The sequence below is a fragment of the Oscillibacter acetigenes genome (assembly GCF_025567605.1).
Classification (GTDB): domain Bacteria; phylum Bacillota; class Clostridia; order Oscillospirales; family Oscillospiraceae; genus Oscillibacter; species Oscillibacter welbionis.
The window spans coordinates 271,416-374,853 of the sequence record NZ_JAOQKG010000001.1 but is presented as its reverse complement, the minus strand read 5'-3'; the positions used below and the strand labels follow the sequence as shown (position 1 = coordinate 374,853).

General features: G+C 57.3%; 101 protein-coding genes (1 of these 101 running past the window's edge). 58 read left to right on the top strand and 43 right to left on the bottom strand.

Features of this window, described 5'->3' with window-relative positions:
• The 10 genes from OCV80_RS01890 to OCV80_RS01845 form a co-directional block, all read right to left on the bottom strand.
• Positions 1-2,214, bottom strand: a 2,214-nt coding sequence (locus OCV80_RS01890) for an S-layer homology domain-containing protein (protein ID WP_267288160.1), incomplete at its 3' end; no start/stop codon positions are given.
• A 13-nt stretch (positions 2,215-2,227) separates the two neighbouring features.
• Positions 2,228-3,484, bottom strand: a complete 1,257-nt coding sequence (locus tag OCV80_RS01885; protein ID WP_025544359.1) for an ABC transporter permease — start codon at positions 3,482-3,484, stop codon at positions 2,228-2,230.
• A complete protein-coding gene (locus OCV80_RS01880; protein ID WP_036629681.1) occupies positions 3,481-4,185 on the bottom strand; it encodes an ABC transporter ATP-binding protein in 705 nt (234 codons plus the stop codon). The genes OCV80_RS01885 and OCV80_RS01880 overlap by 4 nt, the downstream gene beginning before the upstream one ends.
• A gap of 5 nt (positions 4,186-4,190) precedes the next feature.
• Complete coding sequence (locus tag OCV80_RS01875) at positions 4,191-5,891, bottom strand: HlyD family efflux transporter periplasmic adaptor subunit (RefSeq protein WP_267288159.1); 1,701 nt, start codon at positions 5,889-5,891, stop codon at positions 4,191-4,193.
• A gap of 182 nt (positions 5,892-6,073) precedes the next feature.
• Positions 6,074-8,104 carry a TRAP transporter permease gene (locus OCV80_RS01870; RefSeq protein ID WP_083490965.1) on the bottom strand — a complete coding sequence of 677 codons (2,031 nt, stop codon included), beginning with the start codon at positions 8,102-8,104 and terminating at the stop codon, positions 6,074-6,076.
• A gap of 107 nt (positions 8,105-8,211) precedes the next feature.
• Complete coding sequence (locus tag OCV80_RS01865; RefSeq protein ID WP_136891008.1) at positions 8,212-9,252, bottom strand: TAXI family TRAP transporter solute-binding subunit; 1,041 nt, start codon at positions 9,250-9,252, stop codon at positions 8,212-8,214.
• Between the two features lie 206 nt (positions 9,253-9,458).
• Entirely contained in the window at positions 9,459-12,875 is a 3,417-nt protein-coding gene (locus tag OCV80_RS01860) for a pyruvate carboxylase (protein ID WP_136891009.1), read from the bottom strand.
• 249 nt (positions 12,876-13,124) lie between these two features.
• A complete protein-coding gene (locus tag OCV80_RS01855; RefSeq protein ID WP_267288158.1) occupies positions 13,125-14,807 on the bottom strand; it encodes a peptide ABC transporter substrate-binding protein in 1,683 nt (560 codons plus the stop codon).
• A 259-nt stretch (positions 14,808-15,066) separates the two neighbouring features.
• Positions 15,067-16,221, bottom strand: a complete 1,155-nt coding sequence (locus OCV80_RS01850; RefSeq protein WP_021748111.1) for a DEAD/DEAH box helicase — start codon at positions 16,219-16,221, stop codon at positions 15,067-15,069.
• Between the two features lie 19 nt (positions 16,222-16,240).
• Positions 16,241-16,963 (bottom strand): SdpI family protein, encoded by a 723-nt coding sequence (locus tag OCV80_RS01845; RefSeq protein WP_021748112.1) that lies wholly within the window; start codon positions 16,961-16,963, stop codon positions 16,241-16,243.
• A gap of 378 nt (positions 16,964-17,341) precedes the next feature.
• Here OCV80_RS01845 and OCV80_RS01840 point away from each other — a divergent pair, with 378 nt between their 5' ends.
• Positions 17,342-17,548 (top strand): helix-turn-helix domain-containing protein, encoded by a 207-nt coding sequence (locus OCV80_RS01840; protein WP_021748114.1) that lies wholly within the window; start codon positions 17,342-17,344, stop codon positions 17,546-17,548.
• A 44-nt stretch (positions 17,549-17,592) separates the two neighbouring features.
• On the opposite strand, the gene OCV80_RS01835 is transcribed toward OCV80_RS01840, so the two are convergent.
• The 7 genes from OCV80_RS01835 to glgB form a co-directional block, all read right to left on the bottom strand.
• Positions 17,593-18,261 carry a hypothetical protein gene (locus tag OCV80_RS01835; protein ID WP_025544070.1) on the bottom strand — a complete coding sequence of 223 codons (669 nt, stop codon included), beginning with the start codon at positions 18,259-18,261 and terminating at the stop codon, positions 17,593-17,595.
• A complete protein-coding gene (locus OCV80_RS01830; protein WP_021748116.1) occupies positions 18,258-18,737 on the bottom strand; it encodes an RNA polymerase sigma factor in 480 nt (159 codons plus the stop codon). The genes OCV80_RS01835 and OCV80_RS01830 overlap by 4 nt, the downstream gene beginning before the upstream one ends.
• 193 nt (positions 18,738-18,930) lie before the next feature.
• Positions 18,931-21,357, bottom strand: coding sequence for a glycogen/starch/alpha-glucan phosphorylase (locus tag OCV80_RS01825; RefSeq protein WP_267288157.1), 2,427 nt, complete (start codon positions 21,355-21,357; stop codon positions 18,931-18,933).
• Between the two features lie 8 nt (positions 21,358-21,365).
• A complete protein-coding gene (glgA, locus tag OCV80_RS01820) occupies positions 21,366-23,138 on the bottom strand; it encodes a glycogen synthase GlgA (RefSeq protein WP_267288156.1) in 1,773 nt (590 codons plus the stop codon).
• A 117-nt stretch (positions 23,139-23,255) separates the two neighbouring features.
• The gene (gene glgD / locus OCV80_RS01815; RefSeq protein ID WP_021748119.1) at positions 23,256-24,371 is read right to left on the bottom strand and encodes a glucose-1-phosphate adenylyltransferase subunit GlgD; all 1,116 of its coding nucleotides are present in this window, start codon (positions 24,369-24,371) and stop codon (positions 23,256-23,258) included.
• Complete coding sequence (locus OCV80_RS01810; RefSeq protein ID WP_119311589.1) at positions 24,368-25,576, bottom strand: glucose-1-phosphate adenylyltransferase; 1,209 nt, start codon at positions 25,574-25,576, stop codon at positions 24,368-24,370. Before OCV80_RS01810 ends, glgD begins: the two co-directional genes overlap by 4 nt.
• Positions 25,573-27,495, bottom strand: coding sequence for a 1,4-alpha-glucan branching protein GlgB (gene glgB / locus OCV80_RS01805; RefSeq protein WP_119311590.1), 1,923 nt, complete (start codon positions 27,493-27,495; stop codon positions 25,573-25,575). Before glgB ends, OCV80_RS01810 begins: the two co-directional genes overlap by 4 nt.
• A 321-nt stretch (positions 27,496-27,816) precedes the next feature.
• Here glgB and OCV80_RS01800 point away from each other — a divergent pair, with 321 nt between their 5' ends.
• From OCV80_RS01800 to OCV80_RS01745, 12 genes are all read left to right on the top strand, one after another.
• Positions 27,817-28,173 (top strand): hypothetical protein, encoded by a 357-nt coding sequence (locus OCV80_RS01800; protein ID WP_021748123.1) that lies wholly within the window; start codon positions 27,817-27,819, stop codon positions 28,171-28,173.
• 383 nt (positions 28,174-28,556) lie between these two features.
• Positions 28,557-29,384 carry a ParA family protein gene (locus tag OCV80_RS01795; RefSeq protein WP_009259337.1) on the top strand — a complete coding sequence of 276 codons (828 nt, stop codon included), beginning with the start codon at positions 28,557-28,559 and terminating at the stop codon, positions 29,382-29,384.
• Entirely contained in the window at positions 29,371-30,402 is a 1,032-nt protein-coding gene (locus OCV80_RS01790) for a ParB N-terminal domain-containing protein (RefSeq protein ID WP_021632875.1), read from the top strand. The genes OCV80_RS01795 and OCV80_RS01790 overlap by 14 nt, the downstream gene beginning before the upstream one ends.
• Before the next feature lie 84 nt (positions 30,403-30,486).
• Positions 30,487-30,930: a hypothetical protein gene (locus OCV80_RS01785; protein ID WP_009259339.1), complete on the top strand. Its 444-nt coding sequence runs from the start codon at positions 30,487-30,489 to the stop codon at positions 30,928-30,930.
• Complete coding sequence (locus OCV80_RS01780) at positions 30,902-31,306, top strand: type II toxin-antitoxin system RelE/ParE family toxin (protein WP_009259340.1); 405 nt, start codon at positions 30,902-30,904, stop codon at positions 31,304-31,306. The genes OCV80_RS01785 and OCV80_RS01780 overlap by 29 nt, the downstream gene beginning before the upstream one ends.
• A gap of 85 nt (positions 31,307-31,391) precedes the next feature.
• Positions 31,392-32,498, top strand: a complete 1,107-nt coding sequence (locus OCV80_RS01775) for a hypothetical protein (RefSeq protein ID WP_009259341.1) — start codon at positions 31,392-31,394, stop codon at positions 32,496-32,498.
• Complete coding sequence (locus tag OCV80_RS01770; protein ID WP_009259342.1) at positions 32,495-33,247, top strand: class D sortase; 753 nt, start codon at positions 32,495-32,497, stop codon at positions 33,245-33,247. Before OCV80_RS01775 ends, OCV80_RS01770 begins: the two co-directional genes overlap by 4 nt.
• 185 nt (positions 33,248-33,432) lie before the next feature.
• Complete coding sequence (locus tag OCV80_RS01765; protein WP_009259343.1) at positions 33,433-33,642, top strand: hypothetical protein; 210 nt, start codon at positions 33,433-33,435, stop codon at positions 33,640-33,642.
• Positions 33,643-33,646: 4 nt separating this feature from the next.
• Positions 33,647-34,786, top strand: coding sequence for an S-layer homology domain-containing protein (locus tag OCV80_RS01760; protein ID WP_009259344.1), 1,140 nt, complete (start codon positions 33,647-33,649; stop codon positions 34,784-34,786).
• Positions 34,787-34,928: 142 nt separating this feature from the next.
• Entirely contained in the window at positions 34,929-40,133 is a 5,205-nt protein-coding gene (locus OCV80_RS01755; RefSeq protein WP_009259345.1) for a SpaA isopeptide-forming pilin-related protein, read from the top strand.
• 60 nt (positions 40,134-40,193) lie between these two features.
• Entirely contained in the window at positions 40,194-40,556 is a 363-nt protein-coding gene (locus OCV80_RS01750) for a hypothetical protein (RefSeq protein WP_009259346.1), read from the top strand.
• Between the two features lie 96 nt (positions 40,557-40,652).
• On the top strand, positions 40,653-41,015 hold the full coding sequence (locus OCV80_RS01745) for a hypothetical protein (RefSeq protein WP_009259347.1): 363 nt from the start codon (positions 40,653-40,655) through the stop codon (positions 41,013-41,015).
• A 369-nt stretch (positions 41,016-41,384) separates the two neighbouring features.
• On the opposite strand, the gene OCV80_RS01740 is transcribed toward OCV80_RS01745, so the two are convergent.
• Positions 41,385-42,110, bottom strand: a complete 726-nt coding sequence (locus tag OCV80_RS01740; RefSeq protein ID WP_131971561.1) for a hypothetical protein — start codon at positions 42,108-42,110, stop codon at positions 41,385-41,387.
• Between the two features lie 1,223 nt (positions 42,111-43,333).
• On the opposite strand from OCV80_RS01740, the gene OCV80_RS01735 reads away from it, so the two are divergent.
• Genes OCV80_RS01735 through OCV80_RS01720 form a run of 4 tightly spaced genes read left to right on the top strand, consistent with a single transcriptional unit; the run spans position 43,334 to position 47,754 of the window.
• The gene (locus OCV80_RS01735; RefSeq protein ID WP_009259349.1) at positions 43,334-44,578 is read left to right on the top strand and encodes a C39 family peptidase; all 1,245 of its coding nucleotides are present in this window, start codon (positions 43,334-43,336) and stop codon (positions 44,576-44,578) included.
• A 9-nt stretch (positions 44,579-44,587) separates the two neighbouring features.
• A complete protein-coding gene (locus OCV80_RS01730; RefSeq protein ID WP_009259350.1) occupies positions 44,588-44,866 on the top strand; it encodes a helix-turn-helix transcriptional regulator in 279 nt (92 codons plus the stop codon).
• Positions 44,856-45,209 carry a hypothetical protein gene (locus tag OCV80_RS01725; RefSeq protein WP_009259351.1) on the top strand — a complete coding sequence of 118 codons (354 nt, stop codon included), beginning with the start codon at positions 44,856-44,858 and terminating at the stop codon, positions 45,207-45,209. Before OCV80_RS01730 ends, OCV80_RS01725 begins: the two co-directional genes overlap by 11 nt.
• On the top strand, positions 45,160-47,754 hold the full coding sequence (locus OCV80_RS01720) for a VirB4 family type IV secretion system protein (protein ID WP_009259352.1): 2,595 nt from the start codon (positions 45,160-45,162) through the stop codon (positions 47,752-47,754). The genes OCV80_RS01725 and OCV80_RS01720 overlap by 50 nt, the downstream gene beginning before the upstream one ends.
• Before the next feature lie 62 nt (positions 47,755-47,816).
• Here the strand turns inward: OCV80_RS01720 and OCV80_RS01715 are convergent, their stop codons facing one another.
• Positions 47,817-48,182, bottom strand: coding sequence for a hypothetical protein (locus tag OCV80_RS01715; protein WP_009259353.1), 366 nt, complete (start codon positions 48,180-48,182; stop codon positions 47,817-47,819).
• A gap of 90 nt (positions 48,183-48,272) precedes the next feature.
• On the opposite strand from OCV80_RS01715, the gene OCV80_RS01710 reads away from it, so the two are divergent.
• The 11 genes from OCV80_RS01710 to tenpIN all read left to right on the top strand — a co-directional run bounded on the left by OCV80_RS01710 (position 48,273) and on the right by tenpIN (position 60,178).
• Positions 48,273-48,932, top strand: a complete 660-nt coding sequence (locus OCV80_RS01710) for a hypothetical protein (protein WP_009259354.1) — start codon at positions 48,273-48,275, stop codon at positions 48,930-48,932.
• A gap of 267 nt (positions 48,933-49,199) precedes the next feature.
• On the top strand, positions 49,200-50,315 hold the full coding sequence (locus tag OCV80_RS01705; RefSeq protein WP_147571001.1) for a hypothetical protein: 1,116 nt from the start codon (positions 49,200-49,202) through the stop codon (positions 50,313-50,315).
• Complete coding sequence (locus tag OCV80_RS01700) at positions 50,308-52,482, top strand: VirD4-like conjugal transfer protein, CD1115 family (protein ID WP_147571000.1); 2,175 nt, start codon at positions 50,308-50,310, stop codon at positions 52,480-52,482. Before OCV80_RS01705 ends, OCV80_RS01700 begins: the two co-directional genes overlap by 8 nt.
• A 63-nt stretch (positions 52,483-52,545) precedes the next feature.
• Positions 52,546-53,697 carry a replication initiator protein A gene (locus OCV80_RS01695; RefSeq protein ID WP_267288155.1) on the top strand — a complete coding sequence of 384 codons (1,152 nt, stop codon included), beginning with the start codon at positions 52,546-52,548 and terminating at the stop codon, positions 53,695-53,697.
• Between the two features lie 18 nt (positions 53,698-53,715).
• On the top strand, positions 53,716-54,270 hold the full coding sequence (locus OCV80_RS01690; RefSeq protein ID WP_147570998.1) for a DUF5697 family protein: 555 nt from the start codon (positions 53,716-53,718) through the stop codon (positions 54,268-54,270).
• Between the two features lie 48 nt (positions 54,271-54,318).
• A complete protein-coding gene (locus tag OCV80_RS01685; RefSeq protein ID WP_147570997.1) occupies positions 54,319-55,896 on the top strand; it encodes a hypothetical protein in 1,578 nt (525 codons plus the stop codon).
• Positions 55,897-55,901: 5 nt separating this feature from the next.
• Positions 55,902-56,078, top strand: coding sequence for a hypothetical protein (locus tag OCV80_RS01680; protein WP_267288154.1), 177 nt, complete (start codon positions 55,902-55,904; stop codon positions 56,076-56,078).
• A 305-nt stretch (positions 56,079-56,383) separates the two neighbouring features.
• A complete protein-coding gene (ahpC, locus tag OCV80_RS01675; RefSeq protein ID WP_147570996.1) occupies positions 56,384-56,947 on the top strand; it encodes an alkyl hydroperoxide reductase subunit C in 564 nt (187 codons plus the stop codon).
• A gap of 3 nt (positions 56,948-56,950) precedes the next feature.
• Complete coding sequence (locus OCV80_RS01670) at positions 56,951-58,570, top strand: FAD-dependent oxidoreductase (protein WP_147570995.1); 1,620 nt, start codon at positions 56,951-56,953, stop codon at positions 58,568-58,570.
• Between the two features lie 128 nt (positions 58,571-58,698).
• Complete coding sequence (locus OCV80_RS01665) at positions 58,699-59,310, top strand: class I SAM-dependent methyltransferase (RefSeq protein ID WP_147570994.1); 612 nt, start codon at positions 58,699-58,701, stop codon at positions 59,308-59,310.
• 379 nt (positions 59,311-59,689) lie between these two features.
• Complete coding sequence (tenpIN, locus tag OCV80_RS01660; RefSeq protein WP_147570993.1) at positions 59,690-60,178, top strand: type III toxin-antitoxin system TenpIN family toxin; 489 nt, start codon at positions 59,690-59,692, stop codon at positions 60,176-60,178.
• Positions 60,179-60,267: 89 nt separating this feature from the next.
• Here the strand turns inward: tenpIN and OCV80_RS01655 are convergent, their stop codons facing one another.
• The 5 genes from OCV80_RS01655 to OCV80_RS01635 form a co-directional block, all read right to left on the bottom strand.
• On the bottom strand, positions 60,268-60,540 hold the full coding sequence (locus tag OCV80_RS01655; RefSeq protein WP_009259365.1) for an HU family DNA-binding protein: 273 nt from the start codon (positions 60,538-60,540) through the stop codon (positions 60,268-60,270).
• A gap of 133 nt (positions 60,541-60,673) precedes the next feature.
• The gene (locus OCV80_RS01650) at positions 60,674-60,880 is read right to left on the bottom strand and encodes a hypothetical protein (protein WP_147570992.1); all 207 of its coding nucleotides are present in this window, start codon (positions 60,878-60,880) and stop codon (positions 60,674-60,676) included.
• 309 nt (positions 60,881-61,189) lie between these two features.
• Positions 61,190-62,920 carry an ABC transporter ATP-binding protein gene (locus OCV80_RS01645; protein ID WP_147570991.1) on the bottom strand — a complete coding sequence of 577 codons (1,731 nt, stop codon included), beginning with the start codon at positions 62,918-62,920 and terminating at the stop codon, positions 61,190-61,192.
• The gene (locus tag OCV80_RS01640) at positions 62,917-64,659 is read right to left on the bottom strand and encodes an ABC transporter ATP-binding protein (RefSeq protein ID WP_147570990.1); all 1,743 of its coding nucleotides are present in this window, start codon (positions 64,657-64,659) and stop codon (positions 62,917-62,919) included. The genes OCV80_RS01645 and OCV80_RS01640 overlap by 4 nt, the downstream gene beginning before the upstream one ends.
• A 79-nt stretch (positions 64,660-64,738) precedes the next feature.
• On the bottom strand, positions 64,739-65,368 hold the full coding sequence (locus tag OCV80_RS01635; protein WP_353866949.1) for a TetR/AcrR family transcriptional regulator: 630 nt from the start codon (positions 65,366-65,368) through the stop codon (positions 64,739-64,741).
• 397 nt (positions 65,369-65,765) lie between these two features.
• Between OCV80_RS01635 and OCV80_RS01630 the strand changes: the two genes are divergently transcribed.
• Together OCV80_RS01630 and OCV80_RS01625 are read left to right on the top strand one after the other, a co-directional pair.
• A complete protein-coding gene (locus OCV80_RS01630) occupies positions 65,766-66,197 on the top strand; it encodes a MarR family winged helix-turn-helix transcriptional regulator (protein WP_267288153.1) in 432 nt (143 codons plus the stop codon).
• A gap of 3 nt (positions 66,198-66,200) precedes the next feature.
• Complete coding sequence (locus OCV80_RS01625) at positions 66,201-66,968, top strand: sulfite exporter TauE/SafE family protein (RefSeq protein ID WP_147570987.1); 768 nt, start codon at positions 66,201-66,203, stop codon at positions 66,966-66,968.
• Between the two features lie 118 nt (positions 66,969-67,086).
• On the opposite strand, the gene OCV80_RS01620 is transcribed toward OCV80_RS01625, so the two are convergent.
• Complete coding sequence (locus OCV80_RS01620; protein ID WP_147570986.1) at positions 67,087-67,707, bottom strand: cytidylate kinase-like family protein; 621 nt, start codon at positions 67,705-67,707, stop codon at positions 67,087-67,089.
• A gap of 228 nt (positions 67,708-67,935) precedes the next feature.
• On the opposite strand from OCV80_RS01620, the gene OCV80_RS01615 reads away from it, so the two are divergent.
• The 3 genes from OCV80_RS01615 to OCV80_RS01605 all read left to right on the top strand — a co-directional run bounded on the left by OCV80_RS01615 (position 67,936) and on the right by OCV80_RS01605 (position 71,208).
• On the top strand, positions 67,936-68,370 hold the full coding sequence (locus tag OCV80_RS01615; protein ID WP_147570985.1) for a MarR family winged helix-turn-helix transcriptional regulator: 435 nt from the start codon (positions 67,936-67,938) through the stop codon (positions 68,368-68,370).
• 1 nt (position 68,371) lies between these two features.
• Positions 68,372-69,682 carry an MATE family efflux transporter gene (locus tag OCV80_RS01610; RefSeq protein WP_147570984.1) on the top strand — a complete coding sequence of 437 codons (1,311 nt, stop codon included), beginning with the start codon at positions 68,372-68,374 and terminating at the stop codon, positions 69,680-69,682.
• 158 nt (positions 69,683-69,840) lie between these two features.
• Positions 69,841-71,208 (top strand): MATE family efflux transporter, encoded by a 1,368-nt coding sequence (locus OCV80_RS01605; protein ID WP_147570983.1) that lies wholly within the window; start codon positions 69,841-69,843, stop codon positions 71,206-71,208.
• Positions 71,209-71,436: 228 nt separating this feature from the next.
• On the opposite strand, the gene OCV80_RS01600 is transcribed toward OCV80_RS01605, so the two are convergent.
• Positions 71,437-71,778 carry a helix-turn-helix domain-containing protein gene (locus tag OCV80_RS01600; protein WP_147570982.1) on the bottom strand — a complete coding sequence of 114 codons (342 nt, stop codon included), beginning with the start codon at positions 71,776-71,778 and terminating at the stop codon, positions 71,437-71,439.
• A 166-nt stretch (positions 71,779-71,944) separates the two neighbouring features.
• Here OCV80_RS01600 and OCV80_RS01595 point away from each other — a divergent pair, with 166 nt between their 5' ends.
• Positions 71,945-72,448 carry a hypothetical protein gene (locus tag OCV80_RS01595; RefSeq protein ID WP_147570981.1) on the top strand — a complete coding sequence of 168 codons (504 nt, stop codon included), beginning with the start codon at positions 71,945-71,947 and terminating at the stop codon, positions 72,446-72,448.
• 238 nt (positions 72,449-72,686) lie between these two features.
• Here the strand turns inward: OCV80_RS01595 and OCV80_RS01590 are convergent, their stop codons facing one another.
• Positions 72,687-73,304: a hypothetical protein gene (locus tag OCV80_RS01590; protein WP_147570980.1), complete on the bottom strand. Its 618-nt coding sequence runs from the start codon at positions 73,302-73,304 to the stop codon at positions 72,687-72,689.
• Positions 73,305-73,336: 32 nt separating this feature from the next.
• Entirely contained in the window at positions 73,337-74,221 is an 885-nt protein-coding gene (locus tag OCV80_RS01585; RefSeq protein WP_267288152.1) for a hypothetical protein, read from the bottom strand.
• 142 nt (positions 74,222-74,363) lie between these two features.
• Here OCV80_RS01585 and OCV80_RS01580 point away from each other — a divergent pair, with 142 nt between their 5' ends.
• Both OCV80_RS01580 and OCV80_RS01575 read left to right on the top strand, forming a co-directional pair.
• A complete protein-coding gene (locus OCV80_RS01580; RefSeq protein WP_024729810.1) occupies positions 74,364-74,684 on the top strand; it encodes a helix-turn-helix domain-containing protein in 321 nt (106 codons plus the stop codon).
• Between the two features lie 131 nt (positions 74,685-74,815).
• Positions 74,816-74,992: a helix-turn-helix domain-containing protein gene (locus tag OCV80_RS01575; RefSeq protein WP_317258889.1), complete on the top strand. Its 177-nt coding sequence runs from the start codon at positions 74,816-74,818 to the stop codon at positions 74,990-74,992.
• Positions 74,993-75,091: 99 nt separating this feature from the next.
• On the opposite strand, the gene OCV80_RS01570 is transcribed toward OCV80_RS01575, so the two are convergent.
• The 7 genes from OCV80_RS01570 to OCV80_RS01540 all read right to left on the bottom strand — a co-directional run bounded on the left by OCV80_RS01570 (position 75,092) and on the right by OCV80_RS01540 (position 80,366).
• Positions 75,092-75,655, bottom strand: coding sequence for a class I SAM-dependent methyltransferase (locus tag OCV80_RS01570; protein WP_147571158.1), 564 nt, complete (start codon positions 75,653-75,655; stop codon positions 75,092-75,094).
• A gap of 78 nt (positions 75,656-75,733) precedes the next feature.
• The gene (locus tag OCV80_RS01565) at positions 75,734-76,528 is read right to left on the bottom strand and encodes an alpha/beta fold hydrolase (protein WP_147570978.1); all 795 of its coding nucleotides are present in this window, start codon (positions 76,526-76,528) and stop codon (positions 75,734-75,736) included.
• Positions 76,529-76,716: 188 nt separating this feature from the next.
• On the bottom strand, positions 76,717-77,133 hold the full coding sequence (locus tag OCV80_RS01560; protein WP_147570977.1) for a winged helix-turn-helix domain-containing protein: 417 nt from the start codon (positions 77,131-77,133) through the stop codon (positions 76,717-76,719).
• A 34-nt stretch (positions 77,134-77,167) separates the two neighbouring features.
• Positions 77,168-77,533: a metal-dependent transcriptional regulator gene (locus OCV80_RS01555; RefSeq protein ID WP_147570976.1), complete on the bottom strand. Its 366-nt coding sequence runs from the start codon at positions 77,531-77,533 to the stop codon at positions 77,168-77,170.
• A 15-nt stretch (positions 77,534-77,548) separates the two neighbouring features.
• Complete coding sequence (locus tag OCV80_RS01550) at positions 77,549-79,045, bottom strand: ABC transporter ATP-binding protein (protein WP_147570975.1); 1,497 nt, start codon at positions 79,043-79,045, stop codon at positions 77,549-77,551.
• Positions 79,046-79,050: 5 nt separating this feature from the next.
• Positions 79,051-79,788 (bottom strand): energy-coupling factor transporter transmembrane component T, encoded by a 738-nt coding sequence (locus OCV80_RS01545; protein WP_147570974.1) that lies wholly within the window; start codon positions 79,786-79,788, stop codon positions 79,051-79,053.
• Positions 79,788-80,366, bottom strand: a complete 579-nt coding sequence (locus tag OCV80_RS01540; RefSeq protein WP_055269768.1) for an MptD family putative ECF transporter S component — start codon at positions 80,364-80,366, stop codon at positions 79,788-79,790. Before OCV80_RS01540 ends, OCV80_RS01545 begins: the two co-directional genes overlap by 1 nt.
• A 221-nt stretch (positions 80,367-80,587) precedes the next feature.
• On the opposite strand from OCV80_RS01540, the gene OCV80_RS01535 reads away from it, so the two are divergent.
• A complete protein-coding gene (locus tag OCV80_RS01535) occupies positions 80,588-81,553 on the top strand; it encodes a helix-turn-helix transcriptional regulator (protein WP_147570973.1) in 966 nt (321 codons plus the stop codon).
• Here the strand turns inward: OCV80_RS01535 and OCV80_RS01530 are convergent.
• The 3 genes from OCV80_RS01530 to OCV80_RS01520 are packed head-to-tail and all read right to left on the bottom strand — an operon-like array spanning position 81,550 to position 84,355.
• A complete protein-coding gene (locus OCV80_RS01530; RefSeq protein ID WP_147570972.1) occupies positions 81,550-83,016 on the bottom strand; it encodes an ABC transporter ATP-binding protein in 1,467 nt (488 codons plus the stop codon). The genes OCV80_RS01535 and OCV80_RS01530 overlap by 4 nt on opposite strands.
• Positions 83,013-83,771: an energy-coupling factor transporter transmembrane component T gene (locus OCV80_RS01525; RefSeq protein ID WP_147570971.1), complete on the bottom strand. Its 759-nt coding sequence runs from the start codon at positions 83,769-83,771 to the stop codon at positions 83,013-83,015. Before OCV80_RS01525 ends, OCV80_RS01530 begins: the two co-directional genes overlap by 4 nt.
• Positions 83,771-84,355: an MptD family putative ECF transporter S component gene (locus OCV80_RS01520; protein WP_147570970.1), complete on the bottom strand. Its 585-nt coding sequence runs from the start codon at positions 84,353-84,355 to the stop codon at positions 83,771-83,773. The genes OCV80_RS01525 and OCV80_RS01520 overlap by 1 nt, the downstream gene beginning before the upstream one ends.
• Before the next feature lie 199 nt (positions 84,356-84,554).
• Here OCV80_RS01520 and OCV80_RS01515 point away from each other — a divergent pair, with 199 nt between their 5' ends.
• The 3 genes from OCV80_RS01515 to OCV80_RS01505 all read left to right on the top strand — a co-directional run bounded on the left by OCV80_RS01515 (position 84,555) and on the right by OCV80_RS01505 (position 87,039).
• Positions 84,555-85,556: an AraC family transcriptional regulator gene (locus OCV80_RS01515; RefSeq protein ID WP_147570969.1), complete on the top strand. Its 1,002-nt coding sequence runs from the start codon at positions 84,555-84,557 to the stop codon at positions 85,554-85,556.
• Between the two features lie 97 nt (positions 85,557-85,653).
• Positions 85,654-85,941, top strand: coding sequence for a DUF4491 family protein (locus tag OCV80_RS01510; RefSeq protein ID WP_267288151.1), 288 nt, complete (start codon positions 85,654-85,656; stop codon positions 85,939-85,941).
• 315 nt (positions 85,942-86,256) lie between these two features.
• Complete coding sequence (locus OCV80_RS01505) at positions 86,257-87,039, top strand: ZIP family metal transporter (RefSeq protein ID WP_147570967.1); 783 nt, start codon at positions 86,257-86,259, stop codon at positions 87,037-87,039.
• 74 nt (positions 87,040-87,113) lie between these two features.
• Here OCV80_RS01505 and OCV80_RS01500 read toward each other — a convergent pair whose 3' ends face one another.
• From OCV80_RS01500 to OCV80_RS01485, 5 genes are all read right to left on the bottom strand, one after another.
• A complete protein-coding gene (locus tag OCV80_RS01500; protein ID WP_147570966.1) occupies positions 87,114-89,198 on the bottom strand; it encodes a heavy metal translocating P-type ATPase in 2,085 nt (694 codons plus the stop codon).
• 60 nt (positions 89,199-89,258) lie between these two features.
• Entirely contained in the window at positions 89,259-89,522 is a 264-nt protein-coding gene (locus OCV80_RS01495; protein WP_267288150.1) for a DUF6110 family protein, read from the bottom strand.
• Between the two features lie 19 nt (positions 89,523-89,541).
• Positions 89,542-89,622 carry a DUF6219 family protein gene (locus OCV80_RS16500; protein ID WP_226923292.1) on the bottom strand — a complete coding sequence of 27 codons (81 nt, stop codon included), beginning with the start codon at positions 89,620-89,622 and terminating at the stop codon, positions 89,542-89,544.
• A gap of 73 nt (positions 89,623-89,695) precedes the next feature.
• Positions 89,696-90,598 (bottom strand): helix-turn-helix transcriptional regulator, encoded by a 903-nt coding sequence (locus OCV80_RS01490; RefSeq protein ID WP_147570965.1) that lies wholly within the window; start codon positions 90,596-90,598, stop codon positions 89,696-89,698.
• A gap of 5 nt (positions 90,599-90,603) precedes the next feature.
• The gene (locus OCV80_RS01485) at positions 90,604-90,858 is read right to left on the bottom strand and encodes a heavy-metal-associated domain-containing protein (RefSeq protein WP_147570964.1); all 255 of its coding nucleotides are present in this window, start codon (positions 90,856-90,858) and stop codon (positions 90,604-90,606) included.
• 444 nt (positions 90,859-91,302) lie between these two features.
• Here OCV80_RS01485 and OCV80_RS01480 point away from each other — a divergent pair, with 444 nt between their 5' ends.
• The 18 genes from OCV80_RS01480 to OCV80_RS01395 form a co-directional block, all read left to right on the top strand.
• Positions 91,303-94,518, top strand: coding sequence for a DEAD/DEAH box helicase (locus OCV80_RS01480; RefSeq protein WP_147570963.1), 3,216 nt, complete (start codon positions 91,303-91,305; stop codon positions 94,516-94,518).
• Positions 94,519-94,531: 13 nt separating this feature from the next.
• The gene (locus OCV80_RS01475) at positions 94,532-95,020 is read left to right on the top strand and encodes a hypothetical protein (protein WP_147570962.1); all 489 of its coding nucleotides are present in this window, start codon (positions 94,532-94,534) and stop codon (positions 95,018-95,020) included.
• Between the two features lies 1 nt (position 95,021).
• Positions 95,022-96,134, top strand: a complete 1,113-nt coding sequence (locus tag OCV80_RS01470) for a DNA polymerase III subunit beta (RefSeq protein ID WP_147570961.1) — start codon at positions 95,022-95,024, stop codon at positions 96,132-96,134.
• Positions 96,135-96,158: 24 nt separating this feature from the next.
• On the top strand, positions 96,159-96,536 hold the full coding sequence (locus OCV80_RS01465) for a zinc-finger-containing protein (RefSeq protein ID WP_009259419.1): 378 nt from the start codon (positions 96,159-96,161) through the stop codon (positions 96,534-96,536).
• 65 nt (positions 96,537-96,601) lie between these two features.
• Complete coding sequence (locus OCV80_RS01460; protein ID WP_267288149.1) at positions 96,602-96,976, top strand: hypothetical protein; 375 nt, start codon at positions 96,602-96,604, stop codon at positions 96,974-96,976.
• A gap of 1 nt (position 96,977) precedes the next feature.
• The gene (locus tag OCV80_RS01455) at positions 96,978-97,508 is read left to right on the top strand and encodes a hypothetical protein (protein ID WP_147570959.1); all 531 of its coding nucleotides are present in this window, start codon (positions 96,978-96,980) and stop codon (positions 97,506-97,508) included.
• On the top strand, positions 97,501-97,791 hold the full coding sequence (locus OCV80_RS01450; RefSeq protein WP_147570958.1) for a hypothetical protein: 291 nt from the start codon (positions 97,501-97,503) through the stop codon (positions 97,789-97,791). The genes OCV80_RS01455 and OCV80_RS01450 overlap by 8 nt, the downstream gene beginning before the upstream one ends.
• Positions 97,784-98,704 carry a hypothetical protein gene (locus OCV80_RS01445; protein WP_147570957.1) on the top strand — a complete coding sequence of 307 codons (921 nt, stop codon included), beginning with the start codon at positions 97,784-97,786 and terminating at the stop codon, positions 98,702-98,704. Before OCV80_RS01450 ends, OCV80_RS01445 begins: the two co-directional genes overlap by 8 nt.
• Positions 98,697-99,254 carry a hypothetical protein gene (locus OCV80_RS01440; protein WP_147570956.1) on the top strand — a complete coding sequence of 186 codons (558 nt, stop codon included), beginning with the start codon at positions 98,697-98,699 and terminating at the stop codon, positions 99,252-99,254. The genes OCV80_RS01445 and OCV80_RS01440 overlap by 8 nt, the downstream gene beginning before the upstream one ends.
• Before the next feature lie 243 nt (positions 99,255-99,497).
• The gene (locus tag OCV80_RS01435) at positions 99,498-99,827 is read left to right on the top strand and encodes a hypothetical protein (protein ID WP_147570955.1); all 330 of its coding nucleotides are present in this window, start codon (positions 99,498-99,500) and stop codon (positions 99,825-99,827) included.
• Between the two features lie 14 nt (positions 99,828-99,841).
• Positions 99,842-101,206 carry an AAA family ATPase gene (locus OCV80_RS01430; RefSeq protein WP_147570954.1) on the top strand — a complete coding sequence of 455 codons (1,365 nt, stop codon included), beginning with the start codon at positions 99,842-99,844 and terminating at the stop codon, positions 101,204-101,206.
• Between the two features lie 33 nt (positions 101,207-101,239).
• Positions 101,240-101,776 carry a sigma-70 RNA polymerase sigma factor region 4 domain-containing protein gene (locus OCV80_RS01425; protein WP_009259427.1) on the top strand — a complete coding sequence of 179 codons (537 nt, stop codon included), beginning with the start codon at positions 101,240-101,242 and terminating at the stop codon, positions 101,774-101,776.
• A 16-nt stretch (positions 101,777-101,792) separates the two neighbouring features.
• The gene (locus OCV80_RS01420; RefSeq protein WP_009259428.1) at positions 101,793-102,017 is read left to right on the top strand and encodes a hypothetical protein; all 225 of its coding nucleotides are present in this window, start codon (positions 101,793-101,795) and stop codon (positions 102,015-102,017) included.
• A 1-nt stretch (position 102,018) separates the two neighbouring features.
• Positions 102,019-102,702: a hypothetical protein gene (locus tag OCV80_RS01415; protein WP_009259429.1), complete on the top strand. Its 684-nt coding sequence runs from the start codon at positions 102,019-102,021 to the stop codon at positions 102,700-102,702.
• On the top strand, positions 102,695-102,877 hold the full coding sequence (locus OCV80_RS01410; RefSeq protein WP_009259430.1) for a hypothetical protein: 183 nt from the start codon (positions 102,695-102,697) through the stop codon (positions 102,875-102,877). Before OCV80_RS01415 ends, OCV80_RS01410 begins: the two co-directional genes overlap by 8 nt.
• Positions 102,874-103,035 (top strand): hypothetical protein, encoded by a 162-nt coding sequence (locus tag OCV80_RS01405; RefSeq protein WP_009259431.1) that lies wholly within the window; start codon positions 102,874-102,876, stop codon positions 103,033-103,035. The genes OCV80_RS01410 and OCV80_RS01405 overlap by 4 nt, the downstream gene beginning before the upstream one ends.
• Positions 103,032-103,226, top strand: coding sequence for a hypothetical protein (locus OCV80_RS01400; RefSeq protein WP_009259432.1), 195 nt, complete (start codon positions 103,032-103,034; stop codon positions 103,224-103,226). The genes OCV80_RS01405 and OCV80_RS01400 overlap by 4 nt, the downstream gene beginning before the upstream one ends.
• A 19-nt stretch (positions 103,227-103,245) precedes the next feature.
• Positions 103,246-103,438, top strand: the start of a protein-coding gene (locus OCV80_RS01395) for a single-stranded DNA-binding protein (RefSeq protein ID WP_009259433.1). 230 nt of this gene lie beyond the right edge of the window; the window shows 193 of its 423 coding nt (coding positions 1-193); the start codon lies at positions 103,246-103,248; its stop codon lies beyond the right edge, outside the window.

The window sequence follows — 103,438 nt, the reverse complement described above, 5'->3', positions numbered from 1 at the left end:
GTACACATACAGCGTGGCGCTGTCTGCATAGGCTCTGGCCTCAGTGAGGGTGACCCAGCTCTTGGTCTGCGTGTTGTAGCAGGGGACGCTGGCAGGGACCGTGTAGGTCCGGCCGTTCACCGTGACGGCGCCCTTGCCGCTCCAAGCGGTGTTGGGCACGTTCCGCAGCTCGTCAGGATAGACCAGGCTGCCGATCCGCTGGGTGTTTCCAGAGGTGACGATGGTGATGCCCACGATGTCGCCGTTGCGCACCACATAGCCGGTCTCAAAGGTGGGCGTGCTCTTGCCCGCACCGTATTCCACAGACAGCTGGGCATTGCCCTCCCGGTTGCCCTCTTCGTCATAGTTCGCGGTATAGTTGGCGCGGCCGAAGATGTAGCCGCCGCCGATGGCGGAATTCAGCACGATGACCTTCACCCTGCCTGCCCAGTCGGTGCCGGCGTAGGTGATCTGGGAAGCGGGCACGCTGCCGTCCGCGATCTGGGACAGGCTGATGGCGGTGAGGCCGCTGCCGTCGTTCTGGAAGACAACCACATTGTCCGCCAGATTCCGGCTGCCCAGCTTGCGCTCCGCCACATTCAGCTCGCCGGAGACGCCGCCCGTCAGGCGTGTCAGGGACAGGCCGCCCTTCCGGCTGGAGGAGACCCGCACCAGCTGGCCGTTCAGCCGCTCCACATCGCTGGCGGAGAGACTGACCGAGCCCTTCACCTGGATGCCGCAGAGCAGGTCCACCGTGGCGCTTCCGCTGGAGACCTCGGCGATGCCGATGGCATTGCCGGTGGCCGTGTTGCCGCTGGCCGCCACCGCGCCGGCCACCTGATTGTCCTCGGTCAGGAGCAGAGTGATCTGGTCGCCGGGCTTGAACTGGGAGACCGTCTGCATAGCGGTGGGCAGCACGTTGAACTCATAGCCCAGGACCGTGATCTTCGTGGGCTCCTTGGGATTGGGATAACATTCCTCATAGTAGCCGGTAATCCGGGTGTCGCACACGCGGATGGAGTTGGTGGTGCTGGAATAGGTTGCCACGTCGTACTTGCGCATATCCCCGGCCGTGGCGGGCAGGCCGTTCTTGTAGATGGCGTATCCGCTGGTGCCGCCGGCCAGAGAGCTGAAGCCCGAGGTGGACCCCTTCTCATAGATGATGACCGCCTCGTTGGACGTGGTCCCGCCGCCGCCGACGAACACATAGTCCACACCGCCGCCTGCATCCAGATACAGCGTCAGGGAGGTGCCCGCGTTCAGCCAGGAGTAGACCTCGCTCCACACGGACTCCTTGCCGTTGTAGTAGACGCCGGTGTCGTTGTCCATAACGTACTTGGTACCGGTGGTATCCGTCAGCTCCGTGGCCTTGGCCGTGGAGAGGACCACGACCTTGCTGCTGCCCACGGAATCCGGCACAAAGGTCAGGGCTTCATTACCGTTCTTGCTGAGCAGCAGTGTCCCCTTGGTGCCGTTGAGCATGCCGTTGGAGACCTTGCCGTCCGCCAGGGAGTAAACTGCGCCGGAGGCCATCTGCAGCGCCGTTCCGGCGCCCCGCGGTCCGTCAGCCGTGGAGGAGACCAGCATCTGCCCCGTCCGGGTCTCGCCCAGTGTGGCGAGATAGCTGCCGCCCTCTTTCTGGTCCGCCCGAAGCAGATTCAAAAAGAGCTTGGCCGCCTGTCCGCGGGTCAGGCCCTCGTTTCCAGTTCCGCTGACGCCGTCGGTCAGGCCGATGAGCGCGGCTTCCGCCATATAGCTGTCCGGCCAGACGCCGCCGACGTCTTCGTCCTTGTAGCCCAGCATCCGCAGCAGGATGGTCACCGCCTGGCCCACGGTCACCGTGCGGTCGGGGTGGAATTTCCCGTCTGCGTAGCCGGAGATGATGTTTTTGCCCTTGGCGGCCATGTTGATATACGGCGCCGCCCAATAAGAGGGCTTCACATCCGAAAATACCGTGACGGTCCGGTAGCGTCCCAGCTCATTGCTGCCGTTCATGGCGTAGACCGCCATCTTGCAGAACTGCGCCCGGGTGAGGACAGTGCCGGGGCGGAAGGTCCCATCCCCATAGCCGTCCAGCACACCGAGCAGACGCAGGGATTCCACCGCCACTGCCGTGCTCTTGTCCCCGACATCGGAAAATGTGACTGCTGCGGTATTGGCCGCCCCCGCCGGCACCGCCAGCAGGGAAACCGCCATGCACACGGCCAGCAGAAATGTCATGATTCGTCTCTTCATCAGTCTCTCCCTCTCATTCTGCCCGCAGTGCTTCCACGGGCTGGAGCCTGGCGGCCTTTGCCGCCGGATAAATGCCGAACAAAATTCCCAGCGCCACCGACAGCGTAAAGGCGCACAGGGTAATCCACGCCGCCGGGTAGATGGTCATCTGGAACATCAGCCGTCCCACCAGCAGGCTGCCGCCGGTGCCGATGAGGATGCCGATGATGCCGCCGATTCCGCAGAGCATGGCCGCCTCGATGAGGAACTGGATGACGATGCTGCTCCGCTCGGCACCAATGGCCCGGCGGATGCCGATCTCCCGGGTCCGTTCGGTGACGGTCACCAGCATGATGTTCATGATGCCGATGCCGCCCACCAGCAGGCTGATGGCGGCGATACCGCCCAGAATCAGGGAGATCATGCCCATCTGCTTGTTCTGCTCCTGTTGCCAGGAGTTCTCCTGGTCCACCTGGAAGCCGCCTGCGTTGGGATTAACCACTCCCTTCAAAAAGCCGCCGATGCGGGAGCTGGCCTCGATCATGTCCTCGCTGCTGCGGGTCTTCACGATGAACTGCTCCGGTGCGTCGCCGCCCAGCACCCGGCGGGCGGTGTAGGGCAGAATGATGACATTGTCGATCTGGCTGGCGGATGCGCTTTCACCGGTAAGGCGGGGGGCATAGACCCCCACCACCTCAAAGCTCTGCCCGTTGAGCTGGAGCACCTTGCCCACGGGGTCCGCGGCGTCGAAGAAGATCTTTGCCGCCCGGTCCCCCAGCACACATACCTGCTTGTAGCCCCGGATGTCCAACACGGACAGGTCCCGGCCGGAGGCCAGCGTCAGGTTGTTGCAGATGCTGTACTGGTCGCTGCCGTAGTAAATGCTGGGCGGCACGTCGCCGGTGAGATTGCCGTTTTCATCGTAATTATAGCTCATATTGGCGGTGCTCTTGGTCCCGTATACCACCGTGGCGTTGCAGTACGCCTGGGGCGTCACGCCCAGCACATACTCCTTGATGCTGTTGCAGTAGTCGTACAGCGCCGGAAAGTAATCCTGACCCAGGCTGTTGCCATCTTCGTCATACAGGTAGTTCCAGATGTTGACGGTGAGCTTGTTGCTGCCCATGGCCTCGTACTGCTCCATGGTCTTTTCCGTATAGCCGTTGATGGCGGACACGATGGTCATCACCGCCGCGATGCCGATGATGATGCCCAGCATGGTCAGGGCGGACCGGCCCTTTTTGCCCCAGATGGACTTCCACGCCATCTTCACGGCCTGTTGGATATTCAAAGCCAGTCCACCTCCTGCTCCCGGTCCTCAATGATTCTGCCGTCCGCCAGGCGGACGACCCGCCGGGCCGTGGCGGCGATGCCGTTATCATGGGTGATGAGAATGACGGTGCTGCCCTCCTTGTTCAGCTCCTGGAGGAATTTCAGCACCTCCTGCCCAGTGTGGGAGTCCAGTGCGCCGGTGGGCTCGTCGGCCATGATGATGGGAGGCTTGGTGGCGATGGCCCGCGCAATGGCCACCCGCTGCTGCTGGCCACCGGACATCTCCACCGGCCGGTGCTTGATGCGGTTCGCCAGCCCCACCCGGGCCAGGGCCTCCAGGGCCATGTCCCGGCGGTCGTCGGCATTCACCCCCTGGTAGATCAGGGGCAGTTCCACATTTTCCAGCACCGTCAGGCTCTGGATCAGGTTGTACTGCTGAAAGATAAAGCCGATCTGCTTGTTGCGGATGTGGGACAGCTCCTTGTCCGTCAGCTCCCGGACGTCCGTTCCACCCAGGAGATACGTCCCCCGGGTGGGGATGTCCAGGCAGCCCAGCACGTTCATCATGGTGGACTTGCCGGAGCCGGACTGGCCCACCACCGCCACGAACTCGCCCTTTCCGATGGTCAGGGAGACGCCGTCCAGGGCCCGTACCTCGCTCTCCCGCCCTTCGCCATAGATCTTATAGACGTCCCGCAGCTCTACTAAGTTCTTCGCCATGGGCATCAACCCCACGCCTGCAGGGACTGGATCTGTGTGAAGACCTCGGTCCCCTCTTCCACACCGGACTTGATCTCCACATTGGAGTTGTCGGAGATGCCGATCTCCACCGGCACCGCCCAGAAGCCCTCCGGGATCTCCTCGCTCAGGGTGGGCGTCTCAATGGCGTTGTCCGGCCGACTGCCCTTTACAAACACCACGTTCACGGTGGAGCCGTCCTCCTGGGTCACAGTACGCACGCACTGGAGCGGCAGGACCAGGCAGTTGTCATTCTCACTGGCAGTTAGAGTGTAGTCGATATAGCTGTTGACCTGCAGGGTGCCCTCGCTGTTGTCCGCCGAGATGGTGATAGGATAGGTCGCCACGCCGTTGTTCACCGTGCTGGAGAGGCTGACCGTCTCCACGGTGCCGAAGACCGGGGTCCCCCACTGGCTCAGCTCCACCGGCATCCCCGGCTTGATGTAGCTGATGTTCCGCTCGTCCACATTGGCGGTAATCACCACGCTGGAGGTGTCCGAGATGGTCACCACTGCGGTATTTGCAGCGATCTCATCGCCGGGCTGGATGGTCAGGCCGATTACCATGCCGTCAATGGGAGCCTTGGCGTTGCAGTTGGCCAGGTTCTCCTCCGCAGTCTTCAGCTCCTCCCGGGCAGTGTCCAGGTTCTGCTGGATGGTGAAGAGCTGGCTCTCGCTCTCCTCCCCGTCGATGCGCACCAGCACCTGGCCGGGCGCCACCTGCAGGTAGTCCACCAGATTGCTGGAAATCACCGTGCCATCCACCGTGGAAACCAGGTCGCCGGTGCGGTAGTACGCCAGCTTGCCAGCCTCATAGGGGTACACGGTCTCACCGTTCACAGTGGCGGTGGCAGAGGCCACCATATCCGCCGTCAGGGCTCCCTCATTCTCCACGATAATGTCGGCGGAGAAGAGCTTGGACCCCTCCGGCGTGATGCGGCTGACCATGTGGACCGCCTCCACCGTGCCGGGAACGGAGGTCATCAGGGCAGGGATCGAAACATTCACCGTCTGTCCCACCTGCAGGTCGCCCGCATAGGCGTAGCTGTAATGCTGCTCCAGCCGCAGACGGGTATCGTCGGAGAGGACCGCCACCTTCTGGCCCTTGGTGATGGAATCACCGGGATTCAGCGTCACGGTCTCCATCAGCTTGCCGGCATAGCCGGCGGAGAGATTCAGTCCTGCGATGTCTTTCTGGGCCTGGGAGAGCTGTTTCTCATAGCCCTCCACATTGCTCCGGGCCTTCTGCACGGCGGTCTCTGCCGCCGGAGAGTCGATGGTGAACAGCGGCGTGCCGGCAGTCACCGTCTCACCCTCCACCACCAGCACATCCACCACTGTGCCGACAGTGGTGATGGTGATTGTCTCACTGCTCTTGGCCTTGGTCAGGCCGCTGCCCTGGACCGTGGAGGTGATGGAACCGTACTGCACAATGTCGGTGACCACCTCTCCCTCATCGCTGCTCTTGCCGCCCAGCACTTTCAGCAGCACCACCGCGGCGATCACCAGCAGCAGTGCCAGTATGCACAGGCGGATGATCCGGCGCCGCTTCTTCCGCGGGATCGCCTGCCACCGGGCCTTCAGGTTTACGCGCGTCTCCGCGGGGGCGGCGCTGTCCGCCGCCGTCTCCTCCATCGCCGGAGCGGTCGCTTCCTGTTCTACATTCTCCAGGTCTTTGACTTCAGCCATGGTATGTACTCCTCTTCTTGTTCTTCACAGATGCATCAACTGTATTGCTTATAATAGTACAGTATGTAGGGCAAAGCAATAACAAAACAGTTACAGTTTCTCCCGCGGCCTGTATCTCTTGTAACCTGCGGGTATGTGTGAAAAAGTGCTCCCCGGAAGCCGGGGAGCACTTTCAAGGTCATTCAGACCATGGCGGCGCGCCGGGCGCTGAAGCGCTGATAGAGGACGATGCCAACCACCAACACAAAGCCGGCGATGTCGGTGGCCGTGCCGGGGATCATCATACCCAGGCCGCCCACAGCCATGGCCACCCGCAGCAGCGCGGGGATGGGCCGGTACAGGAATCCGTTGAGGGCCGCCGCCACGCCGAAGATGCCCAGCAGGGCGCTGATGCAGATCTGCACCACCTGGAAGGCACCGGTCACATCCACAAAGAGCATCTGGGGGCTGAAAGCGAAGATGTACGGCACGATAAAGGCCGCTATGGCCAGTTTCGTGGCGTTGAACCCTGTCTTCATGGGATCCGCCTTGGCAATGGCGCTGCCGGCATAGGCCGCCAGGGCCACCGGCGGCGTGATGTCCGCCACAATGCCGAAGTAGAACACGAAGAAGTGGGCCGCCATCTTGGTGACACCGATGGAGGGATCCATCAGGATGGGAGCGCAGGTGGCCGCCATGATGCAGTAGTTGGCGGTGGTCGGCACGCCCATGCCCAGCACGATGCAGCAGAGCATGGTCAGCGCCAGGGCGATAATCATGTGGCCGCCGGAGAGGCTGACGATTGTGCTCAACAGCTTGGAGGCCAGGCCCGTCACCGTGATGCAGCCGGAGATAATGCCGGCCACGCCGCAGGCCACCGCCACAGTGATGGAGCCCTTGGCGCCGCCCTCCAGGGCGTCGATGATCTTGCCGAAGGTGAGGAAGTCCTCCCGGTTGCTGCTCTTGCTGGCGATCTCCACCACGTTGTTGACCAGGCCTACGGCCACGGCCGCCACGATTGCGATGGCAGCGGAGAAGGCCATGGTGTACATATTGGTGGAGACCATGACCACCAACAGCACCAGGGGCGCCAGAAGGTAGATCTTGGGCAGCAGCTGGCGCACGCGGGGCAGCTGCTCTCTGGGAATGCCCTTCAGGCCCAGCTTCTTGGCCTCCAGATGGACGGCGATGTAGATGCCGGTGAAGTACAGCACCGCCGGCAGGATGGCCCGCATGGCGATGGTGCCGTAGGGCTCGCCGGTGAACTCTGCCATCAGGAAGGCTGCGGCGCCCATGATGGGGGGCATGATCTGGCCGCCGGTGGAGGCAGCCGCCTCCACGGCGCCGGCGAACTCCGGCTTGTAGCCCGTCTTCTTCATCATGGGGATGGTGACGGAGCCGGTGGTGACGGTGTTGCCCACGGAGGAGCCGGACACCATGCCGCACAGGGCGGAGGAGATGACGGCCACCTTGGCGGGGCCGCCGGGGGCGGCACCGGCCACGGCATTGGCCAGGTTGATGAAGAACTGGGCGATGCCGGTCCTCTCCAGGAAGGCGCCGAAGATGATGAACACCACGATGAACTTGGCGCACACGCTGATGGGGCCGCCGAAGATGCCGTTGAAGGTGTAGAACATGGTGCGGATGACCTGATAGAGGGTCATCTTGAAATCTGCACTGCCGCCCAGGTTGAAGAAGGTGTACACCAGCAGCACACCGGCCACGCACAGGATCGGCAGGCCCACGCACCGGCGGCACAGCTCCACCAGGGCCAGGATACCGATGAGGCCGATAATCATGTACAGGTCGTTCTGCATGACCCGGGCGGACATCTGGACCACGTTCTGGGCATTGACGGCGTAGAAAAAGTAGGCGCCGGGCCCGGCAATCAGCAGCACGATGTCATACCAGGGCATGTGGTTGACCCGCTCGTCCCCTTTTTTGGCCGGGAAGGTCAGGAAGCCGAACAGCAGGATCAGCCCCACGAACATGGGCAGCCGAACCTCCTGCCGGGTGGAAAGGAACACAGTGTCGATGATGCAGTAGGCGGAGAACGCTACCATCAGCCAGCGGATCACCAGCTTCGGCAGACCCTCCCAGACCCGGGTGTTGGACTCCCGGTCGTATTTTTTCATGACCGCCTCCACATCGGCGGCGGTCCCCACGGAGGTATCGTGGGCGCCGGTATCCTCCGGCGGCACAGGCTCCGTCTTGTGTTTCTTGAACAGTGCCATAGGGTCCCCTCTCATTTCGCAAGATATCTTCCAGGCCGGGACCGACCCGAAGTCAAGGAACTACGGCGGAGATTCCGCCGTAGTTCCCGATCAGGCTCCGCCTGAGATCACTTGGTGGGTACGTCAAAGCCCTTTTCGGCGAAGTACTTGGCCGCGCCGGCGTGATAAGGCACCGCGGTGACGCCGGAGGCAAATTCCACATCCAGCTCCCCTGCCTTGTCATGGGCCAGATTGTCCATGTTCTCAAAGATGGTGTAGCAGATGTTGTACACATCATCCTCAGACACATCGTCCCGGGCGATGACGGTGGCTACCACGGCTACGGTCTTGGTCTCCGGCACGCCCTCATAGGTGCCCTCGGGGATGATGTACTCCTCGTAGTAGGGAGAGGACTCCTGGAGCTTGGCAATGTGCTCGTCATCCAGGCCCACCAGATAGGTGTCCTTGGCGGTGGCCAGAGTGGTGATAGCCACGGTGGGGGCGCCTGCCACCACGAAGGCGGCGTCGATCTTGCCGTCCTGCAGGGCGTCGGCGCTGGCGCCGAAGTCCTGGTACTGGGCGTTGATGTCATCCTCTGTCAGGTCATAGGCGGCCAGGATATCCAGGGCGTTGTAGTACACGCCGGAGCCAGAGGCGCCGATGGAGACCGTCTTGCCCTCCAGATCCGCCACGGACTTGATGTCCGGGTCACAGGTGACGATCTGCACCTGCTCCATATACAGAGCAGCGACAGTGGAGAAATCCGCATAGGGGAACCCCTCAAACAGCCGCTCGCCGTTATAGGCGTAGCTCATCACGTCGGACTGGACGAAGCCCAGTTGGGCCACGTTCATCTGCATCTGCTCGATGTTGTCCTGGGAGCCGTTGCTGACCACGGCCGTGACCTTGGTTCCGTTGCCGTTGGTGGTGATGGCCTGCGCCAGCACGCTGCCGAAGCCGTAATAAGTACCCTGGTCGCCGCCGGTGCGGAATTTCAGCTCCGTGCCGGTGCCGGTGACGGAAGAGACGCTCCAGTTGGTCTGGGCAGCCTGCTCAGTGCCGGTGTCGGCGGGGGTATCCGTCTCCTCCGTGGAGGGATTGCCGCCGCAGCCCGTCAGGACCGCCGCCAGCATCAGCGCGGCAAGAAGCAGGGATAAGCACTTTTTCATGTTTCCATTCCTCTTTTCCTGTTAGTCGATACAGCTCGTATGTCGCTTTGCATATCATACCTTATCCTCATTCATTTTACAAGGTTTTTTTTACAATTTTTTAATATTTCTGCAAGTCCAATTTGCACAACCTTCATTTTCCCGTCCCACCTCTCTGAAATGCCGAAAGGCCGGCCCCACCGGGGCCGGCCTTCTGCCGCGTATGCTTATTTGATGACCAAGATGAGCTGGCCGCCCTTGACGGTCTCGCCCTCCTTCACCAGGATCTCCGACACCGTGCCGGACATCCGGGCGGTGATGGCGGTCTCCATCTTCATAGCCTCGATGGTGACCAGGGTCTGGTTCTTCTCCACGGTGTCGCCCACCTTGACGTTGAGCCTGCTCACCGCGCCGGGGATAGAGGAGCCCACCTGGCTCTTGTCCTCCGGGTCCGCCATGGGGACCTTGACAATGTTCTTCTGGGCCTCCTCGTCGGGCACCTGCACATCCCGGCGGATGCCGTTGAGCTCAAAGCTGACGGTGCGCATGCCCTCTTTGTCCACTTCGCCCAACCCTAAGTACTTGATGACCAGGGTCTTGCCGTCGGCGATGTTGACCTTGTTGGTCTCGCCCACCGCCAGACCGTGGAAGAACACATGGCTGCCCAGCCGCATGATGTAGCCGTACTCCTTCTGGTTCTTGACATAATCCTCCACTACCTTGGGATACAGGCAGTAGCTGAGGATGGCCCGCCAGGAGGGATCTGCATCAAAGGACTGCATCTCCCGCTTCTTCTCCTCAAAGTCCACGGGGGGCAGCAGCTCACCGGGACGGCAGGTGATGGGCTTCTTGCCCTTCAGGACCACCCGCTGCAGCTCCTTGGGGAACCCGCCTGCAGGCTGGCCCATCATACCGGAGAAGTAGCTGACAACACTGTCCGGGAAGGCCAGGCTCTCGCCCTTCTCCACGATGTTCTCCGGGGTCAGGTTGTTCTGGGTCATGAAGATGGCCAGGTCACCCACCATCTTGCTGGAGGGCGTCACCTTCACAATGTCGCCCACCATCTCATTGACCTTACGGTAGTTCTCCTTGACCTCCACAAACCGGTCGCCCAGGCCCAGAGACTCCACCTGGGGCTTCAGGTTGGTGTACTGACCGCCGGGGATCTCGTAGCGGTAAATATCCGTGGTATTGTACTCCAGGCCGCCCTCAAAGGAGTCGTAACGCTTACGCACATCCTCCCAGTAATCAGTGAGGGTCTGGAGCCGGTCCAGATCCAGCCCGGTGTCCCGCTCTGTGTCCTTCATGGCCGCCACCACGGCGTTCAGAGAGGGCTGGCTGGTCATGCCTGCCATGGAGCTGATGGCACAGTCCACCGCGTCCACACCGGCCTCGGCGGCCAGCAGCAGCGCCGCCACCTGATTGCCGGTGGTGTCATGGGTGTGGAGCTGGATGGGAATGCCGATCTCCTGCTTCAGGGTGGACACCAGCTTCTTGGCGGCGTAAGGCTTCAGCAGGCCGGACATATCCTTGATGGCAAGCATGTGGGCACCCCGGTGCTCCAGCTCTTTCGCCATCTTCACATAGTAGTCCAAGGTGTACTTGTCCCGCTTGGGATCCAGAATGTCGCCGGTGTAGCAGATGGTGGCCTGGCAGATCTTGTCCTGCTTGAGGACCTCATCCATGGCCACCTCCATGCCGGGGATCCAGTTCAGAGAGTCGAAGATCCGGAACACATCGATGCCGCTGCGGGCGGCCTCCTTGATGAACTCCCGGATCACGTTATCGGGATAGTTGGTATAGCCCACGGCGTTGGCGCCCCGCAGCAGCATCTGCAGCAGCAGGTTGGGGGCCTTCTCCCGGATCAGGTCCAGCCGCTCCCAGGGGGACTCGTGGAGGAAACGGTAGGCCACGTCAAAGGTGGCGCCGCCCCAGCACTCCAGAGAGAAAGCATCCGCCAGGATCTCGCTGGTGCCCTCCATACCCTTGACGATGTCCCGGGTGCGGACCCGGGTGGCCAGCAGGGACTGGTGGGCGTCCCGGCAGGTGGTGTCGCAGATCAGCAGCTTCTTCTGCCCCAGCACCCAGTCCGCCACGGCCTTGGGTCCCTTGGCGTCCAGCATCTGCTTCAGGCCATCGGGCCGGTTGCCGGTGACCGGTGGGAACCGGCAGGGATCGTACATCTTGTGTCCGTCCCGCTCCTTCACCACGATGTTCCCGATGTACTTGAGCATCTTGGTGGCCCGGTCCTGGCCCTCGTTCAGCTCAAACAGCTCCGGCGTCTCGTCGATGAACTTGGTGTGGCAGCCTCCCGCCAGGAAGGTGGGGTTCTGCAGGATGTTGGAGATGAAGGCGATATTGGTCTTGACGCCCCGGATGTGGATCTCCCGGATGGCCCGTCCGGCCTTCAGGCACACGCCCTGAAAGGTGTTATCCCAGGTGGTGACCTTCAGCAGCAGGGAGTCATAGTAGGGGGAGATCTCGCTGCCCACGCCGGCGGTGGCCGCGTCCAGCCGGACGCCGAAGCCGCCGGGAGACCGGTAGGAGGTGATCTTGCCGGTGTCGGGAGCGAAGTTGTTGGACGGGTCCTCGGTGGTGACGCGGCACTGGATGGCGTAGCCGTTCAGGTGCAGGTCACTCTGCTTCCTGATGCCGATGCGGGGATCGCTGAGAGGACAGCCCTCGGCGATCAGAATCTGAGAGCGCACCAGGTCCACGCCCGTCACCATCTCGGTGACGGTGTGCTCCACCTGGATACGGGGGTTCATCTCGATGAAGTAGTGGTGCCCTTCCCTGTCCACCAGGAACTCCAGGGTGCCGGCGTTCACATAGCCCACGTGCTTTGCGATCTTCACCGCGTCTTCATACAGGGCCTGACGGATCTTCTTGTCCACGGAGAAGGCGGGGCTGAACTCCACCACCTTCTGATAGCGCCGCTGGAGAGAGCAATCCCGCTCGAACAGGTGGACCACGTTGCCCTCCTCGTCGCCCAGCACCTGCACTTCGATGTGCTTGGGCTCCACCAGGAACTTCTCCATGAAGATGTCGTCATTGCCGAAGGCCTTCTTGGCCTCCGCCTTCACCAGATCGAAGTTGGTGCCCACCTCTTCCACGGTGTCACACCGGCGCATACCGCGGCCGCCGCCGCCGGCGGCCGCCTTGAGAATGACGGGGAAGCCGAACTCCATAGCCAGCTTCTGAGCAGCCTCCCGGCTCTTCAGGGGCTCTGTGGTGCCGGGGGTGGTGGGTACGCCGCAGGCCACGGCGATCTGCTTGGCGGACAGCTTGTCGCCCATCAGGTCCAGAACCTGGGAGGAGGGGCCGATGAACTTGATGCCCGCAGCCTCGCAGGCCCGGGCAAAATCCGCGTTCTCACTGAGGAAACCATAACCGGGGTGAATGGCATCGGCGCCGTGCTTCTTAGCCAGCTCGATGATCCGGGGGATGTCCAGATAGGCGCCCAGGGGGCTCTCGTTCTCTCCGATCAGATAGGACTCGTCCGCGGCGGTGCGGAAGAGGCTGTATACGTCCTCATTGGAGTAGATGGCAATGGTCTGGAGGCCCAGGTCGTGGCAGGCCCGGAAGATCCGCATGGCGATCTCGCCCCGGTTGGCGACCAGGACCTTCTTGAATGCTTGGCTCATATATCGTTCCTCCTTCTCTCCGCCGGCAGGCGGGAATCTTTTGGTTCAGCTTAGTATACACCAACCCCGCCGCCGGTTGCAACGGCTTCCAGCCCGGATTTGTCAATTTTATCCCGCCGTCATATTTTGAGCCTGGCTGATGGGGCGCTTTGTCTATTTCAGCAGGTCTTATGTCTGCTATCAGCGGCACTGCGGCCCGCCGGGGGCACAAAAAAGACGGCGCCCTCAGGGCGCCGTCTCCGGCTCATCTCAGGCGGTCCTGCCAGCGGCTGCGAAGCTGAACCACCCCCGGGCGTCCCGCAGGACACCGGAGAAGCCGTCCCGCAGTGTCCAGCCCGTCACGCTGGTGTAGAGGGGCGCCACGGCCCCCTCCTCCAGCAGCAGGGCCTCCGCATCGTGGAGGCAGCCCATCCGGGCCTCCCCCTCCTCCGCGCCGGCGATGACCGACAGCAGGGTATCATAGGCGCTGTTGGCGTATTTACCCAGGTTCTCCGGCTTATCGGAGCCCCACTGCATCAAAAAGCACTCCGCATCGTTGCCCAAAGCCCGGATCTCCGTTCCTGCCAGGGTGAAGGTCCCCTCCTGCAGGGCGGTGTCCAGCTCTTCCCGGCTGACGCCGCGGGCCGTCACCTGGAGGCCCAGGGCGCTCTGCCAGGCGTCCACCAGCGCCTGGGCCACGGCGGCGCCGTTCCCCTCGTCCACGTAGAGATATTCCAGCTCCCCCAGGTCCCGGGCGTCGGCGTATCCGGCCTCCGCCAGCAGGCCGCGGGCCTCCTCCGCCAGCTCGTCCCGGTGCGCGGGGTCGTTGTCCAGCAGCACGCCGCCATCTGTACGGAAATCCTGCTCCCCGCTCCCCGGCACGCCGGGAGGGATCAGGCCCTCAGCGGCATACGCCGTGGCGCCCGCCGCCTCAGCAGCGGCAGAACGGTCCGCCGTCAGAGTCAGCGCCCGACGGACCCGGGCATCCATCAGCGTATCCTGCGCGCAGTTGAACACCACCGCCTGAACGCTCAGCTCCCGCGCCAGGGTCCGGCTCTCCGCCTCGATCAAGGCCGTCAGCTGCTCCGCCGGGAGGATGCCCAGGAAATCCACCTCCCCGGCGTCGTAGAGGTCCTGTCCCGCCTCTGCGGTCTCCGCAAATCGGAACGTCAGGGTCTGCGGCCCGGAGAAACTGTTGCGGTAGGTCTCGCTGGCCTCCAGGGTCAGCGCCTCACCAGCCTCATACCCGCTCACCTGATACGGCCCGTTGGTCACAAGGCCCGTAAGGTCGTTCCACCAAGGGGCCGCCTCCGCCGGCTCCGCCGCTGCTTCGGCGGTCTCCCCGTCAGCGGCAGCGGTCTCCTCCTGCAGCAAGTCCTGCCGCAGAGGCATGGTGGCGGGCGCAGTGCAGACCTCCGTCAAAAACCAGTCGAACTTTCCGTTCAGCACCACCACCAGGGTGCTGTCATCCTCCGCCGTCACCTGCAGCAGCGACACGTCGCCGGTCTCCCGCACGGCGTCGTAGCCTGCTACCACGGACAGCAGCGACGCGCTGGGGGAATCGTTGGCCGGATCGGCCAGCCGCTGCCAGGCAAAGACAAAGTCCCCGGCCCGGACCGCCCGGCCGTCGGACCACTCGGCCTTCCGCAGCTTGAAGGTCCAGGTCACGGTGCCGTCGGCATTCTCCTCCGTACTGACGCTCTTGGCTGCGCCGTTCGTCACCGTGGTCCCGCCGGAGCCGTCTCCTGTTTTCCGCATCAGATTTTCATACAGGTGGACCAGGACGGTCTGGTCCGCCGTCTCTGTGGCGTAGATGGGATCCAGCTCCTCCGGCGCGCCGCCCACGCAGACGGAGAGGGCCGGCCCCTCCCCGCTTCCGCCGCAGCCGGTCAGGCTGAGAGCCAGCAGCGCCGCCGCCAAGAACAGCGCCCACCGGCGCTTCCAATTCTTCATATCGTCGTTCCTCCCGCTCTGGAGTCTAAAACGGGCACCCCTGCCGGGCACCCCTGCATATCAAAGGACCTGGTCTATTATAAAGATTATCAGGCAGCTTGTAAAGTTACGAGCCCTCAAAAAGTAACAAATAATTACAAAATTAAAAATTTATTCACAAATCACAGCAAGAACTCGAAAATGCCCTGTCTCCCAGCCGGAACCAGTGGCGTGAAAAGCGCCGGGCGCGGATTTCCGCGTCCGGCGTTCAAAGCCGTTTTCACGCTGTGGTCAGGCGGCCGTCCTCGTCGAACTTCACCGGAACGATCTCGTTCCGGGTCTTCTGGGCGATATCGTCAATCCGCATCTTGGCAGGATAGTCGGAGATGAAAGTCACTGCCACGCCCTGCCGCCTGGCCCGGCCGGTCCGGCCGATCCGGTGGACGTAGTCCTGGTTTTCGTCCGGCACGTCGCAGTTGAACACGATGTCCACATCATCCACGTCGATGCCACGGGCCGCCACGTCGGTGGAGACGAACACCCGCAGCTCGCCCCGGCGGAACTTCTCCATCACCTGCTCCCGCTTCCGCTGGGGAATATCGCCGTGGATGCACTCCGCGTCGATGCCCCGCATCTGCAGGAACTTGGTGATCCGCTCTGTGGAGCCCTTGGTGTTGCAGAAGGCCATGCACCGGTCGAAACCCGTCTCGTTCAGAATCTTTTCAATGGCGTCTGCCTTACCGTCGTGGGGCACGTCCATGCGGAACTGCTTGATGTCCGGCTTGTTCTGCTCATCCTCCCGGACGGTAATCTCCGCCGCGTCCCGCTGGTACACCCAGGCGATGTCCATGACCTCCCGGGAGATAGTGGCGGAGAAGAGTCCCAGGTTCTTCCGCTTGTTCATCTTGTCCAGCAGGCGGGTCACGTCATGGATGAAGCCCATGTCCAGCATCCGGTCCGCCTCGTCCAGCACCACGGTCTGCGCCGTGTCCACCCGGACGGTGCGGCGCTTCATGTGGTCGGAAAGCCGTCCCGGCGTGGCCACCACGATCTGGGGGTGCTTCTTCAGCGTGTCGATCTGCCGGCCGATAGGGGCGCCGCCATAGAGGCACACCGTCCGCACGCCGGGCTTGAAGGCTGCCAGGTCCCGAATCTCGTCGGTGATCTGGATGGCCAGCTCCCGGGTGGGGGCCAGGATTACCGCCTGGACGCTCTCGTCCTCCGGGTCCACATGCTCCACGATGGGGATGCCGTAGGCAAAGGTCTTGCCGGTGCCGGTGGGGGCCTTGGCGATCACATCCTGCCAGTCCATCATAGGCGGGATGCAGCCTGCCTGGACCGGGGTGGACACCTCAATGTTGCGTTTTTCAATGGCGCGTATGATCTCCGGCGACAGGTGCAGGCTGTCGAACCGGACGCCTTCCGTAAATTCCATGGCTCTCTTCCTCTTTCGTTTATCCGTTGGCCTGGCCGGCGCGGCTGCGCCCGTAGATCATGGGCACTACCAGGACTACCAGTGCCAGCAGGGCTGAGAAGAACGTGGTCTCGCTGGTCACCATAGCGCCGGCGGCCACCACCAGGCCCGCCAGCATCCAAAGCCAGCCGGCAAACCGGTGGACCTCTTTCCACAACGGCGGATTGTTTACCGTAAAGGAGAACCGCAGGGCCAGCTTGGCATCCTCCGTGCAGTCGAACATGTGGGAGCCCAGCAGCATCAGCACCAGACCCAGAATGCAGGGCGTGTAGAAGTTCAGACTTAGCCCCTGGCCGGAAGTCTCCAAAATGGCGCCGCTGCAGAACAGCAGGGAAATGGTTGGAAAGCCCCAGCGCCCCATGAGCCGGTTAAACGCCGGTGGGATCTTCATCCGCTTTTGATACTGCAGCAGCATGAACTGCGCGACAGCCTCCAGCAGGCACATCAAACCGGGCAGGAGGAGCGCCACCGCCCACCGGGGCAGGGAGTCATCCTGGCCGCCGGGGCCGATCAGGCCGGTCTCCACAATCTCCGGGATCCGGTCCCACATCCGCACGCCCAGGATCATTGGCAGGGCGCAGGCCGTCAGCGTCACGATCAGCAGCGCCCGCTGCTTTTCCGGCGACAGGTGCTTTCCAAATATCTCAGCCCCCCGGATTTCCAGGTCGCGGGGCAGGGCCTCTCTCTTTTTTCGGTTGCTCATAGTCAGCCGGGTCCTCCTTCTGGGGTCCGCAGGCAGATCGCTCTGCCGTCAAAATTTTTCTTTTCTCCGGGCTTCCTATGGACTGCGCCGGGGGAAACGGGTATTATTATATATGGAAAATACGCTTTTGTAAAGCACTGTCAAGGAAAACGCCCGTCCATGCGGAGCAGCCCCGCCCGGCCGCTCCTTGCTCTCCCGGAGAAAAGCAGTCCCGGAATATGTTCGCATTTCCCCGCATTCCTCCGTTTTTTGAGTAAATTTGTCTTATAATTGTAGTAAAATTTTGTATTGTGCCCCGTAAGATTCACAAATTTTATGGTACATTGTAAGAACCAGAAAGCTCCAGAGCGGATACGGAGGTGCCACGTGAACGGCGGAATGGATTATGTACGCATTTTGCGGGACCTGCGGGAAGATGCTGACAAGACCCAGACCCAGATCGCTGAGGTGCTCGGAACATCCCAGACGATGTACGCCCGCTATGAGCGCGGGGCCAACGAGCTTCCGATCCATCATCTGATCACGTTGAGCAAATACTACGGGGTCAGTACGGACTACCTGCTGGGTCTCAGCAAGGAACGCTGAAACGCGGACAGGGAGAGCTCCCTGTCCGCGTTTTTCAGGTTTCTTCAATCTGCCGGGGCAATCTCCTGTGCTTTTGCCTCGACCACGCTGCTCTCGTCGGCATCGGGCAGGTCCGCGGTAAAGTGATCTGCTGCCTGCCCGGTCATGGTGCCGGAAAACTCTGTAAGCCCGTTGTCGCCGCTGACAGTCTCATAGCTGGTGCCGTCCCCGTTGTCCTGGGACACAGTCCACCGGTCCAGGTCGCCAGTGACGTCAATGGTGACAGTCCGGGTCTCCCGGCTGCCGTCCTCATGCACCACATCCATATCGTAGGCGTAGTGATAGGCACCCGCGGTCTCCATGGCCTCGGTGATGTCAATCTCCTCACCCTGAGCGTGGAGGATCAGCCGGCCGTTCTCCTTGGTGACCGGCTCCCCGGCCGCTACGGTGACATACACCTCGTTGCCCTGGTTATCCTGGGCTAGGTACTGATTTCCGGATGTCCAGACGATGGTGAACTGCCGGAAGAACTCCCCGTCCGTGGCCACGTTCACTGCCCCGGCGGTGACGGCCAGCGCCATCACCATGGCAGCGGCAATGGCCGCGCCCCGCAGGACCCGGGGCATCCGCTTTCTGTGCTTCATCTCCTGCATTTTCTGAAAAACCTCCTGTTTGGCTTGGTCGGAGGCACGGAGATGGGAAAAGGTCTCCTGGTACAGTCTCTTGTCGATCATGACTCTGCCTCCTGTAAGATCAGTTTCAGCTTCCCCCTGGCCCGCATGAGCCAGGTCTGCACGGTGGACGGATTGGCCCCCATGGCCGCCGCGATCTCCTGTACGGAGCAGTCTTCGTAGTAGTAGAGATACACCGCGGCCCGGTATTTGGGCGGCAGGCCCATCACGTGCTGGTAGAGCTCACTCTGCTGCGGCGTGTCGAACACCGGCTCCCCGGCCTCCTCCAGAGGCCCGGTCCGCCTGCGCCACGGAGAGCGGAGCAGCTTCTTGCTCTCGTTCACCGCCACCCGGACGACCCAGTACCGCTCATGCTCCGGCGACCGGAAGGGCTTTCGCTCCAGATAGAGCTTCAGCAGCGTCTCCTGCATCACGTCCTCCGCGTCGGCGCGGTTTTTCAAATAGCTGTATGCCAGCCGGAACACGGTGTCGCCATAGCGCTCCACCGCCCCCTCGAATGCCGCGTCTGTCAATCTCATCACACCTTGCTGTTGGGATGGGCGGCAGCGCCGCCCGGAAAGGCCTTTCTATCGGGAATATCCCTCACTGGGGTGAAATATCTCACCCAGTCCGAAAGTTTTTCAAAAATCATGCGCCCCGCGCAGGAGCGGGATCTCGAAAACCGGAAACGGCTGAGCCGTTTCCGGTTTTCTGCGTTTTTCTCAGATCGGATCACTTGTGGGGCACGTGCCAGATGTTGTCGGCATACTCCGCCACAGCCCGGTCGGCGGCGAACACGCCGCTGCGGGCGATGTTGTGCAGGCTCATGCGATTCCAGGCCGTCTGGTCCCGATAGGTCTCCGCCATGCGCTTTTCCGCCTGGCAGTATGCCTGGAAGTCCGCCAGCAAAAAGTACTCGTCCGCGGGGCTGCCCCCGGCGCCGAACAGCAGCCGCTGGTACAGGTCGTCGTACCGGACACCGTCCCGGAAGCCGGTCCGCAGCGCGTCCAGGCACCGGTGAAGCACCGGGTCCCGGTTGTACAGCCGCTGGGGCACATAGCCTTCCCGCTTCAGCTGCTCCACCTCGTCGGCCCGCAGGCCAAAGAGGAACATGTTCTCGTCCCCCAGCAGGTCGTGCATCTCCACGTTGGCACCGTCCAGGGTGCCAACGGTCAGGGCGCCGTTCATCATGAACTTCATGTTGCCGGTGCCGCTGGCCTCCTTGCCGGCGGTGGAGATCTGCTGGCTCACCTCGCTGGCGGGCATCAGCTGCTCCGCCAGGGAGACCCGGTAGTTCTCCAGAAACACCACCTGCAGCTTATCGCGGCAGATAGGGTCGTGGTCGATCTGATCCGCCAGGGAGTTGATGAGGCGGATGATCCGCTTGGCCACTGCATACCCCGGCGCCGCCTTGGCGCCGAACAGGAACGTGTGGGGCTGCGTGATGGCGTTGGGGTCGTCCTGGAGCTTCTGGTACAATGCGATGATGTGCAGCACGTTCAAAAGCTGCCGCTTATACTCGTGGAGCCGCTTCACCTGAACGTCGAAGATGGCGTCCGGGTTCAGCTCCACGCCCCGGGTCTTCTTGGCATGGGCGGCGAAGGCCGCCTTGTTGGCCCGCTTGATGGCACCCAGCCTCTCCAGAACAGAGGCGTCATCGGCATAGTCATCCAGCTTTTTCAGGGCCTGGGGGTGCAGCAGATAGTCGTCCCCGCCGGTCAGGTCCCGGATCAAGCCGTCCAGTCCGGGGTTGATCTCACTGAGCCAGCGGCGGTGGTCAATGCCGTTGGTGACGTTCCGGAATTTCCAGGGCTCCATGCCGTAGGCGTCCCTGAAAACGTCCTTTTTCAGGATCTCGGAGTGTAGGCCGCTGACGCCGTTGACCGCCATGCCGCCGGCGATGCAGAGGTTGGCCATGCGGACCTGACCGGCCCAGACGATGGCCATTTTCTCCGTCTTCTTGGGGTCGTGGTAGAAGTCCTCCACCTTCTTCTGCCAGCGGCGGGAGATCTCTAGGATAATCTGCCACACCCGGGGCAGCAGGAATTCCACCAGGCTCTGGGGCCAGCGTTCCAGCGCCTCCGAAAGGACCGTGTGGTTGGTGTAGGCCACGGATCTCGTGGTGATGTCCCACGCCTCATCCCAGTCCATGCCGGCGTCGTCGATCAGGATCCGCATCAGCTCCGGGATCACCAGGGCCGGGTGGGTGTCGTTGATCTGGATGACGTTCTTCTCATGGAAGTTCTTCATGGTGCCGTACAGTTCGGTGTGCTTGGCGGCGATGGACTGGAGGGTGGCGGACACGAAGAAGTACTGCTGTTTCAGCCGCAGAGACTTGCCCTCCAGATGATTGTCCTCCGGATAGAGGACCTTGGCAATGGTCTCTGCCATGGCCTCGTCCTCCGCGGCCTTCAGGTACTCGCCCCGGGAGAACAGGGACATATCCACCGGCTGGGTGGACCGGGCGTCCCACAGCCGCAGGACATTCACATGCTCCGTGCCGTAGCCGGCGATCTCCATGTCGCAGGGCACGGCCTGGACCACCGTGGCGTCCTCATTGACGATGTGCAGGTGGCCGTTGTCCCAGAACTCCCGCACGGTGCCGCCGAAGCGGACCTCCTGGGTCTCCGCGGGCTTTGGCATCAGCCAGGCCGCGCCCAGGTCCTTCCAGTTGTCCGGCAGCTCTACCTGCTGGCCCTCCACGATCTTCTGCTTGAAGATGCCCAGCTCGTAGCAGATGGAATAGCCGGTGGCCGGGATCTCCAGCGTAGTCATGGAGTCTAGATAGCAGGCGGCCAGGCGGCCCAGGCCGCCGTTGCCCAGGGCGGCGTCCGGCTCGATCTCAAAGATGTCGGCCGCCTTGAAGCCCAGGTGCTCCAGCGCCTCCCGCAGCTGGGGCAGCAGCCCCAGGTTGTAGGCATTCTTCATCAGGCTGCGGCCCATCAGAAACTCCAGAGACAGGTAGTGCACCTGCCGGGCATGCTGCTGGCGGGCCTTCTGACGGGTCTCCACCTCCCGCAGAGCCATCATGTCCCGCAGGACCAGGGCGCTGGCCCGCATCATCTCTCCATCCGTGGCCTCCGCCGCCGTCTTTCCGAAGCTGACCATCAGCTTGGCGGTGAGGGCGTTCTCCAGGGTCTGTGTGGTAATTGGTGTCATGCGTCTCCTTACTCCGCCGGCTCCTGTTTCCCGGCGGTCCCCTTCTTGGGTTTGGTCTCTTTCTTGGCAGGCGTCCTCCTGCCGCTTTTGGCGGCCGTCTTTTTGGCGGCCGGTTTCTTGGCTGCCGTCCGCTTTCTGGCGGCAGGCTTCTTCTCCGGTGCGGCCGGAGCGGCCTCCTCAGCCGCCGGCTCGGCGGACGATTGTGCCGCTTCCGCGGTCGGCTGCGGAGCAGGTTCGTCAGATGCGGGCTCCGCCGCTTCCACAGGGGCGGTCTCTTCCGCGGGAGCGGATTCCTCCGCCGGGGCGGACTCTTCTGTCCGGACGGGCTCCTCCGCAGGGGGCCAAGGCTGGCCGGTGACGGTGCTGTAAATGTGCAGGTACTCCCCCGCGCTCCGGGCCCAGCTGAAATCGCAGGCCATAGCCCGCGCCCGCAGCCGGGCGAAGGCGTCGGGATAGTCCTTGTAGAGATACACCGCCTCCCGGATCACATACAGCATATCACTGCCGGCGTAATTTGCAAAGGTAAATCCGTTGCCGGCGTCCCTCCAGGACTCGTACGGGCTGACGGTGTCCTTCAGTCCGCCGGTCTCCCGGACGATGGGCACGGTGCCGTACCGCATGGCGATCATCTGACTCAAGCCGCAGGGCTCGCTCTTGGAGGGCATCAGGAACAGATCCGCGCCTGCATAGATGGCCATGGACAGCTCCTCGTTGTAGTCCAGGCGCACGGCCATGCGGCCGGAATACTGCTGGGCTGCCCACTGGAAGAACTCCTCGTACTTCCGGTCCCCCTTGCCCAGGATCACCATCTGCAGGGGCAGCTCCATCATGTCGTGGAGCACCTCGCACACCAGATCCAGGCCCTTGTGGGACACCAGGCGGCTGACGATGCCCACGATGGGAACGTAGGGCTCCTGCCGCAGGCCCATGAGCTTCTGCAGCTCCGCCTTGTCCGCCTGCTTGCCCGCCATGTCCGCCGCGCTGTAATTGACGGCGATGTGGGGATCCGCGGCGGGGTCATACCGCTTCACGTCGATGCCGTTCAGCACGCCGGAGAGCTTGTAGCCGCAACGGCGCATGATGCCGTCCAGCCGGTGGGCGAAGTAGGGCATCTTCAGCTCGTTGGCGTAAGTAGGAGAGACGGCGTTGACGGCGTCGGCGCACAAAATGGCGCCCTTCAGCAGGTTCACGTCCCCGTCCATCAGAATGGTGCCGTCATCCGCCCAGCCGTGGTCCAGGCCGAACAGGTCCCCCAGGGTCTGGCGGCCGTAGCGGCCCTGGTACTCAATATTATGAATGGAGAGCACGGTCCGGATACTCCGGAACCGCTCCTCCCGCACGCTGTCGTCCTTCAGATAGATGGGCACCAGGGCGGTCTGCCAGTCGTTGCAGTGGATGACCTCCGGCCAGAACCTCAGGTGGGGCAGCATCCGCACCACGGCCCGGGAGAAAAATCCGAACCGCTCGCCGTCGTCCATGTAGCCGTACAACTCCGGACGCCGGAAATACTGCTCGTTGTCCAGGAAGTACCAGGTGACGCCGTCCCGTTCCATGGAGAACAGCCCGCAGTAGCTGTGGCGCCAGGCCAGGTCCACATAGTCGTAGCATTCAAAATGCAGCTGGTCGCTGAATTTCTCCTTCACCTTCTGGTACAGGGGCAGCACCACCGCCACATCCGCGCCCTGGGCCGCCAGCGCCGCAGGCAGGGAGCCCGCCACATCCGCAAGGCCTCCGGTTTTGCAGAACGGAACCGCCTCGCTGGCCGCATATAAAATCTTCATAGTCCTCTCCTTTCACGCTCATGCGCCCCGCCCTCCGGCAGGGTCAGGGACCGGCGGGACTCCGTCAGCCGGAGCCCCGCCCGTCTATTCGCCGTCCTGGAAGCCTTCCTCCCGCACTCACACCTGACTGCCCTTGGCCAGCACGATGGGATACGAGCTGTGTCCCATCAGCGTCCGGTCCGGCAGGATTTCTACATTTTTATCCGCGATCAGATGGGACACCGCCGCGCCCCGGCGCACCGCCGTCTCCTTGAAGAGCACGCAGTTGCGCACCACAGCGCCGGCCTCCACCACCACGCCGGGGAAGAGGATGGAGTTCTCCACCACGCCCTCGATGTTGCAGCCGTCTGCGATCAGGGAGTTCTCGCAGTAGCCGTCGGGTCCGATGTAGGCGGAGGACTTGTCAGTGGCCTTGGCCCGGATGGGCCGCTCGGCACAGAACAGCTCCGCCCGGATGGCCGGGTCCAGCAGCTGCATACTGCGGTCGTAATACTCCTGTACAGAGCGGATCTGCGCCGCGAAGCCGCCCCAGATGTATCCCTGGAGCTTCAGGCTGTCCTTCCGGGCCTGGAGCACGTCCCGCCGCAGGCTGTACTGATCCCGGGTGGCGCACTCGTCCACCAGATCCAGCAGCAGCCTGGTGGAGAGGATGTACACTTCCAGCCCCCGGTAGCCCCTGGGCCGGTGGAGGTGATACAACACATCCGTGACGCGGCCGGTGCCGTCCAGCTCAAAATAGGTGCCGTTCTCCGTCTCAAAGCTGTCGTTGCCGCAGACTACGGTGATGTCCGCGCCGGACTTGATGTGCTGGTCATAGATGTCGGACAGGGGCAGGTTCACCACCAGGTCGCCGTCCATAAGCACCACATAGTCCCGGCGGATCTCCTCCAGATAGGAGCGGACGCCCGCCAGGGCCTCCATCTTGCCCCGGAAGACCGCCGCCTCGCCCCAGTGCTGCTTGTATGCAAAGGGGGGCAGGATCTTCAAGCCGCCCCGCTTGCGGGACAGGTCCCAGTCCTTGCCGGTGCCCAAGTGGTCCAGCAGGCTCTGATAATGGCCGTGAAGCACCACACCCACGTCCGTGACACCGGCGTTCACCAGGTTGGACAGGGCGAAGTCCACCGCCCGGTACCTCCCGCCGAAGGGGATGGACGACGCGGAGCGGATCTCCCCCAGCTCCCGCAGGTCATTGCGCTTTTCATAGGAAAAGATGATCCCGTGCATGCCGTTCATCTGGACACCTCCTCGCCGTTCTTGTTCAGCATCACGCCGGGGCGCACCCGCTTCTCATCCTCCAGGACGCAGCCCGGCGCCAGCACCGTCAGGCCCCAGGGATCCGGCGCCGTCTCCTCCGGCGTGCCGCCCAGGCAGCAGTTGCGGCCGATGCGGCAGCCCTCGCCCAGGATAGCGTATTCCACCACGGCGCCGGGCTCCACGGTCACCCCGGGGAACAGGACGGAGTAGGACACCCGGGCCCCCTCCCCCACGGTGACATTGGGAGCCAGGACGGAGTTCTCCACCGTCCCCTCCAGATCGCTGCCCCGGTTGAAGGCACTGTGGCTGATCTGGCAGCGGCGGCCCAAAAAGGCCGGCGGCGCGTTGACGGACCGGGCGTAAATGGGCCAGGACTCGTCCAGCAGGTCCAGGCCCGACTCCGGGGAGAGCATATCCATGTTGGCGTCCCACAGGGACTCCAGCGTCCCCACGTCCTTCCAGTAACCGCTGAAGCGGTAGGCGGCCATCCGTTCTCCATCCCCCAGCATGGCGGGGATCACATTTTTGCCGAAGTCATTTTCGGAGTTGGGGTTGGCCTCGTCAGCCTCCAGATACCGCCGCAGGGTCTTCCAGGTGAAGACGTAGATGCCCATGGACGCTAGATTGCTCTTGGGCTCCTTGGGCTTCTCTGCGAACTCCGTGATGAGGTCGTTCTCGTCCACGCTCATGATGCCGAAGCGGGACGCCTCCGACCACGGCACCTCCATGACGGAGATCGTGCAGGCGGCGCCCACGGCCTTATGGCGCTCCACCATCTTGGAGTAATCCATCTTGTAGATGTGGTCGCCGGAGAGGATCACCACATACTCCGGGTCATACAGGTTGATGAACCCGATGTTCTGATAGATGGCGTTGGCGGTGCCCTTGTACCAGGTGCCGCCCTTGCTGCCCATGTAGGGCGGCAGGATGTGGACGCCGCCGGTGGACCCGTCCAGGTCCCAAGGCACGCCGCTGCCGATGTAGCTGTTCAACTCCAGGGGCCGGTACTGGGTCAGCACGCCCACGGTGTCGATGCCGGAATTGGTGCAGTTGGACAGGGGAAAGTCGATGATGCGGTATTTCCCGCCGAAGGGCACGGCGGGCTTGGCCATGTCGCCGGTGAGGACGTACAGGCGGCTGCCCTGGCCGCCGGCCAGCAGCATGGCGATGCACTCTTTTTTCATGTCTTTTCCAACTCCTTTGCCTGTTGTTTCTTCCTGGGTCTGGGGAACGTCCCCTCGCCCCGCAGGAACACCGCACCGAAGGCCGGGATCCGGATGGCGGCGGAGCATTCCTTTCCATGGGAGGGCACGGCCTCCACCATCACCGCCTCAGAATCGCCGAAACCGTCGCCGCCGTATGCGGGGTCATCGGTATTGAACACGGGCACATACCGCCTGTAGGGCGGCACGCCCATCCGATAGTTCGTATAGGTGTTGGGCGAGAAGTTCACCGCGCACATAAGGTCGCGGCCCTTCTTGTCCCTGCGCAGAAACACCACCACGTTGTTGTGGTTGTCGTCCGGCACCAGCCATTCAAAGCCCGCCCAGTCGAAGTCGACCTCCCACAAAGCCGCCGTCTTTTTATAAAAGGCGTTGATCTCCCGGAAGAACTTCCGGAGCTTCTGATTCTCTGGTCGGTCCAGCAGGTACCAGTCCAGCTGCCCGTCGGAGTCCCACTCGTGCCACTGGCCGATCTCCGCCCCCATAAACAGCAGCTTCTTCCCCGGGTGGGCCAGGAGATAGGCGTAGAAGCCTCTCAGGCACCGCAGCTGGTTGTCGTAGTCCCCGGGCATCTTCCCCACGATGGACCCCTTCATGTGGACCACCTCATCGTGGGAGATGGGCAGCACAAAGTTCTCAGAAAAGGCATACATCATGGAGAAGGTGATGTCCTTGTGGTTGTACTGGCGGAAATAGGGATCCAGCTTCAAATAGTGGCACATGTCGTTCATCCAGCCCATGTTCCACTTCAGATTGAAGCCCAATCCCCCCACGTCCGGCGGGCGGGTCACCAGGGGCCAGGCGGTGGACTCCTCGGCGATCATCAGCACGCTTGGGTCCGTCTGGAAGGCCATGGTGTTCAGCTCCCGCAGAAACTCGATGGCCTCCAGGTTCTCGTGTCCACCGTACTGATTGGGGGTCCAGGCTCCGCCCTGGCGGTCGTAGTCCAGGTACAGCATGGAGGCCACCGCGTCCACCCGCAGGCCGTCGATGTGGTACTCTTCCAGCCAGAAGCGGGCGGAGGAGAAGAGAAAGCTCTTCACCTCGGGCCGGCCGTAGTCGAAGACCCGGGTGCCCCAGGCGGCGTGCTCCCGCTTGTTGGGATCGCTGTACTCATAGCAGTAGGTGCCGTCGAATTCGTAGAGGCCCTGAGCGTCCTTGCAGAAGTGGGAGGGCACCCAGTCCAGCAGCACCAGGATGCCGTTTTTATGCATGTGGTTCACGAACCACATGAAGTCCTTGGGCGTGCCGAACCGGGAGGTTGGGGCGAAGTACCCGGTGCACTGGTAGCCCCAGGAGTCGTCCAGGGGGTGCTCCGTCACCGGCAGCAGTTCGATGGCGGTGTAGCCCATATCCTTCACATAGGCGGCCAGATCCTTCGCCAGGTCCTTGTAGTCGATGAAGTCCCCGTTTCCCCGCTTTTTCCAGGAGCCCAGATGGACCTCATAGATATTCAGCGGTGATGTATAGACCGGGTGCTTGGCCTTCTTCTCCCGGAAAGCGCCGTCCGTCCACTTGAATCCGCTGATGTCATACAGCTTGCTGGCTGTCGCCGGCCGGGTCTCTGTGTGGAAGCCGTAGGGGTCCGCCTTCTGGCGGACCTGGCCGTCCGCCCCCCGCACCGCATATTTATAGGAAGTATAGACCGGCAGGTCCGGCAGAAAGCCCTCCCAGATCTCGCCCTTACGGGCGAGGGGGGCCGCTCCCTCCTCCCAGTCGTTGAAGTCGCCCACGACGGACACCGCCTCCGCATGGGGGGCCCAGACCCGGAACGTCCAGCCATCTCTGCCCCGCTTTTTGGCAGGGTGGGCGCCGAACCAGCGCCAGCCGTCCGTCATCGTCCCCTGGTGGAAACGGTCCGCCTGTCCTTGTTTTGCCATGGCAGCAGCTCCTCTCCCCGCCGCGGAGTATCCCCGGCAGGCTCGTCATTCTTAGAGTAAAGCGTTTGCGCGGAATCTGGATATGCATATAATTGTTTATATTATACTTCCTGGGAAAAATACCGTCAAGGATGGTCCTGTCGAAAAAGGGCGGCACAAGTTGGTGGGATTTCCCAGTTTTTTCCCGTATTTTCACAAGAATGTTTGGTGCTTTTTGTGGGATTGGTCAGGATTTTTCCCGGAACTTTCCGCTTTTTAATCTCGTCTGAACAGAGGAAAAATTTTCCGCCCGTGTTGGGCGGAACGGAAAGGAAGAATCCCATGAAATCCCGCTCTCTGTTCTGTGCGGCACTGGCCGTGCTGCTGCTCCTGCTCTCCGCCTGCGGTCATCCGGCACCAGAGGCCAGCGGAGCCGCAGCGGAAGGGCTCTCCGCCACGGACACCATCACGCCGGAGGAAGGCGTCGCCATTCTGGAAAAGCAACTGGGCGCAGTGGACGAGGCCACCGGCAATGTGATGTCCTACGGCTACGAAGGGCCGCTTACTCTGGACGGAGTGGACTATTACAACTACCGGGTCTCCTGGCTGGTGGACGGCGATCACCTGTCCTATCTCACCAACTATCTGGTATCCACCGACGGGCTGGTGGTCCAGGAGTACCTGCCGGAGACGGATTGATTGCCAAATGAAACCACCCGCCGGGCCTGCATAGCCAAACAAATCCTGCGGATACTAGCTTTTGCCAAGCAGAATCATCCTGAAAAATCTGAAAGACAAAAGGAGTTTTCGATATGAAGGCAACTGGAATCGTGCGGCGGATCGACGAATGAGATATAATAGGGCAAAGTCGGAAACCACTATGAATGGCTGTTGTTTCGCTGATTTTGTCCAAATTCCAGAACATATTCGCCATATTTGTTGGCTCCGACATTTCGATACTCCATAAAAAAGGGGGGCAGTCATGTCGGAGCGAGCTGGAAACGCTCACTCCAGGCATAACGCCGAGGGTGGGCGTTTCCTATTCCGGGTTTAATTCTCACGAAAGAAAGAGGGTACATAGAATGGCGATTATTTTGGCGATCACAAACTCCAAAGGTGGTGTCGGTAAAACCACAACTTGCGCTAACCTCGGGGCCGCCTTGTCCGCAGCAGGAAAGGCCGTTCTTCTGGTAGACAATGATCCCCAAGGCGATCTGACAAAAGTAATGCGCTCTGACCCTAAATCATTGAAATACACGCTTGCAAATCTGATGAATGCAGTGCTGGATGATACCGAGCCTGAACTCTTTGTAAATAGGGCGGTCATTGAGGGGGCTGGCATTCACTACATCCCGGCAAATTCCAAACTGGCTGGTGTGTCCAGCCGGCTGGTCGCTCTGCAAATGAGCAGCCGTTACCGCGGCGGAGAGACCGGCGGTACTCCCTGTGAGCTGGTTATGGCTCGTGTCCTGGAGCTTTTCCAGTCGCAGTATGACTACATCTTAATTGACTGTGGTCACAGTATGGATCTGCTGACCATCAATGCGCTGGCTGCGGCCCATCAAGCCATTGTCCCCGTGCAGGCCCACTACTTGGCTATGGAAGACATGGCTGATACCTTGGAGGTCATTCAGACAATCCGCCAAGGGATTAACCCCAAATTAGCTGTCGGTGGTATTTTGCTGACGATGTACCAAGGGCGTACCAATCTGTGCCGGGGCATACAGGACGAGATCCAAGCCGACTACGGCAACGCATTTACCGTATTTTCCTCCCCCATTGATTTCTCAATCCGTGTTGCAGAACATCCCATTGGAGCGGCCAGTATCTTTGCATACGAGCCGAACAACCCCGCTGCAAAGGCTTACTCCGCCGTCGCACAAGAGGTGCTATCCTATGGCCAGAAATAAAGTGCAGGACGCACTCCGGCAACGGAAACGAAGTGAAGCGGAGGCGGCGATGGCAAATGGCCCGCCGGAGGAGGGAGCCTACCAATGCTTTTTCAATCGCGATGATCTCCCCTCTCCTATGGAGGGTGGAACGCTTTGTGATTTTCCGCTGGCCCAGTTGAGTGGTTTTCCCGACCACGAGGAGCATTTCCCTCTCTATACCGGAGCGCGGCTGGAGGACATGGTGGAGAGCATCAGGCGGCATGGAGTTCAGTCTCCCATTCTGGTCTGGAAAACTGCTGAGGGCACCTATATTATAATTAGCGGCCACAATCGGGTCAATGCCTCAAAGATTGCTGGATTGACTACAATCCCAGCCGTTATCCGGACAGACTTAACTCAGGAAACCGCGGAAGACCTGTTCTATGAGATGAACTTCCGGCAGCGGTCCCTCGCGGATATGCTGTTTTCTCAGAGAGTCCTTTGCATTGCGGCCCACTACAATATGCTCAAGCGCCAGGGGCGCCGCACGGATCTCCAGACTTTTGAAACAACTTCTCCTGACACTCAGGAAAAGTCCCATACGGATGTAAAAATCGCACAGGAGTATGAACTGACCAGGGATAAGGTATCCAAGTATTGCCGCTATGCTACATTATACCGTCCGCTGCTTCTGCTGATGAATAGCGGAAAACGACTGGGACAACTGGCTGCGTATGAAATCAGCTTCGTGGAGGACCATAGCCTTCAGGAGTGCATCTATCAGTTTATTTCGGAAGGGAGTGCCTCTATTTCCACGGCAAAAGGGAAAAAGCTCCGCGCCGCTTTTGAAGACGGCAAACTGGATGCCTCCCAGATCAAATCCATATTGAGCGGAGGCGGCTTGTCTACCTCAAAGCAACCGGGGCGGCGCGTTTCTGTCACGCTCCCTCCGGCCTTTGCACCGTACTTCCCGCCCAAGGCCACCACAAAGCAAATCGAAGAAACCATACAAAAAGCCCTGGCTCTGTATTTCAAGACCATGGGAAATGCTTCATAGTCCAGTAAAGCAAATAGGCTCGGCACCCCTATCGACCGGGAGTGCCGGGTCTTTCTTTTTACTTTTTACAGGAGGCGGTTGCCAATGTCAAAGAATCTTTATCTCTGTGTCCCCGACCCATTTGATAGTTCGACCGGTGCGCGGCTGGAGCGTATGGGAATTCTGCGCCCGGATGGCGAGGTAAATGTTGAAGTAATGCGGGCTTTTGTGCAGATCTTCGGCGGCTTATTTTTTGATGATCTGTGCGATTTCTACTCCGATCAAGGAGAGGTGTCTGCTGTGACGGCAGCTTTTTCAGAGTTGGCCGCCCGCAAAGATTGTCAGAACATTTATCTGCTGATCTCCCTTCAGTATGATACCATTCGGAAACCGCTCCCTGATCCCATCTGGTGGCTGGCCGGCTGCGCACCAGCCCTGTCGCTGTTTTGTCTGGGTTTTGTAGAACGGCTTCTGGAACTGTCGGAAAATCAGGCCAGCAACGGGAAGGAGATGGTTGCCAATGAAACTGCTGATTGCTGTACCGGCTGAGGGGAGCGTTCCCCTTTTGGAGTTCTTTGGGTTGCTGGATGAAAAGCAACGGCAAAAGCTGCTTTCGCTTTTTGCCCTTCTCCTACAATCTCCAGCGGCAGTCATGCGCGAGCCCTATGTCAAGCACTTCTGCATCGAGCGTTACCAGGCGCTCTATGAACTGCGAGCCAAGAGCAAAAACCTGGTCCGCATCATTTTCACACTCACTGATGACGGGGACATCCTGTTTCTCACGCCGTTTATCAAGCGTCATAAGCGGAACACCATGCAGGCGCTGGACCGCTCCCTGGACTGTTTGACGCACATCAGAGATGGATCATGCTCTACGCAAGAGCTGTCCATAAAATTCTTTCTCAACGGAGGTATCACAGTATGACGAAACACAAATTCATTTGGGCTGGGCTTGCCATCGGAGTCCCCGCACTGGTCCTGGCGCTCTGGAAAGGCTGGTGGTGTAAGGTATGAAAAAAGTGGCAATCCTGCTGGCGCTTTTTTGTATGCTGACGGTCACTGCCTCCGCCGCCTATATTCCCGAGGATGTAATATCCGAAAATCGGGATGGCCGACAGCTCATCGTCAAAACCTATATGCTTCCCCCTGATGCAGACCCCAGCGGTCTGGTAGAGGAGCCTTTCGAGGTGGAGGGCTATTCCTACCACCATCTTGAAACGGTCAAAGAGGAACAGACATTCGAGGATTCTAAAATCCAAACGGAGGTCGTCACGCTGGAAACAGATGTAGATGATCTTGCGGCTATTCTGGAACAGCTGGATGCCAGCATGGAGTACAACAAGGATGGCTATTCCGGAGTGCTGACTCTGGACCACACTACAATCCAAACCGAAGCCGCAGGCTATACCACTAAATACTATACGATTACCGATACCAAGCAGTTTACAGGCCTGGACCGAAACGATCCCTCCTATGTCCCTACTACTACTGTCAAAAACGGAAGCACCTTGAAGCTGAGTGACATTTCCTGGACCGTGACAGGGACCGGCCTGGCCGATGATACGCTGGTTCCCACTTCATACACGGCTACGGCAACTTATACCGCTACGGGGAGCAGAAGTGTAGCTACCGGATATGTGACAACGGCCAGCTATACCGGCGAAATAAAGGCCGAGGGTGTTGAAGCAGTCAAGTACACCGTGACCTACCTTGGAAGTCCGGTGGGATTCCTGGCTGGCCTCAATCCCATGTGGCTCCTCGCCGGGGGAGGGCTTTTGCTGCTTGCAGGTACCGGGGGCATTATTTATATCATGAAACGGCCCCGCGCAGTAATTTATGCTATGAACGCCCGAGGCGTCGCCTATAAGAAATTGGGCAAGCAGAAGATTTCCACCCGCACCCCTAAGCTGGATCTGACGAAGCTCCGGGAATACCCGGCTGGAGACGCAAGCGTGGAGCTTCCCAGCAAGCTGGCCCATAAGCTCGCCGGCAGGATCATCACTATCCAGATGTATGGCGGGAGCCGCACCCATCTGGTGGAGGCCTACGACGGGCAGGACAGTTACTGGTTTGCCATCAAGGAGGATGCGGAGGAAAAGGAGGAAAGTGAATCGTGAAAAGGCTCAGGGGACTTTGCCTGTCCCTGGCGGGGCTCATGCTGATGACTACGCCGGCCCTTGCTGCGGACTACAACTTTGAAACACCGGCGCCCAAGGACTTCTATGGGAGCACTTCCTACGAAGAGGTCTACGGGGCTCAGTATAACTACGGTGGCACAAACGCGGTGGACTTTCTTGATCCCCTGGCCGACAGCGCCCCCGGGATCTCCATCAACAGCGGCTCTTCACTGGAATACGGGATCAATTCAGGAAGTGGGAGCATTTACCCCGATAGTTCCGGAAGCAGCTACCCCATCCAGTGGGGAGATGTTCCCACGCTTCCAGCGACCCAGTTCACAGCGGTGAGCGAAGTAGAGCGGAACGATGGCAGCATTGGTACTCTGGTAATCCCCAGCCTGGGAATTCGCTATAAGGCTTATGACGGTACTGATTCTGCTTCCATGCGCAAAGGTGTGGGCCACTTCCCCAGCACAAGCGCCTGGGAGGGAAACATCGGTCTGTGCGGACACAACCGGGGCTCCAGCCACAACATCGGCGCAATCAAGGATCTGGAAATTGGCGATACCATTCGGTATCAGACCAGCCTGGGGACAAGGACCTATGCGGTGAGTTCGGTCAAGATCATAGACTGGACTGACTGGAGCTATTTGAACAGCACCTCAGACAACCGGATCACGATTATCACCTGCTTGGCCAATCAGCCTACCAAACGGGTTTGTGTTCAGGGGATCGAAATAAGTTCATAAAATTTTTATCGAATATTTCCTTGGCGCTTTCATTGGGAATTATGTGAAAATAGCAAAATCGCAGAACATATTTATTGACTTTCGTTTTATCGGTAAAGGCGTTTCAAAAAAACCTTTGACAAGTCCCGATTTTCGCCTTATTTTGGTCTTGTAAGGACGCTCCAACGAGAAAAGGGGGGATTGTCATGGTTAAGGAGTTTCCGAAAGGAAAAGAGTGGCTGCTGGACAATTCCGCGCTCCGGGTCAGTCTGGACATGACCTTTGATGTCCCTGAAGAGATTGCGGAGCAGTTAGAATTGTGGGGTCTTAATATCTTTGAAACTTGCGAATATGATCCCACATGCCGGCGGCTAAAAATGAGCGCCAGCACGACGCTATATCGAAAGGGGGCATAATGGAATGAAACAAAAACGCCTTTTACCGTTGTTCCTTTGTCTGTGCCTGCTGTTTGTACTGCCGGTTAAGGTAAGCGCCGCAGACAACAGCGAGCAGGAAACCTCCGCAGCCTATCTCCGTGAGCAGGGGATCATGGTCGGTGACGGCAATGGCGAGATGAACCTGGACTCTGGACTGACCCGGGCCCAGCTGGCCACAGTCCTGACCCGCCTGCATGGAAACCCAGAGCATGTGCAGGTCGATCAGGCATTCTATACCGGACAATGTAAATTCCCGGATGTGCCGGAGTGGGCCAGGCTCTATGTTGGTTACTGCTATGCCAACGGCCTGATGGTCGGCTATGATACCGGGGCCTTTGGCGCCGACGATGGAGTGACACCTGCGGCCGCCTGCACTGTTGTTCTGAGATATATGGACCTGCCGGACACCGAATGGGACTACTCTACCGCCTGCCAGACGGCATTGGACTTTGGGCTGACTTCGGTGGAAGTTGCTGTTAAAGCCGAAGTCACCCGCGGTGATTTGGCGGTCATGCTCTACCGGGCACTGGGTAATACTGATGCCTCCAGCGAGCATCAGGGGGAAACCCTGAGCAGGAATGCAGACGGCTCCATCAACCCGCCCGCCGACGGCTCTCAGTATATCCCTCAAGTGGGCGATGTGATCCGCTGCGATGACGGCACCAACTATACCATCACTGATGTAAGCCGGTGGGACAAGAACATGTTTGCCTCCGGCCCAATCGGTCCCTTGCCGGAGCCAACCTGTGACTGGAGCTTGCTCGAACAGCCAGAATTACCGAAAGTGGAGGTGAGACATTTCCAAAACCAGACTGGCGATCATCTCCGTATCCTCAATCTCTATGAAACCAGGCGGATGCTTTACACACTTTACAATGCTATTGGGGATAGCTCAACCACCTGGGAAAATGGAGCGCCCAAACTCACCTCAAAAGGAAACCAACTCGTTCACATCAACCTTGGCTTTTCAGAAGATCTCGCGTACCAAATGTTCTGGCCCTGGCGAGAAAGTGAGATTATAAAGGTGTTTAATGGAATACCTGGTACCTATTCTATGCAGGCCTGGGATGTCTACAAGGACGGTCAATTCCTACACACCGAATACCAGATTCGTATAAACTGATTTGGAAAGAAAGGCAGCGTGCCACTCGGCACACTGTCTTTCTTTTTGCCCATTTTGCATTCCCTACAATTCAATCAAGCCCAATCAAGGGGGGATGCACCTATGGGTAGGGGCGTCCTCCCGATTTTTATGGAGGTCGCTCATGAAAAAAAGACTGATTTCGATGCTCCTGGCTCTCCTTGCGGTCATGGGGCTCCTGCCAACCGCCGCTTTTGCTGCGTCCACCCCAGAGGAAGCCTTGGGGGAAGTTCAGATTTACAATGGCGGGGTTGAAATGTCTTATCTGTCCATCAATGGGCGGATCAGATCCCAAATTTACACCTATTACAATTATGATAACGGGAGCGGGAGCACTCGGGAGATTCCCGCTTACTGTGTCAACCCGAACACGCTGGGGGTCCCTCAGACCGTGGGAGTCGGTGAGAGTATTGAATATCTCGCCGATGAAAAAGCCAGCGATCCCAAGGTTGTCGGTATCGTGGCCAACGGCTATCCCACGCGAAGCCTGGCCGAGCTGGGACTGGAAAACAAATATCAGGGCTACTACGCAACTAAAATGGCCCTGTGGTGTTATCTTCTCAGCAACTGGGACATCAACAACCTCAAGGTCAATCCCAACCTGACCGGCGTAGAACTTCAAAGAGCACAGAAGATTTTGGCTGCGGCAAAGGACGTTTACGCCCGTGGTACGGCCTGGAATGAAATGCTCTCCCCTGAAGTGACCTGTACCCCAGACCGGGATACCGCCTATGAGGTCACCATTGACGGAAAGCAGTACAAGCAACAGGTCTTTACTTTCTGGTCTAAAACCTGGGTATGCGATTACTCCGTCAATGTCGCGTTTTCTGTGCCGGACGATGTACCTGATGGGACCCGCATCGTGGACATGAATAATCAGGATATTACCACGATCACCACTGAGGGTACAGGCGACGGCTATGCCGGCAAATTCAAAATCCTATATCCTCTGGAAAGTGTGCAGGGCAAGACCGGCAGCGTCCAGTTGTCTTTCAACACAAATGTCTATAAGTACGCTGTATTTTTTGCGATATGTCAAGAGAAAGATGAATATGGCGAACTCCAGAATTATGTGGTAGATACTGACCCCACTACAACAATGCAGTTGTCCGCATACAGCAACTACTCGGACGGTACGACCATCGAGTATGAAACCGGATTGCGCATCATCAAGTATGAGACCGGCACCGAGATTCCAATTAGTGGGGCACTGTTCGAGGTCATCGGCCCCGACGGTGATTCCGTAGGTACTTTTGTGACCAACGGGGACGGCCGCATCGAAATTCCGCTTAAAAAGAGCGGGAATTATACCGTAGTTGAACGGGAAGCTCCACAGCATTATATGATCAGCGAGGAGCCTGCCCAGAATGTCACCGTCGTCTACGATGAAGTAGCCGAGGTGACATTTTTTAATGACCCCTACGGTACTCTGCGTATTGAGAAAAAATCCAATACCGGCATGAACCTGCCGGGGGCAGTCATCACAGTCGAGCATATTGAGTCGGGACAGACCTTTACCGCTACGACATCAAGTGCAGGCGTTGCTATTTTCGATGCGATTCCCTTGGGCGCATACCGGATTCAGGAGAAGACTGCTCCGGTGGGCTGGCAGTTGGATGATACCGTCTACACCGCCACGGTGGTGGCCGGTGAGACCACCACAATCCCTATCATCAACGAGGAGTTACCGGGATTGCGGATCATCAAATATGATCGAAAAAATATGGTCGCCATGCCCAATGTCACTTTCGCTGTTTATCGGGATGGCGAATTTTTAGGCAATTTCAAGACGGATCAATTTGGTGAAATCTTGATTGCCGATGCAGAGCCAGGTACTTACCGGGCGTTTGAGGTAGATACCGGCGATGAGGGGCACATTCTGGACACCACCCCCCAGGAGGTAGAGCTCCACGCTGGAGACGGCATTAAAGAGCTGATGTTTTTCAACGACATGAAGCCGGGATTAAAGCTCATCAAGGTGGATTCCGACGATCCCTCCAAGGTAATCCCCAACGCTGTATTCGAGATCAAATCGGTGGAGGGGACCTATGGCCCCCAGGAGTTCCGGACTGACCAGAGCGGAGAAATCGACCTGTCTATGCTCCCTGCCGGCTCCTATGTGGTAACTGAAAAATCCTGTGATGGCTACATCATCGATGAGGCCCAGCGCATCATTGAGCTGAAGCCAAATGAAGACGCCCAATTCGTTTTTACCAACCATGTCAAGCCCTCCCTCCAGCTTATCAAACTGAGCAGCGATGGCTCCCGGCTGGCCGGGGTGACTTTCCGCATCGCCAGGATTGAGGACGGCAGCCACTACCTGGACCGCACCACCAATTCCAATGGCGAGATCCTGATTTCCGATCTGGAGCCTGGCGTTTATTCCGTCCGCGAATTGTCCTCTGTGCAGGACCACATCCCGGACGATACCGAGCACCATGTAGAACTGTTCCCGGGCCAGACCAGTACGATCACTCTGACCAACGACAAGCGCCCCAACCTCTATATCCATAAAACCGACGCCGACACCGGGGAGCCTATTGAGCATACGGTCTATTTGGTGAAAGGTGCGGACGGCCACTCTATCGCGGAAGTGGAGACGGACGGGAACGGCGTCGCCGTGGTGGAGAACTTGCTGCCCGGCGTCGTGGAGATCATCGAAAAGTCGGTCCCGGAGCCCTACCTGCTGGCCGAGGAGTCTCAGATGGTGACGCTGCTCCCCAACCGGGATCGGGATGTCTATTTCCAAAATTATAAGCGCCCGACCATCGAGATCATCAAGGAAAATTCCATCACACATGATCGAATCGAAAATGTGCCGTTCCAGGTCTGGTATGCCTCCAACAACACCGCTACCGGAGAGTACAACGACCTGGGCGTTTTCTACACCGATGAAGAGGGCCGTATCGTGCTCTCCGACCCGGACCTCTCTCTTCGTGACGGTTGGTTTCGGGTAAAGGAGCTGGAGCCTGCACCGGGCTTTGCTCTGGCGGACCCGGACACACAGGAGGCCTTTATCGCCGCTGGTGAGGGCCATACATTCCGCTTCCTCAACAGACCGCTCTCAGCTATTTCCGTATGGAAATATGACAGTGAGACCGGGGCCGCTATTGAGGGGGCTGTGTTCCAGGTCCGGTATCTCTCCGGCAACACCTCCGGCACCGGCGGCACGGTCATCGGCACTTACCGAACTTCGGTGAACGGCTCTTTCACCGTCACGGGCTGCAAGGCCGGCACTTACATTATCGAAGAGCTCTCCAGTGACGGCTCTCATGTGATCGACACCCCGCCCCAAACAGTGTACCTCTCCGGCAAAGATCAGGAGGTTGTTCAGGTCTATTTTAACAACAGCCCCAAGGGCTCGCTGCTTATCAAAAAGGTGTCCAGTGCCGACAATTCCCCGATTTCTGATGTTCAGTTCTTTGTGACTGAGAGCGACGGGACCGTGGTGGGCGACAGCAACGGCTACTTCGTGACCGATTCCGCGGGGACCATCCTCATTGAGGGCATCGACCCTGGCACCACACTCGTGGTCAAAGAAACCCGGGCGAAAGATGGTTTCATCCTGGATGACACACCCCAGACGGCCCAAATCCAAGCCGGGCAAACGGTTACCCTCGAATTTCGCAATCAACCCACAGGACAACTCATTATCCACAAACTCTCTGGCAATGACAAGAAAACGCCGCTTGAAGGGGTACAATTCAAAATCACATACTCTGACGGAAGTTTTGTGGATGCCGACAGCGGGCAGCTCTCCAGCAATGGCCTGTACTGGACCAACTCGGAAGGTCAGATTATTCTTTCCGGCCTCACAGGCACAGTGGTGGTAACGGAGGTGGAAAGCATCCCGGGCTATACGATTGACCCCAATACGCAGTCCCAAACCGTGGTGATCAATCCCAATGACACGCAGGAGCTGTATTTTTACAACAATCCCATAGGCGGAATTGAAATTATCAAGGTCAACGCGAGCAAGACCTCCGAAAGAATTCCCGATACCACTTTTGAGATCCGCCGCATGGATGATGCCTTGGTAGATACCATCACTACCGATAAAAACGGCAGGGCCTACCTTGCCCTGGAGGACGGCTCTTATTACGCGATTGAGATCGAGGCCAACCCGGATTTCGTGCTGGACGACACCCCGCACTATTTTGAAGTTAAAGACGGGAAAGTGACCACTCTGCGGGTCACCAACGCCGCCGCATCTGGAATCCTGATCCACAAGGTGGATACCAGCGGAGAAGGTATCTATGGCGTCAAGTTCTTACTCTACGACGAGGACCGCAATCCCATCGGTGAGTTCACCAGCGACGATGACGGCTATGTTTATATCACCGCTGATGATCTCCCGGACGGTGCCAATACCAGCGGACGCTTTTATCTGAGAGAGCTGGAGGCGGCCGAGGGCTACATCTTGGATAAGGAATATAAGACCGTCTATGTGCGTCCGGGCCGCACGGCGGAAATTGAGTGGGTCAACGAAGCCATCACAGGTCAAATTCAGATCTACAAATACGCCGCCGAAGCAAACTCCGTCACAGGCGTTCCGGCCGGGACTCCCCTCCAGGGAGCAGTCTATGAAATCATCAATGAGCGCAGCGGCCGGGTGGTGGACTATATCACTACCGATGCCCGGGGTGTTGCGGCCTCCAAACCCCTGCCTTTGACACGCTATAAAATCCGGGAAGTCACCGCGCCTGCCTATTTCCAGCTTGATCCTACCGTCCACGATGTCACACTGGAGTATGCGGGGCAGATCATCAAAATCGCGGCCTATGACAAGCCGGCCAATCTGAAGGTCACTGTCACCAAGACCGGCAACAAGCAACTTCTGGCCGGAGATTCCATGCGCTATGACCTTACCGTGGCGAACAATTCCAATGTGCCGCTGGAGAACTTCTACCTCCACGACCGCTTCCCCACCGACTGCGCCACAGCCAAGACCATCACAACCGGCACCTATAACACCCGTCTCAACTACCAGATCACCTATAAGACCAATTACAATGACTACCGGGTGCTTGCTACCAACCTGCTCAGCACCAACAATTATGCCTTTGACCTTTCCGCCATCTCGCTGATGCAGGACGAGGTGGTCACGGATGTGCGTCTGGAGTTCGGCAAGGTGCCGGCTGGCTTTGCTTCTGTGGTAAAGCCTACCGTTACCATCCAGACCAGCGCCAACCTTGCCAATGGCTATCAGGTGGTCAACCGGGCCGACGCGGGTGGCCAATATATGAGCCAGTGGGAGACCGGACGCGCCGCATGGATCACCCTGATCGTCAAGCTCAATCAGCCCAATCTCCCCAAAACCGGCTATTGACATGATGGATAGGGGCGGCATTCTGTGTGCCGTCCCTATCCCCTGAACGGAGGTAAACAGATGACCTATTCTTCCTACCTGAATGATAAAGAACTCCGTGCGGCTGCGGATCGTTATACGGAGATGTATGGAGGACAATTTGAATGTGCCGATACAGGAGATGTCCTCCTTTATCGGAAGAACGAAGGAGACACATATATTTCGGTGAAAGCTGATTATCCGGTCCCGCTTTTTACCAAGCGGCTTCGGCAGGCCACCATGCACAAATACACAGTCAATTTACTGACGCTCTGGTGGATGCCTATTGATGAACAGGACCTGCAAGATATTCCCGGCTTCTATCGAAGGCTGTTCCAAGAGAGTGAGTGCAGCCCGGCCTCGGGCTTCGCAATGGAGTCTCCCCTAAGCCGGACGCCTAAATAATCAAAAACAACCGTCAATCATGGACTGTGTGGGCAATTACCTCGGGAACGAGGGCGCTTACACAGTCCCTTTTTATGCTCCGAGGAGGGATGCCCTATGAAAAATCTTCTGGTCCGTCTCGGGCCTAAAGCCCCCCGCTATTATGTTCAGATAATGGCGTTTATTTTGATTGTGACCTATATGATTACGCCAGCTCTGGCCGTAGAGGATATGTGGACGGCCGCAAACCGTATCATCGTCGATGTCTATAACAAGATTGCCGGGATCAGCACCGTGCTGGCCGGCCTGATGTCTGCCGTTGCTGTGATTGGAGCCAAAGTTTCCAATAACCAGCATAAAACCGATCAGGCATGGGACTGGCTCAAGCGTATCTGGATCGCTTGGGCCATCATTAACGGAATGGGCGCCTTCCTGGCCTATGTCCGGCCTCTTTTTGACGGCCTGGCCACCATTCAGTAAACCTCTCAGCCATACGCCGGTTGGGAGGTGGTTTTTATTCTTGAAGGAATTTTTAAGGGCTTTGTTCAGTGGGTTTACAGCCTGTGCCTTGAGATGGTCCAGTATATCGCAAATTCTCTTCTGGAAGTTTTTCAGATGGATCTCAGCTATTTCCGTCAGGTGGCTCCGGTCACAGACGATATTTTGAGTATCGTGATTGCCGTTGGGTGGGCGCTGCTTCTGGGCAATCTGGTCTTTCAAGCGATGAAGAGCATGGTCATCGGTTTGGGCTTTGAAGGTGAGGACCCCAAACTGCTGTTTACCCGGACTTTCGTGTTTGCCTTTTTGCTTCTGGTGAGTCAGCAAATTTGTGAAATCGGCCTCGGCATCTCATCGCAGGTGATTGCGTTGCTTCAGGTTCCCACCAGCGTCACCATTACCATCCCGGATGAAAATAATTTTACGATTGGAGCTTCTTGGCTCCTGATCATCATTGTTGGCATTGTCGTGATGTGGCAGTTTGTCAAGCTGTGCTTCGAGGTGGCGGAACGGTATGTCGTAACGGCTATTCTCGTTCTCATGGCCCCGCTTGCCTTTGGCATGGGCGGGTCCAAAAATACGGAGGACATTTTCAAGGGCTGGTGCCGGATGTTCGGCTCCATGTGCGTGATGATGATTATGAATGTCATATTCCTGAAGCTGCTGATTTCGGCTTTGGGGTATGTACCAAGCGGGGTTGCCGTCCTGCCCTGGATGCTTCTGATCGTAGGTATCGCCAGGGTTGCCCGCAAGATAGACGGCATCATCGCCCGCATGGGGCTTAACCCCGCCCTCACCGGCGATGGGCTCGGCCGCGGGCTTCCAGGCATGGTGGCTTATGCGGTTGTCAAGGGGATCGGAAGCTCCATCGCAAAAGCCGCCGGAAATTCCGTTGGAAATAAAAGTCGGAAAGGCGGCAGTTCCGGCGGAAGCTCTTCGGAGCCGCGTACCAATCCGCGCACACCCCCGCCGCCTCCGTCTGGCGGAAGTCCTGGCGGCGCTGGCGCCTCGCCTGGAGCTGCCAGCGCAGGACAACAGGCAGGAACACAGACGGACCCCCGTTCTCCTTCTGCTCAAGGCGGAGTGTATGCTTCCAAACAGACTGTGCAGGGCGTCTCCCCCAAGATGGATGAAGCCCCGCCAGAGGGCAGCCATGCAGCGGGGGTTGAACAACCGGCCGCTGAACACAAGGGCGGTAAGACGCCGACGATCCATACACATGGGGCACGACGCAGTTCTGTTCCCCCGGAGGCAAGGGGGACCCGTGCCTCTACTCCCTATACCGTCGCCTCTGTCCGGACAGGCGGGGTGAGCGGCGAGTCCTCCAAGGGGACGCTGGGCCGCACTGCCGGACCCCAGGATGGGACGCGCCGGCCGCCCGGCACTCCCTCGTATGACCAGGGAGACAGTAAGCGGCCCGATAGAGCAGGCGTAACCCGCAGGTCGGCCGTAACGCCTGGGACGGCTGCCGTGGCCGGTCCTGAACGCACGACGCACACCTCCAGCACTCGTGAAACCATGCGGGAGCGCCCGCCGCTTCAGCAGGACCGGACTCCGAAGATCCCGACGCCTCCTGGTGTCGCTGGAGGTGAAAAATCAGAGCCCCGCCCGCCGGTTGCTCCGGCAGGAACTGCTTCTCACGGTGCAGATACCGTGTCTCGTGTAGGCGGTAGCGCATCTGCTACAACGGAGAAATCCGCGGCCCGTCCCCCGGTTGGGAGTCAGAGGCCGCGTGAGGGCGGCGCTTCCACCCCCGGAACGGCAGGAACACGGCCGCCTATTGGTGGTCGTCAATCTCACGGTGGTGAAGTATCTTCCTCCAGTATGGCAGGAACGGGCACTCCCGCCGGGAGCAGTACCGTGTCTGGAGTGGTATCACCTTTCGTCGGTATGGCAGGAAGGCATACCGCCTCCCCCATCCCCCATGCCTCCCCGGGCGGCGAAGGTGTTTTGTCGGATATGGCAGGAAGTCCCCGCCCCACAGCAGGCAGCTCCCGGAGCAGCCGTGCCGCGCCCCCGCCCGGAACAGCAGGAACGGTATCCGCTGCCGGGCATGAGGCACATTCCGTTACAAGCGGCGCTTCTCCGTCCGGAACGGCAGGAACGCGCAGGCCCGGCGGGACTGGGAGGACTCCGGCAAAGGCGCAGACGCCTCCCGCCGCAACGGCAGGGACGGCTCCGCAAAGAGCCGACGCCCCTCCAGGTGTAAACCACGGCACCAGGCGTATGAAAGGCGCTATGCCGCCGACACCGGGCGGAACGGGAAAGTCTCCAAAAACCAGGAAGAAAAGGAGTGAGCCATGAGCAATCAATCTTCGGCGGGCCAGAAAGCGGCCCGGGCGGCTTCCGCCGCTGTAAATATTGCACGGGGAGCGGCCGCAGGCGGCGTCTATGGCGCCGCCGTGGAGGCCGCCAAATCATTTTTGCCGGAGCTGATCCGGCTTTTCGTCATCCTCCTGTGCGTTGTGCTTCTGGTTCCTATGCTCGTTTTCACAGCACTTCCCAACATTCTTTTCGGCTACTCCAGCTCTACCGACCAGGAAATCATCGACTTCACCGCGTCTGCTCAGGAGCTTGACGGGATATATCAAAATCTGGACAATTACCAGCAGCCTGCGGTTTTGCGCCTGGTGAACAGTATTCTCCCGCGCTTCTGGTCCGATGGAGAGCCTTTGTATGATGATTATGGCGTGGATCAGGACCTGGGGTACATGAACAAATACTGGCTGATGGCGATTGGCTCAGTCCGGTATAAACAAGACCTTTACACTATGGATGAAAGCGCCATTGAGGACATGATGTATGACCGCCTGACCTACTCTACCTCTCTGATCGACCGCATCCTGAACATCTTTGTCCGTGATTTGACGCCCGAGGAGTACATGGACAAGCTGAATTTTACCCAGGAGGAGCGGGACTGGGCGGCGCTGCTCTATTCCATGCTGGCGGAGGATCAAAACCTGTCCTACGGGGACAGCGACGGTGACGGCTACTACAACACGGACTACGGCGACATCACCTTTTCTGACGCGGAAACACCGGTCGTCTACTATAATCAGACGGATTCCCGCTGGGGAAATAAGATGTACGGCAAGTCCGGCACCATCGGGGAGGCCGGCTGCGGTCCCACCGCCCTGGCGATTGCCGTGGCCTCGCTGACAAGCAATCAGGTGACGCCCTACGATGTGGCCCAGTGGTCTGTGGAAAATGGGTACCGCTGTGAGGGAAACGGAAGCTACCACAGCCTGATTCCAAATGGGGGCGCGCATTATGGGCTGACCGTTACCGGGGTCGGGAACGACAGTAAAAGACTGGTGGATGCGCTCAAGAATGGAAAGCTCGTGATCGCCATTATGTCCAAGGGTCATTTCACCAGCTCCGGCCATTTTATCGTTCTCCGGGGCGTGACCGAGGGTGGAAAGATCCTGGTGGCAGATCCGGCCAGCGTAAAACGGAGCAATCAGGAATGGGAGCTTGGAATCATCCTCAATGAGGCGTCCCGCCGCGCTGGCTCAGGAGGCCCTTTCTGGGTCATGTCCGCTTAGGTGGCTCTTATGGCAGAACAAAATATGTGCCGAATGACACAGCTCCGTCTGCGTTACGGTATTTCTCAGGCAGACCTGGCAAATGCGGCCGGTGTTTCCAGACAGCTGATCAGCCTGATTGAACTTGACACGGCCAGTCAGAGCAAGGGCCATGAGGCCTTGATCCGGCGGGCCTTTTCCGCTGTCATCGCTTCCCGGCGGGCGGCGCTTGACGGGCTGGCGCACGAGTTAGATGCTGCCCCGTGGCTATTTTCGATGTCCAAGGAGGACGACGAGCATGGATTCTGAAACCTATTACATCCCAGTCAACTATACCGATGCGGGAAAGCTGTTCGGGCTCTTCGAGATCCGAAACGCAATCGAGTCGGTTGTCCTGGGCCTGCCGGTCCTGGGTCTTTGCACCGCGCTGCTGCCTTTTACGATCACATGGAAGATCATTGTGACGCTGTGCCTGCTGGTGCCGACCGTGGGATTTGCGCTGATTGGCCTGAAGGACGACAGCTTGACCCGTTATTTGAAAACCTGGTGGACCTGGCGTCGGCGGCGCCGGGTCCTGACCTATCGTGGAGAGGTGAATGCCCATGAATTTGAAAAACGCTATCTTCGGTGGTTCCGTCACGGGAATCAGTGACCGCAGCGGAGCCTATGACGGGAGCATCCAGGCCTGGCTCCCCATCAAGGATATTGTCCAGGGGGTCGTCGTCACCCGGGACAAACGCTTTGTCAAGATATTAGAGCTACTTCCCGTCAACTTCTACACCATGTCCAGCATGGATAAGAGCGCCGCCATAGAGGACTTTGCCGCCTATCTGAAAATCGCGCCAGCCAATCTTCAAATCAATGTCCTGACCCAGCCCTTTGACCTGGATGGCTACCTAAAGCTGCTCAGGGGCTATCTGGAGCGGGAGACCAATGAACAGTGCCGCTTGATGCTGGAGGAGAGCATGGACTATGTTCCTCAGCTGGTGGAGCGGGAAGCTCTTACCCACCGCTTTTTCCTGTCCTTTTCCTATGACCCGTCCATGAAGGCCCCGGATCACACACCGGAGGCCATTGCCGCGGTGCTCAACGAAAAGGCGGAGGTAGCCCGGAGATATTTGGACCGGTGCGGAGTGGCTGTTTTAGAGCCGGAATATGCGGACAATTTTATTTTGGAACTGTTCTACAAGCTCATCAATAAACACACCTCCCAGCATCTTCGTCTCCCGGACGGGGTATTCGATATGCTGGGGATGGTACATGGCGTCTACGATGAAGAAGCACTGAAGGCGCTGGACACGGCGGCCGCGGAAAGCGCCGGGAAAAAGAAACGGAAATGGTTTTCCCGAAAGGAGGCATCCCCGCTCTCCCGTCTGGAGGCCGGAGCCACCACCATTCCGGATCTGATCGCGCCGCCCGACATAGATACGCACCATCCCGATTATCTGCTGATCGACGGGGTATGCCACGCCTATCTCTACATCAGCGGCTATGGCTACTCGACCGTTGTAGGCAAAGGCTGGCTCACCCCCCTGATTGAAGCCGGGGAGGGAGTCAGCCTGAGTTTTTACTTGGTCAAACAGCCCCGGGAAAAGACGGTCAACGCCATCGGCCAGACAACCATGATCAACCGCTCCCGGATGAGGGATGTGGGTGATACCCGTCAGGATTTTGAGGAACTGGGGGACGCCATCGGCGCCGGACTGTACCTGAAGGAGGGAATGAACAGAGAAGGCCAGGATTTTTACTATATGCACACCTTGATTGAGGTCATCGCAGACGACCCGGACACCCTGGAGCAGCGGGTAACGGCGGTAGAGACCCTGTGCGTAGCCTCCGATATGCTGGCCAAGCGGTGCGAGTACAAGCATGAGGCGGCATTCTTGTCGTTTCTTCCGCTGTTGATCTCAGACCCGGATATTGAACGGAAAAGCCGCCGGAACGCCTTGACCTCCGGTGTGGCCGCCTCGTTTCCCTTTGCTTCCTTTGAGCTGAGCGACCAAAAGGGTATCTTTCTGGGCCTAAACCTCTACAACCGCTCTCCGGTATTCATCGACTTGTACGATGACTACAAATACACCAACGGCAACTTTGCCGCGTTCGGCAACAGCGGAGCGGGCAAGTCCACCCTGCTTCAGAGCATCGGCAAGCGGCTTCGGGAGCAGCAGCGGAAGGTGATCTACATTGTCCCCGAAAAGGGCCATGAGTACCGTCCCCTGTGCGAGGCGGTGGGCGGCCAGTTTATCAAGCTGGGGCCGTCCTCCCCAGATTGTATCGGCCTGATGGACATTCGCCGTCTGAAAGCCTCTCCCTACGCGGCTCAGAATGGCGGTACCCAGCGCCGGGAGTCCCTGCTGGCGGAGAAAGTCTCCTGGCTCTCCGTATGGTATTCTCTCCAGAAGCGCAATTTGTCGGAGGAGGACATGAACTACATCGACGCCTCTCTGATTGAGTGCTACGGCCGCCGGGGGATCACCTTTGACAATGCCAGCCTGTTTGAGGAGGACGGCGTGACCATCAAGGAGATGCCCGTTATCCAGGAGTGGTACGACATCCTGCGGGAGAAGCAGGAAACCAAGCACCTGTCAGTAATCCTGACCCGCTATGTATCCGGGTCGGCCGCCTCCATGGGTGGGCATACCAATGTGGACACGGAAAACCCCTACATTGTGATCGACCTGACTGATATTCCCGATGACCTTCAGTTGGCGACTGTGTACGCGGCCACCGGCTTTGCTACCGACATCACCGTGCAGAATGGGGATGTGGGAACGGCCCTGCTCTCCGACGAGCTGTGGAAGCTCCTGGGGGCGAACTCCAATCCTCTGGCCGCCGACTACACCATGCGCATGGTAAAGTTGATCCGCTCTCAAGGAGGGGTTGCGGGCGTCACATCCCAGGGCATGGCCGATATGATGGCGCTGGACGGAGGCAAGTATGGGAAAGGTATTTTGGACAGCTGCCGGATCAAATTCATCATGCAGATGGAAGATCAAGAGGCAAGGCTGGTGCAGAACATCCTCAATCTGACCGAGGAGGAGACGAAGATGATTACCCGCTTCCGCCGGGGGGAAGGTCTGCTCTGTATTGGTCATAACCATGTCCCCATCGCCGTCCATGTGTCCCCCAGGGAATATGAGGCCATTACCACCTCGCCCACTGACCTGCGAGCAAGGCAACAAGCAAGGGTGGAATAGTTCTCTCATGGCAAGAAAATGCCGGTAAAACGATAGCGTTTTACCGGCATTTCTCTACTGCTTTAAGTGCTCCCTTGCTCGTTCAGCCAATTCTCCATAAGCTGTTCCTTTTTCAAATACTGCTGAACAAGGGCGGAAAAGTCGTTGTCAAGTTCAGCTTTAAGATAAGAGCGGATTCTATGATCGAGCGTTTCTTTATCCATCTTGGCTTGACCAAAATTGAGCCCGACCAAAAATTCCCGCGCCCCATAGCTGCCGACGGAGAAAAACAACTCCAGGAAGTAATAGTCATCCTGTTTGCGGAAATCGGGGTTTTTACTACACTCGGCGTATAAGTAAATGCGCTCCTCAAACGCTTTGGAGGATAGTGAAAAATGGGTGGAATAGAATTCATCGTCTATGATGTCGATAGTGTATGGCTCGTTCATATCGTATCCCCTGTTCGCATTTATTCCCTAATGTAATTTTACTGCTCATATTATACTCATTTTCCTAAGAAAGTAAAGGAGATGGCATCAATGCTTGAGAAAAAAGATCATGTAAAGCGGATACAAGAAATCACCTTTGAAGCCTACAAATCCAGCGGCCGGATCGCCGCGCTTCTGGACCAGAATACAGGCCCCTCGGAACAGTTGTCTGAGGAACTGGAGCGGGTGGCAGCTCAAATAGAGCATGGGGCGATAGAACTCCGCAACCTTTGCGCCCGCTATCAGGCGCCGCTTCCTCCGGTAGGGCAAAAGCCCGCGCTGGAGCCGTTGAACATCGCCGGCCGTGCGGAGTGTAACGAATTTGGCTGGCTTCATATCCAACTGAACGCGCTGCTTCCCAACTGCCGCTTTGCAAGCCCCCTGTGGATCACAGACACCATAACCAGGCTCCTGGACCGACTGGAGCGGCGAAACGGCAAGCTGCCTCTTTTGGAGGAGGCCCTGCTGATGATCGACGAACACTGCGACATCGCCGCCCGGCAGGTCTACGACCAGGATAATAAAGCGTGGAAGGCAATCTCAAACGCGCTCAAGGGCCGGGTCGTCGCTGACGATGACCAGTACAGCCTGGGGGTATGCCTGCTGTCCAGACGCTCGTCGGAAGCGGAGTGCCACATCTATGTGCTCCCTGTTCAGGACGCGGGAGACTTTTTCTTCCTGCGCTCCGACCAATACCCCTTTTCCCGTTGACCTCCGGCTACACCGGACCGCACGGCGGGCGTACAACATCGGTTACAGCGGCGGGCAAATCCCCGCCTTGGCCCGTTACATACAGCATACGATTTTAGACCGGACCATCGGGGCGTCCCACAGCAGGATGTAACCGATGGTCCGGGCAGTTTTTTGCCGTCTGCTCTGGCTTTTTGTACGGCGCTTCATCCGTTACATTGAAAATTTGTAGATGTCCTATGCCACCTACCGATACAAACAGACCTCAAATCTGAGAGGAGGGCTACCATGCTCTATGACCGCAGGGATTTTGGCCTGCTCCGTCTGGCCGGGACCTATCAATGGCTCCCCCTGGCCCCGCTGCGGACCCTTTCCTCCCTGAAACACCTCTACCGTGAGGCGGAGCTTCTGTCTGCGCTGGGACTGTTGAGCTTTTCCCGCAGCAATCAATACCTGATGCCCTCCCCGGAGGGTTATCAATTTCTGGCGTCTATGGAAATCGACTGCCACGCCCCCACCAAACGCCCTTACGCGAAAAGCTCCGCCCTACGACGGCGGTTAGAGGTGGGGACCGTCCTGCTCACCTGCCTGGGAGCAGGAATTGAGCCGGCCTATGACAACGTAGACCGCTTAAAACGCCAACCGGTTTTTCTCCCCGCTTTCGCCCTGCGCGGCGGGGACGGCAATCTGATGAACGCCGCCAGCTGTGTCGGCTTCGGCCACTGGGGAAACCACGCTTATCTCCTCCAATATGTCAGCCGGCAAAATCCCGGCTTTTTTATGAACAATGAGCTGTCCCATCTCTATAACCTGGCAAGCGTGTTCAGTGAGCGCCTGGACACGCCCCAGGCCCTTCTTTTGGCCGGAGAGAGCTATCGGTCCATTTATGAAATGCTCTCCAACCAGACCCCATCGGGACGGAACGGGAAAAAGGGCTTTACCGATTACAGCCAGGCATATCCCCGGCTTGGTATTCCGGTGTCCCTGGTTTCCTGTGACGATACCGGGGCCATGCAGCTGGCGATCATGCGCCAGATGGATTACCGCACCCGGATTGCGCAGGCTGCCTTTGGAGCCCGGTGGAAGCCGGAGGACGACCGCCTCCCGGAAGCGGACGGCCATGTGGACGGCAATCCCCTGGTGATCGCGGTGGACATGGACCTGCGCCGCTTGGAGCGGGTCTGCCGCGACGCGTGCCAACAGGGACGGCGTGAAATCCTTGTGGCCGCCCTGGAGGGCCAGATGTCCGGCCTGCTCTTGGACCAATTTCCGCGTAGGGCGCCGGTCCGGGCCCTGCGTATCAATACACATGTGCTTACGGCGGCTTTCGGAGAAAACTTTTCCGCAGGCGATCCCTGGCCGAATGAGCCGCTTCGGTGGAAAGGCGGGCTGATCCATGTTTAGGCTGTCGGAAAAGCTGGCCCGCCTGGAAGACCGCATTTCGGGCCGCTGGGGAAAGAAGCTGGACCGTTTTTTCGACCGCCGCAAGGGAAAGTGGAAGTTTTATATCCCGCTGGGGCTGTTCTGCTGGTACTTTTACGGAATGCTCATCAACTCTGTCCACCTGGGAATCCAATCCACCTTTAACGCGACCGGCGAGCCGGTGGGCTCCATTTGGGTCGTCAACCCATTCCGCAATCTGCTGGCCGTCTTTACCCCCACGGGGCTGGGCGTCACGGCAATCTGCTTTATCCTTTTTTGCCTCATCACCAAAAAGGGCTACATCTGGTTTTCCGGCTACAAGTTTATCCGGGACAAACGCGGCTTTGACATTCTTCCCGATGGCACACACGGTACCTCCGGCTTCATGTCCAAGAAAGAACAGGAGAAGATTTTGCTGACGGGCCCCATCTCGGAGCTGTCCGGGACGCTTCTCGGCAAGCTGAAGGATGATCCGGACGATGATGACAAGTACGCTGAGTATGTGACTCTGCGCCCCAATAGCGGCCTGACGGAGCACATCATGGTGTACGGCGCCACCGGCGCGGGCAAGACCCGTGGCCTTGTGAAGCCCTTTATTCTTCAATGTGCTGCTAAACGGAGCACGCAGGAGAGCCTGATCTGTGTAGATCCGAAGGGAGAGGTCTACGAGAGTATGTCCTCTTTTCTCCGGGAACAGGGTTATGAGGTCCGGATGTTCAACCTTCTGGACATGGAAAACAGTGATGCCTGGAACTGCCTGAGCGGGATCGAGAAGGACAAAGACCTGGTGCAGTCCATCGCGGAGGTCATCATCAAGAATACCTCCAACGCCAACGAGCGGCAGGACTTTTGGGAAAAGGCGGAGCTCAATCTGCTCATGGCTCTGATGCACTATGTCGCAACCCAGACCATCCCCGGCACCACGGAACTGCTCCCGATTCAGCAGCGGTCTCTCGGGGCCATTTACCGGATGCTCTCCAACGAGTCCTTTGGGGATCTGGAACGGCGCTTTGAGGCGCTGCCCAAAGGCCACCCGGCGCTGGCGCCCTATGGTATTTTCAAGCTGGCCAACCGGCAGATCTGGGGCAACATCGCCATTGGATTGGGCAACCGACTGTCTGTGTTCCAAAACCCTTTGGTGGACAAAATCACCTCCTACAACGAGATCGACCTGACGCTTCCCGGGCAAAAGCCCTGCGCCTACTTCTGTTGTATCTCCGCGCAGGACTCCTCTCTGGAGTTTTTGAGCTCCCTGTTCTTTTCCCAGCTCTTCGCCCGTCTCATTGAGTACGGCCGGCGTCACGGCAAGCATGGGCGGCTGCCCATGACGGTCAATGTATGCCTGGAGGAGTTTTGCAACATCGGGAAACTTCCGGACTTCAAGCGGGTGCTCAACTTCTGCCGCGGCTCCGGGATCTTCTGCCAGCTCATTGTGCAGTCTATTCCCCAGCTCCAGGACCGCTACCCCAAAACGGAGTGGGAGGAGCTGATCGGCTGTACGGATATTCAGATCTGCCTTGGATGCAACGATGTGGACACGGCGACCTACATCTCAAAAAAGTGCGGCATGGTCACCATCAAGGTGGAGAACAACCAAATGCCGCTTTTGCCGTTGTTTTCTCCGGTTTATAGCTCCACCCGTCCATACAGCCAGACCAAGAGCAACACCCAGCGGGCCCTCATGCTCCCGGATGAAATCATGCGCATGGACAATCAGGAGAGTCTGGTACTTCTCCGAGGTCAAAAACCGCTGAAGCTCTACAAGATCACGCCGGACGAACACCCCAGCTTCCAGCGTCTGCACGATGTTAAGGTATCAGACTACACCCCCGAATGGCGCCGCCAGGAGGAGACGGCCAAGGCCGAAAGGAAGACCCAGGCCAAGTCCCGGCCAGCGCCGTCCGCGCCGGAGGCCGGTCCTCCTCCCGCTCAGCCGGCAGATACTGTGCCGGCACCCCCTGTCCAAAAAGAAGCCGGTGGGGAGACGGCGCCTCACAAGGAGCAGGATCAGATCCTCCGGCAGGAATACGACTATGGACTTCTGGACCCGGAATTGGATCGTGTCTCCTCCCAGTCGCCGGACACCGAGGCCCCCTATGGCGCCTTTGACCTGATCGAAACATCCCCGGATGAAGTGGGCAGGCCATAAGCCATTCCATGTCCCTGCGCCGCTGACAATCAACAAACTTGTGTAAAAAAGGAGATGGTCCCAATGAAGGCAGCACCAATGACAAAAAAGCCGTCTTTCCCACTGATGAAGCAGGGGGACATTCAGAATATCTACCATTTGCAGATGCCCCGCTGGCTGTTTACCGATCCCCGATACATGGGGCTCTCCCTGGAGGCTAAGGTGACCTACACCTTTTTACTCAACCGCTTCCAGCTCTCCCGGCTCAACGGCTGGATCAATGACGACGGAGAGGTGTTCATCATCTACACCCGCCGCTCTCTGGCCAGCGAAATGCAGGTGAGCTATCACAAAATCATTGAGGCGATGAAAGAACTGTCCTCCGCCGGTCTGATCTGGGAGCGCCGGTGCGGCCGCGGAGACGCCAATCAGATCTACCTTGCCCTGGTGGAGCACCGGGAGACGGCAGGCGGCAGCGCCCCCTTTGTGCCCCCGGAACATGAGGCCGCTGGAGGGGAGCAGCCGGTACCCGCTGGTGAGCCGGCTTTGGAGACAGGGCCATCCGGCCAGAATCGTACTCCACCGGAGCCGCACGAGGCACAGGCCCCTCCCGCCTCCTCAAGAAGTGCGGGATCGGAACTTCTTGTCCCCTCTCATCTGAAGCAGCGGGGCACTGCGGCCGGTTTAGAAGTCCCAGACCCGAACTTCTTGAAGTCCCAATCCGGAACTTCAAGAGATTTGGAAACGGAACTTCCAGAAGTTGACCAACGGGACTCCAGTTATATTGACTTAAATCATACTGATGGGATTCATACTGAATTCAGTCTGTCCTGCCCGTCCGGCGCCGGAGACCGGATGGACGGACTGGGGCCATGGTGGAGAAACCTGTCCGAGCAGGAACAGCTTGCGCAGATTCTGGAGAACTGTTCCCTGTGGGTCTTTGACCCGGAAACGGCAAAGGTGTTTGAAAATGCCATTGAGCGGCTGTTTTATACCCAGGAATACCGGATCGGGAAGGCTGTCCTGCCCCAGGCCAATGTGCGCTCCCGCCTGTGGGATCTGGACAGCACCATCCTCCAGTCCGTGGAGGGAAAGCTCCGTCAAAACCAGCGCAATGTCAAGAACTCGACCGCCTATACCATGGCGGTCATTTTTAACGCCATCTGCGAATCGCAAAGCGATCTTCTGCTTGACCCCTATCTCAACAGCATAGGCGGAGCCCCCGGCAGGGAGTGAGAAAGGCGGTGAAAATCAATGCTTTTGACAAATGACCAGCGGTTTCTCCTCGACATCCTGCGGGAGGTCCGCTGTATGCGGCTGGATCAGATTCTTCCGCTTATGCGTCTCCGCGATCCAGCCAAAGCCAAGTCCCACTGTGAGGCTATCCTGCGCTATCTGCGCTATGCGGGAGAGCTGGTCCCTGTTGGAGACAATCTCGTGTGTCTGGCAGAGTTCCGGGGGCAGGCGGCGGACCCTGAGATGCTGTGCGCGCTGGACATTTTACTGTCCCTCGCAATCGGCCCGCCGCTTCAGCTTACCAGCCGGAGGCCGCCTTACAAACTCTGCTTCCTGCTGGAGCGGGGAAGGGAGAGTGGGAAAATCGACGCATTCGCGGTCCTGCCGGTGGAGCCGGGACGAGAACAGCTTGTCAGCATCCTTTTGGCGCAGCAGTCTCAGGATGTGACCGTGCTTTTGTCCCTGTCCGATTTGGAACAGCACCGGCTTTTACATATCAATCAGCGGCACTACTTCGTCATCCGGAAGGAGGGTCGCCTGCGGTTCTTTAAGGGAGGTGAGGCCAGCCAATGACAGCCGCAGTAAGCGAACAACTTAGCCCAATCAGAAAGGAGCCAGACTATGAGCTACACAGAGCATGATGAGACCATGGATAGCCGCAGCTTGGACGGTATCACGGCTTCAGGCGCTGCGGAATCTTCACCCGTGGGCGTTTCTCAGGAAGCGCCCGGTGTGGAGAGGGCAGATCCCGCCGGAGACAGGACAGAAGGCATAGCCCCCGTCCTGGAGGCTGGCACCGAGGAGGAGGCGACCGCCCCCGCAGCCCAGGCGGAGGGAGGCGGGCTGGACCCGCCTGAAGCTCCCTTGCCTTCCGGTGAAAGCGAGCAGACCGGCGAGGCTGGTCCGGAAACACCGGTCGAAGAAAAGCCAAAACGCAAGCGGGTTTCCCGCAAAAAGGCGGCGGATTCCCCGGAAGATACATCCGGCGGCGAGGCCGCTGGGGAGGCCGCTCAGGCGTCTGAGGGGGAAGATACCTCCAGCGGCGCCTCGGATGATTTGAGCGCCCAGGGAGGCGATACGCCGGAGCATGACGATGACGAGGATCTGGAGACGGATGCCTTTGTCCTGAGTGATGGTGGAGAAGAGATGCCGCCCACCCCATTGGAGGGTACAGGTGATGATGATACGGCAGACGCCCCAATGGAAGGTCCCGAGCCCGCGCCGTCTCCCAAGGCACGGCCGGCGCGGCGTACAGCGTCAGCGGCAAAGACGGCCAACAGGCCTAAAAAGGAATTTACCAGCAGGCCGTTGAAAGATAAGCCCACGCTGCTCTCCCTGGATCTGAACAAGCTGGACGAGGACCTGTCCGAAGAGGAGCGGAATGAATGGAATGCCATCTATGCATCCTACCGTTCCAAGTCCATTCTGACCGGGCGGATCATGGGCATCGACACCCATTCCTTTACTGTCCGCAACCGGGAGACAAGGCAAACCGAGCGGCGCAAGATGCTGTGCGCCGTTATCATCAACTACCGGGTCAAGGTGCTGATTCCGGAAACCGAAGTGTGGTACCCAGGCCAGGAGCGGCCGCCCTATGTACTTCGCAACATGAGCGGCGCAGAGACCGACTATATCATCCTGGATGTAGACCGCGAGGGTGGTGTGGCCATTGGCTCACGCCGAATGGCGCTGGCCGCCCAGAGGCACTTTTTCGATACCATCAAAGGAGGGCGGAGCATTGGCGAGAGGCTGACCTGCCGCGTTCTGGCTGTGGGCCCCAGGCGGTGCCTGGTGGAGTGTGGAGGCAGGGATATGAGCCTAAGCCAGAAGGACCTCACTTACATCGCTACACCTGATCTCCGGACGCGGTATCACCCCGGGCAGACTTTGAACTGTGTTCTGAAGGAGTACGACCGCAGAGAGGGGCAGTTCTGGGTTTCAGTAAAGGATACAGTGGACAACCCCTTTTTTGGAGCGCTCCGAAGGCACCCTATCGGAAGCCGCCGGCAGGCGGTCATCTCCGGCAAATACGGCGGCGGCGTGTTCTGCACGCTCTCCGACGAAACGGTATGTCTCTGCCACTACTCCACACTGCACTCAGACCTGGATTTCCATGTGGGGGACACGGTCATTCTGGCAATCAAGCAGTTTGATTATGAACGCAGCCTGATCTATGGCCGCATCCTCTCCAAGTGGTGAGTAGAATGGCAGATGAAAAGTGTCTCCTGGAAGATCTCCAGGATCTTGTAGGCTGTCTCTATCTCTCGGATCTGAGACTGCTGTGCAGCCGTGAGCGCGTTCGTCAGGCCCTGAAACAGCTCAAAGCGGAGGATTATCCCCCGGCCCAGTGGCAGGATGCAGTTCATTATCTGATGTCCTAAGGTGCAGCCAAGCCCTGCCGTCTTATACGCTGATATGAGAAAAGCGAATGCCCGCAGGCCTTCTTTAGGATGTGTCCTGCGGGCATTCAACTTGCAATATTGATAAAGTAAAATGGTAAATTTCGTTTCAGGCCCCACATCGCCCACCCAGTATTGATTGTTTCTTTATCCTTCTCTGAAATACATAGGGGCTACGATCCGTTTCAGAAAACCTCAAGCGCCGCTTGACGCATCTCTCTGAAAGTTGTATAATTTCATATAGTTAGTTATTGCTAACCAGCGAAATTATGAATGGAGGTATTCCTATGTCCCTGATTCAAAAAGAAATTGCCGATTTCTCTGTCCAGTGCTACCAGAATAACGCCTTCCGCACTGTTACCAAGGCGGATGTACTGGGAAAGTGGAGCGTGTTTTTCTTCTATCCCGCCGACTTCACCTTTGTGTGCCCCACGGAGCTGGAGGACCTGGCAAACCTCTACGATAAATTCCAGGCCATCGGCTGCGAAATTTACTCCGTTTCCTGCGATACCCACTTTGTCCATAAGGCGTGGCATGACGCCTCCGAGCGCATCCAGAAGATCCAGTATCCCATGCTGGCCGATCCCACACATTGTCTGGCAAAGGATTTTGAGGTCTACATTGAAGCCGACGGCGTGGCGGAGCGGGGCAGCTTCATTGTCAACCCCGAGGGAAAAATCGTGGCCTATGAGGTCAACGCCGGCAATGTGGGCCGGAACGCCGACGAGCTGCTGCGGAAGGTACAGGCGTGCCAGTTCGTGGCGGAGCACGGAGACGAGGTATGCCCTGCGAAGTGGCAGCCTGGCGCCGAGACCCTGAAGCCCAGCCTGGACCTGGTGGGACAGCTTTAAGATATGGACCAGATGGCAAACTTCTACGATGTCGTGGTCATCGGCGGTGGTCCAGCGGGACTCACCGCCGCCCTCTACCTGGCCCGGGCCCGCTACCGGGTGGTGGTCGTGGAGAAGGATCACTTCGGCGGGCAGATCACCATTACCTCGGAAGTGGTGAACTATCCCGGCGTGGGCAGGACCAGCGGGACGGAGCTTACCGAGACCATGCGAAAGCAGGCGGAGGGCTTCGGCGCTGAATTTCTGCTGGCCGAGGTCATCGGGCTGGAGCTCTCCGGCGATGTAAAGACCGTCCGCACCAGCCGGGGGGATTTGAAGTGCTTCGGCGTTCTCCTGGCCACCGGCGCCCATCCCCGTATGGTGGGCTTCCAGGGTGAGGAGCAATTCCGCGGTCGGGGCGTGGCCTACTGCGCCACCTGTGACGGAGAGTTCTTCACCGGGAAGGAGGTCTTTGTGGTGGGCGGCGGCTTCGCCGCGGCGGAGGAGAGCGTGTTCCTCACCAAATACGCCCGCCAGGTGACCATTCTCATCCGGGGAGACGACTTCACCTGTGCACAGGCGACAGCGGACGCAGCCAGAAACCACGAGAAGATCACCGTCCTCACCAACACGGAGGTGGAGGAGGTGTCCGGAGACACCGCTCTCCGCTATCTCCGGTACCGGAATACCAAAACTGGTCAAGTGACCAAGCACCACGCGGCGAATGGAGAGACCTTCGGCGTGTTCGTCTTTGCCGGTTATGAGCCGGCCACGGAGCTGGTGCGCAGCCTGGCCGAATTGAATGACCAGGGCTATATTCTCACAGACCGGAGCCAAAAGACAACTGCGGACGGCCTGTACGCCGCGGGTGATGTATGCGTCAAGCCTCTGCGCCAGGTCGTCACCGCCGTGGGAGACGGCGCCCTTGCCGCCACGGAGCTGGAACGCCTGTGCGCCGCCATGCAGGAAAAGACCGGCATCCATCCCAAGGCTCCGGTGAGCCGGACAGCAGAAACGGCGGCTTCTACCGAAACAAGCAGCACGCTTTTTACGGGGGATATGCTGGCTCAGCTCCATGCTGTATTCGCCCGGATGTCCTCGCCTCTGATCCTGCGGCTGTATCTGGACGAAACGCCTCTTTCGGCTGAATTGAAGCAGTATATGGAGGAACTGGCGGCACAGAGCAGCAAACTCACAATGGAGACAGGAGCGGCCGGAGAGATGGAACACCCGCCCTGTGTCCGAGTCTGCCGGCCGGATGGGAGTTGGACGGGCCTCGCTTTCCATGGGGTCCCCGGCGGCCACGAGTTCACCTCCTTCGTCCTGGGCCTCTACAATGCCGCCGGACCGGGGCAGGCTCTGGACGAAGATACAAGAGCAGCGATCCACTCCATCCAGAAGCCCATCAAATTAGAGATCCTGGTCTCCCTCTCCTGTACCATGTGCCCGGAGCTGGTGACGGCAGCCCAGCGGATCGCCGCGGAAAATCCGCACATTACCGCCCAGGTCTATGACCTGAATCACTTCCCAGACCTGCGGGAGAAATATCAGGTCATGAGCGTCCCGTGCCTCGTCATCAATGATGGGGAGCAGGTATCCTTCGGAAAGAAAAGCATCCGGCAGTTGTTAGAACTCTTAACATAGCAAGGAAGCCGCGTTGCGGGCCGTTTGGTCTACAACGCGGCTTTCCTCTGCAAAAGATGCTTGTAGCGCGGAGCCTTTTGGAGTATTCTTTAGTTATCAAGAACTAACTCCAAAAGAGGCATATTGCTATGAGGAAATCAGATCTGGACTTCTGGCAGGGAATGGCCGCACATTACAGCAAATTCATGCGGCGCTCCGCACCGATATATGCGGAAATCTGCAATCACATTCGTCCGCATCTCACCCGGGATATGAATGTATTGGAACTGGCCTGTGGCACAGGTCAGCTATCCTTTCCCTTGTCTCCGTATGTCCGGTTGTGGGAGGCCACCGATGCCTCTTCCAAAATGATTGCGGAGGCGAAGAAACAGACCGGATCTTCCCGGCTTCATTTCTCGGTACAGGATGCTTCCCGGTTGCCGTATGCCTCGGAAACCTTTGACGCGGTGGTAATCGCCAATGCCCTGCATATCTTACCGGAGCCGGAAAAGGTTTTGCGGGAAGCTCGGAGAGTCCTAAAGCCGGGCGGGTGGCTATTCGCTCCTACCTTTATCCACGCTGGGGGGAAACTTGCCAGCCTGCGGACCTGGGGTATGGAGCGGACCGGCTTTCGCGTCTACCACTTATGGAACGCCGGGGAATTCATTGCTTATCTTTCGTCTCACGATTTCTGGGTGACGGAACACTCCCTGCTCGGGGGGCGTGTACTGCCTGTGTGCTATGTGGCGGGCAGGAAGTAACTGCCCAGAATGGGGGTCGAAGGCGGGCCATCGGCGCTGTATGACGGTGGCCCGCCTTCTGATAATCAATGAATGCGGGCTTTTTGTGTAGAGGGCAAATACAAACAGCAAATAATAGGGACAGTCGTTTGGAGCTATAAATTTTCACTCCAAACTTCATGTTGACATATTTCCAGACGGCCATTATAATAATAGTAGCAGGGATGGTTTCTGCATGAGACGAGTGACGGTTCTGACTCGTCGGTAAAATAAAAATTGACCGAGCGAAGATGTTGAGTGACGGTACTGACTCAACGGTAAAATAAAAATTGACCGAAAGAAGCCATCCGGCGGGGAGGGATCGCCCTCCCCGCTTTTCTTTTGTTAAGGGGGGCGAAAAATGGAGTATATTGCGGAGATCCACAGCCTGTCAGCAAAATTTTTTACAGATTACCCTCACAGTCAGTATTCGGAGATTGCCGTAAAGAAAAACAGGCCATACTCCTGTCTGTTGATCGAATACATGGACGACCTGTTCATCTGCATTCCTTTTCGTTCCCATATCCGCCACCCCTATGCTTATCATTTCAAAAGCTCCGCCAGATCTCAGCGCAGCCAGTCCGGCCTTGACTACACAAAGTCCATCCTAATCAAGAATAATGCGTACATAGATACCACTGTACCGGCACTCGTCGATCAGGACGAATATAAAGAAACGATGGTCAACTTGCCGCGTATCGTACAGGAGGTTTTTTCGTATATTTCGGATTACAGGGATGATCTGAATGAGGTCCGCAAACTTCACCCAAGGGAGTGGCAGCGCCGCTATGGCCGGTCTACTCTACCATACTTTGAAAGTTTTCTACGAAATACAAGCGGCAGCGAATGAAAACCGCCCTTCTGAGCAAATGCTCGGAGGGGCGGTTTTGTGCTTCACACTTATATTCAAGTTGGTGCTGCATTGTGGCGTCTGCTTTTTTATTTAATTGCGTCCTTCAATACCTTGCCAGCCTTAAAGACTGGCATCTTCCCGGCTGGGATCACAATGGGCTCGTTGGTCTTGGGATTCCGGCCGGTACGCTCGGCGCGCTCTTTCACTTCAAAGCTGCCGAAGCCAGTGAGTTGGACCTTATCTCCCGCGCACAACGCTTTCTCGACCTGGGAGAGAAATGCGTTCAAGACTTTCTCCGTATCCGCTTTGGAGACTCCGCTCTCCTCGGCCATACCAGCAATCAGTTCTCCCTTGTTCATAAAGCAAATTCCTTTCTTTTTCTATTGATTTGGATAAGCACTCTTTATATGATAGCCGCATCGGCGGCTTACCACAGGGATGAAGCCCAAGGCATAACGGCTGAGGGCGTTCCACCCTCAGCCGCAACCGCGGTCAGCACATATCCCGTGCCCACTCCCGAACCTCTTCCAAAGTCAGCTCGAAGCGGCCGCCTGCCGCAACCGTATTCCCGGACATATCCACGATCATATAGCCGCCGAGGTTGTCCGGACTGATGGGCGCATGGGATTTCCGCATCATGTAGCCAGCCGCCTTCAGTACACGGCGGAGCGATTGCTCCAGGGAGTCCTCTGTACGCATCGAAATACCTCCTATTTGATATTCCGAGCCAAACCACGCCGCGCTCCAACCGTTTTCCTGCTGGTATTATAACAGGGAACTCACGGAAAATGCAACTGTGCGGGATGGTTTGGATGCTTTTTCCCTTGCGTTTCCAATGCAGGCACTCAAAATTAGCGCAAAAGAGACTCGGACACCGAAGTGAACATATGTCACTCACGCTTGCAAAAGGCCTCATCTCTCCAGCATCCTAAAAATCTGAATATTCTCTGATCAGACAGCCGCGGTGCAGGTAATAGAATACCCGCACCGCGGCGTTGTCTTTTTCAATCAAAGTGTCCAGCGGCTGGACTCCGTTCGCTCGGAGACGAAATCCCGGTAGATGCCCGCCTGCTGGATCAGTTCCTCATGGGTGCCCCTTTGGACGATGCGGCCCTGATCCACCACCAGAATCTGATCCGCACCCCGCACCGTCTTGAGCCGGTGGGCGATCATCAGCACGGTTTTCTCCCGCGTCAGGGCTTCCATAGCCTTTTGAAGCTGGCCCTCATTCTCGGGGTCCACATTGGCCGTGGCCTCGTCAAAGATGACGATGGGCGCGTCCTTTAAGAGGCACCGAGCAATGGAGATGCGCTGCTTCTCGCCGCCGGAGAGTGTGGCGCCGCCCTCGCCAATCACCGTGTCATATCCATCCGGCAGGGCAGAGATGAAGTCGTGGCAGCACGCCTTTTTTGCGGCCTCCACCACCTGTTCATGGGTAGCGCCCGGGCAGCCGAACTTGATGTTGTTCTCCACTGTGTCGGCAAAGAGGTACACCCGCTGGAACACCATACTTACCTGCTCCATGAGGGACTCCAGCGTGTACTCCCGCACATCCCGGCCACCGATGGTCACACGGCCGCCGTCCACATCCCAAAACCGGGCGATCAGGTTGCAGAGGGTGGTCTTGCCGGAGCCGGAGGGCCCCACAATGGCGGTGGTGGTCCGGTCTGGGATAGTCAGTGACACATCCTTGAGGATGGGGCGGCTTCCATAGGAGAAGTTCACATGGTTGAATACAATCTCGTGGCTCTCCGGGCGGATGGCCGTGCCGCGCTGATCCATCTCCGGGATGTCGTCCACCTGGTTGGCGTGGTCGATGGAGCTGCCCACCAGACGCAGGGCAGACACGCCGCTGCCCGCGGACTGGATTTGGGAAAAAATCAGGAAGGAGACGATGACCGCCATCAGCGCATTGGCGAGGGACATGGCTCTCGTCAGGCACAGCCCCACCGACGCCGCCAGAATTAGAACGCTGAACAGGTGGAGGACCATCTCCTGGCCCCAGATATAGGGAGTGAACAGCTTCTCCACCGCCAGATTGTTCGCCCTGCTGTCCTCCAGCGCCTGCCGCACCCGCTTGTCACCCTTTCCGGTCAGGTTAAAGGACTTGATGACACTCATGCCCTGGAGCTGTTCCAGCACCGCCTCCACCAGCCGGGCCTCGTCTCGCTGGCACTTGGGGGCAATCTTGGCGGACTGCTTCTCCATTCCGGAGAGGAGGGCCAGATACACCAGCATCCCCGCCAGGGCCAGCAGGCCGATCCGCCAGTCCCAGAACAGGACGCACAGCAGCATAACAGCGGAGTTGATCAGGCCGCCCAGGATACCGACCAGCACCATGGGGCCGGTGCTCTCCACCTCGTCCAGAACGGTGGTGGTAATGCCGGTGAGCTCTCCCAAACTCTGGTCGTTGAAATAGCCCATGGGGACCCGCTTGAGCTTGTCACCGATGGAAATGCGCTTGTTCGCCACCATGAAATAGCCGGCGTGGGTCTGCTGGAGCTGGCTGAAGCGGTTGAGGACCGCACGGCCCAGAATGCTGGCCAGCAGAAGTCCCAGCGCCTGCCAGGCCGGGGCGGAGTCTGTGGAGCCGCCCACAAGGGCCAGCACCACCACATAGATGGCCGCGATCTGGAACATGTGGAACACCGCGTAAAAGAAGCCTAAAATCATGGACCTTCGGATATTGCCCTGCTCCTCTCCGGCAAAGTCCCAGATTTTTTTCAAAACACCGATCATGCCTGCTCTCCCTCCTTTGCGCCCATATGCGCCCGCCACATCTCCTGATACAGCGGGCAGTTCTTCAAAAGTTCCCCGTGGGTGCCCACATCCTGGATGCGGCCGCCATTGACTACCACGATCTGATCCGCGCCGGTGATGGTGCTGAGGCGGTGGGCGATGACCAGCACGGTCTTTCCCGCCACCAGCCTGCCCACGGCCTGCTGGACCACGGCCTCGTTCTCGGGGTCTATGTAGGCGGTCGCCTCGTCCAGCACCACAATGGGCGCGTCCTTGAGCATGGCCCGGGCGATGGCGATGCGCTGACGCTCGCCGCCGGACAGATGGGCGCCGCCTCCGCCTACCACCGTGTCATAGCCTTGCTCCAGGCCCCGGATAAAGGCGTCGCACCCGGCGGCTTTTGACACGGCCTCCACCTCGGCGTCGGTGGCCGCCGGGCGGCCCATGCGGATGTTCTCCCGGATACTCTCGTCAAAGAGGTAGTTATCCTGTGAGACAAAGGCCACCTGGTCATAGAGCTGCTTCAGCGGGACCCGCTTCAAGTCCTGCCCGCCCAGAGTGATGGAGCCGGAGGTCACATCCCAGAAGCCGGCGATCAGCTTGGCGATGGTGGACTTGCCGGAGCCGGAGGGCCCTACAAAGGCGGTCATGATCCCGGCGGGGATGGTGAGAGATACATCGTGGAGCACTTCCTTGTCCGCGTGGTAGCCGAAGGACACATGGGAGAGCTGGATGTCCCGCCCCTGGAACTCCGCCGGCGTTTCCCCGTGGTCCTGCTCCGCTCCGTTCAAAATGGCGTCCACCGAGCCCACGATGGTGCCCACCTTGGCGAGACTGTCCACAAAGTCCATGGCGGCCAGCAGGGGCCCGGCAATGCCCAGGGACAGGACGATGGTGGTGATAAAGGTCTCGATGGGCAAACTCCCTCCGGTATAGAGGAGCCAGCCCACCGGCAGAATGGTGATCATGGTGGTGGGCGAGATGGCACGGGCCAAAGAGACCGGCATCTGGCAGCTCTTCATCCAATGGTAGAAGTAGGAGGCGTTGGCCTTTACGCTGTCGGAGAAGCGGGCATAGGACTGCTTGCCCTGGTTAAACGCCTTGATGACCTCAATGCCGCCGATGTACTCCACAATGGCACTGTTCATGGCCTGGGTGGTTTTGACTGAGCCCTCGTACTGCTTGCCGTAGCCGGCCATCACCGCCATCATGAAGGCCATGCCCACCGGGATGGATACCAGGCTCAACAGGGCCATCCGCCAGTCCAGCACGAACAGATAGATCAGGATGCACACCGGCCCCAGCACATTGGCGGTCATCTCCGGCAGAAGATGGGCCAGGGGCCGCTCCATGCTCTCCACCTGATCCACGATGACCTGCTTCATCTGGCCGCTGGAGGTGTCCAGAATCGTACCCAGAGGCATCTTTGGCAGTTTCTCCAGCACTTTCTCCCGGATGGATTTCAGGATGGCAAAGGTGGCCTTGTGGGATTGGGACAGGGCCAGGGAATACAGGGTGGCCCGAAGCAGGAAGCCCACGAGCGCCACTGCGCACCAGGTCAGGTAGAACGAGGATTCCTGGTTCCCAGACAATAGGCCGAGAATGATCTGAGCCGCGGCAAAGTAGGGGAGCATCCCAAACAGTACCCCCACCACAGCGGACAGGACCGCCCGCTTCAGGCCGCCCTGTTGTCCCTCTCCCAGCGCCCACAGACGGAGCATGGGGCTTTTCTGTTTCATAACAAACTCCTCCTTTTTGGTTAGTAATTGCTAACTTTTGTGTAAATGAGAGAGCTGTACCCAAAGGCACAGCCTCTTGTCAGGGCTGAGGGTCAAACACGGTGGAAAACCCAGCCATATGGTAACGGTTGAGCATCTTGACATAGCGGTGGGCGGCGGCGCGGTCCATGTTATGCCGCACCACCTCAAACATGCCGTTGAAGTAGGCGGTGACGATGATGTGGATAAACTCCTCCGTCACCAGGCCGGACTTGACGCTCTCACAGCCGATGACCTCCATGTACTTGTAGGTGTACTCCACCTCGATGTCCACCAGCTCATCCAGGAAACAGGCAAAGCGGGTGCCGTGGGCCCCGTCCAGCAGCAGACGGAACACATCAAAGTGGTCGTAGATGTAGTCCAGCATTTCCTCCTGGTGGCGGGCGGTGTACTGTCCCATATCCGCACGCTGTTCCTCCTCGCTGAGCTGGTGAAAATCCTCCTGCACCCTGCGGAACATGGCCTTGAACTGATCCACCACCGGCTCCGCGATGGCCCGGAACAGCCCCTCCTTGTCTCCAAACCGAGTGTAGATAGAGCCGGTGCTGGTATCTGCCTCCTGAGCTATGGTGCGCAGAGAAGCGTCCAGAAACCCCTTGGACAAAAACTCCTCCTTGGCGCACTCCAGCACCCGGTCATAGACGCCCGATTTTTGCTTTGCCACTGTCATTCCTCCTATTCAAAACGGCGTTTTATAACGATGTTTTGAATATAACACTTTGAGTCTGAACTGTCAAGAGGGCCGTCAATCAAAAAACGACCCCTGCATGAAACAAAGGCCGTTTTCTTCTTTACTTTTTGTTTTTTGTTATTCGCATAAGTTGGGATATGCCTGCCGGAGCGCACGGAAGATCAACTCCGCCGAGCCGTCCGTACCCCACTGGGCTTTGTCCGTCATGCATAGCTCTCCACGCGAAATTTCGCTCAATCAAGGAAGTATAAGAGGATAACATCCCCCATTAAACACCCCTCTTGACAAAATTGACCCGCACCTTTATACTGCATTATAGTTCTGAATAGAACAATAATAGACCTGCTGCTTCATGATGCGGGGAAGGAGGGCGAAGATGGAATTCTGGGACCATCTTTTTCTGTTCAAGCGGCTTTATGATCAGACGATGGACCCCATCGCTCAGCGATGGGACCTCACCCGGATGGAGCTGGACATCCTGCTCTTCCTGGCCAACGCGCCGGCCTATGATACCGCCGCCGATATTGTGGAGCGGCGGAGACTTACCAAATCCCATGTGTCCGTCTCGATTCACTCCCTGATCCGCCGGGGGTGGTTGGAGCAGAGCTACCTCCCCGGAAATCGAAAGAGCGCCCACCTCCGCCTTCTGCCTGCCTCCTCGTCTGCCGTAGCCGACGGACAGGCCGCTCAGGCCGCGCTGCGCGCACAGCTTTCCCAGGGGATGACCACAGAGGAGCGGGCCGCCCTGGAATCCGCCTTCACCCGCATCGGCGAAAATCTGCGCCTTGCATTCAAAGGAGATGCCTAAGCAATGCTCTACACCTTTTTCATCTGCTTCGTGGCCGGGATCGGCGCCGGCCTGGGGACCGGCTTTGCGGGCATGAGCGCCGCGGCCGTCATTTCCCCCATGCTTATCACATTCCTGCATATACCCGCATACCAGGCGGTGGGCATCGCACTGGCCAGCGATGTGCTTGCCAGTGCGGTCAGCGCCTATATCTATTATAAAAACAAAAACCTGGACATCAAAAACGGCCTCGTGATGATGGCCACGGTCCTCTTGTTCACCTTGGTGGGGAGTTGGGTCGCCAGTCTTCTCCCCAACGCCACGCTGGGCGGCTTCTCTGTGTTCATGACCTTCCTTCTGGGCATCAAATTTCTCGTCCGGCCCGTGATGACCACCAAGGAGTCTATGGGGAATACCAGTCCCCGGAAGCGTGTTATCCAGTCCGTGATCTGCGGTACCCTCGTCGGCTTTATCTGCGGCTTTGTAGGCGCGGGCGGCGGCATGATGATGCTGCTCCTCCTCACCAGCGTCCTGGGCTATGAACTCAAGACTGCGGTGGGCACCAGCGTATTCATTATGACTTTCACCGCGCTCACCGGCGCGGTGAGCCACTTTGCCATTGGCGGTGCGCCGGATCTCTGGTGCCTGGTGTTCTGCGTACTCTCCACTCTGCTCTGGGCCCGAATAGCGGCCAAGTTTGCCAACAAGGCCAGCCCGACCGTCCTCAACCGGGCTACCGGCGCTATCCTTACGCTTCTCGGTATCGTCATGCTGGCCGTCAATTATTTGTAGTTACTGATTTCAGCATGAACATAATATGCGGTGTAAAGCGTATTCCTATAATAATTTATAAAAGTAGAGTAACGACAGCCTCAGTTTCGAGGCTGTCGTTATTGTCTGCGCTATTTTGTCAGCACAAGTCGGGATATACCTGCCAGAGCGCACGGAGAATCAGTTCCACCGAGCCGTCCGTGCCCCACTGGGAAACATTGAGGCACAGATCATAATTCTGCACGGCGCCCCATTTCTGCTCCGTATTGAAATTATAATAGGCACTCCGGGCCTTGTCCATGCTCCTGATTCGGTCACGAGCCTCCGCCTCCGATATACCGTCGCGTTTGACCACACGCTGAACGCGGAAGTCTATGCCGGCAGAAACAAAGACCCGGAACAGGCGGTCTTCATTTCGCAGGATGTAGTCCGCGCCGCGGCCCACAATGACGCAGCTCCCCTGGCCGGCGACATGAAGCACAGCCTCCCGCTGGGCCTTGGACGCCATACGCTCCACCGAAATATTGCAGTTCCCCAGCGCCAGATTCGGCCGCCCCACACAAAGAGAGTAAAGCAAGCTGTGCGGATGCTTTTCGTCCATGTCCTGGAGAAAGTCCAGCGCAAGCCCGCTCTCCTTTGCGGCTACGGCCAGCAGTTCTTTGTCATAGTAAGGGATCTCTAATTCCCGTGCGATTTTCTTTCCGATCTCACGGCCGCCGCTCCCAAACTGGCGCCCAATCGTGATCAGGATTTTCTCCATACGGCAGTTCCTCCAAAAGTCTGTTTCTGTACTTTTTAGCTCAGTATAAAAGAAACTGTCTTAAAAGTCAAGCATTGGACATTCAAGTACCAGTAAGCAGAAATCAAGGCAGAATACAGGCTACAAATTTGAACTACTGCGATCCGGCCTATGAGAGAGGTCTTGACAATCTGCTTGTTTCCATTTTATAATTAGTCTTGATTTAGACCAATTATAAGGAGACGGCCTATGGATCAACTACATCAGCTCAGTGCTCAATATAATGCCCTGTGGATCGAAACCAACCAACTCTATGAAACCTGGGCCCGGCAGCGGGGAATGTCCCTTTATGAACTGCTGGTAATCCTTTCGATTGTCGAGGCTGACGGCGCGGTACTCCAAAAAGACATCTGCCAGCGGTTTGCGATCCCCAAGCAGACCGTCAATGCGATTATCAAAACGCTGACAGACAAGGGATGGCTGGAACTCAAGGTTTCGGAGCAGGATCGCAGAAGCAGGAAACTTTCTCTGACTCCCAAGGGGAGTACACAGGCAGTGCAGATCGCCCAGGCGCTTCAGGAGCACGAGGCACAGGTTTGGCTCCGGCTGGGACTGGACCGGGCGGAACAGTTGATTGAGCACACCGCCCTCTATAACCGGCATTTCAGGGAGGTGAGCGGCTGACATGCACATTCGCAAAGAGTTTTTCCGGTTTGTCATCCCATCCATGCTGGCCTTTGCGCTGTCCGGCATCTATGCGATTGCCGATGGATTTTTTGTTGGAAACGCGATGGGGGACGACGCCCTGGCTGCGGTCAACATCGCCTATCCGCTGACGGCTTTTCTGCAGGCGGTAGGCACCGGCGTCGGCATGGGCGGCGCAATCGAGTACGCCATCAATGCCGGAAATCAAAATGAAAACCGCGGCAAGCAGTACATGGGTATGGCGATCCTCCTGCTGGGCGGCTTCAGCATCCTCTTTACCGCCCTGTTCCTGTTCGCCGGTCCTCAGATCCTGGGGCTGTTCGGCGCGTCCGGCGAGATACTGGAGTACAGCGGCGAGTACCTACGCTTTGTCAGCTATGGGGCGGTATTCCAGATCGCGGGGACCGGCCTGGTCCCGTTCATCCGCAACATGGGCGGGGCGGTCACCGCCATGGCGGCCATGGTGACAGGCTTTATCACGAACATCGTCCTGGATTACCTTTTCGTGTGGGTGCTGCCCTGGGGGATGATGGGGGCGGCCATCGCCACGGCAATCGGCCAGGCGATGACCTTTCTGGTCTGCCTTGTATTCTTTGTCCTCAAAAAGCATGCCCCCTCTTTTCGGTTTGACGGGGACGGCGGCTATCTCGCTTCCCGCATTCTGGGAGTAGGCCTTTCTCCCTTTGGCCTGACCTATTCGCCCAATATCACCCTGATCCTGCTCAATAAGAGCGCCGTGATTTTCGGCGGGAATCTCGCTGTGACCTGCTATGCGCCGATCAGTTATATTTCTGCTGTGGTCATGCTGCTGATGCAGGGCGTCAGCGACGGGAGTCAGCCGCTGATCAGTCTGGCCTACGGGGAGGGCAAGCATGATACCACAAAAGCTGTGCGCAATCTGGCGTATCGCTTTGCCTTTGGAGTAGCGGCCGTCTGCTCGGTTGTCCTTTTCCTGCTGCGGGGCAGCGCGGCCTATCTGTTCGGTGCCTCCGAGCAGGTGGCGGTGCTTGTGGCGCAGATCCTGCCGATCTTCATTATCGGCTTTGCCTTTGTCAGCGTATCCAGGGTGACCACCGCCTATTTCTATGCGACGGGGAAAAATCTCTGGGCCTACATTCTGATTTATGGGGAGCCGCTGACGCTCTGCGTCCTGCTCCTGATCCTCCCCAATGCCATGGGGAGTGTGAATGGGACTTGGATTTCTGTTCCCTTGTCCCAAATCATTGCCATGCTGCTCAGTTTGCTTCTAATCCATAAAAACAGAACGCTGGAACATCAGCTTCCCTCATGAGTAAAGTATCACTTGACAATTCTGATAGGTGGATGCTATCATAAAAACCGCTTGACATCGTGGTTGTATGATAATAATTCCAAGGGCTATATATTTTCCTGTTTCTGATTACAAACAGGAAAATATATAGCCTTTTTACATGGGGAGGCTGTTCTGCATTGATAAACACCAAAAATCTAATGGGGACAAAACCGATTTTGCCACTGTTGGTGAGCATGTCGGTGCCGTCTATTCTGTCCATGCTCATCCAATCTCTATACAATGTAGTAGACAGCATATTTGTGGCCTGGCTCAGCAATGATGCACTTACCGCGGTTTCTTTGGCTTATCCCCTGCAAAATCTTGTGTTGGCGGTCGCTGTTGGCTTTGGCGTAGGAATCAACGCCTATATCGCTCGCAACCTGGGGGAGGGAAACCAGTATAAGGTGGATCAGGCCGCTTCCATAGGGGTCATCTTCACCACTATCCATGCTGTCATTTTCATATTGGTTGGGCTTTTCGGCAGCGAGCCATTTTTACGCATGTTTACCGATGATCCAGAGATCCTGCAAATGAGTGTCAACTACACCCGCATTGTGATCTGCCTGTCCTTTGGTAGCCTGTATCATATATTTATCGAAAAACTGTTCCAAGCGGTTGGGAACATGGTCGTACCGATGATTTTGCAAGGCGTAGGGGCGATTGTAAACATCATCCTCGACCCGATTCTGATCTTCGGCATGTTCGGACTGCCCGCTATGGGAGTTATCGGCGCTGCTGTTGCTACGGTAACTGGACAGATGACAGCCTGTGGTTTGGCGGTGTTCTGTTTCCTTCGGACCCGAACGGGAATTCGTATTACCCGAAAAGATATGAAGATCAACGCCGGAATCGCCAGAAGGATTTACGCAGTGGGAGTCCCCTCCGGATTGATGACCGCGATGCCCAGTCTGCTGGTGAGTATCCTGAACGCACTGCTGGTAGGTCTCCACACATTGGCCGTGGCAGCATTTGGATTGTACTTCAAGCTGCAAACCTTTGTGTATATGCCCGCCAATGGTCTGATTCAGGGCACGAGGCCCATTGTGAGTTATAACTACGGAGCGGGCCAGGGACGGAGACTTCATCTTGTTATCCGATGGAGCCTCGCTTTGACCGCCATCATTATGGCATTGGGCACCCTGATCGCTTGGGGTTTCCCACGGCAGATTATGGGCCTTTTCGATGCGGATGAAGCCATGATAGCTGTCGGGGTGCCCATGCTGCGTATTACAAGCCTGGGCTTTATCGTCTCCACTCTGGGAACGGTAATGGCCGGCTGCTTTGAGGCTCTTGGGAAAGGACTGTATTCCTTGAGTATTTCTCTGCTTCGCCAGCTCCTTGTGATCCCGCCTCTGGCTATGGTATTTTCTTTGTCTTGGGGGCTGAATGGTGTGTGGGCGGCGTTTCCCGTAGCGGAGACGCTGGCGGCTCTGGTTGCAGTTTTGTTATACCGTAAAGTCATGCGGCAGACGGATCAGCAACTGCAAAATAGTGGGGTTGGTTGACTATAAAGGGGGCTAAATACTCTGGCAGCCGCAATCCCTGACAGCATCATATCTGGTGCTTCCGGTTCAAAATGTATTAAAGCCAGCCTGACTTGACGGAAAGAACTGCGGGCAGTTTTGTTCTTGGTGGTGTAGCAGCCCACAACCGGTCCATTTTCACAGACAGCCATATAGTCACTACGCAAAAAGTACCGAAGTCCGCCTGATTTTCAGGATGGATTCGGTACTTTATAGCGTCATGGCAATATCCGAAATAAATTTGCGGATCACTTCAAGCTGATACCCATTGCACTGTCCCAGAAGTTCGTCAATGTCCCCCCGTATCTGTTCGTCGTCCTGCATTTGATAATCCAGCACTACGACGCTCTCGATAGGAATCTGATATACCTCGCATACTTGGAGCAACTTGGGCAGGCTGATCGGCTGCTCCCCTCGCTCGATCAGTCCCCAGTAATCGCTGTTCTCACCCAAGGGCTCACAGAATTTTTCGCGGGTCAGCCCTTTCAGCTCTCTGATCTTGCGCAGCTTGCGGGCAATCCGTTTTGCCCGTTCATCCACTCTGTATTCCAAGGCGTCAAATCCTTCCCGCGTGTGTTTGTTTTATTTTATCGAAAAAGTTGCTTTTCATACAGTGCGATAAATATAGTGTTACCATTGACTTTTATATATATTTGCAGTTATACTTTCTTTGCAAGAAGTATTTTCCATGTGCGGCGGAATACAAAGGAGTGGGATCATGAGGCGGCTGAATGTCACCCACCCGCAAATCAATCTGGAGGATTTCATCTATTACTATCACATTGCGCACAAACGGAAAAACATCCGTGCGCTCAATCAGCTCTGCCATCTATATCCTGAACTGTCCGCTATGGCCTTTCAAAACGATTCCCTGTCAAAGCGGTATGACCCGTCAGAATACGATTACTACCGCTGGCACCCGATTACCATGGGAAGCGCCTATATGACGGAGAGGCGCATCATGGATATGGTGGCCTATCTGTTTTCTCGGGATAGAGCGCCCAAGGGATATAAACACAGGCTTCGCACAGCCGCCCTGTCCTACCGGCTGATGTTCAATTATGCTCTGGACCGCTATCAGAAGGACTATGACAGACAGGAACTGTGGACAAATTTTTTCTTGCGATTACCAGAGCTCCAACAGAGAATCGAGGATCGTCACATCCGTAGCCTGATGGAATTGGAATATCGGGCGGCGGAGTATTTTATGGATAACGATTGAGCCCGAAATAAGAGATAGAAAACCCCCGCAGATTCCTACCGAATCTGCGGGGGGTTTCATTTATTGAGAGGCGACTCAAACTTACAGCAGTTGTGGGGAACGGTATGGATGGAATTGCCCGGCCCCATTTTCCGGCGGAGTTGGCTGATGATATTGACCATCGCCAGGAGGGTGTTTTATCTGTGCTTTTGAGTGCCGCCTTTCAATATCCGGTCACGACGTAATCTTGGCCTCCTACTCATTCTATTTCTGAGGTCTCTTGAATAGTTGGATAGATCATCTGCCACGCCGGGAGAAAGTTCAGTTGGGCCAGTGCGTTACGGAAGGCCCTTGATAAGGGGTCCACAAATTCCCTTCGGCTGTGAAGCAACTCCACGATATAAAGCTCCCATGTGTAGTGGGGGCCCCGCTGCTTTTTCTGCAACAGATAATATGCCCTCTCTGCTCGGAACATCAGAAACTCCACGATTGAAATGTAGTTCTCGGAGGAATAGAGCTTTGCCATATGGAGCATCCCGGCGCTGTCATAACGCGTTACGGGAAAATCCAATTCCGCCTCGGCCAATGTAAAGTCAAATGCGGAGGCAGGGAACGCAATCACGGTGCTGAGCAGCACCCTTTGTGCCGCCAGGACCAATGACTTTTCTCGCTGCAAAAAGGCGATATATTCCTCCCATGTGAGGTCGGCCCAAAACCCGTCCACATCGCTTTCCTTTTTCCAGGTGAACAGAGCGTCCTCCACCCGGTAGGTTAAATAGGTCAGGTACCCATATATTGTTTCTTCATCATACAGCTTTGCGTACATGCCGGTGCGAAGGATTTGCTCTACCAACTCTTCATTTTGATCCCAGTTCATTGTTCCACCTGATCCGTCCATTTTTAGCCCCATTAGAAATTCAGGAAATCAAGCCCAGCGGCTTTTGACATTGCAATTACCTTGTTCGGGTCGGTCTGCAATTCCATCTCCGCCCCCAACGCGTTCATCAACAGGCCGAAGGTATCGTGCATCCCCATCTGATTCTGTATATTGTATGTGGCGGCGTACTCCGGGAAATGGGCCCAGATATAGTTCATCAATGCGGGGTAGTTGATTAGGCCGCCAACCCTTAACTCCTCGTACTGCCCCCATAGTTCAAACAAGGCGAGGCTGCTGGCCCGCTTGGAAAAGAACAGATACCCCAAGGTGTTGTCAATTCCTTCCCGTACATCCTCTTCGGTCTGCTCCGATTGCTTCAATACGGTTTCTGAGAAGTCGCAGTTCCAAATAGGATAGCAGACAGCGAGGACTTCCTCTCCTGTGCCTGTTTCGATCCAGAAGATGCCGTTCATCAGCGGCTTGTAGCGTGCAGTGCGGCCCCGCGGCGTGGCAAGGGGCGCTGGGTAAGGTCCAAAGTATTCCGGATGATACTCCATATTGTAAAAAGCAATATCACGAAGCGAGGTCTGTCCGTCTGCATAGATTCCATGCCGGACCTGATACCGGTAGATCTCATACTCAATGATTTTATGTCCCTGTCGCTCTTCCGCAAACGAATAGAGCAGCACACGGGAGTCCTCTTCAGGCATCCTCCCATATGCCATAGCCTCTTTTGATATGGCTGGCGAGGATTTTTCCACCACATAGTATTCATCTGCCAAAAACTTGCCGTTCTGCTTTCTGGCTGCGATATAGTAGACGCCAGGGCACTCCTGGCTTGCCCTTACGATTTCACCAACTGTGTCATCCAAACAGAACGGCAGCCTCTCCGGGGGCGATTCTTTTTCTCTATCCATGCGTTTCTCTCTTTTCCCGTGTGGCATTTTACTCAATTATAACACCAATAAAGTGCCATTGCATAAAAAAGCACACCATCCGCACCCTAATGTCACACCACAAAAGTGTACCATGGGGAAAATGGTGGTGGAGGAATCGTATATGGAGATGGACTTTATCAGAAACCGTATTACAGAATTACGGGTAAAAAAGGGAGTTTCCGAGTACCAGTTAAGCTATGATTTAGGACATAGCAAGAACTATATTCATAACATTGTCACCGGGTATTCCCAGCCATCTGTGAAAGAATTGCTCTATTTGATTGACACGCTCGGTATCACGCCCCGTTTGTTTTTCGATGAGGAAGCGGAATACCGAAATCCAATTTTGGTGCAGGAGATCATAGATGGCATCAAGTCGATGAACGATCAGGATTTAGAAGCTGTTTTGTTGATGGTCAGGCGCTTGAATGAGAAGAATTAACAGGTATGAAATTGTGTAATTAAGATATTATACCCGAGATACCGGGAATATTCAAGAGGCAGCATGTCAAATATAATAGAAATCACAAAGGGGTGGTTTCTATTATTACTTACGACCCGCTCTGGGAAACCATGCGTCGAAAGGGAATTACAACTTATTCTTTAATAAAGGACTATTCCTTCAGCAGGGGAACATTGGATTCTTTGAAGCAAAACCGAAATATTTCAACCGCAACGCTGAATGACCTTTGCAACATTCTTTCTTGCAGGGTCGAAGATGTTCTTCGTCACATTCCAGATAAAAAATAAACGGCGCTTTGAGGGCATTACCGCTCACACCAAAGCGCCGTTTTTATTTTGTATCTGCCTGCTGGCCTTGTCTTAGTCTGCTTTGTGCGTGGTCCATACCTACGGCTTTTGGGCTGTTATACACAGCCAGTTCCGATCCTCTCTCTGATGGATCTCGACTTGAATAAATCCCGCTGCCCAGAGCAACTCGAAGAGCCGTTCGCCGGTGTAGATGGTCATGCCGCCGATGATGTCACACCATTTTTCCTGTTTGGGGTCTTCTCCGTTTGACTCGTTACAGACAAGAAAACTTCCGCCGGGTTTCAGCACTCGGAACACCTGCTGAAAGGCCTCCTCCAAATTGGGCCAGAAGTAAATGGTTTCAAATGCCGTGACCTGCTCAAAGGAGTCATCTGCAAAAGGCAGTTCCTGCACATTCCCCTGGATTACCTGGCACCGTCCCTCTGCGATGGCTCGGCAATTTACAGCGCTCGCTTTTTTCACGCTGACGGAGGAGTAATCCAGACCCACGGCTGTGCCGTCTGGACACAGCTTCAGCAGGACGGCCAGATTGGCTCCGCCGCCGCAACCAAGGTCCAGTATGCTGGCTCCTGCTTTCAGTCTCAGGAAGCTCCGCCCCCAGCGGGCCACTGGAGCGTGTCCCCAGTTCATCATGGCGACCATCAGCCTCCCACCCAAGCCCTCCGGCTTTCGGGTGTTAGTAAAAAATCCGCCCACTGCTATCCCTCCTGAATAACCTGCTCATACCTTGTCTTGCTGGAGTAATTCCTCCATCAGTCTGTCCGTGATTGCGGGGGATGCGTGCTCTTCCCCCTCCAGTTTGATAATGCGGGCATGAGGAAGTTCTTTGGCAGTCTCCTCCATGGCACTGTAAGGCACCTCGGAATCGGCTGTTCCATGAAGCAATACAACCGGACACTGCACCTCAGACAGCTTAAATCCCCAAGGTGCTTCCTGGAGCTTGGCTTCCTGACCGATATTCCGGAGATCACTGCCCATAGAGTCCCGGAAATCCTGACTCTGCAAGGCCGCCTCGGGAAAGAGGGGAAGATAACTGTCATATAAAGCCTGCCCCACCTCTTGCCGTGACATACTGCGGAACGCATGATAGAGCGCCGCATCCTGAGCTGGATATTGCGCCAGAACATTTGGAAAGCAGACCGCAGGTATGCCGCTGTTGATATAGAGCGTGCCAATTCGGTCAGGATAGAGGGCCGCCAGACTATACGCATAAGGCGCGCCGGCGGAGATGCCCACGATGTCAAAGCTCTGGAGATCCAGGCAATCCCAAAATTCAGCCAGCAGCCGGCCCCAGTCGGCTACGCAGTCCATATCGAAGTAGTCAGAGGCTCCATAACCAGGACGGGCAAGAGCGATTACCCTCATGGGCAGTCTGCAAAGAGACTCCTCCATTCCCTCTGAACATATGCTTCCCACTAAGCCGTGAAACAAGAGTACCGGCCTGCCCGTTGATGTCCCATATTCCGCATAGGACAGGCTTGCACCATTGGGAAGCTGAAAAGAGCCTAAACGCATATCGTCCCTCCATTTCCCTAATTGTAAATTGGCGTTCCTATATGGTTTGTTACTGCTAACTGAAGTATAACACGCAAGCTGTGGAGCGTCAATCACATACCTTTCCTTTTTATCAGCTACAAATCTCTGCCTACACAAAAAACGCAGTTACCCATAGAGGATAACTGCATTTTTTCGGAAAAGGCCTCTCAGGTTATGGGAGGCAGCTCGAACTTATAGCCGCTGTGGGGTACCGTGCGGATGGGGTTGCCCGGGCCCATCTTCCGGCGGAGCTGGCTGATGATATTGACCACAGCTGCGCCGCAGTCCTCCGGGAACTCGTGCCATACAGCCTCATAGATCTGTTCCTGCGTGAAAATCCAGCCGGGGTGCCGGGCCAGGTAGGCCAGCGTGAAGAACTCCAGGTGCGTAAGGTGGAGGGGCTGGCCCCGCCACTTTGCCGTCTGCTTGCGCAGGTGCAGCTCCAGGCCGGGAAAGGTGAGGATATGCTTTGCGGCGGGCGGCTCCACGATTTCAATTCCAGGCTCTTCCGCCAGGAAGTCCTTGAGATTGTCCAGGAGTTGTTCCTCGCCATCTGTAATGGATAAAATCAGCAGCTTCCCCATGCGGGGACCACCTCTTCTTCTGATTTTTCACCGGTCATTCCGGCTCCACCGCCCCTTTCAGTAATTCAAAGGATCGCTGGCTGATGGTGTGCTCCATCCGGCAGGCCTCCCGTTCCGCGGTCTGGGGATCGACCCCGGCCGCGACAAGCTGGCGGGTGAAGAAACAGTGCTTTTCATAGGTCTGCTCGGCTACCTCCCGGCCCACATCCGTCAGGAATAAGAAAGAATTTTCGTCCATGGTGAGAAACCCACCCTCTTTCAAAGTAGAGACCGCATGACACACACTGGGTTTCGATACATCAAGGTGCCGGGCCACATCCACGGAGCGTACCATGCCCTTTTCCTTTTGGAGTACCAGCACGGCCTCCAGATAATCCTCGCCCGACGCATGGAGTTTCATATTACCGCCTACTTCCTATTCCATATCGCTCAGAAAAAAATCCAGCAAATGTTCTCTGCCCTCCGGCTTACAGAGGGAGTAACTTTCCTGAATCTCGCCGTGCTCCATGTGGATAACAAAGTTACAGCACCGCAAAATAAATTCCGGGTCGTGCGTCACTACAACCACTGTTCTCCCATGCTCCGCAACTCTGTTCACCATCTCCGCCACCTGCCTCATGTGAAACAGGTCCAGCCCGCTGGTTGGCTCATCAAATACGATCAGCGGCCGTTCCGATGCAATCGCGGAGGCGACGGCCACCCGCTGCTTTTGTCCCCCGGACAGCCCCATGGGATGGCGCTCACGATATGGGAGCAGATCCATCGCAGCCAGCACAGCTTCCGCCTTGGCCCGATCCTCTGTACTCATACTCAGGAATAGTTCATCCAGCACGCTTTCTGTGAAAAGCTGGTGGTTTACATCCTGCATCACCATATAACAGAGCTTCAGCCGCTCTTTTCTGGAATAAATCCTGCTCCGTTCCTGCACAGTGCCGCCACACCGCTTTTCAAGCCCGCACAGGCAGCGGGACAGGGTGGATTTTCCCGCTCCGTTATGCCCAATGATTGCGGTTGCACCGCCAAAGGGGAATACAGCCTCGTCAATGTGCAGGGTTTCCGGCTGATGCTTGTATGCAAAGAAAAACTGGCGGATGTTCCATTCGGAGTCCCCGCCCCTGTCACAAGGCGCCGCTATGTTCCTTAAAGAGTTTAACTCCAGCGGCCGCAGCCCCATCTGATCCCTCTGCTCTGCGGGCAGGCTTTGGAATTCCTCGGCGGTGTAGTCGCCTTGGATCTCCCCATCCTTCATATAGAGGACACGGTCGGCCAGATCGCGTAAATAATAGAGCCGGTGTTCTGATATGACAATGGTTTTCCCCTGGGCCTTCAAGAGCATGAGCAGTTTTCGGAAATCCGCAATCGCGTAAGCGTCCAGATTGGAGGACGGCTCATCCAGGACATAAATATCCGGTTCGATTGCTGCCGCTGACCCGCAGGCGATTTTCTGCTTCTCCCCGCCGGAGAGGGAGAAGATGCTTCGGTCAAGCAGAGATTCCAGCTTCAGCTGCTCCGCCACCCGGCGGACCCGCTCGCGGACGGCCTTCTCGGGCAATCCGTGATTTTCCGGGCCAAAGGCCAGTTCGCTGGTCGTGTCCACATTGAAAAACTGGGAGCGTGGATTTTGGAACACAGAGCCTACCTTTTGAGAAATCTCAAAAAGCGACAGTTCGCGGGTATCTTTCCCATCCAGATAGACCGAGCCTGTAAAAGTCCCCTCGTGGTAATGGGGGATCAGGCCGTTCAGCAGACGGGTCAAGGTTGTCTTGCCGCAGCCGGAGGCCCCGCAGAGAAGAACAAAGGAGCCGTCCTCAACCGTACAGGTGATATGCTTCAGCGCCCCTTCCGTCAGGCATTTCCCATCCACAGGGCCGCTTGCCGGATAGGAAAACGACACATCTCTGCACGCAATCATGGCATTCACCCCCTTGCAGCCCACACATAGACTTGCGCGGCAAATGCCCCAAGGCAGATCAGGAGCAACACAATATCCTGTGCGCGAAACCCGATTTTACAGATGTTGGTCCGCTTGACCGGTCCGCCCAGGCCGCGGGTCAGTGCCGCCGCACTCAACTCTTCTCCAATCTTGACGGAGCAGATCATCATGGGAACCATGCGGTATTCCAGAATAGAGCCGGCCTTTCCACCGCCAAAGCGTACGCCGCGCATCCGCATGGCGTCCCCAATGGCGCTCCATTCTTCCGCCACCGTCGGGAAAAAGCGGAACATGACCGACATGGGGATTGTGATCTGCTGCGGCAAGTAAAGCCGCTCCATGGCGGCCACGAATTCGCTGACGGTTGTGGTCGTGACTACGAAGTACCCCATGACAATTCCCGGCGTAAACCGGAGGAACAGCCCCACAATGGCAACCGCGATAAAATTTGCAACCCCGGTCAGATAGGATAGTCCAAACAGTTCCAAGCAGAGGCTTCCTCCAAAAATCAGGAGATAGAGGACAGCGCCTTTCCATTTTCCTGCCGAGAGCAGAAGCAGCAGGGGGATCGCCGCCAGCACAATGATGTAATACTGCATGACGCCTTCATACGAGCCGCCCAAAATGAAAACGGCTATGGTGGTCAGCACCGCCAATTTTGTGCGGGGATCTAAAACAATCCCACTGTGGTTTTTCTGACTGGCAAGAAGCTCGCGGCTCATTATACAATTCCCGCCCGTTCAAAGTGCTTTTTGAAAATTTTGCGTCCAATCAGGCCGCCCACCAGCCCGCTGACAAAGGCCGCCACCAGAAGCACCGGCAAAATCCAGTCCGGCATATAGGCCATGAGCGTGTCTGCATATTCCTGTCCATAGCCGGGAAGGAGATTTTGATAGTAAGCGTCCCGTGTCACAACAATAGGGATGAACGCGCCGATCACCCACATGGAGAAAACGCCGTGGATCAGGACTTCGCGCTTGGCGTTTTTGTAGCCGCAGCCCCTCATCATGAAATCAGAGATCAATCCAAAAATCAGGCCGGTGGGGATGCACCAGTAGCCCATTCCGGTAAGCAGCATAATAATACCGAGCAGCAGGCCGCAGATGGTCAGCATACCAAACTTTTTGATTTTGGAGAAAAACAGCATCATGGGGATGCCGCCGACCAGCGGAACGATCACACTGATGAGCGGAATGAAAATAGGGATAAAGCCAATAGACGCCGCGGCAAAGATCACGATAAAGTAGATCGCCGTAAAAATACCGATGTTGATTAAATCTTTCCCTTGAAGCCTGTTCATTGAGAATCCTCCTACACATGATTGATTTTCGGATTAGGCAACGCTAACCGTCGTAATAGTAGCACAGATCAAATCACGCTTCTATGCACATACCGACAGTTTAGGCCCGAATAGCAAGGAGTTTTCTCTTCCATGTTGTTTGATGATTGACCCCTAAAGGGAGGCGGCCTATAATAAACTCAATCATTTTGCCGCGAAAGGGGGAAAATTTGTTGCGCGACATGATGGAAAGTATCCTGAAAAACAGTGATACCGTTTTGGGCGTAGAGTGGAAAAGCGGCCCAAATAGCAGCGAACTTCTTTTGGAGCAGGAGGACGGCCGCGGGAGGATGGTCTTCCACCCGCTCTTTCCGGGGGTAACCCTGGCGTTTATTCAGGTAAGCGCCTCAAATTGGCCGGAGTCCGAGGCAAATGCCGAGCTGCGGCCCCTGCTGATCAACTACTGCGTTGCAGGAAGAAGTGAGCTTCTTCTGGATGACGGAGCCTACATATACCTGAAGGAAAATGATTTTGCCGTCAGTGAGCAGACGGCCCAGGACGGCTATATTTTCCCCACCGGGCTCTATCAGGGCATCAAAATCTATTTTGATATAGAACAGCTCTCTCATCACGCTCAGGAACTGATGTCCGCTTTTGAACTGGATTTTACTCTGCTGCGTGAGAACTATTGCCGCAGACAAAAGACCTATATCAATGAGGCGGACAGCACACTTACCGCCATTTTCCACAAACTCTGGGCACTGTCGGAGCAGCCGTCTCTCTTTTATCTGCGCATCTATACGCTGGAACTGATTTACGAACTGCTCCATACAGAGCCGCGCCCTTCAAAAACCTGCGGCTTTTATACGGAACTTCAGGTGGGGATCGCCAAAAAAGCAGAACAAATCCTCACCGCAGATCTCCGGAAACACATCCCCGTGCGTCTGCTGGCGGAAAAATTCTCCGTTGGAGAAACCAGCTTGAAAAACTACTTCCGTGGGGTGTACGGCCAGAACATCTCCACCTATCTGCGGGAGGCCCGTATGAAAGCCGCCGCTGAATTTTTAGCGGACACCAGCCGCCCCATTGCGGAAATCGCGGAGCAGGTTGGCTATTCCAATCAGGGAAAGTTTGCAGCGGTATTCAAGAAGCAGTTTGGTATGTCCCCGCTGGAGTACCGGCGCGCACAGAAGCTGGCCGCACTTTAGGCGCCGCTTCCCATAAAATAAGCGCAGACCCTTGAAAGGCCGCCCGCATCCATAGGATATTGGCCGACAATGTTTCCCTGGGCGAAATGGATGATGTCCGTGCAGCAGTCCAGCAGCAGTTCCAGATCGTGTGTGATCACATAAACAGTGACACCTTCCGCGCTGAGCTGCCGCAAAACAGCGGCGACCTCTTTCATGTGCCGGTAATCAAGGCCGCTGGTGGGTTCGTCAAAAAAGAGAATAGACCGCTTTGACGCAATGGCGGATGCGATGGCCACCCTCTGTTTCTGCCCGCCGGAAAGCGACATGGGGTGCCTGTCTCTGAACGGGAGGAGATCCAGCCGGGCCAGGATTTCCTCTGCCTGTTTTGTATCCGGCTCCTCCATGCTGATCAACACTTCGTCCAGGACTGTTTCTGTAAAGAGTTGATGGTTTACCTCCTGCATGACCATATAGCAGGTGTTCAGCCGATCTTTCGGACGGTATCGCCTGCCGTTCCAGATTACCTCGCCGCATTGCTTCTCCAGCCCGCAGAAGCACCGTGAAAAGGTGGACTTGCCAGCCCCGTTATTACCAATGATGCCTACAATGCGGCCGGCCGGAATAGTGCAATCCTGTATGTGCAGGATTGCCGATCCGTGGGGATACGCAAAGCGGAACTGCTTCAGCTCCAGTTCCGTCCCTGTGCATTGCGGTGTTTGCGGCGGTTGTAATTGTTCCAGGGCGAAAGTGCGCAGCCCCATTTCCGTCCGGGCTTGCTCCGACAAGCCATTAAATTCCTCCGCAGTATATTCCCGTGTGATTTTGCCGCCCTTCATATAAATAAAACGATCCGCCAGACCGCAGAGATAATAGAGCCGGTGTTCCGATACGACGATGGTTTTCCCTTGACCTTTCCAGAAAGCCAGGGTTTTCCGCAGGTCGGAAATGGATGCCGCATCCAGATTGGAGGATGGCTCATCCAGTACCAGTACCTCCGGCTCCATGATCGACACGCCGGCGCAGGCAACTTTTTGTTTCTCCCCGCCGGAGAGGTGGAAGATATTCCGGTCCATCAGCTTTTCCAATCGGAAATCACAGACCGTCCTCTCCAGCCGCGCCCGGATTGTTTCTGCCGGCTGGCCCAGATTTTCACAGCCAAAGGTGATCTCGCTGGTTGTATCTACATTAAAAAACTGGGAACGCGGGTTTTGGAACACGCTGCCCACGATTTTCGCCGTATCATAGAGCGGTTGTTTTGACACTTCAGCCCCGTTGACCCACACGCCGCCGCTCATCTTCCCTTCGTAATAATGGGGGATCAGGCCGTTGATCAGGCGGGTGATCGTGGTTTTTCCGCAGCCGCTCTCGCCGCAGAGCACGGCAAACTCGCCGCGCTTGATCTGAAGCTCAATGTCCCGAACACCACCGGTATGCTCCGTTTCTTCTCCATAAGAGAAGGTCACATGGTCAATCTGAATCATCCTCTGACACCTCCCCAAAAAGCGATCTGCGGCTGGAGCAGAAACAGAGCGAAGCAGGCGACGCAGAACAGCGCCGCCATAAGATCCTGTGCATGAAACCCAAGCCGGCACAAATTGGTACGCCTTCCCGGAGCCCCAAGGCCCCGCGTTAAGGCGGCAGCGGAAAGTTCATCCCCGATTTTGACCACGGATACAATAAGCGGTACCAGCCGGTACTCGACCATCAGAAACGGGTTCTTTCCTCCGAAGCGTATCCCGCGCATCTTCATAGCGTCCCGGATGGCCTGATACTCCTCGCTGACGGTGGGAAAGAAGCGGAAAATCACCGACAGCGGGATCACGATCTTCTCCGTCAGGTGCATCCGCTCCATGGCGCCAATGAATTCGCTCACCGATGTGGACGCAATCAGATAGGCGCCCATCATGATACCGGGTGCAAAGCGGGTCATGATGGATGTGACCGCCAGCAGGACAAAGGAGGGAAGCCCGCTTGCCCAGATCAGGGCCACACGCTCCAGCGCAAAACAGGCTGCGTACAAAATCAGGTACTTTGCCGCCGTCTGAAATCGTCGCTCGGAGAGGATCAGGATAAATGGGACGAGGCTCAAAAGTGGCTTTATCAAATTCATGATCCCCTCGTTGCTGGTACTGAACATCAGGGTGGTGATGGTCAGCAGAAGAAGCAGCTTGGTGCGCGGGTCCAGTTGGATGCCTTTCTTGCTTGCTGTTACTGTGGGGTATGATGCGCTGCTCATTACGCAATGCCCGCCTTGGCAAAGTGCTTTTTCAGGAGGGCCTTGCCCAGCAGTCCACCGAAAATGGCGAATATAAAGATTCCTGCAATTACCAGGATTATGCTCCACATCGGCATGACAGCCATTACCTGATCCGCATATTCCTCTCCGAAGCTGGCCGCAAAGCTCGCCCAGGAGTCTTCCACCATAAAGTACATGGGGATATAGGTACCCACCATCCAAAGGCTGAACACCGCATACCCCAGCAGGCTCTTTTTGGCGCTCTTATAGCCTCCGGATTTCAAAATCAGGTCACCCAGCAGTCCAAAAACAGCCCCCAGAGGGACGCCCCAGAAGCCCATGCCGGTCAACCCCATCAGCAGGCCGCTCAAAATGCCCATAATGGTGACCATCCCGAACTTTTTCACCCTTGTCAGGAACAGCATAAATGGGATGCCGGTGATCAGCGCCCAAAGCGCCCCCAGGACGGGAAGGAAAATTGGTACAAACCCGATGGGAATTGCGACACAGCAGCCGATGACAAAATACAGTACTGTGAACAGCCCAAGGTTGATCAAATCTTTTGCCTGAATCTTGTTGTTCATAAGAAACACCTCCGCATTCATTGGTTAGCTCATTCTAACCCCGTCATAGAATACCATACCCGGACTGGCGTTTCTACAACTGAACAGCTTTTTAGCTCCAATCAACACCGAGTTTTTGAATTGACGAGCCAGACTCTTCACGCCTATAATATAGCAAAAAGCAATTCTTTTCTTGTGGAGCCAGGAGGAGGACTCACCCATGAACATTGATGAGATTATCCGAAAATGCGTCGAAGTTCCCGGAATATCTATCGAACGGGGAGAATACAGCGCGGGGCTTTTTCTAAATGAGAAGGACGGAAAAGGCTCTGTGACATTTTTCCCGCTTTTCCCGGGACTGACACTGGCTTATATTTCAGTAAACGCTCCGCTCTGGACAGCACCGGATTTTCGAGGAGAGGGCTCTGATGAAAAAGGCCCGCTGCTTCTGAACTACTGCGTAACTGGGCGCTGTGAGATCATTCTGAATAACGGAAATTTTGTGTATGTGACGGATGGGGATCTGTCTCTGACAGAACATTTTGCTCAAAGGCAGTATGTCTATCCACGCCGTATCTACGAGGGGCTGGAGTTCTTTGCAGAGCTTGATACGCTTGCGGCGCAGAGTGTATGGCTTCTGGAGGAATTCGGGCTTGATTTTCACGGCGCCACGGAGCGATTCTGCCCGAACGGAAGTACCTACATCTCCAAGACTGTCCCCGACGCGGAAGAATTGCTGAAAAAACTATGGTCACTGTATCATGAGCCTATGCCCTTTGCTGTAATGCAGATGAAGATCTATTCTCTGGCGCTGTTTTCGCTACTGATGGCGCAGAAGGAAATCCCTCCGTCCCAAGTCTGCGCCTATTTTACAGAAACGCAGGTGAGCATTGCAAAACAGGTGGAACAGATTATCACAGCCGACCTGCGGCAGCATCATCCGGCCTGGGAACTGGCCGCGAGGTTTTCTATCAGCGAAACCAGTATGAAAAATTATTTTCGCGGCGTCTTCGGGCAAAACATATCGGCGTATCTCCGGGAGGTCAGAATGAGAAAAGCCGCGGAACTGTTGGCGGACGGCCGTCTTTCGGTATCTGAGGTGGCGGAACAGGTCGGATACATCAACCAGAGCAAATTCGCCGCGGTATTCAAGAAGCAATTCGGCATATCCCCGTTAGAGTATCGGCGCAGGAAGCACTTGGAGCGCCTTAGCCATGAGTAACTTTGACGGACAGAACACACAAATATCTCAAGATTTTACAGTATCCAACTTGCCCGGCTCCAAAAATCAATGTTACAATATCCGGGAGGTGGTGTCTGTGGAATTAAACTTTGAAGGCGTAGTTGTCGGCGTGATGTCCCTTGTGATCATTGGGGCGTTCCATCCTCTGGTGATCTGGTTTGAGTATCACTTCACACAGAGTGTCTGGCCGGTATTTTTGATCGCGGGCCTGCTCTGCCTGATCGCCGCGCTTTTCATCCAGGGCCTTTTCTCTGTCCTTCTGGGGCTGCTGGGCGTTGCCTGCATATGGAGCATCCGGGAGCTGAAGGAGCAGGCCCGCAGGGTGGAGCGGGGCTGGTTTCCAAAAAATCCAAAGCGGAAATAGGCAGGGGGCCTGCCTATTTCCATCCTCTTGACAGAGTGTGTATGGTTTTATATAATTGTTATGCGGTTAGCGATAACTAACCTTGAAGCATATTCTATTATGCAAGCAAAATTACGATAGAAAAGAGGACAGATTATGTTCAATCACCTGGAATCCTTGGGAACGCAGGAAACCCCCGTCAAAGTCGATCTTCTGCACCTGGACCCCACAGACCCGGACGGCGGATGCCGCTGCGGGAAAGACAACGGCGGGCACTGCTGTGGGCGGCACAGCCACACGCAAGAGCAAGCGGAACTTTAAGGCCGACCTGATCCTATGGAAGCACCGGTTATCTATGGCCTGCTGATCCCTTTTGTGGGCACCTCGCTGGGGTCCGCCTGCGTCTTTTTCCTGAAGAAAGGTTTGGGAGATCGGGTACAGCGAGGATTGACCGGCTTCGCCTCCGGTGTCATGGTAGCCGCGTCTATTTGGAGTCTGCTGATCCCCGCCATGGAACAGTCCGCCGGGGAGGAGGCTTTGGCCTTTTTGCCAGCGGTCATTGGCTTTTGGGCCGGTATTCTCTTTCTGCTGGGGTTGGATCATCTAATCCCACACCTCCACCAAAAGAGTTCCCACGCAGAAGGGCCTCATACGCAGCTGCGGCGTTCCACCATGATGATACTGGCTGTTACCCTCCATAACATCCCGGAGGGAATGGCAGTAGGTGTGGTCTATGCAGGCTATCTGGCCGGAGAGAGTCAAATCACCATGATGGGCGCTCTGGCCTTATCTCTGGGCATCGCCATCCAGAACTTCCCCGAGGGGGCTATTATCTCAATGCCCCTGCGGGCGGAGGGAATGAACAAGTCCCGGGCCTTTTTGGGGGGCGTACTCTCCGGCGCGGTGGAACCGCTGGGTGCCCTGCTGACGATCCTGGCCGCGGGGCTGGTAGTTCCGGCCCTTCCATATCTGCTGAGTTTTGCCGCCGGCGCAATGATCTATGTGGTGGTGGAAGAATTGATCCCTGAGATGTCTCAAGGGGAGCACTCAGATGTTGGTGCGCTGACCTTCGCTTTGGGTTTCACTCTGATGATGGCACTTGATGTGGCACTGGGCTAAAAGCAAGTCTCACAAACATACGCATAGACGAAAAATATCCCCGGCTAACCGTTTGCGGTCAGCCGGGGATATGCTTATTGCCCGGGCGGCAGCAGATTGGTCATGCTTCGCAGGCTGATGCCCAGAGTAGACAGGTTGTGGAGCGTGGCAGAGGTGGCCGGCGCCAAGATGCCCAGGGCTCCCAAGGCGATGAGTCCGCCGTTGAAGCCGATGACAAAGCGGTAGTTGGACTGGATGCGGTTCATCAGGGCCACGGACAGCCGCCGCAGCTGTACCAGTTCGAACAGGTCGTTTGCCGCGATGGTGATGTCCGCGATCTCCCGGGCGATGGCGGCACCGTCGCTGATTGCGATACCAACATTGGCAGCGGACAGAGCCGGGGAGTCGTTGATCCCGTCGCCGATCATGACCACCGTGCGGCCCTGTGCGCGTTCGGCCTGCACGAAGCGGGCCTTGTCCTCCGGCAACACCTCAGCCCGGTACTCGTCCACCCCCACCTGGGCGGCGATGGCCGCCGCGGTGCGCTCACTGTCGCCAGTGAGCATGACGATCTTGCCCACTCCCAAGCCGTGGAGGGCGGCTACCGCGTCCGCAGCCTCGGCGCGCAGCGGGTCGGAGATGCAGATAACCGCGGCCAGCACGCCGCCAACCGCCAGATACAGATGGCTGTACTGCTTGGGCAGGGTGTCGAAGGCGGCCTGCTCTCCCGGCGGGACAGTGCAGCCCTCATCCTCAAAGACGAAGTGGGCGCTGCCAATGATGACCCGCCTGCCGTCTACCGTACTGGCGATGCCGTGGGCCACCAGGTACTCCACCTGGGAGTGCATCTCCTCATGGGCCAAATCCCGCTCCCTGGCGGCCTGAACCACGGCGTTGGCCATGGAGTGGGGGAAATGCTCCTCCAGGCAGGCGGCCAGCCGGAGCATTTCCAGCTCCTTGTTCCCACCGAATGGGACCACCTGAGCCACCACGGGGTTGGCATGGGTCAGGGTACCCGTCTTGTCAAAAACAATGGTATCCGCCTGGGCCACAGCTTCCAGGTACTTTCCACCTTTCACGGTCACATGGAAGCGGCTGGCCTCGCTCATGGCGGAGAGAACCGCCAGGGGCATGGACAGTTTCAAAGCGCAGGAGAAGTCCACCATCAGCACGGACAGGGCGCGGGTGACATTGCGGGTGAGCAGATAGACCAGCACACTCCCCGCCAGCGTGTAGGGTACCAGTCGATCAGCCAGATGCGCTGCGTGATTTTCCGCTGTGGACTTGAGCTGCTCCGACTCCTCAATCATGGCCACGATCTTGTCATAGCGGCCCTTGCCGGACTGCTGGGTGACCGTAAGGACGCACTCGCCCTCCTCCACCACCGTTCCGGCATAGACGCTGCTCCCAGGCCGCTTGGGGACGGGGATGGACTCGCCGGTGAGGGACGCCTGGTTGAGCATGACCTCGCCCTCCGCAATGGTGCCGTCCAGGGGAATCATGCCGCCCATGCGGATGACCACCTGATCTCCGGCCTGTACCTGGTGGAGCGGGACCAGTTCCTCTCCGCTTTCGGTTTTCATCCAGACCCGGTCGATATTCAGGGACATGCTCCTGGCCAAGTTTTCCACGGACTTTTTGTGGGTCCACTCCTCCAGAAGCTCGCCCAGCCGCAGCAGGAACATCACGGAACTGGCCGTGTCGAAGTCCCGCCGTACCATGGACAGGCAGACGGAGATTCCATCCAACAACTCCACATGGAGCTGTCTCCGCAGCAGACACCGAAGCGCCCGGAACAGATAAGGAGCCGACCGAATAACTGTGTAGACCGCACGAAGCGGAGCCGGGAAGAACAGGGATCGGACGGCCTTAAACGCCACCATACCCACCAGTTTTTCCTCATAGGCACGGTTGAGCGCCCGGCTGCTGTGGACCGGGACCAGCTCCGCCAGCGCATGATCCTGATAGGAGAAGCCAGCGAGAATCCTCAGTAAATCCTTCCGATCCCCCTGATACTCGATCACTGCGCAACGAGTTCTTTCATGGACAGACGCACACTCCACCTGCGGCAGAGTCAGCAGCCACGCCTCCAGCATATCGGCCTGCTCCAGCGTCATGCGCTGCTGCACAGCCTGAACACGGATTCGCCCGCGGCATTCGTGTTTGATTTGAAATTTCATGATTGCCTCCACAGAACAAGAGGGACCGCCCCCGGCGGCCCCTCTCTCATTTCTTGCGCGTTACGCTTCAGAGCACTCCACGCTGGCTGCCTCCTCCGCTTTCGCACGCTGCTCGTTGATCTCCTTGGCGGAAGCCAGGATGTCAGCAGCATTCTCCTGAACGGAAGTGACCGTTTCCATCACGGACTCCTGCACACGCAGTGCGGCCGCGGTCATGTGGGTATAGGCCTTCTTCGCATCCTTGCTGGACAGCAGCTTGAAGCCGGCAGAGCCGAACAGCACCCCGCCCACAAACAGGGCGGCTCCTTTATGGAAATTCATCATTATGGTGTTCACCTCACATTCAGCGGTGCCGGTACCCGGTAATGAAAGTCATGACCATGCAGATAACAGCGCCCCAGGCCCAGAAACGGTGGTGCTTCATTGGATAGTCCCTCCCTCGCCAGACATGGCACCTTATTTGAGCACACATAATAACATACGGTTCTTAGGTTTTTCTATCTGTTTCGGACGAAAACCGTTGCAAATAGATTTTTATTTGCGTTCCGGCGAAATTGGGAAGGAGGCATATGGTAGCACTGCTTGAACGCGATGCCGAACTGGCTGACGCTGGAATATCCTACCGCTGCAGAAATCTGGAGTACACTCTGGGTCGTAGTCGTGAGGAGTTCCGCGGCCCGGGCCATACGCTGCTCCAGGAGATACTGGTGAAGCGGGACCCCATACACCTGACGGAAGCAGGATTTCAACGCCGTGCCGGAGATCCGGAACCGCTGGGACAGCATCTGAATGGTCAGCCGTTCATCCAAGTGCCCCACCATGTATTTCTGGACCTCGCGTATGGTGTCAATCTGGCTTTGGGTATGGTAATCGCACTGCGGAGGCAGGGCCAGTCCCTCCCGCTGCGCGTGGAGCAGGAACAGGACTTCCAGCGCCTTGATGACATAGTAATCTCCGATATGTCCCGGCTGCATGTAATCCAGGGCAGAAAACAAGGCTTCGCTCCAGAGTGCCGCTCTCAACATGCAGGGATCGTTCCAGGCGCGGGAGATGGACTCTCCCAGGTCGGAGTGCACGGCACGCAGGGCCGACCATGCGGTTTTCGCTTCCATCCGAACAAGGGCGCCGTAGAATGGCTCTGAAGCAAACCGGCCCCGATACGCTTCTGTACGGACCGGGAGAAACAGCACCTGATCGGCGCTGAGGCTAAGACGCCGGTGGCCGGCCCATTCCAAAATAAGCCCGCCTTTGCGGCAGAATAGGATCTCCAGCGCCTCAGACTCCTGAATAAACAGGAACTCTTCCGAGGGGGGTACTCCTTCCAGCCGGAAGATAGCCGCCTGCTCCGCGGGCAACTGGGTAACGGTCCAGCCGTCCCAGGATAAAAGTGCGTCCAGCATGGCGCTTACTTTCGGAAGGAGAACAGGCCCTTCTTCTCATAAGGGGCTGACTGGATGGAAAGGACCTGATAGCCTGTGGCGGAGATTGCACCGCGCAGGGTGTCCTCGTCCAATCTATTCTCACACAGAATCTGCGTCTGCCCTTTGCTGTGAGACGAGGTGACCTTTTTAACGGGAAATGCCTTGCGGATCGCGTCGTTGACATGGGCTTCACACATAGAGCAGGCCATTCCTTCCACCACGATGGTATATTGGAGCATAACAGTTTCCTCCCCATTTTGTTAGTTTTAGCTAACCTCTCAGCAAAATGAAACGCCAAAGAAACAGTTTTCAGGTACCTTCGCGTATCTGAACTCCTGATCTTGGCGCCCAGAAGTTAGTTCTTGCTAACCCAATAATAGCATAAATCTCAAGATTCTGCAAGTCTTTTGGTGGGCGAAGCAATCATAAGTGTGCGTTTTACAGCCAATCTATCCTGGCAAAAAGCGCAACTGTTCAAAGAATGAAAAAGGTGGTATGCTCTACTTGTATTTAGGTCAGATTTTGTAGGTCAGATTTTTACCCGGGAGGGGTCAATGCGCCCCGAGCGGAGACTTGTCAGAACCTAAATACCGGACCGACCACGCACAAAAACCGCAGTTACCCCATTCAGGGGTGGCTGCGGCTTTTTTGTGCATCAAACACAGAAAGGAGACAGACCATGAATGAGCACAAGCAAACTGATGAAGGTCACCTACTACGACCCCAAAAGCCAAATCCGCCTCCTCTGCTACGCCGACACCGTAGTATGGGACACCAAACCCACGCCGACCCTTACCGCTTTGCGGTTTGGCGGCTACCCGGAGCGTGTGCAGGGACTCGCAGACGCAATTTATGGCGGGGCTACCATCGAAATCGAGGACGGTAAAGACACCTACTCCTTGAAAACCCTCACCAGGCAGTACCGCCGGGAACTCAGCCATGACGGAGTGTACGCAGAGGCTACCCTGATCGCGGAGGATGACGGCCAATCCGCCAAACAGAATTCCGGCGACAAGGATGACTCGAAGCCGGACAAGGACAAGAACGACGAGGACGACGATCAAATCCAGCAGGATCTCCCGCCGCGCAATACCTACATTTTCTGCACACCGGGGGAACGCCGGGAGCTGTTCGACGCGGTGGACCAAAAGACCGCCGTTCCCATGATCCCGGAGTACCAGGATTATGTCCTCACGGAACTGCAAAAGAGGAATATCCTGCGGCCGCTTCAGGTCAAGTCACTGTCCCGTAAGCTGGAGGCGTGGCTTCTGCGCTGTGAGGAGAAGGACAAAAACATCGTCGCGGTCATGGAGGATGGACTCAAAAGCGGAGCGATCTCCATTCCGGGTGCGACCGTCGGCCTAAACCCGCTGGACGAAATCAACTCTATCACGGAATACCTCAATACCTTCGGCGTTACCGTGGCGGAGCGGATCAAGAAGCTGTTCGTACCGCTCTTTGACCCTGCGACGGAATCTCTGTCCCCGGAAGTGCTGGCAATCAACCAGTACATTGAGGAGCACGCCGGCTATCCCCTCTACGACGCCCAGCTTGCGGTGGCAGAGGCCATCAAGCGCCAGCTGGAGCGGAGCAAGGTGGGGCTCATTGTGGCGGAATGTGGGTCCGGCAAGAGCAAGATCGGGGCGGTATCCATCGCCGCAACGGCTGCGGGACTTCTTTCCCACCAGATGTCCGTCAAGGTGAGCAAGACTTTTAACCTGATCCTGTGCCCCTCCCATGTGACCGAGAAATGGGTGCGTGAGCTGGAGGAGACCGTACCGAATGCCTTCGCCGCCGTAGTCCATACCCCTGCGGAGCTGGATCACCTGTACCAGATGTTTGAGCGGGGAAACAAATTCTGTTTCGCCGTCCTCTCCAAGGAAAAGGCCCGGGATGGCTATATGAGGGCCCCGGCGGTCATTTACCGGCCGTGGAATCGCGAGGCGCTTCCCATTGAGCGCAATCCTCCGCTTCACGATGGGGCGGACATAGACGGCAACCCGCACAAGCAGGTGTTCTGCTGCCCGGAGTGCGGCGCCGTGGTCATGGCCGAATTTACACAGGACGGCGTATCCTATCGGGTCCCGGCCAAGTCCTACTATTTTCGGCGGGAGCACAGCGGCAATCACAAATGCGCCGCCTGCGGCGCCTCTCTGTGGTCAGCCCTGAATCCGGATGCCTGGCGCAGGCAGAAAAAGTGGGCCAAGATCGGGGATTACGGCTTTGTTTACCGCCCGCTGGTCTATGAGCACTTCAAAAAAGCCGGCGGAGAGGGTCAGCTCCAGAAGCTCTATGAGATTCAAGACCACCCGGACGCCTGCTTTCCAGCCAGAGGCGCTTACCGCGCTTATGCGCTGAGCTCCTACATCAAACGCAAGTACAAAGGCAAAATCTATGGCCTGATTGTGGATGAACTTCACGAATACTCCAATAAGTCGGGCCAGGGAGAAGCCATGGCCGAGCTCTACGGCACGGCAAAAAAGGTGGTAGGCATGACCGCCACCCTGATCAACGGGTACAGCTCGGGGATATTCCATCTCCTCTACCGGATCTGCCCCGCACAGATGCGCAAGGACAACAAACGGTATGAACATCCCTCCAAATTTGATGCGGAGTACGGCGTGATCCAGAACATCTATGTGGAACAGGAGCCGGAATACAATTCCAACCGCCGTACCGTGCAGAGCAAGAAGAACTCCCGGCTTCTGCCAGGCGTCTCGCCGCTGGTCTATTCCCGCTTCCTGCTGGACAAGGCCGCGTTTCTTTCCCTGACCGACATGGGCAAGGACCTGCCGGAGTACGAGGAGATCCCTGTTGCGCTGAAGATGCCCGCAGCGGTGGAAGCAGAGTACAAGGAGATCGAAAAAGAACTCAAATTTGTCCTCAAAAATGACAAAAAGGCCGCAAAGAAAATTTTGTCCGCCTATCTCAATCTTCTGACCGCCTACCCGGATCAGCCCTATGAGCAAAAGCCCGTTTATCATCCTTTGGACGGACATCCGATTGTGACCCCGGAAGACACGGTGGCTCCCGGTACGATCCTCCCCAAGGATGAAGAGGTGCTGAATATCGTGGAGCGGAAGATTGCCGCAGGGGAAAAGGTGCTCATCTACACCAACTGGACGCGGCTGGACAGCCAGATGAGGCTTCAAACGCTGCTAACCGCCCGTGGGTGGAACACCATCATTATGCCGGCCAAGGTCAAACCGGCAAAGCGGGAGCAATGGGTAGCGGACCGGCTCAGCGCCGGGCTCCAGGTCCTGATTGCAAATCCGACCCTTGTGCAAACAGGCCTTGACCTGAACGCTTTTACCACGCTGATCTTTTATGACACCGGCTATAAGCTGTTCACACTGAGGCAGGCCAGCCGGCGGAGCTGGCGGATCAACCAGACCGCCCCGCGGGTAGAGGTCTATATGTTTTACTATCGGGACACCATGCAGCACAAGGCAATCAAGCTCATGGCCTCCAAGCTGGCTGTGGCGGGAATTATCGAGGGCTCGTTCTCAGAGGAGGGCCTTGCCGCTATGTCCGAGTGCGAGGATATGACCACTCTGATGGCCAAGGAGCTCATGCTGGGCATCAAGGACAGCGTGGAGGATGTTTCCGCCATGTTCAAGCGCATGGCAAATCTCAAACCGCAGGCCGCCGCATGGTCTATTTTTGCGGAGGCCCCCACCGCCCAGGATGAAACGGTACTGGTAAGGAAAGCAGTCAATGAGCCAATCGTGGAATTCACCTTTGGGAATCCAGTCCCGCTCCAGACGCCAAAGCCGGTTATCACGGCAACATCTGTTTCGACACCTATGCCGAAGGCCGCAGTCAAGCCCCCCGCAAAGCGCAAGTCGGCCAAGGCTGTGATCAGCGAGGACCAGATCCCGCTGTTCAAAATTGCATAAAGGAGAATGACCTATGAATGACAATCCTTTTGAAATCAAGGAGGAAGCGTGCGCTTCCTCCCCGGACCACCGCCGCTACCTGCTGATCCAGGCCGTAGACACGGAGACCGGGGAAATCGTTTGGGCCGTGGGCGACGACCAGATATGTGCCGTCACCCGTGCCGACTTTATCCGAACGCCTGAAATCCGGTACAACGATGTTCTCATCCGGGAGTTTCCCTACAAGGAGAACACACCGGAGAGCGTCGGCCGCTGGCGTCCTCTGATTGAGGAACTGGTAAAGCTCACGCTGGCAAAATACCGGACGCTGGACGGCCTTGCCCGTGCATACCCCCAGTGGGTCCCGGAGGAAACGGTTTTGCCGTTCCCCCGGCAGGCTCTTGAGAGCGCCGAGTACATCATTTTCCACGACAATGGGATATGCGAGATGATTCCGCGTGCGGGCAGTTCCAAGGCAAACAGCGTCCCGCCCGCCGCCGTTGATTGTGGGGAGGAGTGCTGAAATGCTCGTTCATGTCAAACGCGATGAACTCCTTGCCATCGCCGCCCAGACCGCAAAGGCGGCGCCGAAAACCGCAACCTCAGAGGCAGTCCTGGGCATTCATGTAGAGGCGGACAGCCGAAGGTCCATGCTCACGCTGACCGCTACCAACTACGAAATCGTGATCCGCGCATCCATGGGCGCCTCTGTGGAACAGTCTGGAAGCGTTGTCATCAGCGCCGCCTTATTCCCCGCGGCCATAGCCAGCCTTCCCGAACAGGGTGTGGATCTGGAGACGGAACATCCCGGCCAGCTGACCATTCGCTCCGGGCACGCACGATTTCGCCTGGCCGCGCTCTCCGGGGACAAGTACCCCATGCCGGAGCTTCCCTTTCCGGACGACACCCTGCCTGTCAGCGGGCTTCGTTCGCTGGCGCGCAATACGCTGTTCGCCGTTGCGGAAGATGGAGTGCCATCGCTGCCAATGAAATGCGTCCGGCTCCATGTCGGACCGGACGGACTGAAAGCGTCCGCCTCAAATGGCTTTTGCATCATGGAGGCAGACGGCGATAAGCAGTGCAAAGGGCAGATCGAGCTGCTGCTGCCTGCCCGATCTCTCAAAGTCCTGGCCTCCCTCTCAAATGACAGCGATGTTTACGAGATGGGGGTGACCGGGAAAAGCCTGGTGTTCTGGAGCGGCACCCTGCTCTTTTCCGCCCGGCTGGTGGAAGGGAAATTCCCGAATACCAGAGGTGTTTTTGAGCAGTTCAAGTGCCAATACTCCGTCCACCTGGATGCTGCCGAGTTCATCCGCGCCCTTGAGGTCGCGGAGTCCGTCTCGGAAAGCAATCACCGGGTCGAGCTTGCCTTTGGTGAGCATGAGATTACGGTAAGCGCCGAAAGCGCCTGCGGCAGATCTTCCGCCCCGGTCAAGGCCCTGGTGCTCAATGCACCCAAACAGCCATTTTACTACAACTCCAGGAAACTGCTGGAGTATTTGCGCCTGGAGAAGGAGAAGATCACGCTGGAATTTGACAAATCCGGCCTTCTCGCGGTCCGTTCCGGCTCCACCCGATATGTGCAGTCTCCCATGAGGGCGCCTGTTCAGGCGGCTGAAACCGGCAAGGCGGCGTAAGAAACGGAGGCGATCCATGCCTATATGAAAATTCCCACGATCTGCCGCTACTGCGGCGGAAAAATCATCAAGTCCACGACCCGGGCGCTCTACCCCAAAGGCAGCGAGCCGATTTATCTGTGCGTCAACTGCAATGCCTATGTGGGCTGCTACCCAGATGGGAGCCCCATGGGGAAGGTTGCAAACACCGTTTTGCGGCTGAAGCGTCAGGAGACGCATCGGATCTTCGACCGCTTTTGGCGGGAGCAGGGCTGGACGCGGAGCGCGGCCTACCGCTGGCTGGCGCAAAATCTTCACCTGAAGGAACACGAAACCCACATCGGCATGATGGAAATGGACGAGTGCGAACAGGTGATCCGACTATGCCGGAAATACGGCAAACATAAAAAGGAGGCGGCATAATGCCAACTTGTCAAAAGCAGGACCAACTCTGCCGGTGCATCGACTGGCACGATGAAGATTTCGATGTGGAAATCGACCACTTCATCCAAAACTTTGAATTTCTCCATGTGGAACTGGAGTATGCTTCCCTGGATGCAAGGGAGCCTGTCCGTGTGTGCAGAATCGGCCGGTGCCGTATATGCGGAGGCCGTATGTGCAGCGGCTCAACCCTGCCCTCTGAAAAAACGGTCAGAGAACTGATGCCAACAATCTTCCTTTTTGCCGGTCTGGCGTTCCGGCAGTTTGAATATTCTCTTCCGGCCGGGACGGACAGCTTTCAGGCGTTGTTTCCGACGCTGTTTCACGAGGAGGACCAGGCCTTTGCAAAGCAATGGCTCTCAGAGCCGGAAGGGCAAAAACTCATTGAACTGTTCCGTGACGATGAAAGTGAGGCGCAGTGAGATGAAGGACAAGAAAATCACCTTTTCTGAGCCCAGCTGCCGCTTCGGCTGCCCGCATTTCAAGGTCGTCGGATCTATGCTGAGCGAAACCTGCTACTGCATGAAAAAGGGCAAAAAAGGCAGGCGTTTTGGGAAGAAAGACCTGAAACGCAGACCTCCCGAATGGTGCCCCCACCGCCTGAAAACACCCGTCTGCCGTATCTATGGATTTAAGGACGAAATGCAGGAGGCCCTGGAGCGGGACAGCCGGCTGAACTTTGAGCCGGACAAACACGATTGGTATTTTCCATTGGCCCACCGCTACCAGCTCCGGAGCGAGTTTCCACTGGGCATGACTGCTGAGCAGTTTTACAACGCGCTCCAGGAGGAGCCGGTGGAGAGTGTGCTCAACGGCACGCCGCTGAAAAATGGCGAATTGATCGAAATTGACGACGGCCTGGCTTCTCATTTCTTCTACTGTTACAGCCAGAGTACCGTCCTGCCGGCAAAGGTGTTCGGCCTCGAACATGAGGGAGGCGCACACCATGCCTGAGCACACCGCCGCTCCAAGTGAGCAGACAGCACCCATGCGGCTTGCTAAAATCCTGGATAGCTTTATCCCGGGGATGCACGACACTCCCTGCAGAATCGCTATCTTTACCGATGGCCACAAAATCAAAGTGTTTGAAAAGGTCTATTTCCGCAGGCCGGCGTTCGATCCCCCACTTCCGCAGACCTGGGAGCGAAACTACTGGCTGGAGCGGTATCTGACCCCGCAGGCGGTGGAAAACCACCTGCGAAAAAACGGACTGTTAAAGGAGAATAGCCATGAATGAGCATCAAGCCTGCACTTGTCCCGCCTCAAAGAGCGGGAGTTTCCAGATCGCCACAGACCATTACAGCCGCAACTTCATTCCTACGGGCTGGAAGCTGGAGTACGCCTCTCTTGAGCAGCACGAGCCACAGCGGTTTCTGTATATGACCGGCTGGTGCCTGCGCTGTGGTGGGCAGGACCTGCAATGCGGCGTATCTATCCCGGATGAGCTTTCCGGCGACGCTCTCCTGGAGCGTATCTATCGGGAGATGGAGCACTACCGTCCCTTTGAACACCGGCGCAGTGACGGTACATACAATCGCAGCCTGTTAGGACGCGCAGCGTGGTACATGGAACAGGACGATCTCACGCTGGGTGAAAAAAACGCCCAGTTCCTCAAGCTGTTCCACGAGGAGGATCAGCGCGCAGTAGAGGACTGGATCTGCCGCAACCGGGCTGAGGAGCCCTATACCGTCCCCCGGCGGGACCGGAAAAGCACGCTGCTGTACGCCGTGCTGGACCGGGCCAGGGCCAACGGCGATCTGAGGGAGATCGAGCCCATTTTGGACTACTATCTCCCCAACAAAAATGAGCCGCTGTCTCCGGATAAGGACTCCTATCTGACAAACTACGCCTTTTCCGCAGTATCTACCATAGACTTTGGCTGCGAGGGGATCTATGTGGAGCTGTTCCTTGAGGGACAGTTTGACGAGTCCGGAAATGACCGCTGCTCCATCGGCACATTCAAGACGCTTCGGGACGACGCCGAGGCCTGTCGGCTGATGGGCCAGCTGTGCGGGGTGTTGATGTACCATACAGCGAAATATGTCAACGAAAACCTGCACCGCTATACGCCAAAGCGGGAGCTGGAAGCGGAGCTGCATAGAAAATCCGCCGTGACGGAAAGTACCAGCGAGGACAGCCGCCATGCCTGAGCCTTTGCGCAATCAATCCGGGGCGGAGCAGGAACTCCCCCAGTATATCGAATGCCTGCTGAGCGTCAGCGGGGACGCGGCGTTTCTCAACACCTTTGACAAGGCTTTTCGGAGCGGATGCGGCCCACAGTGGGCCGACCGCCCCCCAAACACCAAGCCCAGGTATTCGTTCCACGCGCTGTTTCCGGTGCCGGAGGAGATCCAGCGCCGCGGCTTTCTCAAGGCCGGGCGCCTGTGGTGCGCGGATTATTGGGAAGCCGGCGGAGACCTGTGTGAAATGCAGGTCAAACGGGTATTGGGAGAACGGCGCTACCGTTTCTTCGTATGGGACACGCTCCCCAAAAATATGTTTCGCGTTGTCTCTCGGGATTATCCCACCCTGAAGTTTTGCTTGACCGCGCTTATCAAGGATGACAATTCCGTACTATGGGACAACGAATTGACCCTGCGCGAGTACATGATCGCAAATGGGCGGTACATGGGAAGCTACCGCCGGAATGAAACCGATGCTTTCGCCCAAATAAGAGAAGGGATGGGTTTTCAGCCATGACCTTTTTAGAGTGCTGCCAAACTGTACGCGAACATGGGCTGCGTATGATCCGCCCGCGGGAGCATACTCCCGGATTGTATGACATACGCGAGCCCTTTGAAGCGGGGGCCGGCTGGGTCTGGCTGGACGCGACCACTGCGAATGTCGTCTGCCAGATCTTCGACGCCCTCTCACCGGACCGGCAAGAGACATTCAAGACCCTGCCGGCGTCCGTAATCCTGAAGTTCTGCTGGAGGATTGCAAATGGCATATAGCCTTTATCTGATTCGCAACACCAGAGATACCGATCACCTGTACTATGCCGAGCATGGCGAAATAGGCGGGGTCCCGGATGCCGTCGGCTATGATGAGCCGCCCCACGCCATGAAATTCCGTACCCATGAGGAGGCGCAGGCATACATCGACACCCAGCTCCCGGAGTGGGCAAGAGACTGCCATCGTCCGGCGGAGCTTACCGCCTCGCATTTTACCTGGCTTGGCTGTGGAATTACGGCTATGCTCCGCAGCGGCAAACCGATCCCAGACCGCCTGCTGGCGCCGACACCCGGCCGGCTTCGTCTCTGGAGATGCTAAAGGAGGAAAAACAAATGAGTCAAACACTGAGAAACAAGATGCTCGCCCGGATGGAGGAAGTCCGGGCACAGGTGGCCGAGCGTGATGAACTCATTGAGATCATCGCCATCGCCCTGCTCACCCGCAAGAATGTCTTTATTTTGGGCGATACCGGCCAGGCCAAGAGCGCCGTTATCAACCTGTTCCGCGCCGGCATCACCGGCGCCAACCAGTTTGAGCGGCTGATGTCCAAGCAGACCGATGAAGAGGCGTTGTTCGGGCGTCTGGACCTCTCCAGCCTCATCCCCGGCGGCGTGCCGGAGGAGGTGTTGGAGAAAGACCAGCACTATCAGGAGCTGCGCCGGAAGCTGGAGACGGCGCTTCAGACCGGCGGGCCGGACAGCGCAAGTCAGCTCGCGGACCTGACTGCGGAGATGGAACAGTACCGTAAAGCGCTCGCTGAGCTGCACAGCGGCGAGCCCCGGATCATCACCAAAGGAAAGTTGCCGGACAGCCACATTGTCTTTTTAGACGAGATTTTTAAGGCCGCCGACGGTATTCTCAACGCCCTCCTGACCGCGCTCAACGAGCGCCGGTACACCAACGAGGGCAAAACCATCCACATTCCCGCGATCTCTTTCTTTTCCGCCTCCAATGAAATTCCGAATTTCGCAAACCCGGAGGAAAAGATCCTCAAGCCGCTCTATGACCGGTTTGAACTCAAGGTGGTCACTGAGTATGTGGAAGACAGGGATGCCCGCCTGACGATTCTGAAGCAGAAGCAGGCGGCGCAGGGCACGGCGCAAAATCCGTCGGCCGTCATTTCCCTGGCGGAGCTGCAGGCTATGCAGGACGAAGTGCTTCAGGTCCGCGTCCCGGACCAGGTGAATGAGCTGATGGACGATGTGTTGTGCGAGCTGCGCGGCAAGGGCATCCATATCTCTGACCGGAAATATTTTAACTACGCCCCTATCGCACAGGCAAAGGCCTGGCTCAGCGGCAGGGACACCGTGGAGCCGTCTGATCTGACCACGCTCTGCGCCTACCTGTGGACCGCTCCGGAGGAGCGGACTATCATCCAATCCACCTTGGAGCGGATGTGCAACGATCCCCTCAAGGACCGGCTGGACACCATTCTGGCGGAAGCCGTGGAGGGGTATCAGGAGTTTACCGATACGGCCGACGCCCCTGCGGCCCGCCGGATCGGAAAACTGCGGGATGAATTTATGTCCCTCTATATCACGCTCAGTCAAATGCTCTCCAATGCTCAGAGCGATGCGGAGCGGGAAAAGATCAACGCCTGTCTGGAAGAACTGGAGCGGTACAGCAAGGAGGCCCATGCGTCGGTCCAATACTCTTATGTTCCGCTTCGGGAGCTCTATGACCTGAAGACCAGTTGACAGCATCCAATGATAAAGAAAGAGGTGCCAATTATGTTAAATTACAATCTGCCGCTGACTGAGGCTGAATCAGAATTTGCTGCCGAACATCACTCCGTTATCTATGGGTATCTGCGCAAGGCGGGGCTGCCGGAGGATGACTTTTACGATGTTGTGGTCTTTGGCTACCTGCGGGCAGTCCGCAAATATCTGGCCCGGCCAGAACTGCGCAAGTACAGCTTTTCCACCATTGCCTACCGGGCCATGAGCTGCGATGTCCACCACTCCAAGGAGTATTGGATGCGCAAGAAGCGCCGTGCCCTGGTAGAGTCCCTGGATGAAGAGCTTCATACCCGGGATCTGCTGGACCCCGTATCGGCGGCCTATGAAAATGTGCTGTCTTTTCAGGAACTCTCCGGCAAGCTGACGCAAAAGCAGCGGCAGATCGCCGCATTGCGCGCACAGGGCTACCACGACCTGGAGATTGCCCGTATGTTTCAGGTCAAACCCGGTGAAATCAAGCTGGAGATGGACCAGGCGCGCTCGAAGGTCGTGCCGTTCCCCACGGAAACCGCCGCACTTGCGGCTTAAATTCAGGAGGTATCCTATGTCGAACATGAGCTACTGCCGATTCCAAAACACCTATGGAGATGCGGCCGAGTGTCTGGACGCACTGGAGCAGCAAAAAGAACTCAGCGGCGACGAGTACAACGCCGCCCGGAATATGTTCCTGGAATTTCTGCGCTTCTGTGTAGATATGGAGATCATCGAGGATTTCGATAAGGAGCGCTTTGGCGAATACCTCGGCGAGCTTCGCACCGGGAGGGACTGACATGGCAAATTGCCTTGAGATCACTCTCTGGTATCCGGAAGACAAATTCAATGCGCTATCCACTGCACTGGAGCCTGCGGGCTCCAGTGTGGAGGAAGAGCTGGGCAGGGTCTTGACGGAACTCTACGAACGCCTGGTCCCATCCGAACAGCGCGTTGAGATTGCCGAAAAGCTGGCCCGGGAGGAACAGCATGAAGCGGAGGAGCGGGTGCGGCACGAGGCGGAGACCTACCGCGTGTCCGTCCTCAAGCTGACCGCCGGCCGGGCCTGCGAGTACCATAAGCTCACGCGGGCCTGGGACCTCCTTGCCCTGGCCGCCTTTATCCGGGAGACGGTGCGAAAGTCGCCGTCATCCCCAAGCGGCGATTTTCGTTCCAGGCTGGGAGAGACGGAACGCCTTTCTACTCAAGACTTTGCCGAGCTGTCGATGGCGCGCTTTCGCAATGATCCTCATGTGAACGGTGCCTTCCAGGTCGATTTTCCCTCCGGAAGGTTTTCCTTTGTCATGCCCGGCGAGGGCTGGCGGAGCTATGCGCTCAAAGACATCTCCGCCGCTATTTACAAAGCGGGGCGGAAAAGCGGCCTGTCCAAGCTGGAAAGGCTTCACCGATTCTTCGACGCTCTGACCGACAAGCTGTATTTCACCTCGGAGGTTGAGTGGAACGGAGGCTCCGGCGATGTGTAAAGATTCGGAAAAGGACTGTAACACCTGCCGCCACAATCCCGGCTGCCTGAAAAAGGGGCTGGCAGTCTTTCTCCTGTTCATCCAGACTGGCCGCGACCGGGAGCTCTCCCGTGACCCTGACGGCCATCTGAAGACGGCATTTCGGTGCCGGGACTGGGAGGAGAAAGCGCCATGAGCTACACTGGCGGCGGCCCGTATTACGCGCAGCAGTACCCGGAGTACAACGGCATTCTGTGGAATGGGCGCTGTGGAAATCCTGAGTGCATATATCACTGGCATCCTCCAGAGGATGCTCCGGCGGAGCCTTCCCACAAGGAGGGCAGCTCCGGATGATGAAACTGTTCCGAGTCCATCATGTCCATGCCAATGGGCTGGAAACCCTGGCGCTGACGGTCAGCGCCGGCGGTCTGAAAAGCGCGGTCAAGCGGGTGCGCGAGCACCCCTTGATCCGGCTGCCAAATGGGACTTACTACATCTTTGAAGCAGGCAATTACAGTGATGGCCTGCAAATCACATTCTCATGATCAAGAGGAGGACAACCTTATGTTAAACCGTATCACTATGACCGGCCGCCTGGTTGCAGACCCTGAGCTGCGCCGCACCCAAAGCGGCGTCTCCGTCACCTCTTTCCGGATTGCCAATGACCGGGATTATGGCAAGGGCGAGGAGAAAGAGACGGACTTTTTCGATGTCGTGGCCTGGAGATCCACCGCTGAGTTTATCTGCAAGTATTTCA

Excerpts from the sequence above, each read along its gene's own strand:
- OCV80_RS01670 (WP_147570995.1), top strand. The coding sequence starts at position 56,951 with ATGGACCAGATGGCAAACTTCTACGATGTCGTGGTCATCGGCGGTGGT.
- OCV80_RS01880 (WP_036629681.1), bottom strand. The coding sequence starts at position 4,185 with ATGGCGAAGAACTTAGTAGAGCTGCGGGACGTCTATAAGATCTATGGC.
- OCV80_RS01855 (WP_267288158.1), bottom strand. The coding sequence starts at position 14,807 with ATGAAGAATTGGAAGCGCCGGTGGGCGCTGTTCTTGGCGGCGGCGCTG.
- OCV80_RS01705 (WP_147571001.1), top strand. The coding sequence starts at position 49,200 with ATGCTCTATGACCGCAGGGATTTTGGCCTGCTCCGTCTGGCCGGGACC.
- OCV80_RS01505 (WP_147570967.1), top strand. The coding sequence starts at position 86,257 with ATGGAAGCACCGGTTATCTATGGCCTGCTGATCCCTTTTGTGGGCACC.
- OCV80_RS16500 (WP_226923292.1), bottom strand. The coding sequence starts at position 89,622 with ATGAAGCACCACCGTTTCTGGGCCTGGGGCGCTGTTATCTGCATGGTC.
- OCV80_RS01425 (WP_009259427.1), top strand. The coding sequence starts at position 101,240 with ATGTTAAATTACAATCTGCCGCTGACTGAGGCTGAATCAGAATTTGCT.
- OCV80_RS01760 (WP_009259344.1), top strand. The coding sequence starts at position 33,647 with ATGAAACAAAAACGCCTTTTACCGTTGTTCCTTTGTCTGTGCCTGCTG.
- OCV80_RS01495 (WP_267288150.1), bottom strand. The coding sequence starts at position 89,522 with ATGATGAATTTCCATAAAGGAGCCGCCCTGTTTGTGGGCGGGGTGCTG.
- OCV80_RS01435 (WP_147570955.1), top strand. The coding sequence starts at position 99,498 with ATGGCATATAGCCTTTATCTGATTCGCAACACCAGAGATACCGATCAC.
- OCV80_RS01645 (WP_147570991.1), bottom strand. The coding sequence starts at position 62,920 with ATGATCGGTGTTTTGAAAAAAATCTGGGACTTTGCCGGAGAGGAGCAG.
- OCV80_RS01680 (WP_267288154.1), top strand. The coding sequence starts at position 55,902 with ATGGCAGATGAAAAGTGTCTCCTGGAAGATCTCCAGGATCTTGTAGGC.
- OCV80_RS01515 (WP_147570969.1), top strand. The coding sequence starts at position 84,555 with ATGAACATTGATGAGATTATCCGAAAATGCGTCGAAGTTCCCGGAATA.
- OCV80_RS01490 (WP_147570965.1), bottom strand. The coding sequence starts at position 90,598 with ATGCTGGACGCACTTTTATCCTGGGACGGCTGGACCGTTACCCAGTTG.
- OCV80_RS01585 (WP_267288152.1), bottom strand. The coding sequence starts at position 74,221 with ATGGATAGAGAAAAAGAATCGCCCCCGGAGAGGCTGCCGTTCTGTTTG.
- OCV80_RS01840 (WP_021748114.1), top strand. The coding sequence starts at position 17,342 with ATGGATTATGTACGCATTTTGCGGGACCTGCGGGAAGATGCTGACAAG.
- OCV80_RS01800 (WP_021748123.1), top strand. The coding sequence starts at position 27,817 with ATGAAATCCCGCTCTCTGTTCTGTGCGGCACTGGCCGTGCTGCTGCTC.
- OCV80_RS01755 (WP_009259345.1), top strand. The coding sequence starts at position 34,929 with ATGAAAAAAAGACTGATTTCGATGCTCCTGGCTCTCCTTGCGGTCATG.
- OCV80_RS01640 (WP_147570990.1), bottom strand. The coding sequence starts at position 64,659 with ATGAAACAGAAAAGCCCCATGCTCCGTCTGTGGGCGCTGGGAGAGGGA.
- OCV80_RS01825 (WP_267288157.1), bottom strand. The coding sequence starts at position 21,357 with ATGACACCAATTACCACACAGACCCTGGAGAACGCCCTCACCGCCAAG.
- OCV80_RS01835 (WP_025544070.1), bottom strand. The coding sequence starts at position 18,261 with ATGATCGACAAGAGACTGTACCAGGAGACCTTTTCCCATCTCCGTGCC.
- OCV80_RS01575 (WP_317258889.1), top strand. The coding sequence starts at position 74,816 with ATGCGTCGAAAGGGAATTACAACTTATTCTTTAATAAAGGACTATTCC.
- OCV80_RS01440 (WP_147570956.1), top strand. The coding sequence starts at position 98,697 with ATGCCTGAGCCTTTGCGCAATCAATCCGGGGCGGAGCAGGAACTCCCC.
- OCV80_RS01745 (WP_009259347.1), top strand. The coding sequence starts at position 40,653 with ATGAAAAATCTTCTGGTCCGTCTCGGGCCTAAAGCCCCCCGCTATTAT.
- OCV80_RS01735 (WP_009259349.1), top strand. The coding sequence starts at position 43,334 with ATGAGCAATCAATCTTCGGCGGGCCAGAAAGCGGCCCGGGCGGCTTCC.
- OCV80_RS01785 (WP_009259339.1), top strand. The coding sequence starts at position 30,487 with ATGTCAAAGAATCTTTATCTCTGTGTCCCCGACCCATTTGATAGTTCG.
- OCV80_RS01780 (WP_009259340.1), top strand. The coding sequence starts at position 30,902 with ATGAAACTGCTGATTGCTGTACCGGCTGAGGGGAGCGTTCCCCTTTTG.
- OCV80_RS01830 (WP_021748116.1), bottom strand. The coding sequence starts at position 18,737 with ATGAGATTGACAGACGCGGCATTCGAGGGGGCGGTGGAGCGCTATGGC.
- OCV80_RS01610 (WP_147570984.1), top strand. The coding sequence starts at position 68,372 with ATGCACATTCGCAAAGAGTTTTTCCGGTTTGTCATCCCATCCATGCTG.
- OCV80_RS01500 (WP_147570966.1), bottom strand. The coding sequence starts at position 89,198 with ATGAAATTTCAAATCAAACACGAATGCCGCGGGCGAATCCGTGTTCAG.
- glgD (WP_021748119.1), bottom strand. The coding sequence starts at position 24,371 with ATGAACGGCATGCACGGGATCATCTTTTCCTATGAAAAGCGCAATGAC.
- OCV80_RS01560 (WP_147570977.1), bottom strand. The coding sequence starts at position 77,133 with ATGGGGAAGCTGCTGATTTTATCCATTACAGATGGCGAGGAACAACTC.
- OCV80_RS01795 (WP_009259337.1), top strand. The coding sequence starts at position 28,557 with ATGGCGATTATTTTGGCGATCACAAACTCCAAAGGTGGTGTCGGTAAA.
- OCV80_RS01685 (WP_147570997.1), top strand. The coding sequence starts at position 54,319 with ATGAGCTACACAGAGCATGATGAGACCATGGATAGCCGCAGCTTGGAC.
- OCV80_RS01715 (WP_009259353.1), bottom strand. The coding sequence starts at position 48,182 with ATGAACGAGCCATACACTATCGACATCATAGACGATGAATTCTATTCC.
- OCV80_RS01405 (WP_009259431.1), top strand. The coding sequence starts at position 102,874 with ATGAGCTACACTGGCGGCGGCCCGTATTACGCGCAGCAGTACCCGGAG.
- OCV80_RS01520 (WP_147570970.1), bottom strand. The coding sequence starts at position 84,355 with ATGAACAACAAGATTCAGGCAAAAGATTTGATCAACCTTGGGCTGTTC.
- OCV80_RS01710 (WP_009259354.1), top strand. The coding sequence starts at position 48,273 with ATGCTTGAGAAAAAAGATCATGTAAAGCGGATACAAGAAATCACCTTT.
- OCV80_RS01775 (WP_009259341.1), top strand. The coding sequence starts at position 31,392 with ATGAAAAAAGTGGCAATCCTGCTGGCGCTTTTTTGTATGCTGACGGTC.
- OCV80_RS01625 (WP_147570987.1), top strand. The coding sequence starts at position 66,201 with ATGCTCTACACCTTTTTCATCTGCTTCGTGGCCGGGATCGGCGCCGGC.
- OCV80_RS01530 (WP_147570972.1), bottom strand. The coding sequence starts at position 83,016 with ATGATTCAGATTGACCATGTGACCTTCTCTTATGGAGAAGAAACGGAG.
- OCV80_RS01810 (WP_119311589.1), bottom strand. The coding sequence starts at position 25,576 with ATGAAAAAAGAGTGCATCGCCATGCTGCTGGCCGGCGGCCAGGGCAGC.
- OCV80_RS01400 (WP_009259432.1), top strand. The coding sequence starts at position 103,032 with ATGATGAAACTGTTCCGAGTCCATCATGTCCATGCCAATGGGCTGGAA.
- OCV80_RS01455 (WP_147570959.1), top strand. The coding sequence starts at position 96,978 with ATGAAGGACAAGAAAATCACCTTTTCTGAGCCCAGCTGCCGCTTCGGC.
- glgB (WP_119311590.1), bottom strand. The coding sequence starts at position 27,495 with ATGGCAAAACAAGGACAGGCGGACCGTTTCCACCAGGGGACGATGACG.
- OCV80_RS01470 (WP_147570961.1), top strand. The coding sequence starts at position 95,022 with ATGCTCGTTCATGTCAAACGCGATGAACTCCTTGCCATCGCCGCCCAG.
- OCV80_RS01725 (WP_009259351.1), top strand. The coding sequence starts at position 44,856 with ATGGATTCTGAAACCTATTACATCCCAGTCAACTATACCGATGCGGGA.
- OCV80_RS01790 (WP_021632875.1), top strand. The coding sequence starts at position 29,371 with ATGGCCAGAAATAAAGTGCAGGACGCACTCCGGCAACGGAAACGAAGT.
- OCV80_RS01700 (WP_147571000.1), top strand. The coding sequence starts at position 50,308 with ATGTTTAGGCTGTCGGAAAAGCTGGCCCGCCTGGAAGACCGCATTTCG.
- OCV80_RS01665 (WP_147570994.1), top strand. The coding sequence starts at position 58,699 with ATGAGGAAATCAGATCTGGACTTCTGGCAGGGAATGGCCGCACATTAC.
- OCV80_RS01690 (WP_147570998.1), top strand. The coding sequence starts at position 53,716 with ATGCTTTTGACAAATGACCAGCGGTTTCTCCTCGACATCCTGCGGGAG.
- OCV80_RS01860 (WP_136891009.1), bottom strand. The coding sequence starts at position 12,875 with ATGAGCCAAGCATTCAAGAAGGTCCTGGTCGCCAACCGGGGCGAGATC.
- OCV80_RS01570 (WP_147571158.1), bottom strand. The coding sequence starts at position 75,655 with ATGGTCGCCATGATGAACTGGGGACACGCTCCAGTGGCCCGCTGGGGG.
- OCV80_RS01655 (WP_009259365.1), bottom strand. The coding sequence starts at position 60,540 with ATGAACAAGGGAGAACTGATTGCTGGTATGGCCGAGGAGAGCGGAGTC.
- OCV80_RS01480 (WP_147570963.1), top strand. The coding sequence starts at position 91,303 with ATGAGCACAAGCAAACTGATGAAGGTCACCTACTACGACCCCAAAAGC.
- OCV80_RS01595 (WP_147570981.1), top strand. The coding sequence starts at position 71,945 with ATGAGGCGGCTGAATGTCACCCACCCGCAAATCAATCTGGAGGATTTC.
- OCV80_RS01875 (WP_267288159.1), bottom strand. The coding sequence starts at position 5,891 with ATGGCTGAAGTCAAAGACCTGGAGAATGTAGAACAGGAAGCGACCGCT.
- OCV80_RS01580 (WP_024729810.1), top strand. The coding sequence starts at position 74,364 with ATGGAGATGGACTTTATCAGAAACCGTATTACAGAATTACGGGTAAAA.
- OCV80_RS01545 (WP_147570974.1), bottom strand. The coding sequence starts at position 79,788 with ATGAGCCGCGAGCTTCTTGCCAGTCAGAAAAACCACAGTGGGATTGTT.
- OCV80_RS01540 (WP_055269768.1), bottom strand. The coding sequence starts at position 80,366 with ATGAACAGGCTTCAAGGGAAAGATTTAATCAACATCGGTATTTTTACG.
- OCV80_RS01615 (WP_147570985.1), top strand. The coding sequence starts at position 67,936 with ATGGATCAACTACATCAGCTCAGTGCTCAATATAATGCCCTGTGGATC.
- OCV80_RS01525 (WP_147570971.1), bottom strand. The coding sequence starts at position 83,771 with ATGAGCAGCGCATCATACCCCACAGTAACAGCAAGCAAGAAAGGCATC.
- OCV80_RS01430 (WP_147570954.1), top strand. The coding sequence starts at position 99,842 with ATGAGTCAAACACTGAGAAACAAGATGCTCGCCCGGATGGAGGAAGTC.
- OCV80_RS01565 (WP_147570978.1), bottom strand. The coding sequence starts at position 76,528 with ATGCGTTTAGGCTCTTTTCAGCTTCCCAATGGTGCAAGCCTGTCCTAT.
- OCV80_RS01845 (WP_021748112.1), bottom strand. The coding sequence starts at position 16,963 with ATGAGCAACCGAAAAAAGAGAGAGGCCCTGCCCCGCGACCTGGAAATC.
- OCV80_RS01630 (WP_267288153.1), top strand. The coding sequence starts at position 65,766 with ATGGAATTCTGGGACCATCTTTTTCTGTTCAAGCGGCTTTATGATCAG.
- tenpIN (WP_147570993.1), top strand. The coding sequence starts at position 59,690 with ATGGAGTATATTGCGGAGATCCACAGCCTGTCAGCAAAATTTTTTACA.
- OCV80_RS01720 (WP_009259352.1), top strand. The coding sequence starts at position 45,160 with ATGAATTTGAAAAACGCTATCTTCGGTGGTTCCGTCACGGGAATCAGT.
- OCV80_RS01870 (WP_083490965.1), bottom strand. The coding sequence starts at position 8,104 with ATGGCACTGTTCAAGAAACACAAGACGGAGCCTGTGCCGCCGGAGGAT.
- OCV80_RS01620 (WP_147570986.1), bottom strand. The coding sequence starts at position 67,707 with ATGGAGAAAATCCTGATCACGATTGGGCGCCAGTTTGGGAGCGGCGGC.
- OCV80_RS01410 (WP_009259430.1), top strand. The coding sequence starts at position 102,695 with ATGTGTAAAGATTCGGAAAAGGACTGTAACACCTGCCGCCACAATCCC.
- OCV80_RS01635 (WP_353866949.1), bottom strand. The coding sequence starts at position 65,368 with ATGACAGTGGCAAAGCAAAAATCGGGCGTCTATGACCGGGTGCTGGAG.
- OCV80_RS01445 (WP_147570957.1), top strand. The coding sequence starts at position 97,784 with ATGAATGAGCATCAAGCCTGCACTTGTCCCGCCTCAAAGAGCGGGAGT.
- OCV80_RS01765 (WP_009259343.1), top strand. The coding sequence starts at position 33,433 with ATGGTTAAGGAGTTTCCGAAAGGAAAAGAGTGGCTGCTGGACAATTCC.
- OCV80_RS01555 (WP_147570976.1), bottom strand. The coding sequence starts at position 77,533 with ATGAAACTCCATGCGTCGGGCGAGGATTATCTGGAGGCCGTGCTGGTA.
- OCV80_RS01485 (WP_147570964.1), bottom strand. The coding sequence starts at position 90,858 with ATGCTCCAATATACCATCGTGGTGGAAGGAATGGCCTGCTCTATGTGT.
- OCV80_RS01415 (WP_009259429.1), top strand. The coding sequence starts at position 102,019 with ATGGCAAATTGCCTTGAGATCACTCTCTGGTATCCGGAAGACAAATTC.
- OCV80_RS01590 (WP_147570980.1), bottom strand. The coding sequence starts at position 73,304 with ATGAACTGGGATCAAAATGAAGAGTTGGTAGAGCAAATCCTTCGCACC.
- OCV80_RS01730 (WP_009259350.1), top strand. The coding sequence starts at position 44,588 with ATGGCAGAACAAAATATGTGCCGAATGACACAGCTCCGTCTGCGTTAC.
- OCV80_RS01420 (WP_009259428.1), top strand. The coding sequence starts at position 101,793 with ATGTCGAACATGAGCTACTGCCGATTCCAAAACACCTATGGAGATGCG.
- OCV80_RS01465 (WP_009259419.1), top strand. The coding sequence starts at position 96,159 with ATGAAAATTCCCACGATCTGCCGCTACTGCGGCGGAAAAATCATCAAG.
- OCV80_RS01650 (WP_147570992.1), bottom strand. The coding sequence starts at position 60,880 with ATGCGTACAGAGGACTCCCTGGAGCAATCGCTCCGCCGTGTACTGAAG.
- glgA (WP_267288156.1), bottom strand. The coding sequence starts at position 23,138 with ATGAAGATTTTATATGCGGCCAGCGAGGCGGTTCCGTTCTGCAAAACC.
- OCV80_RS01850 (WP_021748111.1), bottom strand. The coding sequence starts at position 16,221 with ATGGAATTTACGGAAGGCGTCCGGTTCGACAGCCTGCACCTGTCGCCG.
- OCV80_RS01535 (WP_147570973.1), top strand. The coding sequence starts at position 80,588 with ATGATGGAAAGTATCCTGAAAAACAGTGATACCGTTTTGGGCGTAGAG.
- ahpC (WP_147570996.1), top strand. The coding sequence starts at position 56,384 with ATGTCCCTGATTCAAAAAGAAATTGCCGATTTCTCTGTCCAGTGCTAC.
- OCV80_RS01695 (WP_267288155.1), top strand. The coding sequence starts at position 52,546 with ATGAAGGCAGCACCAATGACAAAAAAGCCGTCTTTCCCACTGATGAAG.
- OCV80_RS01865 (WP_136891008.1), bottom strand. The coding sequence starts at position 9,252 with ATGAAAAAGTGCTTATCCCTGCTTCTTGCCGCGCTGATGCTGGCGGCG.
- OCV80_RS01475 (WP_147570962.1), top strand. The coding sequence starts at position 94,532 with ATGAATGACAATCCTTTTGAAATCAAGGAGGAAGCGTGCGCTTCCTCC.
- OCV80_RS01450 (WP_147570958.1), top strand. The coding sequence starts at position 97,501 with ATGCCTGAGCACACCGCCGCTCCAAGTGAGCAGACAGCACCCATGCGG.
- OCV80_RS01750 (WP_009259346.1), top strand. The coding sequence starts at position 40,194 with ATGACCTATTCTTCCTACCTGAATGATAAAGAACTCCGTGCGGCTGCG.
- OCV80_RS01550 (WP_147570975.1), bottom strand. The coding sequence starts at position 79,045 with ATGATTGCGTGCAGAGATGTGTCGTTTTCCTATCCGGCAAGCGGCCCT.